We start from the raw sequence: 115,343 nt of genomic DNA on the forward strand, positions 1-115,343 counted from the left end.
CAAACAACTTAAGTAGAGAAAGTAGGAGGCAAGGTGGAAGTTTCAGATACTTGATGTGGTACAGAATCTTACGATTTTTAACGTACCATACCGTATCTGCCGGCAAATCCTCCCCCACTTATCGTTGGGCTATCGCCCTTCACACGATTGAAGTAGGGGGTATCCTTGCCGATTTTAGATGAATAGGAGATGAAATGTATGCCCCTAAAAAACTACGGTGTGTTAAAAGGTACAGTTATACAATCAAAGATTGGAAAAGGGAAAACACCTCATTATCAAGTTCATTTACAGGGCGAGACAGGAGTAGATTATCGTATTGCAATTAACGTAAAATCGCAAAGTTATCCGTCAGAAGTTTTATATTTTGCGAGTAACAATATTAAGTCAGAGGCGATTCATATTTTACCGACATTACCATTCGGTTTTACAGAAATAAAAAACAATGAACCGAAAGTAGCTTTAGACTACGTAAGAGGTAATGTATTTGATTCGAAACAAATGATTCCTTTACCTGCTGAAAAAGCAGGAGTGGATAATGATTTAAATGAAAAAATAGAACGTTATATAAAACGAGCAATAGAAGAAAAAGCAATTATTTACGCGTTTGGTGAAAGATGGGGACCAGAAGAAAATACACCTGATTCTTACTTTCATTTCGAACCAGGAAACGGGATACATGATATTCACATGAATCAAGGGAATGTAGAGAAATGGAAAGGTGATAATGGTATATGGCAAGACGGAGGAATACTTATTCAATTTGAAAAGGAAGAAGAATGGGTCGGTATTTTTCTTGCCTTCCAATCGCAGTCATGGTGTACGGATGAAGAGGGACATGCTCGTGTGCCGGTTGAGCATTGTGATTATAAGAGAAATAACTAATAAGAGGAGGGCGTTCAAATAGAACGCCCTCCTCTTATTTTATAAAAACCAAAACTAACAAGTGTAGAAAGACAAGAGAACAATAGTGCCACGCTAGAAAACGCAATGAGGTACATATTATACTTCATCACTTTGCCAATTAGTTGGTTACTATCGTACTGAAACAGCCCTGCTATTATATTGAATAAAAATAACACGATAAACATGACGATAATGCCGTCTATTGATCCTTTAATATCTGGTTTGCTTAAAGCGATATGTGCAGAAATACAAATGGCGATAAATAAAAATAGCCAAAAGGAAGGATTCAATACATTATTTATTGTAAATAAACTTTTCAATAATACGAATGTCGACAAGAGCATGTTTTGAACCATTTCTACATTAATAGAAGTAGAAGTGATTGTTTTTTCGAGAGTTGTATGAAATAAAAAATATGAATCTGGTACGAAATAGCGCATTAAAAGGATTAGTGCAGTAATACCAGAAATAATAGGCCCGATGCCGATAAAGAAGTTCCCAATTCGTTGATATACACTTTTATGATTGTATTGATGTTGTACGTAGCCTAAAGCGCCTTGACTTGTATCTGTTGGGAAAAACTGCGTTGCTACAATTTTATGACGAAATAGTACACACATAATGGCATGTCCAAGTTCGTGAATAGGAACGCCAATCCACGCCGTTAAAAGGAATCCTTTTCTTCCGAAAGCTCTCGACCAATACATTCGTGTGAGAGATTCTAAATAGCCTAATAGAAATCCAATTACAATGATAACGCCAATTAAAGAAAATAATTGGATTACGCTTGTAAGGAGTATTTGAAAAATTGAGTTTACCAATTCCATCGTCTTTCATCCAATCTGTTAAAAATGTTATTTGTTCTGTTTCATAATAGCATTTTTTTCAAGATTGCTAGCACATATATTTTCTTTCGGAAGAAGGATTTCAGAATCTTTTTCTTGTAGTCATGTTTTATGTCCCAAGTCATATATTGAATTTGTAACACCCTATATGGTATCTACTTAAGGGGGGGAATGCGAGAATGAAATGTCCGGCGTGTCATACAGAAAATGCAACAGAGGCAAAGTTTTGCGGGAATTGTGGACATTCGTTAACGGAGGGAGCAGTAGCGAGTAGTGCACAGGGAGAAGGTGAGCAACAGGCACGCGTAGCACAAGAAAAGGAAACTCGACCAAATGAAACGGTAGAGCAAGCGAAGCGGTTTGCGAGCGGCTATTTTCAGTTTTTTAAACACGCATTACAAGCACCGACAGCTATTATGAAAAGCGGCAAGATTGAAGTACGAAATGGAATTGTAAGTCTTGTTCTTATTTGTTTTTTAGGAGCGTGTATTTTTTATAGAATGATGAGTGCTGGGGCAGCACTTACGAGAACGTTAGCGCCAGATTTATCTACTCCTTCTTTCTTTGGAGACTCTGTAACGGTCTTTTTATTTTTACTCATTTTAACTTTATTTGTCGGATTTATTATTTTTGTAAGTGGGAAGATGATGAAATCATCTTTTTCGTTTCTTGAAGTATTCGGTATATGGGGAACGATAGCGACGCCAGCTATTGCTATATTAGTTCTTTCTTTTCTGTTTAGCTTTTTATTAATCTTTTTCTTACCAATCTTATTAGGGCTGGCTACAACGTATATGTCAGTTAGTATAATTGTCGCTATAGTAAAGTTAGATAACGGCGGATTAGACCTTATTTATACACTTCTTATCGCAAATGTTTTAATCGGAATTGCAACATTCATTGTGCTGTGGTCTTACATTAGCACGATAATTCAAACCTTTACACAGGGAATAACTGGCTTCTAACGAAAAGGTGGTTGAATGGATGAATGTATGTACAAAGTGTGGGACTCAGTTTGAAGATTGAATCTTATAATGTTGAACTGAATAAATCAAGAGAATAGAACATATGAAAAAGGTACAGTGCACAGCTGTACCTTTTCTATAGTTATTTAGCTGGACCAGGATCCCTTGAGAAAAAGATGTGAAAGAGGAATGTGACTTTGCTTGCTCCTCCTGATGTACTTGCTTGCACATCAGATAAAGAACTAGACGTTAAAGCAGCTTCAGAATGAGGAGGAACGATTATTTTTAGAGTATCATCTGATTCTGAGGATATAGTAACTGTTATTGTATCATCAGAAAAATTTATAATTTTAACTGTACCGACTGGAAAGATGGACTTATTAGCGTGTGATGCAGAAGAGAAACGAGAGGATTTCCAAATAGTTTGTGGGAAAGTGTCATTGTCAGATAACCAAGCGCGAGCGCTGTATAAAGTTGTACTAATGGTAAACTCTTGTTCAAGCGGGAGGGCGGGTTTTGGTTCTCTTGGTTCTTCTGGGAGCTGGACGAGAAGGCCGGCGCACATGTATGTTTCACCTACTTTCAATTGTTACTGTAATAGCATATTAAACATAGTGTTTATAAGACACGACGGCTACCTATTCAGGCATAGGTTTGTGCACAAAATTTGAAGATGAAATTCTCTTTCTTTACAATGGAAGTAGGTGTTATTTCTATAAAATATGGAAAACGTAAAGAGTATGTAAAAAAGAAGGAGTGGTAAAGTGAACTATGTCATTATTGGCGGAGATGCAGCTGGTATGAGTGCAGCTATGCAAATTGTTAGAAACGATGAAAATGCAAATGTTGTGACGTTAGAAAAAGGTGAAATTTATTCGTACGCGCAGTGTGGATTACCGTATGTCATTAGTGGTGCTATCGCTTCAACGGAAAAGTTAATCGCGCGTAATGTAAAGACGTTTCGTGATAAATACGGAATTGATGCGAAAGTACGACATGAAGTAACGAAAGTAGATACGGAAAAGAAAATAGTATACGCAGAGCATACGAAGACGAAAGATGTTTTTGAATTTTCGTATGACCGTTTATTAATTGCGACCGGAGTACGTCCTGTTATGCCAGAATGGGAAGGCCGAGATTTACAAGGTGTTCATCTTTTAAAAACAATTCCGGATGCTGAGTGCATATTAAAAACGCTAGAAACGAATAAAGTTGAAGATGTAACCATTATTGGTGGCGGTGCAATTGGGCTGGAAATGGCAGAAACATTCGTTGAACTTGGTAAGAAAGTAAGAATGATTGAACGAAATGATCATATCGGTACAATTTATGATGGGGATATGGCGGAATATATACATAAAGAAGCAGATAAACATCATATTGAAATTTTAACGAATGAAAATGTAAAAGCATTTAAAGGGAATGAACGAGTAGAAGCAGTTGAAACGGATAAAGGTACGTATAAAGCGGATCTTGTTTTAGTATCTGTCGGAGTGAAACCAAATACTGATTTTCTTGAAGGAACAAATATACGTACAAATCATAAAGGGGCAATCGAGGTAAATGCATATATGCAAACGAATGTGCAGGACGTATATGCAGCTGGTGATTGCGCCACGCATTATCACGTTATAAAAGAAATTCATGATCATATTCCAATCGGAACAACTGCAAATAAACAAGGGCGACTTGCTGGACTAAATATGCTGGATAAACGAAGAGCCTTTAAAGGAACGTTAGGTACAGGTATTATTAAATTTATGGATTTGACGCTTGCAAGAACAGGCTTAAATGAAAAAGAAGCAAAAGGACTACATATCCCGTATAAAACAGTCAAAGTAGATTCGACCAATATGGCGGGCTATTATCCAAATGCGAAACCACTTTACTTAAAATTACTATATCGTTCTGACACGAAACAATTATTAGGTGGACAAGTAATTGGAGAAGAAGGTGTAGATAAACGGATTGATGTAATCGCGATGGCACTTTTCAATAAAATGAGCATTCACGATTTAGAAGATGTCGACTTAAGTTACGCACCACCATATAACAGCGTTTGGGATCCAATTCAGCAAGCGGCAAGACGAGCGGAATAGCACTTTTTTTTAGTGCTATTTTTTTCGTTAAAGGGTAATCATCATTTTTGTCGAATGAAGAGGGTTGGGAAATAGTTACATATGGGGAAGGGGATTATTAAAAATGTTTGTAACACTGCAAACCGTTCAAGAATCAGAAAAAGAAATATTACGTAATTTGTATGCACTATATCTTCATGACCTTTCTACATTCACTTCTAATATAACGATTGGGGCAAATGGATTTTTTGAATACGAAGATTTACATATGTTTTGGGTAAATGATGGAATCACTCCGTATTTTATTAAAAGTGATAATGAGATTGTAGGATTTTTATTACTACTGGAACGTCCATTTTTGAAGAAGGAAAACGATTTTGGTATAAATGACATTTTCATATTGAATCAGTACAAAGGAAAAGGAATCGGTAAACAAGTTATTGAGAGTTTGCTAAAAGAGAAACGAGGACAATATTTCGTTATCGAACTTGTGAAAAATGTACCAGCTGTTTCTTTTTGGAAGAAAGTATATAGGGAGCTAAACATTGAATTTGATGAGAAAATACAGTTAATCGATGATGAAGAATGTCTCGTTCAAACGTTTGAAATATAATGAAATGGATTCTTTTAGTATATTACTTTGAAATTTAACTTTATTTTGAATATATCTTTCACCCTTGAAAACATAGTATGTATCGCTTATATTGTCATATAGTATTTACTTTAAAACAAAGCAATGAACGAACCAGGGGGCACAGTATGGCAATTAATATGAAAACAATCGAAGAATGGATTGCTGAATCAAACACAAGACATGAAGAAGACTTTGGACACGTTATTGAAGAGATGAAAGAAGTATGCGTCGGACTTGATAATGCGACATTAATTTATACGAAAAATGTATTTTGTTTCGGTAAGAAAGTAGAAGTCTTTTTCTTCTTCCAAGACCATGTCGTGATCGGACAAGAAAAAGACGAATATGTTGAAATTGAAAAATTAAAGTATGATGCCATTACACATAGTAACTTAAAAACAAACGATAAAAATACAACGCTAGAATTAAAGTTTGCTAACGGACAAACTATCAATTTAGATAGTTTAAATGATAACTACGGTACGAAAAACTGGTTATTTGCGAGACAAATAAAGAGCATTTTCAAATTAATCTAGTAAAAAAAGCAGACCTCAAAGGGCCTGCTTTTTTTACGTGGTTCCTATTACACAAAGGCATCCTTTTTCTTCATAGCACTTCACACTTTTAAATCCTGTTTTATAAAATAAGTTTATTAATTCTTCAGTCGTTTTATATTTCTCCATATGATATTGAATTTTGAAAGTTTCAGCTACTAATAAAAAGGATCCGTTCGGCTGTAGGACGCGAAATACTTCTTTTATATCTTGTTCCACATCAGGCCAGAAGTAGTGTGTTTGAAAAGCGGTAATGAGGTTGAAGAAGTTTGTATTGTAAGGAATAGAGGAGACACTTGCTTGATGAATGATTACTTTTCCTGTTTTTACGTCCTGTATATTGGCTTTCTTTGAGTTTTCAACAGCTTGTTCTGCATAATCAATTCCATATATTTTCCCAAGTGGAATTCGTTTGGAAAGAGTATGTAGCGTTTTACCGCCGCCACAACCAATATCTAAAGTAATCGCATCTTTACGTATATGTATTTTTTGTAAAGCCCAATTTGTTAGTCTCGTATGTGCAGTGTTCATAATACAAAGCATGGAAGAACCAATTGTCCCGCGCGGATTTTTTGCTTGCTGGATTAATCGTTGTAAAATGCTCAAGTTAAACTCTCCTTTTATGTAAGAATATATACTTATTTCGCGTTTTGTAAATTAAGTCCTTTAAAAAAGCACGCCGATAGCCGGCGTGCTTCTAATTACGCAAAGCCCCTTTTAACCAATTCCGTGCTCGATAAGCTCCAACAGGAATTTGAATAAGTGACGTTTCATTCCCAGCCTCTATCCCGTACAACTGATCACATGAATTTGTATCAAAACTAAGTAAAGGATGCCCAGCCATCCCCATTGCGGTCGCGGCGAAAACGAGTTTATGAACGAGTATACCCGCTTCCATTTGGTGAATACGGTATCCTCTGTAGCCTAATGCATTTGTATAGTAATCTTTCTTTCCGACTACATGTAGGCAAAGCGGTACTTGAAAAAGGTTTACATTATCCATCGTCATACTAGATTGTAGGGGATAACGAAGGTCTCCATATCGAAGTGGCTGTATGGAATGCGTTTTACTATTATAAGAATAAGCGCCGTTTTCTATATCTTTTACGTTATAAAAACATCCATATAAGGAAACGCGCGCATTTTCATTTACATACTGACCATCAAGGTCGTTGTAGTAAGGGAAGGAGAGGCTCGCTTCTTGTAGTAAAGTAGCGAGCTCGGCTGCATCCCATTTCGTTAAAATAAAGTCAGCATCAGGGGAATACCGTTTTCTGCAAAGTTGTAAGAAATCATAAGATAAACGCTCTACTTTCGGCAGTTGTACAGCGTGCGCATGATGTTGAAAGTGCTCTTCATGAGCTAGTGTTTGGAACTGTGCTGTCGATTCGATCATAGAAGCTTCATTTATTTTTGTTATCATCGGATACTCATTTACATGCTTTGAGCGAACGAAATGTTCATGTGCTAAAGGCGGAATTTGTTGTAATAGCTCATGAGAAGTAACTGTTTTAATTTCACGGTAATCATTGTGAAACCAATTCGTTTGCGGTTCTGTACTGAAAGGAAGGACAGCATACACGCTTTCTTCGCCTTCTGACAGTCCGAGTAAATGGTTGATTGCCCGGTCTAGAAACTGAAAGTATACGCCATTTGTGTAACCGAATTGTTTGGCACATTCAAGTAATTGTCCGATGAGAACGCCACTATCTAATCCTTGAAGTCGATATGAAAAGTTATTGTATTTAAAGAAGTTTTTCCAAAACATGGTGGATACGAATGCAGCACCAAAACAAGATTGTAAGTTACAACGATTGCCGAGTGCTTCTGTAAGGTAAGAATCGAAATTTCCTTCGCGAATTAAGATAAGTCGGTGATGCGCGGCGTCGTAATGGTAAATGCCGTCTGGATAATCGTCAATTTTTAAATATATATACAATTCATTTGGATATAAAGCGCCGCCTGAAGGGATAGATCTTCGGAATAAAATTTTTTCGCTATTTAGCTGACATAACTGTGTTAAACCAAATGAGCACCAAAGGTAATGACCAATCTCATTCAAAGTAGGTGTAGTAGAAGAGTTAGGTAAAGATAATGGGATTTCTAAAGAGAGAGGAATGATAGGTACATTTCGATATAGTTTATAAGGAAGCGGTGCATCTTCCCAGTCCACTTCCTGATTCGGCATAATTTTATCGATAGAAAAATGGAGATGATGTAAAAAAGTATCTAGCTGTATAAAATCCCCTCCTTTACTATGGAAACGGATGCGGATGTGGATTTAATTGTTCATTCGTTAAAGGTTCATTTGTATACCCAAGTGTCATCGGTACAGTATACACTCTATCCAGTCCTGTAACCCGAGTGAGATGGTGACCGAATGTCATCGGTAGCATGCCTGGAATAATGACTTTTACACAATGTAATCCGTTTTTTTCTATAAGAGGTACTGTTTGATTTACAACGATTACTTCAAGTCCAGTTTGCTCTAGACGGTTTAAAAGTTGATGAAGATCGGATGTTAAATCTAGATCAACTGATTGTAATACATTCATTTCTTGGAACGATTGCACCGGAGCATCGTCACGTAAAAGGAAGTGAAGACGTTCTTCTGCTTTTTTCAATCCGTACAACATACTATGGTCTCCCATTTGGCTAACGAGATAAGGGTCTTGTAAGCAGTTTTCGTAGTGCTCTCTTTTTTGTTCGAGCTCATCGTCTGTTATGAGTAACATGCCTGCTATTTCGTGAATGGCACTCTTTAAAGCACGGACGGGATCCAAATGAGAGCCTCCAGCACAAACAACGTTCATTCCATGTTCACGCGTATTTTTCGCAATTACCCATAAGCTCGGGATACCGTGTTCCATCGTTGCGTTAAAAGCATACAATTCATAACCGGTAATCGTGTACAGCCGCTGGATCATTAATTGTAATTCCGTATCATTTGCTGAACTAAGATCAAGGCGGGGAAGAGGTAATTCAGCATACCAAGTGAGCAAAAAGGCGTCACGCTCTACAACTTCTAAAATGCCGTGAAAAATCGCTTCTTCTAAGCTACCACCAATGGCACAGCCATTTGATGTTTCATATACGTAAGCATCTCGATGACCGAGGCTATAATAAGCGATTGATTCAGGAACTAAAATCGTCCGGTTTTGTGACAATGAATATCCCCATACCCAGTTTTGTTCATAGTCAGGATCAAACGGTTTAAATGGAAAACCATCACGATTATAATGTTCATTTGTATGTACACCGAGCGTAAGGGGATTTAGTGCATAATCCTCTAAATCATGAAAACTACCATGCACATTTGTCTTTTTTCCTCGAGGTGACATACCACAATATCGTTCTAAACCTTCTAAAATGGCAGTTGCTTCACTTATTGCAAATGAAAGAGTTCGGCCTGCAACCCCTTCATTTCCAAACATTAATGGCATGTTTATAATAACGTCAGCAAATGGTAGTAAAGAATGTTGCATTTTTCCGTTCAACATACCGACGCGGTAATCTAAATAATCTCTCGTTAAAAATGTGTTTAGTTCATGAATGGAACGACAGCGATATGTTGCATCATTTGTTTTTAAGCTCGGTTGTAATGAAATCGCTGCTGCATCTGCAGTGTCATCAGGTAAATTGCTACATACAGGGCAGAGCGGATCTGGAAGAAAAGAATGCCGCGTACATTGCAGTGTTTGTAAGTTTAGTAAAATGAGTTCATTTTCTAAAGAAGAATGAGTATGAGTTAATATTTTCTCTGTTTCTGCGCAAATAAGATGGCACATTTGCAGAATGCCATTTTGGGTGGCACGTACATCACGCCTCGTTACGTTTTCTTCCTTTACCGCATATTTTCGTTGTAGCTCCCACATTTCTTTTTGATCAAATCCAGCGATAAAGCGTCGTCCATCGGCACAATGAGTACATCCCGCTGCAAGAGGATGAATATAAGGACCGATAACCCCTTCACCAAATGAAGTAAAACCACGTAGCCACGGAATATGATTTGACCGGAAAGTTAGCTCAGCGTCATGATGAATCGTAGAAGGAGAGCCGTCGTGTAATACGAGAGCGAGGTCGATATTTTCAGGGATTTCGTCTGCAATTGTGTGTTGCCGAATGATGGAATATTGTTTGCATAATTGATCATGTACATAGTCTGCAAGAAGGCCATCTCCTATAAGTAATATATTTTGAGTCATAGACTATCCTCCTTTGCAATTAAAACCCCGTACACACCATCTAAGTTTTCTTTCAAAAATGATTCAATTGCCAAATCAAATACAAATGGATAGAAATTATGTTCTTCTAAATGTTGTAAGGCGAGCTGTACAGATTGCGTACTTGGAATTTCTTCTTCCTCTTGTATTTCTAATCTAAAAGAATCAGTATCATATAAAATGATAGAGGATTCAGGCAAAATATTAGTTCTGTAAGGAGTCTCTTCATTTTGATTGTGGAGAAGTGATAGTTGTAGTGCGTTTCGTAACGCTAACGTCGTATTAATATTAGATGCACCGTACCAATGATTATTTATACCGACCCAAACGACTGGAAAGCTGAGAATCTCTTCACCCATTGCGATTTTTGGTGTTTCATGAATTGTAGCGAGGGCATCGTAATAAAATCTACAATGTTTATCATGAATTTCAGTTAAGTCGACCGTCGTAATTTCTTCTAGCGTGTGTGACTGTCGCTCATACAATTTGTGATTTAAATGTTGTTGTAATGCCCGGTATACACCCTCTGTCATCGTTTCTCCAGCGCCAATACCGATATCGTTATGTTCAGGGATAAGGCGGTGTATAATTTCTGCTACATAGGTTTCAATTCCTGTTAAAGCAGCTTCTCGGCGCGCTTCGTTATGAGTCAAACCAGCGCAAGTCATAAGAGGCAGGAGGGAAGCAGGGCCATCTGATAGCGGTGTAGCTATTTGAATATTGCATTGTGATAATGGTAATTGATATAAATCTTGTTCATCCCATACATGGAATATACCAGCTTCTTTAGAAGTTAATGAATCGAAAAAACGGAATAATTCAGTTGAAGTATGTTGGCTAGACCGATGCTCAAGTTGTTCAGAAAGGTCTTCTATCGTATCAATTGTAAAACTTTCATCAGTTGCGAGAGGATGTTTTATAAAAGGATGCCATGCTCCTTCGAGTGTTTCATAATTTAATAAAAAGAATTGTGGATTCTTTTCTCGATGTGAGTCATCAGCAACATGCTTAAATAATTCAAAAACGATTATATTTGCTAGCATTGCAGATGTAATAGGAGAGAAGGCGGCTGATGAATTTTCATTTTGTAAAGTCGTTTCATGTAGCCGATGCCATGCGGATTCCCAGCATTCTTCACGATTAGCCATTACGACAGGGCCAGCTATACCAAGTGTTGATAAACAGACGGCTGGTATAAAGTTCTTTCCTACTTCCTTGCAAATCGTGTGAGCTGCTCTTAGGCCATCAATATCTCCATTTTGAGAAACGTACAAAATCCAGTCGAAAGGCTCGAATACTTCATGCAGAGGACGATCAATTGTCGTATCTATTTCTTGAACAAGTACAGTATCATCCACTTCATGTGCAAGTTCTATTAGCTCATGAATGCGGTCGTAATTCGTTTCTTCATAATCTGTCACAAGGTAATGAAAGGTAGGTAATCCGGATTCTAATAAAGAAGAAACTAAGGAAGTAAGCATATCTCCAGAACCAATTATAAGGACATTCGCTTTGCGGTACGTTTCGAATTTTAATGCGCCTGAATGAGAATCTGCTTCTAGAAATTCAATTTGCGAAGCGTATCTATCAAGTAATGCGCTGTTTAATTCGTGAGGTGCGTCTTGACTTACATCACGGACAAAGCCATTTGTATATAAAATCTCTCCAATTTCAAGTACACGATTTTGATAGGGAAGAGGGAGACCATCCGTTATTTCTGCTAAAGAATAATTACCGTTAAACATCGGCATTAATTTTTCAATCCAATTATAAATTCCATCACCGTCCATACGAAATGAACTGGCGTTATTTCGAAAATAGACACCCCCGTTTGAGTCGGGAAGGAAGAAGGTATCTTTATTTGCTTTCAATTTTGCATGAATTGGAAGGTTACTCATTTTAATCCTCCTTACGTTATAGGCATACATTATTAGCTTATGTCATGCGATTTGTCCCGTATGAACGAAAAAAAGGCTGTAGAATTATGTATTCTACAGCCTTTATATAATAGATTATTAATCTATCAACCTTCTAATAATAATGATTTTGGATCTTCAAGCATATCTTTAACAGCAACAAGGAAGCTAACTGCTTCTTTACCATCAACGATACGGTGATCGTAAGATAAAGCGATGTACATCATTGGACGGTTTTCCATACGTTCTGCATCAATGGCAACAGGACGTACTTGGATTTTGTGCATTCCTAAAATACCAACTTGTGGGCTGTTTAGGATCGGTGTTGACATTAGAGAACCGAACACGCCCCCGTTTGTAATTGTAAATGTACCACCTTGTAGTTCTTTTAATGAAAGTTTGTTATCACGTGCTTTTTTACCTAATTCACGAATTTCGCTTTCGATTTCAGCGAAGTTTAATTGGTTCGCATCGCGTACAACTGGAACAACTAATCCATCTGGAGCTGCTACTGCAATACCGATATCATAGAATTTTTTAATGATAAGCTCGTCACCTTGAATTTCAGCATTTAATAATGGGAATTGTTTTAATGCTGCAACAACTGCTTTTGTGAAGAATGACATGAAACCAAGACGTACATCATGTTTTTTCTCGAAAGCGTCTTTACGCTCTTTACGTAATTCCATGATTGCAGTCATATCAACTTCGTTAAATGTTGTTAACATTGCAGATGTTTGTTGAACTTCTACAAGGCGTTTTGCAATTGTTTGACGGCGGCGGGACATTTTCACGCGCTCAACTGGTTTTTCAAATTCAGTTTTTGCAACTGGAGCAGGAGCTGGACTTTTTGGAGCAGCTGGTGCTTCTTTTGGTGCTGCAGCATGAGCTTGTACATCGTGTGGTCTCACACGTCCAAGTGGATCTGTGCTACGTACGTCGTTTAAGTCGATTCCTAATTCACGAGCCATTTTTCTAGCAGCTGGTGATGCGATAGGACGGTTTGTATTTGGTAAACCTTGTAAAGTTGCAGTTTGTTCAGCACTTGGTGCCGCAGCTTTTGGTGCTTCAGCTTTTGGTGCTTCAGCTGTTTCTTGTTTTGGTTGCTCAGCAGCCGGTGCAGGTGTACTTACTGCAACTGGTGCTCCGTTTGCATCTAAAATTGCGATAGTTGCGCCAACTTCAACTGTATCCCCAGGTTCGCCTAGTAACTTCGATACAATACCTGAATCTTCTGCAATGATTTCTACATTGACTTTATCAGTTTCAAGCTCAACAACGCTGCCACCTTTCTCAACTTTGTCGCCTACGTTGATAAGCCATTGTGAGATAGTTCCTTCAGTAATAGATTCTGCAAGCTCAGGTACTTTAATTTCGATCATTTTAAATGTCCTCCCCTTATTTGCCTAACGGTGTGTTTTTTCTTCTTTTGTCTTCGGTAATCTCCATTTGTTAGCCTGACCTTGGGCAGAATATCTGCCCAAGGAACAAGCTAGAAATCTTCATTGTTACTTTTTAGTTGCTGAAAACTTCAATTTCTAGTTTATCTTGACGGAAGTTATACTTTACATCTAAAGCGTGTGCAACAATTAGTTCTTGCTCAGCTTTGTGAGCGAATGGATCGCCGCCAGATGGGCTAGAGCGATCTGGGCGTCCGATGTAACCTGTTTTCACTTTATCTCCAGCTAGTTCGAACAGAATTGGAGCCATGTAATGCCATGCGCCCATATTACGAGGCTCTTCTTGAACCCAAATAATTTCTTCTAAGTTTTTAAAGCGTTTAATAATAGATTGAACTTTCTCAGCAGGGAATGGGTACAGTTGTTCAATACGAACGATATGAATTTCATCTAAGTTGTACTCATGCTTACCAGACTCGATTTCTGCTGCTAAGTCAATCGCCATTTTACCTGTACTTAAAACAAGACGTTTTACTTTGTTTGGTTTTGTACCAAGGTTTTCTTGTTCTAAAGCAGGTTGGAAACGTCCTTCGCTTAATTGACTAGCAGTTGAAAGCGTAAGTGGGTGACGTAATAAACTTTTCGGCGTCATCAATACTAATGGTCGAACAGCTTCTGTTCCTAAGACAGATGCTTGACGACGCAGGATATGGAAGTATTGTGCCGCGCTCGTTAAGTTTGCAACTGTCCAGTTGTTTTCAGCAGCTAACTGTAAGAAACGTTCAGGACGCGCACTAGAGTGCTCTGGTCCTTGACCTTCATAACCGTGTGGTAATAGAAGAACTAAACCAGATTTTTGACCCCATTTTGCTCTTCCTGCTGAAACATATTGATCAAATAATGCTTGCGCAGTATTTGAGAAGTCACCATATTGCGCTTCCCACATAACAAGTGTTTCTGGTGCGAATACGTTATAACCATACTCGTAACCAACAACAGCAGCTTCTGATAACGGACTGTTATGAACAGAGAATGAAGCGTTGATGTTTGGTAAGCGATGTAATGGTGAATATGTTTCATTTGTATCCGTATCGTGTAATACGATGTGACGATGCGCGAATGTACCACGCTGTGAATCTTGACCAGTTAAACGAATTGGCGTACCTTCTTGTAAAATAGAAGCGAATGCTAATGACTCAGCAAGTGCCCATTCAATTTTACCGTTCTCTTCAAGAGCATCTTTACGGCGCTCAAGAATTTTCTTCACTTTCGGATATACGTTAAAGCCTTCTGGCCAAGAGAGTAGACCTTCATTAATTGCACGAAGTGAGTCAAGCTCAACACCAGTATCAATTGGCTGAATACCTTTTGCAACAACATCTGGCACTTTAACGTGAATTGTTGCATCGCTCGTATCAGCTGGTGGTACTTGTGCATAGTCAGATTTTAATTGCTCTTGTATAAACTGTGTAATTGTTTCAATTTCATCTGCATTTAGAACACCAGCAGCTTGTAATTGGTCTGCATAAATTGCTCTTACAGTTGGGTGATTTTTAATCTTTTTGTACACTTGTGGTTGTGTAACTGCTGGGTCATCCATTTCGTTATGACCGTAGCGGCGGTAACCAATTAAATCGATTAAGAAATCTTTTTTGAACAACATGCGATATTGAATTGCAAGATTAGCAGCAGCAAGACAAGCTTCTGGATCATCAGCATTGACGTGAACAATCGGGATATCGAAACCTTTTGCAAGGTCACTTGAATATTTCGTAGAACGAGAATCATAGCTATCAGTCGTAAAACCAACTGCATTGTTTGCAATAACATGAATTGTTCCGCCTGTTTGGTACGCGTTTAATCTGCTTAAGTTGAGTGTCTCAGATACAATACCTTGACCAGGGAATGCAGCATCACCGTGAACTAAAATTACGAATGATTTTGAAGTATCTTGTTCTGGAAGACCAGATTTTTTACGATTTTCTTGAGCCGCACGTGCGAAACCTTCTACAACAGGATTAACGAACTCAAGGTGACTTGGGTTATTTGCTAATGTAACGCGAGTGCTAACTTCCTCGTTACTAACGACTTGTTCTCTACCTAAATGGTATTTCACATCGCCAGTCCAGCCAGAATTTGCTACTGCGCCTTCTATTTTTGCATGTTTGAACTCGGCAAACATGTGACTATATGGTTTTTCTAATACGTGTGCAAGTACGCTTAGACGACCGCGGTGAGCCATACCGATCATGACATCTTCTACGCCGTTTTTAGCACCTTCTAGCACAATTTCATCTAGAACAGGTACAAGCATATCAACGCCCTCGATAGAGAAACGCTTTTGCCCAACGAATGTTTTATGCAAGAATTGCTCGAAACCTTCAACAGCTGTTAAACGTTTTAAAAGAGCAGTTCGTTTTTTATTTGATAGTGGTTGACGCAATGAATTTGATTCCACCATTTGATGCAACCACGCGCGTTCTTCACTATCTTGTATATGAGAAAATTCATAAGCTAAAGTTTGTGTATACACTTCTTTTAATCTATGAATTACATCAAGTGCAGTGTGAATACCTTCTGGTGCATCTTGCCATACTGTTTTTGCTGGAATCGCTTTCAAATCAGCATCGCTCAGTTCGTTCATTGCTTTCTCAAGAAGAGATTGTCCATTTGCAGCATCTTCCATCGGATTGATGTGAGCCAACGTATGCCCGAAAGAACGAATCTGTTCAACAAGTTGAACGACTTTAAGAATTTTTTCAATGTTACCTGTGTTTTGAGGAGAAAAATGTGTTGCTGTGTTGTCCCCTGTTACGACATCATCTTGAAACGAAGGAGCTCCAAAAATTTCAAAAAGCTCTTGTAATTCCGGATCAACAGAACCTGCTCCAGTTACGTAAAGATCATACTGTTCAATAACATAACCAAGGTTCGGACCGTGGAACTTGGCCCAAGGGTTTGTCGTTGTATTCTTCCTCGTCATTTGTTTAAACCTCCCAATGCATATAATCCTTTTTCCATACAAAAAGGTGCATTTTGCTCTTTTCAATAATTGATGAACCAATAATCAATGTAAATGTTTTTCTTTACTCTTATGTTATTACAATAATTTACATAATACCAAACACTATTACTTATCTGTTTTGTAAAAAAACATTCACAATAACTTATCACCCAAGTTAATCTTTCATGTTATAAAGTAATTTTACAGAAAAATAGGGTGGATATATTTGGTATACCTATACAAATAACTAAAATTGTTGCATGTAAATATAAGTATAATAGTTAGAATGTTTCGATAAAAATAAGTTCGAATTATGTATATTGAAATAATAAGCGCTTTCATTGATATTATACAACAATATAACGGAATATAGTATAAAAAATAAAAAATTATGAATTTATCGTAAACTTTATTTAGATAGTGTTAAATATTGAAAGGAAAGTGAAGGATTTCTACAAAAAAAGTTGCTAAACATAAAAAATGCTTCATAAACAGTTAGTTTCTATAAATATGACGAAAAACAGCGTAAAACCAATAACGTATTTCGTGGAATAAAGGGATAAATGAAATATTTTAAAAGGATAAAACAAATATGGAGATATTAAATTTTTAAAAAAGAGAGGTGGAGATATAGTAACAGTTATTTACATTGTTCCATGTTTCATTACAAAATAGACGTGCTGAAATTGAAAAAGTTTCTTCTATATAAATAGCGTGAATAATAATTAAAATGAATGTAAAGGAAACTTGACGTAAAGTTTCCTTTACGTATATACTTGGTATAAGGGAGGAGGGAGAAATTTCCTTGGAAAATAAAATGGTCGAATACCGAAAAAAATTTGGACTATCTCAAGAAAAATTGGCTGAGAAACTTGGCGTTTCCAGACAAACCATCATTTCAATTGAAAAAGGAAAATACGATCCGTCACTTCCGTTAGCATTTGAAATCGCGAAAACATTTCAGACGACGATAGAACATGTATTTATTTATGAAGGAAAAGAAGGGGAGGAATAAAGATGAACTATTCACAAAAGTACTTCGTTATCATGGGAATTATCTTTCTATTTATGAGTGGATTTATGATCCTAACAGGAATAATGACGCATTCTGCACCACCAACTCCAACTTATACAGTGCTTGCGATGATGATCATGTGCTTTTGCTTAAGCTACTTACATCCGCAATTTAAAGAAAAAGACGAGCGGATGAAATTAATTCGTTATAAAGGCATGTTCTTCAGCTTTTTTGCATTAACAGCGTATTATCTTCTTTTCTCTATTGGCTTAAACTTAAATGTTATTACACTATCTGCAGTTGAACTACTGAACATACTTATGGCACTCACGATGAGTACCGTCTTTATCTCGTTTGTTGTTTTGGCAAAAAGATATTAAGATGGAAGAGAGAAAGGAAGATTAACATATGCAAATGATGTATGCTTTTGGCATTGGGCTTGTATTATTTTTAGCCGTATTCTTATTTATTCGGAAAGACGTGCAAGGTGGGACGTTAACGAAACGAGGCTTTTATAAAATGATCGGCTGTTTAGTTGTTATGTTTATAGCGATTATCGTCATGATCGTTTTAATAAATCGGTCACTATAGAATATAAAAATGGAACCTTACAGCAGTAAGGTTTTTCTCTTTTTTTGTAAAATCCGAAAATTCCTACTAAATCCATTCACTGTATATAATGGATATTATATAATTTAATAAAATGATAGATAGGGAGAAGAGTATATGAATAAAAAAACTATCTTCTTTTTATTAACATGCCTACTACTTATAGCTAGTATTACTTATATAATATGTAACAAACGAGAACAAGTGCCACCTATGTTAGTATGGGAGGGGCAAGAATACTACATAACAAATGAACCGGCTAAAGCAGAAGAAGTGGGGCAAAGGCTAGGAGAAATAACAAAGAAAATTGAAACAAGTGAAAAACCTATTAAAAATAGTGAATCCAACATATTAAGCGAAAAAACAGAAGTATTCACAATGATAGAAGAAGAGGGGAATCCTCACTCACCCTTAATCATAAAGGAGCTTTATAGTGACGAGTATAGAGTAGTAAGGCCGATGCTAAAGGTACTATAAAATAAAAAGGAGATCTATATGCAAACAGTAACTTCATATCCATGGTCATTAAGAAAAATGTTTGTTTTTTTCCTTTGCTTCATCCTTCCACCAATCGGCGCTATTTATATTTTGAGGAATAGAGAAGCACTACAAAAGAGAGACTTCATTTTATATGTATTATTTGCTGCTATTAATATATCGCTTTGGTTATCGCTTATGATTTTTGATCGGAGTATGTGGATGGTAGCGGGGCATTATTTGTTTGGCGGAATTGTTATTATTGTTTCGAATATGAATAAGAGATAGGCCAGCAATCATAAAGTTGCTGGTTTTTATTTTGCTATTTATAATGAAGAAACAAATTTTTAATAGAGAGTAGTGAAAGTTATGAGATGGAAAGAGGGAACGTTTGAAAAAATAGAAACGAATGACGCATCTGTTGCGCAGCTTGTAAACACGTTTAAGGAACAAAACTTAAATGGTGGCGCAATAATAAGCTGTTTTAAAGTACATAACGAAAATTTTTTCAAAGAAATACCACATTCGAAAGAGGGGCATGAACACTTCTTTAGAAGAATATTTAACTCTTTAGATATAATCAATAGCTTAGAAGAGTTAAAAATACATACGTCACAAAAATATAAGTTTCATTTTAAAGAGCAATGGGCAGTCATGCTTGATGGTAGCATTGCCGCTCAAATTTTGTCGGGCGGAGCATATGAAGCATTTAAGGAACGACCAGTTATCGCAAAACAATTAGCAGTTAATGTATGTCAATATATGTTCCAAGATCGATACGAAGATATTAAAGTGTTCGAAAGCTATCGCCCTTGGACAGATTGGTTTTACGATGTTGCGTGGGATATTACTTGGATGGTGTTAGATAGTAAGGAGCAGAAAATGTGGTTAGTTTGTGCTACTGATACGGATTGATAGATGGGAGAAGTTTTATGCCAATGGTCTTTGCTAGTGCTTTTAGCAAAGATAGAGGTGGTGACTAGAAAATCGTTGCAGATGATAACTTGAAAGAAGTATTGTTTGCCAATGCGAAGTCTTTGGAGAAGAGGTTTGGTGGGAAGTGATTGATTTAGATAAAAAAGAGAAGCCATATCACGTAGAAAGTTGATATGGTTTCTCTTTTTTTATGACCCCGGAGAGGCTCGAACTCACGACCTCCACCCTGTCAAGGTGGCGCTCTCCCTGCTGAGCTACGGGATCTTCAAAAATACTTATGTAATAGCATCTTTAATCATTATGTTAAAGCAATTATATAAAATTAACTGAAATTTTACAATATTTTTTTATAGTAAGTTTTAAAAGGAAAATCATATGCAATTATGCGAGTAGTATCTGAAGGGATAATAATGAGAAAAAACTTAGTAGGATGTAGCGGTCGTATTATTTAAGATATTTATCCAAAGGGTTTTCATCGTTTAAATCAACAAGTAAAGGACATAGGAATAATAGAGGTAGAGCGGCATTAGCATGATGAAAGGTGTCATTAGATAGATACTGCCTTCCAAAACAATACGGGCAATCTTTTTCAAATGTCAAGAGTATCGACCATACATCTTTTACTTTCCACTTCGTTTTACAATACGTACAACGCGCCATGGAGTTCCTCCTCATTATAAGTTTTCTTCTAGTATATTCCATTCTATTGTACGAAAGTCATTTGTATTTGGTGTGATAAAATGTAAGTTGTTTTATTTTTATGTGAGTTTATTTAGTTATTTATGATCCTTTACATATCGTTTGCTATTTTTGCAGGATGATAGATTTTCAGTTTCAATATGCAAACTGGCCAATATATCCTTTTTACAATTTACTTAAAATCATGTATAACAGAGATACAAGATTATTTTACCCCGCTATTTGCGGGCAGTAAGATCCACCTCAAAACTCAGCGAAAGCAAAGAGGTTAGGTGGGGGATGAAGCCCCCCACTGATTAAAGTTTCACTTTATAATTATTCAGAAGTAGAGGGAGAATTATTGTAATGGTAAGGAAAACGTTCAAGATGCGCGTATCTAAAAATAGAACGATTTCAATTAATGGCTCAATTCTTGATGTGGATGTTACACATGATGAGTTTTTGCAAGAGTTTGTTGAGTGGGTCCATTCTAAAGGTTGGTCGTTTATGGGGATGACAGATGAGATTACACCTGAGGAAGCTAGTCAAAATTTAATTGATTCATTAATTGATGAGAAGGATAAGAAAGAATAATTCTTTCTTATTTTTTATTGTATATTTATGTTATTTATCGTAAAAGTATGATATAGTAAAAAACAGTGAATATTCTTCCAATTTAATACAAATTACATATAGATTGGTATATTCAGTTTTTAAGCTGTGAGAGTATAGTGAAAAGGGAGAGTCATATGGTAAATTTTAAGAAAATTTTGGCTTTTATTACCGTTATTTGTTTATTTTTTTTGACACCTATGACGTTACGTGCTGAGACGAATGTTGGAGTGAATCCAGAACAAGTGGCACCACCACCTAAGGAAGGGCCAAATGTTTTTAGTCAGTTTGCAACTACGATTGATGCGAAAACTGGAGATATTTTGTATGATAAAAACGCACATCATCGTGCATTTCCGGCTAGTATGACGAAAGTGTTAACGGCGATTTTACTTATGGAGCATACGAAGCCAGAGGATCAATTTACGTTTTCACAATTAGCATTAGATCAAGAGAAGAGTAATTATCAAATTGAGTTTCAACCTGGTGAGACGATTAATAGAAATACTGCACTTATGATTTTAATGGTGCTAAGTGCGAATGATGTGTCATATGCAATCGCAGAGCGTATTGGCGGGAGTGTTGAGAATTTCGCTAATATGATGAATGAGAGAGCGAAGCAATTAGGGGCTACCGATAGTCATTTTGTAACACCAAATGGATTGCATGATCCGAACCATTATACTACACCATATGATATGGCTATGATTACGAGAGGTGTGCAAAAGTACCCTGAGATTTTGCAAGCGATGAATACGAAAAGGACGACAGTTACGACATCTAGGCAGACGGTGTCTATTTTTAATAAATCTACTTATTTTGAAAACCCATTTAGTATTGGCGGTAAGACAGGTTTTACAAATGAAGCGCGCAATACGCTCGTTCTATTAAATGAGAAGGATGGAAATCGTATTATAAATGTAGTAATGGCTTCTCAAAGACCTGAAATTTATGAAGATTTAAAGCAGATGGCGGACTATTCTTTTGGTCAATTTGTGAAGCAAACTGTACTAGATAAACATAGTTGGCATCAAAAGACAACGTATTTAAATAAAGATATTGATAGCGAGCTTGAAAAAAGTGCAGAAGTGATGCTTAAGAAAGATGAAGGAAAAAATGTGAGGACGATTTTCCGTGCGGCTTCATTAGATAAAGATTCTTTGTATCATAAAGGAATTCATCGTGGTGAGGTAGTTGGGGCAGTTGATATCACGAAGAATAATCAAACAATTGCGACGGTTAATGTTCTTTCTAAAGAAGATGTTACTTTTGCAATGCCTAAAAAAGATACGATCGAGCCTGAAGTAAACGAATCAAACGTGAAAATAATAAGTATTGGGATAGGTGCTGCCATATTATTTGGAGCCATTTTATTTGTAGTGCTACGCCGAAATACAAAAGGAATGAAATCAGAAGAAAAATAAATTACTAGTTTAAAGGGCTGTGAAGAGAATTTGTCACAGTCCTTTTTTATATTTAAAATAACTAATAATTGTAAATTTTCTTATTGCATTTCCGTTTCGTTCGTTATATTATTTATTTGTGTTCTTGTTAAAGAACGAGAGTGAATATTGCATACTTCAAATAATATAAAACAACGGAGAGGGAGAGAAACGATGAAATTAATTTGGAAGGTGATTAGCAACGTTATCTCATTTGTTTTATTTGCATTAATGATTTGCTTAGCTTTTGTAGTTATTTCTTCAAAAGCGAGCGGTGGGGATCCAACGGTGATGGGATATCAATTTAAATCAGTGTTATCAGGATCGATGGAACCAACATTTTTAACAGGGTCAATCATTGCGATAGAACCGACAAAAGATGGCTCTAAATATCAAAAAGGTGATGTTATTACTTTTAAAGAGAAAGATGAAAAAATTATCACTCACCGTATTATCGGTGTGAAAGATACAAATGGAAAAGTAATGTATGAAACAAAAGGGGATAACAACAATGGCCCTGATTTAGAACCAGTACTTGCGGATAATGTCATTGGAAAATATGCAGATATTACAGTTCCTTATGCAGGGTATGCATTAAATTATGCGAATTCAAAAGCTGGAGCTGCTTTACTTCTTATTATTCCAGGAATCTTTTTACTAGGCTATTCAGCGATTACTATTTTTAGTGCGATTCGTAGCATTGATGGAGAAAAGAAAGAGAAAAAAGTAGAACAATCCGTCTAGTTATTTTGGTTATAGTTTCCTATTAGGAAATTAACAAATATATATTAAGGGGATATGGACATGACTTTAAAGAAAAAATTAGGAATGGGTATCGCATCAGCAGTATTAGGGGCTGCATTAGTTGGTGGAGGAACATTTGCATACTTTAGTGATAAAGAAGTGTCAAATAATACATTTGCGTCTGGGACACTTGACTTAGCGCTGAACCCTTCAACAATTGTGAAAGTGGATAATTTAAAACCAGGTGATACAATTGAAAAAGAATTTAAATTAGAGAATAAAGGTACATTAGATATTAAAAAAGTATTATTAACTACAGAATATGATGTAGAAGATGTGAAGAAAGATAATAAGAGAGACTTTGGTGAAGACATTGAAGTAGTTTTCTTAAAAAATATTGATAAAAAAGATGAAGTAATTAAGAGAACGACATTAAAAGATTTGCAGAGTCAAACAGTGACTGCTGCAGAAAATGATATAGTAAGTTGGTTATGGCCTGAGAAAGGTATTAAAGCGGGAACTAACGATTCATTTAAAGTGAAATTCCGCTTTATTGAAAGAAATGCACCTCAAAATGAATTCCAAGGCGATAAACTTCAATTAAAATGGAAATTTGAAGCGCAACAAGGCGATGGAGTGGAGAAAAAATAAGCAGAAAAAGAGACTATCAAAAATGATAGTCTCCTTTTCTGTTAAAAGGGAAATGTAAAAAGAAAGATAATTTCTTATATCATTTTATAATTCACTTTATTATAATAAAGATATAGTTCTTGATAAAGAACAAGTTGTTCGATAGGAGAGATTAAAATGCTGAAGCCACCGCGTAAATTCAAAAAGATGCTTATATTGCCATGTTTGTGTTCTATTACTTTTTATTTAGGCTCTCAAATGATGACTTATACAGAAGCAGCTTTCGTTCATGAAACGAAAGTAGCGGCTACTATTTCTACAGCAAGTATTTTTCCAAAAACAGTTGATCAATTAATAGAACAAGCTAAGCAGCATAAGGAAGTTATTTTGCATGAGTATAAAGGGATGAAATCAAAATTAAATGTTAGATCCACTCAGGAGATAGAACAGGCGCTTGTTATATGGAAGCAAGGACGCGAGAAGATAGCTGCTGAGAGAGAATCGTTACAAAAAGTATATAAATCAATAGAAGAACCTTATAATCAAATACAAGAAGAGTTAAAAGGACATACAACTGAATCTAATAAGCAAGTATTCTCGTATGTGAATGCTGGCTTCCATATAGTAAAAGAAAACTGTGAGTATATTGATAAAGAAGTTAATTTACAAGTGATTGATAAACAAATTCAAGATTTTGAGAAGTTACTAGTAGATGAAACAGCAAAACAAGTGAGTGAGGCTGAGAAGCAAAAGGAACTAGAAGAGAAGAAACTAGAAGAGAAGAAACAAGAAGAAGCGAAAAAGCTAGAAGAGAAGAAACAAGAGGAAGCAAAAAAACTAGAAGAGAAGAAACAAGAGGAAGCAAAAAAACTAGAAGAGAAGAAACAAGAAGAAGCGAAAAAGCTAGAAGAGAAGAAACAAGAAGAAGCGAAAAAGCTAGAAGAGAGGAAACAAGAAGAAGCAAAAAAACTAGAAGAGAAGAAACAAGAGGAAGCAAAAAAACTAGAAGGGAAGAAACAAGAGGAAACGAAAAAACTAGAAGAGAAGAAGAAACAAGAGGAAGCAAAAAATCAAGAAGATAGTAAGAAACAAGAATAGCAAGTAAAATACAGCGACATATAGAGAGAATAGCGGTTATAAAGCCGAGTAGGTGAGAGAATATTGCGACTCACCTATTCGGCGTGTCCTCTTTATTTTAACAATGCATGTTAAAATAAAGATAAGAGAAAATTAATTGGCGGTATGATGGTGAAGGATAATAATTAGTATAGATAAGGAAATTAATTAATGTTCTTTATTTCTCGATATTTTTTAGAAATTTCGGAATAATATTGAGAAATAAAAATAACTGAAAATATTAATAAATATTTGTTGTATTTATATAGGTGTGTTCGTTATAATGAACATAAGGTTTTTAAAAAAGAACAAATATTAGCTAAGCTAATATAGTTTTAGTTACATCTCTTATTGTAAATAAGAGATAGCAATAAAAAATATAAAAAACAGCTAGGGGGAATTTATTGTGAGTCTAAAGAAAAAGTTAGGTATGGGAGTTGCATCAGCAGCACTGGGGTTATCTTTAATTGGTGGAGGAACGTTTGCATACTTTAGCGATAAAGAGGTTTCAAATAATACATTTGCAGCTGGGACGTTAGATCTTGCTTTAAACCCTAAAACAATCGTTGATATTAAAGACCTAAAGCCGGGGGATTCAGTTAAGAAAGAGTTTTTATTAAAGAACAACGGAACGTTAGCTATTAAAGACGTTAAACTAGCGACAAAGTATGATGTAAAAGATGCTAAAGGTGATAATGCAGGTGCTGATTTTGGTGAACATATTAAGGTGAAATTCATTTGGAATTGGGATAAACAAAGTGAGCCTGTATATGAAACAACTTTAGCTGAGTTACAAAAATTAGATCCAGATGTTGTAGCGAAAGATGTTTTTGCTCCTGAATGGGGAGAAAATGGTGGTTTAGCACCAAATTCAGAGGACTATTTATGGGTAGAATTTGAATTTGAAGATAAAGGTGATCAAAATATATTCCAAGGCGATTCATTAAATCTAGAATGGACATTCAATGCAAGCCAAGGAGAGGGCGAAACAAAATAATAAAAAAGCGGGTATCCCCCGCTTTTTTTTATAAAGAAAAAGAAGTGCTAGATGTAAGCACTTCTTTCTATTTATTATTTTTGATCTTGCTTCCATTTTGTAAATTCAAGAAATTCACGAAATTGTTCTTTGGAGACGCCGGAGCTCATCGCATCTTTAACGAGTTGTGTCCATTCGGAGTCTAAGTGATTTTCCCTTGTTGTTTCATCATGAAGTAAAGTATCAACTGGAATTTGTAGAACTGCTGCGATCTTTTCAAGAAACTGAATGGAAGGGTTTTTTTGTAAATTTCGTTCTATAGAACTAATGTAAGATTTAGCAACACCAGCTTTTTCGGCAAGTTCAGTTAATGAAATACCTTTTTGTAAGCGAAGGCGTTTTATACGTTCTCCAATCATATTTGCGCACCTTTCTATCAATATGTCGTCGTCTTATGATGTCATTATTATAACATAAACTTCGCTAAAAAGAACAAACCTATTGAGCCTGACTAGATGGTTTCATACGTTGGAAAAAATGTTCGATATCTTGTAGTGCAATGCCAGCGTCTAGAGCTTCAAGTATTAAATCAATCCATTCTTGATCCAATGCGTCAGTCTTATCTTTGTACAAATGTAATTCCTCCCTAATTATCGGTCATAACTGCTGCTACAGAATACGTGATAATGCAATCGGATTTTGTATTTATGTAGTGAATTATCAAATATTTTGTAGATAAAACAAAGATAAAATCCCCATTAAATTCCCTCTATGGCGATTATAAAGTTTCTGACAAATATTTTCAATATTTTCAGAAAACATTGTTGAATTGTGATATACTCGTATGCTAACTATGAAATTTTTACAAATATATTAAAAACATTACATAATATGACTAAATATTGAAAAAATATTGAATTTTTAATAAAATTTAATTTGTAATACATATTATTTATTAGGGGAGGAAATAAGGGATGAGCAAGAAACCGTTCAAAGTTTTATCATCAATCGCTTTGACAGCTGTATTAGGCCTTTCGTTCGGAGCTGGTACTCAATCTGTATACGCTGAAACGCCTGTGAATAAGACAGCAACGAGCCCAGTTGATGATCATCTAATTCCGGAAGAACGTTTAGCAAATGCACTAAAAAAACGTGGGGTAATTGATTCGAAGGCTTCAGAGACTGAAACAAAGAAAGCTGTCGAAAAATACGTAGAGAACAAAAAAGGTGAAAATCCTGGGAAAGAAGTAACAAATGGGGACCCACTTACGAAAGAAGCATCTGACTTTTTAAAGAAAGTGAAAGATGCGAAAGCAGATACGAAAGAAAAGTTAGATAAACCTGCAACAGGAACACCTACTGCGACAGGCCCAGTTAAAGGCGGCTTAAATGGTAAAGTACCAACATCTCCGGCAAAGCAAAAAGCGTATAACGGTGATGTGCGTAAAGATAAAGTACTCGTTTTACTTGTAGAGTACGCTGACTTTAAACATAACAATATCGATAAAGAACCTGGTTATATGTATTCTAACGATTTTAACAAAGAACATTATGAAAAAATGTTATTCGGTGATGAGCCATTCACATTAGATGATGGAAGTAAAATCGAAACGTTTAAACAATATTATGAAGAGCAATCTGGCGGTAGTTACACAGTGGATGGAACGGTTACAAAATGGTTAACAGTTCCTGGTAAAGCTGCTGATTACGGTGCAGATGCTGCAAGCGGCGGTCATGATAATAAAGGACCGAAAGGACCACGTGATTTAGTAAAAGATGCATTAAAAGCAGCTGTAGATAGCGGTATTGATTTATCTGAGTTCGACCAATTCGATCAATACGATGTAAATGGTGATGGTAATCAAAATCAACCGGATGGTTTAATCGATCACTTAATGATTATCCATGCAGGTGTTGGACAAGAAGCTGGCGGCGGTAAATTAGGTGACGATGCAATTTGGTCACATCGCTGGACAGTTGGACCAAAACCATTCCCAATTGAAGGCACACAAGCGAAAGTTCCATATTGGGGCGGAAAAATGGCAGCATTCGACTATACAATTGAACCAGAAGATGGCGCAGTTGGTGTATTCGCACATGAATACGGTCATGATTTAGGTCTTCCAGATGAATATGATACACAGTATAGTGGTCAAGGTGAGCCAATTGAAGCTTGGTCTATTATGAGTGGTGGAAGCTGGGCTGGTAAGATTGCTGGAACAACGCCAACGAGTTTCTCGCCACAAAATAAAGAATTTTTCCAAAAAACAATCGGTGGTAACTGGGCAAATATCGTAGAAGTAGATTACGAGAAATTAAATAAAGGTATCGGTCTAGCGACGTATTTAGATCAAAGTGTAACGAAGTCAGATCGTCCAGGTATGATTCGTGTTAACCTACCGGATAAAGATGTTAAAACAATTGAACCAGCATTTGGTAAGAAGTATTATTACAGCACAAAAGGTGACGATCTTCATACAAAGATGGAAACACCGCTGTTTGATTTAACGAATGCAACGACTGCGAAATTTGATTTCAAATCGTTATATGAAATTGAAGCAGAGTATGACTTCCTTGAAGTACATGCTGTAACAGAAGATGGTAAACAAACGTTAATTGAAAGACTTGGGGAGAAAGCTAATAGTGGAAATGCAGATTCGACAAATGGAAAATGGATTGACAAATCATATGACTTAAGCCAATTCAAAGGTAAGAAAGTAAAATTAACATTTGATTACATTACTGATGGTGGTTTAGCATTAAATGGATTTGCTCTTGATAATGCTTCATTAACAGTAGATGGTAAAGTAGTATTCTCTGATGATGCAGAAGGTACACCACAATTTAAATTAGATGGCTTTGTTGTATCTAATGGAACTGAGAAGAAAAAACATAACTATTATGTAGAGTGGAGAAATTATGCTGGTGCAGATAATGCATTGAAATTTGCACGCGGTCCAGTATTTAACACTGGTATGGTCGTATGGTATGCGGACTCTGCTTACACAGATAACTGGGTTGGTGTACATCCAGGACACGGTTTCCTTGGCGTAGTTGACTCTCACCCAGAAGCAATTGTAGGAACTTTAAATGGTAAACCGACAGTTAAGAGTAGTACACGATTCCAAATCGCTGATGCAGCGTTCTCATTTGATAAAACGCCAGCTTGGAAAGTTGTATCTCCAACGCGTGGAACATTTACGTATGATGGCTTAGCAGGCGTACCGAAGTTTGATGATTCTAAAACGTATATTAATCAACAGATTCCAGATGCAGGACGTATTTTACCGAAGCTTGGTTTGAAATTTGAAGTAGTAGGACAAGCTGATGATAATTCTGCAGGTGCTGTTCGTTTATATCGTTAATACAGTAAAACTACCGAAAGATTTTTCTTTCGGTAGTTTTTTTGTGAGCAATGAATTTTATATACAAAAAGAAATTATATATAATGTAACTTTACGAATAGAAATTTATTGTATATGAAGTCTATATAAATAATGAAAGAATTGGATAAAAATAGTGGGAGAAGGTGAATGAATGAGTATTTCTTCTATTGTAAATAAACAAAAGGCATATTTTTATAATGGCTATACGAGAAGTGTAGAAGTGAGAAAGAATAATTTGAAGAAGCTTTATGAAGGCGTTCAGCGTTTTGAACAAGAAATATTTCAGGCGTTAAAATTAGATTTAAATAAGTCAGTTCATGAGTCATTTACAACGGAAGTGGGATATGTATTAAAAGAAATCTCTTTTCAATTGAAGCATATTTCATCGTGGAGTAAACCGAAGCGTGTTCGAACAGCACTCACTCATTTTGGATCAAAGGGGAAAGTAGTGCCTGAACCGTACGGTGTGACACTTATTATTGCACCGTGGAACTATCCGTTTCAATTAGCAATTGCACCGCTTGTAGGAGCGCTAGCAGCCGGAAATACAATCGTTTTAAAACCGTCGGAGTTAACGCCAAACGTTTCCAAAGTGATTACGAGGATGTTAGAAGAATTATTCCAAGAGGAGCTTGTAGCGGTAGTAGAAGGCGGCGTTGAAGAGAGTACAGCTTTGCTGAAGGAACCATTTGATTATATTTTCTTCACAGGTAGTGTGGGCGTTGGGAAAGTTGTCATGGAAGCAGCAGCAAAACAGTTGACGCCGCTTACGTTAGAACTTGGCGGGAAAAGTCCATGTATTGTACATAAAGATGCAAAAATAGATGTAACAGCAAGAAGGATTGTGTGGGGAAAGTTTTTAAATGCAGGGCAAACGTGTGTAGCGCCTGATTATATGTATGTGCATGCTTCAGTGAAAGAACAGTTAATTGAAGCGTTGCGACATGAAATTGAGGAGCAGTACGGAAAAGAGCCGCTGCACAATGATAATTATGTACGAATTGTGAGTGAACGTCATTTTGAACGTTTATGTACGTTTTTGAAAGATGGTAAAACTGTAATTGGCGGGAACTATAAAAAAGAAACTTTACATATAGAACCAACAGTGTTAACTAATGTTACATGGGAAAGTGCTGTTATGGAAGACGAAATTTTTGGTCCGATTTTACCAATTATAGAATACGACAACATAGAAGATGTAATTGACACGATTCAGCAACACCCGAAGCCGTTAGCGTTATATGTATTCTCTGAAGATAAAGGAGTGCAAAAGAAAGTAACGAGTAATATTTCGTATGGCGGAGGCTGTATTAATGATGTCGTCTATCATCTTGCAACGCCATATTTACCTTTTGGGGGCGTCGGAAGTAGTGGATTAGGGAGTTATCATGGGGAAGAAAGTTTTCGGACTTTTTCACATTATAAAAGCATTTTAGCCCAATCTACGGCATTCGATATGAAAATTCGTTACTCTTCTACAAAAAGTGCTTTAAAATTCATACGAAAGTTGTTAAAATGATGATGGTGTTTATCAGTAGGCGTAGCCGTATGATAATAGCCCCTTCGGAATGGAAGGGGTTTTTCTGTTCGACATTATGTATCATGCGAAAATGAATCAAACATACTACATAAAGAATAGAAGTGAACGCTTGCTAAATAACCATTTTTGTTTGGATCGAAACAAAAAATAGTCTATAGAACATAAATATTTATTCATGAATATAAAAATTTAAATTTGAGGTAGATAGGACGGGAAAATGAAAAAGATTATTAAAGTTGAAGCAGTAGAAAAACATTTTGGAAATCAAGTGATTATCCCACCGCTTTCTTTAGATATTAAAGAAGGGGAATTTTTAACTATTTTAGGGCCGAGTGGTTGCGGGAAAACGACGTTACTTCGTATGATCGCAGGATTTGAAACGCCAACTAAAGGGAATCTTTTATTAGATGATGAAAAGATTAACGATTTGCCACCATATAAGCGTCATATGAACCTAGTGTTCCAACATTATGCGCTATTCCCACATATGAATGTGGAGAAAAATATTTGTTTCGGTATGAAAATGCAGAAAGTACCGGCAGCAGAGCAGAAAGAGCGTGCTGAAGAGGCAATGCGTTTAACGCAGTTACTTGAGTTCCGTAATCGTAAACCTGCAAAGCTTTCTGGTGGACAGCAGCAGCGTGTAGCAATTGCGAGAGCGATTGTAAATAACCCGCGTGTATTATTACTAGACGAGCCACTTGGGGCGTTAGACTTTAAGTTAAGAAAAGACTTGCAACGTGAATTAAAAAACTTACAACGTAATTTAGGAATTACGTTCATATACGTAACGCACGATCAAGAAGAAGCGATGAGCATGAGTGATCGTATCGTTGTTATGAATAAAGGCCATATTGAACAAATCGGAACGCCGAAAGAAATTTATAATAAGCCGAAAACGTTGTTCGTTGCGACATTTATCGGTGAAAATAATATTGTGAAAAACGGGGAAGGCTATGTAGCAATTCGCCCTGAAAATGTAAAAGTGCGTTCGGTTGAAGAGCCAATTTTAAAAGAATACCACCTTGGCCATATTGAAGACATTGAGTTTGTTGGAAATATGGAAAAGCTTTATGTACGTGATGAGAAAACATCAGAATTACTAATGGCATATCAAACTGCTGAAGAAGCAGCACAGTGGAGCATTGGAGATAATGTATACGTAGGCTGGGAGCAAGAGGACGAGGTGACCTTAAATTGAAAAAAGGGAAATTACTCGCACTACCTACAGTCGCATGGCTGTTAATCTTCTTCCTAATTCCCCTTCTGTTTGTATTGGCATTTGCCTTCATGCAGCGCGGAGCATATGGGACAGTGGAAATGCAATTTACATTAGAGAACATAGCACGTGTATTTGACCCATTATATATGGGGACGTTATGGGAAACAGTGAAAATTGCGGTTATTACCACAGTAATATGTTTACTGATCGGTTATCCATTTGCATATACAATTACAATTGTTGATCGCAAATATCGTTCGATTCTTTTATTATTGGCAACGATCCCGTTTTGGATTAACTTCCTTGTTCGTTCTTACGCATGGATTGTTATTTTACGTTCACAAGGTCTTGTAAACACATTGCTATTGAAGCTAGGTATTATTAGTGAACCTTTAAATTTACTATATAATACACCTTCTGTCATACTCGGAATGGTATATTCTTTATTACCATTTATGATTTTACCAGTGTATGCAGCGATTGAGCAGCTTGATAAGCGTAAGCTAGAAGCAGCTTATGATTTAGGGGCAACACCAGTAAAGGCATTTTGGAATGTTACAGTACCAATGACGATGTCAGGGATTGCTACCGGTTCTATTTTAGTGTTTGTTTCTTCTATCGGAATGTTTGTTGTATCAGACGTTATGGGTGGATCGAAAGTAGCATTAATCGGAAACGTAATTCAAAATCAATTCTTAGGAGCGCGTGATTGGCCGTTTGGATCTGCGTTATCTATGATTGTTGTTCTATTCTCTGTTCTGTTAATTTACTTATATTATCGTGCAACGAAAGTATATAAATATGATGGGAACGGAGGGGAATAGGCAAAGATGAAGAAGTTTTTAGTTTCTTATTCTTGGTTAATTTTATTGTTCTTGTATTTTCCAATGATGGTTTTAATGGTGTATTCCTTCAATGATTCTCGCATTAATGCGGAATGGGAAGGATTCACATTCCATTGGTATACAGATTTATTTCAAAAACAAGATGTTATTGATGCATTTGTAAATAGTATGACGATTGCGATTGTAACGACGATTGTAACGACAGTTCTTGGCGTGATTTTCGCAATTGCATTACATCGTTATAAATATCGTTATGAAGGTGCGATTAACGGTCTTGTATATTTACCAATTTTAATCCCTGATATTTTAATGGGATTATCTTTACTTATTTTATTTAGTCAATTAGGTATGGAGCTTGGTAAAACAACAATTATTATTGCACACATTACATTTAGTATTTCATTTGTTGTCGTTATTTTAGCAGCACGCCTTTCTGGTATGGGACGTGATTTAGAAGAGGCTGCGAATGATTTAGGAGCAACGCCGTGGCAAACGTTTCGTTATGTAACGTTTCCAGCAATTGCACCAGGAGTTATTTCTGCCGCATTATTAACATTCACATTATCAATTGATGATTTTGTAATTAGTTTCTTCGTATCAGGACCAGGATCAACAACATTGCCATTATACATTTACAGTATGGTTAAGCGCGGAGTATCACCAGAAATTAATGCACTTTCTACAATTTTAATTGTGGCTATCGTAGGATTAATGGTTCTATCTGAAATCTTCCGTAACAAAGGTGCAGATGGTGAAGAAAACTCTGGAGGACACCTTCCTTTATAATACGAACGATATAGAAAGTACGAGGAGGTAATAAAATCGATGAAATTAATGAAAAGATTAGCAGGTGCAGCAATTAGCTTTAGCCTTGTTGCTGGTGTACTTGCTGGTTGTGGTGAAAAAAAAGAAGAGTTAAACATTTATAGCTGGGCTGACAATTTTGATGAGCAAGTGTTAAGAGATTTTGAAAAGAAATATAACGTGAAAATTAACTATGATAAGTATGCAAGTAATGAAGAAATGCTTGCGAAATTACAAGCAGGTGGCGCGAAGTATGATTTAATTCAGCCGTCTGATTACATGGTTAAAACAATGGCGAAAATGGATTTATTAGCGCCGTTAGATAAAAAGAATATCCCAAATATCGAAAACATGATTTCTAATTTCAAAACACCTGCATTTGATCCAGAGAATAAATATTCTTTAGTATATACTTGGGGCGTAACAGGTATTGCATACAATAAAAAGTATGTGAAGGAAGCACCTACAAGCTGGGCTGACTTATGGAATGAGAAATATAAAGGGCATGTAACTTTATTAAATGATTCTCGTGAAGTGTTAGGAATGGGTCTTAAGAAGCATGGATTTTCAAACAGCACGAAAGACGATGCACAGTTAAAGACAGCAGCAACTGATTTACAGAAGCTACTTCCAAACTTATTAGCATTTGATACAGATAATATTAAACAAAAATTCATTACAGAAGATGCTTGGATCGGAACAGTTTGGTCTGGGGATGCAGCATTTATCGCAAAAGATAATAAAGATGTAGAGTACGTTGTGCCAAAAGAAGGCGGCACAATTTGGGCTGATACGTTAGCAATTCCAAAAGGTGCGAAAAACAAAGAGCTTGCAGAGAAGTTTATGAACTACTTATTAGATGAAAAAGTAAGTGTGAAAAACTACGAGTCAATTGGATACAGTAATCCAAATGAAAAAGCTCACCCTCTTCATAGTAAAGAATATCGTGAAAACCACATGATCTTCTTAACGAAAGAAGAATTAGATCGTACTGAATGGCTTGTTGATGTAGACGATAAGCTAAAAGACTACGATCGTTACTGGACAGAGTTAAAAACAAAAGGTAAATAAGTGAGAAAATGCGGTTTCTAAAGTAGAAATCGCATTTTTTCATAGTAGGAGGAAATCGTTTGAAGAAGAAGTTGCATCAATATGAGGTAATGTGTATCGGTTTATTATTTGCTGTATTTGGCATTGTTGCTTGGAGAGTACATGCTGGTGGTGTTACAGTGATGGATACATATGTCAGAGGGTTAGTAAAGGGATTACAAACTGAAAGTTCGCTTACATTTTTCTCACACTATACAAAATTAGGGTCTGCTATTGGGATCGTAACTACGCTCGTTATAAGTTTACTTGTTTTTTGGAGAAAACGTTACTATGCTGCGATGATCGTATATCCAGTGGGCATCTTAATAACCCATCTTGTGAATAAAGGGATAAAAGAAATTATGAAAAGGGATCGTCCGTCGCTAAATGAAGCGTTGGATGCACTTGGATATAGCTTCCCTAGTGGACATGCGATGTTATCTATTATGACATTCGGATTTCTTGCTTATATCATTGCGGCAAATTTGAAGAATGTAACAGGGAAATATATGATAACCATTTTGATGGGAATAATCATTGTATCGATTGGATTAAGTAGAGTCATTTTAAATGTACATTATCCAACTGATATTTTAGCAGGCTACTGCGTAGGTGGTATTTTATTAATTATGGCGATTTATTACCATCGTTTACTTACTGAGAGGTTTGGTCTTAATAAAGAAAGATAGAAAAACGTCTAGAAAAACTATTATTATAGTTTTTCTAGACGTTTTTTGTTTGTATGAAGATGTGATACAGTATAAGTGACAATTGAATGATGTAAAGTAGGTGGAAATGTGTGAAAACAAATGTACATAAAGTAGATAAGTGGGGAAAATTAGGAGCTTTTTTGTATCAGTTCCGTTATACAGTAATAGTAGCATTACTATTGGTTGCGATAGCACTCGGTATATTTGCACCAAAGCTACCAGGCGTATTAGGTGGTGATGGCTTCCAAACGGAAGGGGACTACCAGAAAACGAAAGAAATTTTAGATGAAGATTTTAAGAGGTCTCAAGATACACTTCTACTCGTTTTTGAAAAAAATAAGGGCGTTTCACATGAGGAATTTCAAAAGCAAGTAGAGGGGATTGTAAAAAACGTACAAGAGAAAGAGACATATGAATCTTTCCATCATCCAGTGCAAAATAAAGAAATGTTACAAGATGATATCGGCTATGCGACAATTTTATTTTCCGGGAAAACAAATAAAGAACGAATGGAAAAGACATTACAATTTGCTGATAAAATCGAAAAGAAAAGTAATGCAGCATTAAAAGTAACACCTACAGGGTTTCCGAAAATTAACACAGAGATTAATGAAAGAACGCAAAATGATTTAAAAGTAGCAGAGATGATTGGGTTACCAATTGCATTTCTCGTATTACTATTTTCATTCGGTAGCCTTTTGGCATCTATTTTACCAATCGTAAATGGGGCACTTAGTGTTATTAGTACGATGGGCATACTATATTTTATAGGTAGCGATAAGGAACTATCTATCTTTGTGTTAAATGTTGCACCGATGATTGGACTTGCATTATCTATTGATTTTGCGCTATTATTTGTAAATCGCTTTCGAGAGGAAGTTGCAAAGCGAACGGTAAAAGAAGCAATAGCAATTACATATCAAACAGCAGGGCGGGCAATCGTATTTTCAGGATTATGTGTATTCGTTGGCTTATCCGGTTTGTTTTTCTTTAAAATCGATTATATTCAGTCTGTCGCAATTAGTGGAATGATTGTTGTGATTATGAGTATTTTATTCTCGCTCACACTTCTTCCAGCGCTATTATCGTTAATCGGTAAACGAATATTAAAAAAGAATCAAGTAGCACATACACCGGCAAAGGCGTGGCGTACATTTGCACAATTTGTAATGAAACATCCAATTGCGATGATTATTGTTGTTACAACATTTATTGTGATTTGCTTATTACCATTACGTACAGCTAATTTGCAGTTCCCTGATGTGGAAGCTTTACCTAAACAAAGTGATACAAGAATTGCATATGAGAAGTACGAAGAGGCATTTAATGAAACTGCAAAAACACATGCCGATGTTACGTTAGTCGTAGAGACGAAAAAAGATATGAAAGAAAAGGAAAGTTTACAAAAGGTAGAAGAAGTCGTTCAAAAGTTAAAAGATGATAAGAAAGTATATGAAGTAAGAAGTTTATACGACAGTTTAAATGGAATGAAATCAGATCAAGTTGCTGGGATGTTACAGTCGCCAGAAGCTGTTAAAATAGCTCCGGTATTTGAAGCGTATACGAAAGGAAATAAGACAACAATCGAAGTCTTTTTAGATACAAAACCACGTACAGAAATTGGGAAACAGTGGGTTCGTGATTTTAAACAAAATTATAAAGAAACGAACGTTACATATTATCTAGGCGGAATGACGACGTTCCAACAAGAGTTAGAAGATGAAATTAAAGATAAAGTTGCAATTGGTATGTCTGTTATATTTGGATCGACGTTTGTTATATTATTATTTGCATTTCGATCTATACTCATTCCAATTAAGGCGATTATTATGAATATACTTAGTTTAAGCGCAACAATTGGAATTGTTGTTTGGCTATTCGAAGGTGGTCATTTTGGTTTAGAAGCAAGTCCAGTTCTATTTGTTTTACCAATCTTCATTTTCGGCCTCGTCTTTGGGCTTAGCATGGATTATGAAGTATTTCTTATTTCGCGTATCCATGAACTGTATGAAGAAACAGGGGATAACGATCAAGCGACGTTAGAAGGACTTGTTTCAACAAGTAGAATTATTACATCAGCTGCATTAATTATGATTGTTGTAACTGGTGCTTTCGCCTTTACTGATATTTTACCAGTACGGCAAATGGGTCTTGGCGTTGCATTAGCGATATTTCTTGATGCAACAATTATCCGTCTTATGCTCGTACCCAGTTTAATGAAATTGTTTGGAGACTGGAACTGGTGGTTACCATTTCGAAAGAAAAGAGAAAAATCATTATAAAAAATACTCATCTATAAGATGAGTATTTTTTATGAATAGCAAGACCTACATTTTGCAAATAGTATGTGATAAGAACATTACATATAAGTAGGTGAAGGCAATGTTTCGTTATTTTAAGTTTAAGCTAAATGATACAGTACAGTTTGCAGAAAATGATGGGCATATGTATCGCATTGTCGGTTATCGGTTAGAAAAAGGGTTTTATCCAAAAGATGAGTGGACTCATATCATTTATGAATTGCTTAGAGATTTTGATGGGTATACGATGGATGCGGAAGAAGAGGAACTTGTAAAGGTTATTCAAGTAGAGGATGAGTATTACAAAATACAAGAAGTATCGGGATATCGTTATCCGGTAAAAATGAAGCAAAAACAACAAGTGATGAAAACAGAAAAGATGGATGACTTATTAGATACGTATAACGATTATAAGAGATTGGCGGATTTCTTTAAAGATTTATCGTATGAACAAAAAGCGGAAGAAGTGTTGCAGGAAATGAGAAGGCGTAGAGCGTGAGGGGCAGTCTATTATAAGACTGTCCTCTATTTTTGACGGTGCATCAAAGTGTATTTTCCGTTACAATGAGAGAATCAATAGAAATAAGGTGATACAGTATGGAAACGAAGAAGAAGGGCGAGTGGTGCGAAATTACTGTGCCAGCGAAATGGAATGGTATAAGCATTGAGTCGTTATTAAAAATAGAATGGGAAATACCGAAAAAGTTGTTACATCAGCTTCGTATGGAAAAAGGTGTTACTGTTAACGGAGAACAGAGAAGATGGAATGAGCTTTTAAAAGAGGACGAAAAGTTACAAGTTCATATGTTTATGGAGGAAGAATACGGTGTAGAGCCTGAATATGGTGAATTAGATGTAGTATATGAAGACGATCATGTACTCATTGTCAATAAGCCTGAGAAGATGGATACGCACCCTGCTGAAAAAGGCGGGATGGGAACACTTGCAAATCTTGTTGCCTTTCATTTTCAAATGCAAGGTTTAGAGACGAAGGTTCGTCATATTCATCGGTTAGATAAAGATACGACAGGTGGTGTCGTGTTTGCTAAACATAGAATTGCTGGTGCAATTATGGATCGTTTATTAATGGAACGAAAAATTAAAAGAACATATGCGGCTCTTGTAGAAGGGAAAGTGAAAAAGAAGCAAGGAACAATTGACGCGGCTATCGGAAGAGATCGCCATCATGCGACGAGACGACGTGTTTCTCCAAAGGGGGATCAAGCAATCACATATTATAAAGTAGAGAAGTATTTTAAAAAACAAAATGTTACGCTCGTAACGTTACAATTAGAAACTGGTAGAACCCATCAAATTCGTGTTCATATGAGCTATAATGGTAATCCGTTAGTTGGGGATATTTTATATGGTGGAGGAACGAAATATATGTCTAGGCAAGCGTTACATGCGATGAAGATAAACTTTTTACACCCAATTACGAAAGAAGAGATTGAAGTTGATGTACCATTTCCTACAAAATTAAATGACACAATGAAAGAATTTCAAAGAGTGAATGCGTAAAGTGTAAGTTTAAATTTGAGAAAAGTAGATTTTTGCAGGAATTTCTCTAAAAGAAGCGAAGCCGTTAAGAGAAAAGAGAGGTGAGAATCACTTGATCAAATATAAATATATACTAGGAATATTTTTTGCTTGTCTTTTAGTGACTCTATGTCTCTATCCATATTTACCAGAGCATTTGGCGGTACATTGGGATGTAAATGGTCGGCCAAACGAGTTTATGAGTAAACAAGTTGTTATAGCACTTATTCCTTGTCTTATTATTTTCTTACATGGATTGATGTATATTATTTCACATAATATATATAAGTTTAATGAAGACGAGCATGTCATGATAAGTGGATTTCTAAAGACGATTACTTTATTTATGTTGTTTATCCATATGCTAATTCTCTTTATTAATTTTGGAAGCATGATATCCTTTCAAACAGGACTAACAATAGGGATTAGTATGTTTCTTTTTATGCTTAGTAAGGCGTTTAAAAAAGTTCAGAGTACGGAAAAAGACTCAATCAAATTAAAAAAGATCCGTTTAGTGAGTAGACGGATTTTTCAAGTGATGGCATGTAGTATATTGTTTTCATTGTTTTTGAACTTGAAATGGGGGTTTTATGTGTTACTTAGCGTAATAAGTGGTGGTTCTATTTTGTTTATGTTCTACGCTTTATACTCATACATAATAGAAAGTTATGAAACGTAAAAAAGAGTCTTCTCATTATGAGAAGACTCTTTTAATCTATTTACTTCGTAATAAATTGTTGTGTCCAGTAGTTACCGCTTTCTACATAGCCAACACCGATGTGAGTGAAGCCATTATTTAAGATGTTTGCACGGTGTCCAGCACTGTTCATCCAAGCTTGTACTACTTCTTCAGGTGTACGTTGGCCTTGGGCGATGTTTTCACCTGCAGATGTATAAGAAATACCAAATTTCTTCATCATGTCAAACGGAGACCCGTATGTAGGGCTGTTATGATCAAAGTAGTTATTTTTTTGCATATCTTCAGATTTAATGCGTGCGACTTTGCTTAATTCAGTGTCGATTTTTAAAGCTGGTAAACCTTGTTTTGCACGCTCAGCGTTTGTTAATTCAACAACACGTTGTTCGAACTCGCTTAAAGATTTTGCTTCTTCAGCAGGCTTTTGCTCAGCCGGTTTTTGTTCAGCCGGTTTCTGCGTATTATTGTTTTCAGCAGGCTTTTGAGCTTCTGGTTTTTGAACTTCTTCAGCAGGCTTTTGCTCGGCAGGTTTTTGCTCAGCAGGCTTTTGAGTTTCTGGCTTAACTGTTGGTTGCTCAGTTACAACATTTTCAGTAGGTTGTTGACCAGGAATAATGCAATTTGGTTGGAAGTTTCCTTGTTGCCATTGTGCCAATGACTCAACGCCCATAGATTGTAAGAATGCTTGTAATTCTTGTTGGCTCATTTGCTTCATCATCACTTTTGAATGCTGAATATTTTGAACCTTTATGTTAGATGGTTGTACTGTTGCAGCTTGTGCATCTAGAGAAGATACTCCTAAAGTAAGAGCCGTTGCAGCAGCTACAGATAATAAAACACGCTTTTTCATGATGTGTGTCCCCCTATATAAAGTTTTAATTTGTTTTCACACGATTTGTTTTTGACAGCCTGTCTGACTGACAAATTCATCGTAGCATAGATTTTGTGAGAAAAAAGATGGAAAAAAATTCATAGACTTAAAATTTACCTAATTTATCCTAAGAAGGGAAAGGGGGAAAAATAAGAGAAACATAGAGTATAAAAGGAATTTTCAACATTTTTATACGTGGTTATAAGAGGGAGTTTTTGGATAAATGTACCTATATTGAAAATGAAGAATCCTATTGTATCAATGGTTTGAGCGTTTTTTTGAGGAATATACTGGATTGATTTTTACAAAACTGTAATGTTTCTGTTGTTCTTTTTTATAATAAAGTAACATATTTTTAATGTTGTAGCGGACAAAAAAGCGGCTATCTCTTTACATAGACGAAGGAGATAGCCGTTTTCCTATTATTACGTATGTTACGAGTTATTACGAGTTGGTTTCAATTGCTTCTAATAATAAATCAACAATGTGAATTCCTCTCATTTTATGAGAAAGACCTTCTCGTTCAATGCCTAATTTCATTTGTAATAAACAACCTGGATTTGCAGTAACAATGGTTGCTGCTTCTGTTTCATGCACACGGTCCATTTTGTAATCTAGAAATTCCATGGATAGTTCTGAATGAACAATGTTATAAATACCAGCAGAACCACAGCAGCGATCCGCATCTTTCATTTCACGGTATGTTGCGCCTTGAATTGCTTCTAGTAACATACGAGGTTCTGAAGATGTTCGCATAACATTGCGTAAGTGACAAGAGTCTTGATACGTAATAACTTGCGGCGTGACTCGTAAGTCATTACGTTTATGGAAATCTAGTTCTACTAGAATAGCAGTAATATCTTTAATTTTAGAAACGAACTGCTTTGCACGTTCAGCCCACTGTGGATCATCTTTTAACAGGTAATCGTAGTCTACGAGGTAAGCTCCGCAACCACCAGCATTCGTAATAATATAGTCGATGTTTAAATCTTCGAATGCTTTTATATTGCGTTTTGCTAATTCTTTTGCTCCATTTTTCTCACCAGCATGCCCATGTAATGCCCCGCAGCAACTTTGTGTTTTCGGAATAACGATATCACAACCAGCTAACTGAAGCAGTTTCATCGTTGCGTTATTTGTTTCTAAAAACATTGTATCCATTAAACAACCTGTGAAGAATGCAACTTGTTTCTTCTTCGTACTTTCAGCATGTAAAAATTCAGGACGATCTTTCATTGCTTTCATTTTAGGAACCTTAGGCAAAACGAGATCCATTGTTGCAAGTGTTTCAGGGAATAACTTCATAATCCCTGTTTTATGTGTTAGCGTTTGTAAACCAGAACGCTGATAAAAACCAATTAGTCCGGTTAATGTTCTCATTCGATTTTGATGCGGGAATAATCCTTCAAAAACGACTTTTCGAACAGCTTTCACTGGCACTGAGAATTTTTTATTTTGATTAATAATATCTCGAGCTTCTTCTAATAAATGTCCATAATTTACACCGGATGGACAAACAGGCTCACAAGCACGGCAACCGAGGCAAACATTTAATGTGTTTTCAACATCTTCATCTGGCTCAATTAAACCATCAACGACCGCTTTCATTAATGCGATACGTCCTCGTGGTGAATGTGATTCTTTATATCCAGATTGAATGTAGGTAGGGCAAGTTGGTAAGCAGAAACCGCATCGCATACAGTTTAGTAGTTCATCTTCACTTAATCGTTCTTTAAATTCTTTTTGAATGTTTTCTTTATTTAATGTTGTCATCGCTCAACCACCACTCTTTTGCGAGTGTCCTTCGCGAACATCTTTCCTGGATTCATAATGTTATTTGGATCGAAGGCGTGTTTAATTCCTTGCATAGCAGCAATACCTTCTTTACCTAATTTCATTTCTAAATACGGAGCTTTCATTGCACCAACACCATGTTCACCAGTAATCGTGCCACCAAGTTCGATTGCTTTTGCAAATATTTCAGCGAAAGCTTGTTCAGCTCGGTACATTTCTTCTTCGTTGCGAGCATCTGTCATACAAGTGGGGTGTAGGTTACCATCGCCAGCATGTCCAAACGTACAAATAGGAATATTATATTTTTTAGCAATGGCATTAATGGCTTCAACCATCGGAGCAATCTGTGATCGTGGTACCGTTGCATCTTCTAATATTGTAGTAGGCTTTAATCTTGCCAGTGCTGACAGTGCACTACGGCGAGCTGTACGAAGCGCATCGGCTTCCGCTTCATCTTTTGCAACGCGAACATCAACTGCATTCATAGAACGACAAACGTTAGCCATTTTTTCAATATCTCGATTCACAACTTCAGGCGGGCCGTCTTGTTCAATTAATAAAATTGCTTTTACATCAGTTGGTAAACCGATTTGTGCAAACTCTTCTACTACTTCAATGGTCGGCTGATCTAAAAACTCAAGTGTCGCTGGAATGATTTTATTTGCAATAATAGAAGAAACAGCACGTGCAGCTTCATTAATATCTTCATATAGTGCTAGCATCGTTTTCTTCGTTTCAGGCATAGGAACAAGTTTTAATATCGCTTCAGTCACGACGCCAAGTGTTCCTTCAGAACCGATAAATAAACGAGTTAAATCGTAACCAGCTACATCTTTTGCCAATTTACCACCAGTACGAATCATATCACCATTTGGTAAGACAAGTTCAAGACCCATCACATAATCACGTGTTACGCCATATTTTAATCCACGTAATCCACCTGAGTTTTCATTAATGTTACCGCCAATTGTAGAAATTTTCATTGAGCTTGGATCTGGTGGATAAAATAAACCTTTTTCTTCCACCGCTTTAATAATATCAAGGGTAATGACACCAGCTTGTACAGTAATTGTTAAATTTTCTTCATCAATTTCTAAAATGTTATTCATATGGCGGAAGATAAGGACGATACCGCCTTCAAGTGGACATGTCCCTGCACAAAGGTTTGTTCCAGAACCACGAACATATACAGGAATATGATGAGTGTTACATACTTTTAACACTTCAGCTACTTCATTTGTATTACGAGGAGCAATGACTGCATCAGGCATTGCTTGGAAGTTTGGAGTGGCATCATAACTATACGTTAAACGCCCCATATTGGATGTATCCACATTATCTTCGCCAACAATGGATACGAATGAATCAATAATTTGTTTTTCTAACATTGGAAATCCCCCTCAAACTGTTAACGTAATTAGTCATCATAAAAAACGTTGTCACAGTGCTTTCGTTATAATGATAAAAAAGTTGGGGGATTCTTTCTATGTATAATCATCTAAAGATTAATCTGTTTTATCATTCTTTTTTGTATGATTATCTAATAAGAGGAGCGAGAAGTATAAAATGTTTAAGTCTTTGAATTGTTTCGGATCAAGTCCTGTATACTCCTCAATTTTTTTTAGTCTGTAATGCAATGTGTTAATGTGGATATGTAATTGCTCCGCTGTTTGTTTATAGGATTGGTTATAATCAATAAATAAACGTAAAGTGTGCATAAGTTCAGGCGATGATAGTAAGTTTTCGATGGTGCGCTTTAGAAACTGTTCCCGCGTTTCAGCAGAAATATCTTGTAAGCACATTTCTAAACGTAAATCTTCATTAAATACAATGTTTTTCGTTTCAAGTGATACGGAAAGAGCTTGTAATGCTTGTTCGTATGATAAGTTCATATTGCTTGGCGTAACGGATTGTCCAATCCCGATATATAAAGGAACAGAAAACAAAGTTTCACAGTCTTGTTTTAATCGTTTTAAAAATTGATATGTTTGCTCTTTGGAGTTTGTGGCTGTAAATAAAATGAATCGATCATTTCCCCAGCGAATAAATAAATGCTCCTTTGTTAATAGATTGCGTACATGTTGCCAAACCTTACGCTGAAGCATCGTGTCATTTCGATCGATAGAGAACAAAATAAGTTGTTTTTTCTTATATAAATCAATACCAAGTGTTTTGGCACGATCGAGAAAGCTTGGAGACCAGTCTGTATTTTGAAGCCAATCAAAGACAAATGCCTCATAAGAACGGTGTTCAAGTTCTAGTTGTTCTAAAAAGTAGTTTTCATGGATGAGTAGTTCGGTCATTTTACGTAATATTTCTCCGTATTGTGAAATATTTTCAGGTTCGCCTGTAATTCCAATGACACCAATTACTTCGTCATGGAATAGTAAAGGGAGATTCATACCTGCCTTTACGCCTTGCAAACGTCGTTCATCCTCTTTTGTAATAATGACAGTTTTCTTTTGTTTTGCGCAGCGGAGTGCGCCCTCATGAAATTGGCCGATTCTTTCTATATCTGTACTTGCGATAATAACGCCTTGTATATTAATGATAATAATATTTTCTTTAATTAGCCTGCGTACTTCTCGTACAATTTTATTCGCTAAATCAGGAAAAAGCATAATTGGCACACCTCAAATTCTATTTGTTGTACATTATATATGTAAATGAAGTAGGAAAGGGAAATTTCACACTTTCCACACATTTATTTGTTATTTTACAATTATAACGAAATCATCCGAAGATGGAGGGGATCTTTTGAGAAAGTATGTTTTTCTTCTCTGTTTTTTATTTCTATTAGTAGGGTGTCAAGGAAGTTCCTATACATCGATTGCTAAAGATAAAAGTGTTATTATAACAACGAATATAAAAGAAGGTAGTATTAGTTTTGTCGATAAACATACTAAAAAGTTAATTACGACATGGGAACTTAACGAACCAATGGCAGGGATTGCACTACTTCCAAATGGTGAGGACATACTTGTATATGGTAAGCAGTTAGAGTACATGTATGTATATTCACTAGCAGAAGGAAGGCAAGTGGGAAAATATAAAACAGGAAAAGGCATTGTAAATGTAGTCGTATCAGAAGATAAAAAGCAATTATTTGCTGCCGATCAAAATGCCCAAAAGATAAGGTTCTTTACGATTAATGGAAAAGAAACAGGGAATGTTTCGACAGGAAAAGGACCAATAACGATGGTAGAGTACTATAACCAGTTATCTGTATTAAACTTTTATGATACGAAGCTAACGACAATTGATACAAAGAAAAAAGAAGTAATCCAATCCTTTATGATTCCACCAGCGTCAACGGGAGCAACAATTAGTTCAGATGGGAAAGAAATATGGATTGGCGGACATGGTGATGGAAATCAGGTAAATGAGAAAGTATTAGTGTATTCTTTGCAGAGCGGAGAAATGGTACGTTCTTTACACGCTCCGTTTATGCCTGTGAATATTACGAAGGATAATAAGTATGTATATGCATTAAGTCACGGTTCGAATACGCTTAGAAAGTTTGATGTTAGCACGTATAAAGAGGTGGCTTCTGTAGAAGTAGGATCGAACCCATTTGCATTTTTGAAGAGCGGAGCAGAAGGATACGTAGCAAGCTATGATAGTGATGAAGTGTGCGTCATGGATATGAAGAATTTGAAAATAAAACAAACAATTAAAGTCGGAAAAGGACCGTTTCAACTCATAGAGAGAGAAGGGAAGGACAATGAGTAAATATAGGGTGCTAGTTGTAGATGATGAAAGTGATATGAGGCAACTTGTTGGAATGTACTTAGATAATTTCGGATACGAGTGGGGAGAAGCTGAAAATGGAAAAGAAGCTCTAAAAAAATTAGAGACAAATCATTATGATTTCGTTGTACTAGATATTATGATGCCAGAGATGGATGGACTTTCAGTTTGTAAAGAAATTAGAAAAACGTCAGATGTACCAATAATATTTTTAACAGCAAAAGGTGAAGAGTGGAATAGGGTGAACGGCTTACGTATGGGAGCAGATGATTATATTGTAAAGCCATTTAGTCCTGGTGAATTAATTGCTCGTATGGAAGCTGTATTAAGGCGTTATACAAAGCAAGAGCAACAAGAGGAATTTCAGTTTGGACCGATTCTTATTAATGAAAAAAGTAGGAAAATTGAGGTGGATGGTGAGCCAATTTCTCTTACAGTGAAAGAGTTTGATTTACTCTATTTTCTTTGCCAACATACGGGACAAGTTTTTAGCCGAGAACAATTGCTGGAAAAGGTATGGGGATATGATTATGCCGGAAGTACAAGAACCGTAGATACGCACGTGAAAACAATGCGTTTGAAGCTTGGAGAAAGTGGGAACTACATTCAAACTGTTTGGGGTGTAGGCTATAAATTTGAGGTGTAACGTATGTTTACGATGGTACAGAAGCTTTGGCTGACAGTAGTATGTGCAGTATTTGTAACAGTTTCCTTTCTTTATTTTGTATCTTTATACTCGTATGAAAAGCTATATGTTGATAATTTAAAAGATTCATTAGTAATGGAAGGGAAGCGTCTTTCTGCGCAATATGATAAGCGCGAAGGGATATCAATTTTTGAAGAGAAAGTAAGAGCATTTGATCAAATATCTAGTTCAGACGTTCTTTTCGTATCGAACCCACGTGATTTAAGTGCATGTTTACCATTTGATGTGCACCATCATTCTCTTATAAGTGAAGGGGACAGGCAAGCATTATTAGATGGAAAAACTGTGACAAAGATAGGATACGAGGAACATTTTGACCGTAATATTATGGGGGTTGTCATCCCTGTTTTAGAAAATAAAAAATTAGTTGGTATTGTATATTCTTATATTCCTTTAAAAAGTATAAAAGACTTAATATATGATATGGGTCTTATTTTAGCACCGTTAGCACTTGCTATAACTTTACTGACAATATGGATTGGTAGAAAAATTATTATTGCTATTACGAAACCACTTTCGCAAATGGAACGAGTTGCCAATCATTTGGCTACGGGGGATTTCTCAGAACGAATTACAATTTCTTCTGAAGATGAAATTGGGCGATTAGGAAAAGCATTTAATAAAATGGCAAATTCTTTGGAGACAGAAGACGTAAAGCGTAAGGAGTTTTTAGCCAACGTTTCGCATGAACTAAGAACACCGCTTAGTTATATAAAAGGATATAGCGAGGCTATTTTAGATGGTGTAGCGAAGGGACCACAGCAGGAAAAAGTAACACAGCTTATTCATAAAGAAGCAGATCGTATGCAGCGTCTCGTTCATGATTTATTAGATTTGGCACAATTAGAAGGGGAACATTTTCCGTTAAAGAAACAACCTATCGTTTTTTCACAACTAATTGAAGATGTGTTAGATACGTATGAGATTAAGTTTATAGAAAAGAAAATTCGTATTTCAACAAATTTAAATCCAGAAATCATTGTAATGATTGATGAGGATCGTATGCAACAAGTGCTTCATAACGTGTTAGATAATGCGATACGGTATACAAATCAAAACGGGGATATTATAGTAACGCTCAGACAGATAGATGATTATTGTGAATTGAACATAAAAGATACGGGGATCGGTATTGATACAGAGCATTTGGAAAACCTTGGCGAGCGTTTTTACCGAGTTGATAAAGCGAGAAGTCGTCAACATGGTGGAACAGGTTTAGGCCTGGCAATTGTAAGACAAATTGTTCATATACATGACGGACAGTGGCGGATTGAAAGTGAAAAAGGGAACGGTACGACGGTTAGTATTAAATTGAAAGTACAGGATGAGGAGAGCATGTTCTAATTTTTAGGGCATGCTCTTTATATGGAAGACAATAATTATACGTAAGATATAAATTAATATGTAATAAATATCGGAATTTTGACGATTTTATGAACAAAACATTTGTACTTCTTACTAATTCGTTCTAAAATAGTTATGATGCAAATTTCTTATAAATCGTTTCAATTGTTGTTTGGAAGATACTGAGGTGATTTAACTGGAGTACAAATCTATTAAACCGAAAAAGATTTACGAAGAAGTATCTGAAGCTATTTTAACAATGATTAAAAATGGTACGTTAAAACCTGGTGACAAACTACTTCCTGTACATCAATTAGCTGAGCAGTTTCAAGTTGGTAGATCTGCTGTTCGTGAAGCGCTAAGTGCGCTAAGAGCAATGGGCTTAATTGAGATGAAACAAGGAGAAGGTACATATGTGAAGAACTTCGATTCTTCTTCATTAACAAAATCATTAAACAATAGATTATTGATGAAGAAAGAAGATATTTTGAATTTATTAGAAGTACGAAAGGTGCTTGAAGTGGGGGCAGTTCGAGCAGCTGCGGCAAAACGTACGGAAGATAATTTACAAAATATGAAGCATTGGTTAGATGAAATGGCAAAGAGCGTTGGAGATGAAAAAGCTGGTGAAAAAGCAGATTTTCAGTTCCATATGGGAATTGCAGAGTCTTCGCATAACAACATTTTGCTTGAACTTATGAATCATGTTTCAGAGATGATTGCTGAAACGATTGGTGAATCAAGACGCATTATTTTATATGGTGAACAAACAACATCAGAACGACTTATAGAAGAGCATCAAGTTATATATGATGCAGTGTTAAAGCAAGATGTAGAATTAGCGCAGCAAGCAATGCTAGATCATTTAACAAATGTAGAACATATTGTCACAGGTAGAAACGATATAAATTCTTAATTTAATCTTTTAAAAATCTAATTTTCTGATAAAATAGAGAGAGATTAAGTAAGCGTTTTCTTTAGAAGAGGGAGAGGATAGGCCATGGTTGAGCCTATTTCTTCTCTCCTTAGTCATCTGATGACCATATGTTTGTTGGTGGAGTTGTAAAAAGGGGGAGTAATAATTATGAAAGTTACTTTATTTGTTACTTGTTTAGTCGATATGTTTGAAACAAATGTCGGCAAAGCAACAGTTGAGGTGTTGGAGCGTTTAGGTTGTGAAATTGAATTTCCAGAAGCACAAGTTTGTTGCGGTCAGCCTGCTTATAATAGCGGCCATGTAGAAGCTGCAAAAGAAGCGATGAAACATATGATTGAAACTTTTGAAGATGCAGAATATATCGTTACGCCATCTGGTTCTTGTGCGACAATGTTTCATGAGTATCCGCATGTTTTTAAAGATGATCCGAAGTGGGCTAAACGTGCACAAAAAGTTGCTGATAAAACATATGAATTTACACAATTTATTGTAGACGTTTTAAAGGTTACTGATGTTGGTGCAAGTTTACCAGGGATTGCTACTATTCATAAATCATGTCATATGACACGTATGCTTGGAGTAACAGAGGCACCAGGAATTTTATTATCAAATGTAAAAGGCTTAACTGTGAGAGAGTTACCAAATGTGCAAAATTGTTGCGGGTTTGGGGGAACGTTTTCAGTGAAGATGACTCCAATTTCTGAGCAAATGGTAGATGAAAAGGTAGATAGTGCAATGGAAACAGGCGCTGATTATTTAATCGGTGCAGATTGTGGGTGTTTGTTAAACATTGGCGGACGTATTGAGCGTTTAGGAAAAGAAATAAAAGTAATGCATATTGCTGAGGTACTGAATAGTCGCTCATGAAGGGGGAACATAAGCTATGTCTATGAAAATCAGTGAGAAAAAATTTAATGATCGCGTTGGCGATGGAATTCAAGATTCGTTTATGCGCGGAGCAGTATCTTCTGCACAAACACGCTTATATACGAATCGTTTAAAAGCAGCAGATGAATTAGGAAACTGGGAAGAATGGCGTGAACTCGGTGAAGAAATTCGTCAACATACGTTAGAAAATCTTGATTATTACTTAATGCAGTTAAGTGAAAATGTATCCAAAAGAGGCGGACATGTGTACTTTGCGAAAACGAAAGAGGAAGCAGCAAAGTATATTCAAGACGTTGCAAAAAAGAAGCAGGCAAAAAAGGTAGTAAAATCAAAGTCAATGGTAACAGAAGAAATTAGTATGAACCATGCGCTTGAAGAAATCGGTTGTGAAGTGTTAGAAAGTGATCTAGGAGAGTATATTCTGCAAGTAGATAACGATCCACCTTCACATATTATTGCGCCTGCTCTTCATAAAAATAGAACGCAAATTCGTGATGTATTTAAAGAAAAGCTTGGCTATGAAAATTCTGATGATCCATACGAAATGACAAAGTTTGTTCGTAAACAACTTCGTGAAAAATTTATGGATGCAGAAATTGGTGTGACAGGTTGTAACTTCGCTGTTGCAAATACTGGCTCTCTTTGTTTAGTAACGAATGAAGGTAATGCCGATCTTGTTATGTCGATTCCAAAAACACAAATTGCGGTTATGGGTATGGAACGTATGGTTCCGACAATGGAAGAATTAGATGTTTTAGTTGGTTTACTATGTCGTAGTGCAGTAGGTCAAAAGTTAACAAGTTATGTAACGGTAGCGGGACCAATTCAAGAAGAGGAAGTAGATGGACCAGAAGAATTCCACTTAGTTGTGGTTGATAATGGTCGTTCTCAAATTCTTGGTTCTGAATTCCGTCAAGTGTTGCAATGTATTCGTTGTGCTGCTTGTGTGAACGTATGCCCTGTATATCGACATGTTGGTGGACATTCATATGGCTCTATATACTCAGGACCAATCGGGGCGGTATTAACACCACTTTTAGGTGGATATGATGATTACAAAGAGCTTCCTTATGCTTCTAGTTTATGCGGAGCGTGTACAGAAGCTTGTCCAGTAAAAATTCCATTGCATGATTTATTATTAAAACATCGTCAAGTTATCGTTGAGCAAGAAGGTCGTGCTCCACTTGCAGAAAAATTAGCAATGAAAATGTTTAGTATGGGTGCATCTTCAGCAGCTTTATATAAAATGGGATCAAAGATGGCGCCAGCAGCAATGAGTCCATTTACATCTGGTAACCGTGTATCAAAAGGTGTTGGGCCACTTAAAAACTGGACAGATATTCGTGAATTCCCGGCTCCAAGTAAAGAACGATTCCGTGATTGGTATAAAGATCATAAGAAAGGCGGGGACAAATAATGACAGGATTAATTCAAAACCGTGAGTCCTTTCTAGATAATATTGCAAAAGAACTTGGACGCGCGCGTAAAACGGATGGTGTAAAACGTCCAGTATGGAAAAACAATGTGAATAAAGAAACGTTAAAAAATTATTCACAAGAAGAATTGTTAGAAGTATTTAAAAATCAATGTACAAACATTCATACAACTGTTGTGGAAACGACAAACGACCGTTTACGTGAAGATATTCAAAAAGTAATCGTTGAAAACGGCGGGGGACCGATTATGTTATCGGCTGATGAACGTTTTGATTCTTATGGGTTGACTTCTTTATTTAAAGAAGAACTTCCAAAGCAAAATGTTGAAGTGAACGTATGGGATCCTGAGAAAAAAGAAGAGAATATGCGTATCGCGGAAAGAGCGAATATTGGAATTGCATTTAGTGATTATACTTTAGCCGAATCTGGTACGATCGTTGTACAAAGTCATAAAGGCCAAGGCCGTTCTTTACACTTTTTACCGACCGTATACTTTGCTATTATTCCACGTGAAACACTTGTACCTCGTATTACACAAGCAGTTGAGGATATGAACAAGCGTGTAGAAAATGGCGAGACAGTGGCATCTTGTATTAACTTTATTACAGGACCTAGTAACTCGGCAGATATAGAAATGAATCTTGTTGTCGGAGTACATGGACCATTAAAAGCAGTATATTTCATCGTATAAAATAGGGGAAAGCAGGCCAGAAAATGGCCTGCTTTTTTAATAGAATAGAGATAATATGAAGTAGAAGTTCTCTCCTTTTTTTGCTATGTTCTTCTGGAAAGGAGAGGAAGGGATGTTCACTTATGTATATGCATTGTTAGCGGGGATGGTGTTTGGTTCTTTTTTTATGGTAATTGCGATGAGAGTTCCGCTAGGGGAGTCTATCATAACCCCGCGTTCATATTGTCATTATTGTAAGTATGTGCTAAAGCCAAAAGAATTGATTCCAATCATTTCTTTTTGTATGCAAAGAGGGCGTTGTACGAATTGTAAGAGGAAAATTTCAATTTTGTACGTAGTATTTGAACTTGTAACTGGAATGATATGTCTTCTTACTGTATATATGATTGGGGTGGAACGAGAGCTTATTATCGTTTTATCACTTTTTTCGTTACTTCTTATTATTTCAGTTACAGATTACATATATATGTTAATTCCAAATCGTATTTTAGCTTGGTTTGCTTGTTTACTCATTTTAGAATGTGTTTTTATACCGTTAGTCACTTGGATAGATAGTATAGTTGGTAGTTGCGTTATATTCATTTTGTTATACTGCATGCAAAAGATATATCCAGAAGGGCTTGGGGGAGGGGATATAAAATTACTTTCGTTACTTGGATTTATAGTGGGACTGAAAGGGATTTTTATCGTTTTATTTTTAGCATCTTGCTTTAGTCTTTGTTTCTTTGGAGCTGGTCTCGTATTAAAACGTATGAAAATGAGGACTCAAATACCGTTTGGTCCTTTTATTAGTCTTGGGGCAATATGTTACATGTTGGTCACGTATGCAAAATAGAGAGGGGATAGAAAATGAATGTATATATGGATGATCAAAGAAGTTGTCCGTACGGTTACGTGCTCGCAACTACAGTAGAATGTGCTTTGCAAATGGTACGAGATTATGAGGTAAATGTTCTTTCCCTTGATTTCAATATGGGATGGGGAGAAAAAAGTGGATTAGATTTTGTAGAGACTTTTTGTAAAGAGGGGCTATATGTGAATGAAATACACTTTCATACGAATGATGTCATCGGTATGCATAAGATGAAACAGAGAATGGATAAGGGAAAGGAAGAAGGAGAGATTAATCCTAATCTTGTTGTTAAATATGTGGGGAGCTAAAAACTCCAAAGTAAAACTTTGGAGTTTTTAATGTTTCATATGCGCTTGCAACGGAATGATTTCTTCTTGTTGAGCTGCTCCTAATTCAGTTTCTTCTTGTTTCACGTCAGGTACTTTCTTTGTTAAGTAATGGTATACCATACCGACAAATACAGACCCGCCAATAATGTTACCAATTGTAACTGGAATTAAGTTATGAATAGCACCTGCAAAAGAAATTGTCTCTGGATGCGGTGAAACTAAAGATAAAGCAAACAGCGATAAGTTTGCGATGCTATGCTCGTAACCAGATAAGAAGAATGTGAAAACGAGCATCATCATTATCATAATTTTTGCTGTATCACCTTTAACTTGAGAAGGTAAGAAACAAGCAAGACATACAAGCCAGTTACATAAAATTGCTTTAAAGAATAGTTGCATTGTAGGTGTATTCATTTTTCCCTCAACGACTTTATTCATGAAATGACTGTGATCAATTGTTTCGAAAATTCCAGTGGCATAAAATAGTAAGGCAAAGAATAAAGCGCCAGCTAAATTGCCTGCATAACAAGTAACCCAGTTACGAAGTGTATCAGATATTGTTGTTTCTTTTCTTAATGTTGCTACAGTGAAGTACATTGTGTTTCCAGTAAACAATTCAGCACCACCATATATAATAAGTACGAGGGCAATTCCGAAAAACATAGAAGCAGCTAAATAAGTTGCTGGTGAATCTGCAATGTGAAAAAAGTTACCTAATTTAAAACATAGTACAATAATAAAACCGATATAAATACCCGCAAGTGCGGCACGAATGAAATATTGCATCGGGTTTGTATCTAACATTTGTTTTTTGCTCTTAGCCAGTTTGACAACATAATCTAATCCTTGTTCTAGCATGAGTAATACGCTCCTTTAGTACATCATCTATAAAATGAAACTTTAATCAGTGGGGGGGTTCTTCATCTCCCACTGATTATTAGTTGAACCAATCGGGCTTTTATGGGCAGTTGATCCCCACCTAACTTCTTTGTTTTCGCTGAATTTTGAGGTGGGGGTCTTACTGCCCATTAAAGCGGGATAAATGCTCCTTATATGAATAAAGTACATCGATTCTGTCATAGTTTCAATAAGTTTGTGCAATGTTTCACAAAAAGGACATACATAGACGGAGAAAACGCTTACAAATAATAGTATAATAGAATTTTTCTGGACATAGAGAGGGGACAAGGAAAAAAGAAAAAGCGCTGTAATTACAGCGCTTTTTCGTCTAAATTCTTTTCTACTTTTGTTTCTACTTCTTTTGAGAAGAACCAACCACCAGCTGCGATTCCAACTAATACAATCCAGAATGTAAGCTTCCATGGTGTAGATTCTGGGAATGAATGCGGAATTACATTTAATGCAGGGTGTGCTAACGTATAAACTGCTAGTTTCACACCAACCCAACCTACAATTAAGAATGCCGCAGTTTCAAGTCCTGGTTTACGTTTTAAAATTTGTACGAAAGCAGTTGCCGCAAATCGCATAATGATTAATCCGATAAGTCCACCTACAAAGATAACAACGAATTGCCCAGTATCAAGACTACCAATTGTACCTAAACCTGTTTTTGGTAAAGTCATTGCTAATGCAACAGCAGCTAAAATAGAATCAACTGCGAAGGCGATATCTGCAACTTCAACTTTAAATACAGTCCACCAAAAGTTCTCTTGTTTTTTCTTTGCTTCTTTTTCTTCTGTTTCTTCATCTGTATTCTTTTTAACATACGTTTTAAATAAGTGATTACCAGCGATAAACATAAGGTAAATGGCACCGATTGCTTGCACTTGCCATACGTCCACTAGGAACGAAATCATAAATAACGATCCGAAACGGAAAACAAATGCCCCTGCTAATCCATAAAATAGTGCTTTCTTTCTTTTTTCTTCTGGTAAATGTTTTACCATAATTGCAAGAACAAGAGCGTTGTCAGCCGCTAAAATCCCCTCTAGTGCAATTAGGATGAGTAATACCCAACCATACTCCAATAATAATGATACATCCATGTACATTCTCCTCTCATTTCTATAAGTACTAAATAAGTGAAGAATTCCCCACTATTTAGTTTCCCCATACTCCTGCCTATTAACTTTAGAAGAATTTGGAAATGGATGCAAAAAAGACCTCTGCCGTTAATAGGCAAAGGTCTTGCTAGACATATGTAATGAAAATGCCAACAAAGCCGGAAGAACTAAGTTCTACGTAATGACGACTTTGTTTCCAAGAAATATTCTTGGACGCTACTCCCCTTTGGAGATATGCTATTGTACTCTCATTATATGGATAATTTATACGGTTGTCAACCTGTTAAAATGTCTTCATTCGGATATTTTATTTTCCGGTTCTTTTTACGTGCAAATGAAAAAGCTAATGTTAAAGGCCCCATCTTCCCAAAAAACATCATAAAGATAATAATAGCTTTTCCAATCATCGTTAAGTGTGGTGTGAAATTCATACTGAGACCGACAGTCCCAAATGCTGAAAATACTTCGAAAGCACTCATCAATAGAGGAACTCGCTCAGTAATGCTTAAAATTAAAATAGCAAAAAAAATAAATGAAATAGAAATAATAGCGATGGTCAATGATTTGACAATGAGAGTATCTTTAATGGATTTTTTAAACACGACAATATCGTCTTGTTCTTGTAAAAATTTAAATACCCCAAAAAACATGATTAAAAAGGTTGTTAATTTAATCCCACCGCCAGTTGAAGCACTACCGGCTCCGATAAACATTAGAAGCATCATTAATAAAAGGGAAGGCTTTGATAATGCGGAAATATCAACTGTATTAAACCCGGCAGTACGCGTTGAAATAGCTTGGAAATAAGCAGCCATGCCTTCTTCAAATGGGGTAAAGCCTCTCATAGAAAGAGAATTGTGAAACTCGAATATAAAAATAAAAACAGTCGCAATAATATTGATGATTAGAGTAGAAGAGAGCATAAGTTTTGAGTGTAATGTAAGGTTTTTAAAATTTTTCTTTCTTTTTATATCTACGATTACTGTAAAACCAATCCCCCCTAAAATAATGAGGGAGGAAATGACGAGATTGACAAGAATGCTGTGAGAGTGGGACATTAAATTATCGCTCCAAACAGAAAAACCTGCATTGTTAAAAGCAGAGATGGAATGAAAAAAGCTATAATAGATCCCTTTAGCAATCCCATATTTCGGTACCCATTCAAAAGAAAGAATGAAAGCAGCGATACATTCGACTGTAAAAGAGAATAAAAATAATGCTTTGGCAAGACGAATGACACCGCCTATATTCGTTTGATTTAATGCTTGTTGTAGTAAAATTCGGTTTTGAAGGCCAATTTTTCTGCCAAGCATAATCGCAATTAAAACAGCAAAGCTCATAATGCCAAGTCCGCCCACTTGTATAAGTGTTAAAATGACACATTGGCCAAATAAGGTAAATACTTTCCCAGTGTCCACAACACCAAGCCCTGTAACCGTACAAGCAGAAACGGTTGTAAATAAAGCATCGAGCCATGAAATAGACGTCGTTGTAGCAATTGGCAATTTTAATAAGCATGTACCGATAATTGATAACATAATAAAAGACAAAGTAAGAACACGGGGAGGACTCATGTGAATGTTAATCCGTTTCATGTTACATATCGTTCCTTTCAGTTTGCTTTTACTAGTATGTGAAAAAGCACCATTATGTATGTTAAAAATAGAAAGAGGCAGAGAATATCTGCCTCTAAGCCATATGTTATATTGTTATCCACGTAATTGTTGTTGAGCTAAAGAAACAAGACGTTTTGTTACTTCACCGCCAACTGATCCGTTAGAACGTGATGCAGTATTAGACCCTAAGCTTACGCCGAATTCTTGTGCAATTTCATATTTAAATTGATCAAGTGCTTGTTCAGCACCTGGAACTAGTAATTTGTTTGTTTTTGCCATGATGATACACATCCTTATGAGTAATCCAGTTCAGCTAAGTATGTATCTGAACTGGTACCGTTATTTTATGTGGAACCGGCGTGCTCATACGCGGAAGTAATCGGTGTGATTAGAAGTTATTGGATAGAAAAAAGAGTAGCAATTTTTGCTACTCTTTTTTTAGTATTGTCGCTGTACCTTCCACGACAATATCATCCGATTGATTATATATATTTGTTTGTAACGTAATGATTTTTTTATCGTCACGTTTTTTGATGACCTCTGCCACAACGCGAAGTGTATCGCCGATTTTGACAGGAGCGCAGAATGAAACGTTTTGAGATAAATAAATCGTATTTTTACCCGGGAGTTTCGTTCCAAGGATGGTAGAAATAAAACTTGAAACGAGCATACCATGAGCAATACGTTCTTTAAACATTGTCGTTTTTGCAAAAGAATCTAAAATATGAATAGGATTCACATCTCCAGTCAATTTTGCAAAATTGATAACGTCCTCATCCGTAATCGTTTTTGTAAGTGATGCTTGATCACCGACTTGAATCTCATCATAACGAAGCTCCGGGACGGTTTGTGCTTCTTGAAATGGATTCATTTTGTCCTCCTTCTTTTCCATATCGAAAAATGCTAGCCATCTTGATGTAGTAGGAGGAAGAAAGAGTTTTGTTTGTGCTGCAGTTAGCTCCCACATTTTTCTTACTTGATGGAAGTAAATAGATTTTTTGAGTTTTCCTCGAACTTTTTTGCGAGTTCCAACTGTTTTGTCTTGAAATCTTCCAAAAAACCTTCTAACTGTTTTTGAGCCTCTTCACGTTGTAATTGTTGTTGTTCAATAAATTGCTTCGTTGTTTCTTCAAATTGACCGCTTGTTTGAGTAAGGATAGACAAAGATGTTTTTGTAGGAGAAACAGTTAGCTGTTGCATATGAGCAGAAAGTTCTTTCCACTTGTCTTGCCACTCATTAATTTGATCATTTAAGGAGTTTCCTGTTAATTGCTTCACGTAATCTGTATATTGATTATTGAATTGAGTAGTGAATTGTTGCAGTTCTTTTTCCAGTTCATCTACTCCTGATGTTAATTTATGCAAAGCGTCTTGTTGTTGTTTTAATGTTTCTAAAGTAAGTTGCTCTAATTGTTTCCCAGCTGAAGAGAAAAGGGAAAGAGATTGAGACCAGTTTTTCCAAAATGCATCGACCAATTCGTATGGTTTAGTTTCCATTGTTTGACCCCCAAATGTTTTTTTGCATATTGTGAACGCAGATTACTCTGCTGTACCACCAGGTGAAGATGAAGAATCCTTTTCATCCTTTTCTGGAGAAGTGGCAAATGGAAAGAATGCGTTCGTATATAACGTGAAAAACGTTCGCAGCATATTTTGGTAATGCTCAAAAGAAGTTGCACATGTTGCTAAATATTTCTCTCCATATTCAGTTAAAGAATAAATTCTTTTTGCTGGCCCTCCTTCGCTTGTATCCCAAGTAGAAGAAATGAGGTTTTCTTTTTCTAATTTGCGTAGTGTTCTATAGACATTACCTTGGTCAACAGAAGAAAAGCCGATATCCATTAGCATTTGAATAAGTTTGTAACCATGAAGACTCCAGTCTTTTAGACATAGAAGTAAGAAGGGAACTAAGAAGTTTTTTGGCATGGAGTTTGGTTGTTTTGCTTGGTTGTTCTCCAAACTTTCGCGTTGTTCTGGTTCATTATGTAGCATGATTGTGCATCACCTCATGAATCAGTTAGATGGAATTTTTTGCTTATAAGTGCAATTTACACCTATCTGTTTTTAAAGTCAATACATTTGTTAGAAAATAGAAAAAAATAAAATATAGACTTGAAGTTTTATTCAGAATATTAGAAAATAATGAATAGGTTGAATTGTTTCAAAAACGAAAAAGGGAGTGTAGGTAAAGTGATTGATCAAAAATTCGATCCACTACAAGCATGGAAAAATGCTTATGAACAAACCGAAACATTTTGGGGAAAAGCGCTCAATGAAACAATTAAAACAGAAGAATATTCTGCTTGGATGGGCAGCGTTCTAGATTTGAATTTGTTTTATCAAAAAGCATTAAATGATACGACAAAAAATTATTTAGAGCAGGTGAATGTGCCTACGAAAGAGGATATCGCTAGAGTGGCTACGCTTGTTATTAACTTAGAAAATAAAGTGGATAACATTGAGGAGTTTCTAGAAGATAAGGTAGAGTCAGTAGGACAAGCTCCTACATTAAAGCGCGATGTTACGAAAGTAAAACAAGATATTCGCACATTAGAAACGAAAGTTGATCAAATTTTAGAATTGCTAGAAAAGCAAAATGCAGTACTAGCAAAACTACAAGAACCTGTAAAAGAAGAAGTAAAACCTACGAATAAGCCAGAAAATAAAAAGTGATAATAGCGCTTGTTTATAACATATGAAAGAGAAAGGGAGAATCTCTTTTCTATGTATAAACAGCGAAACATAATTATATAGGGACTCCATAGTATGAGTACCAAAATGATTCATAATAGTCGTTCACAAATTCATTTAAGGGGGAAAAGAAATGGTTCAATTAAATGGAAAAGTAGCAATCGTAACAGGTGGGGCAAAAGGGATTGGAAAAGCGATCACAGTAGCGTTAGCACAAGAGGGCGCAAAAGTTGTTATTAACTATAACAGCAGTAAAGAAGCAGCTGAAAACTTAGTAAATGAACTAGGAAAAGAAGGACATGATGTTTATGCAGTTCAAGCAGATGTTTCTAAAGTAGAAGACGCAAACCGACTTGTAGAAGAAGCAGTGAATCATTTTGGTAAAGTTGATATTCTTGTTAATAATGCTGGTATTACAAGAGATCGTACATTCAAAAAGTTAAATCGTGAAGATTGGGAACGCGTAATTGACGTGAACTTAAGCAGTGTGTTTAATACGACAAGCGCGGTACTTCCATACGTAACGGAAGCGGAAGAAGGTAGAATTATTAGCATTTCTTCTATTATTGGTCAAGCGGGTGGATTTGGACAAACAAACTACTCAGCAGCGAAAGCAGGTATGCTAGGATTTACAAAATCATTAGCATTAGAGCTTGCAAAAACAAATGTAACTGTAAACGCTATTTGCCCAGGATTTATTGATACTGAAATGGTAGCAGAAGTACCAGAAGAAGTACGCCAAAAAATCGTTGCGAAAATCCCGAAAAAACGTTTTGGTCAAGCTGATGAAATTGCAAAAGGTGTAGTATACCTATGCCGTGACGGTGCTTATATCACAGGTCAGCAATTAAACATTAACGGCGGATTATATATGTAATGAAGTAAGAAAAAAGTGCATATCCATAGCAGGAATGCACTTCTTTTTTTAGAAGGAAATTGACCAAAAAGGAGATAGAAAAATGACTACATTCGCAACAGAATGGGAAAAGCAATTAGAGCTATACCCAGAAGAGTACCGAAAAGCATATCGCCGAGTGAAAAGGGCGAGTGAAATTTTATTACGTGAACCAGAGCCACAAGTAGGACTAACGCCGAAAGAGGTTATTTGGACGAAGAATAAGACGAAGCTTTATCGCTACATTCCAAAACAAGAAAAAACACAAAGAGTTCCAATTCTATTAATATATGCTCTTATTAATAAACCATATATTATGGATTTAACTCCTGGAAATAGTTTAGTGGAATATCTAGTGGACCGTGGTTTTGATGTGTATATGCTTGATTGGGGCACATTTGGTTTAGAAGATAGTCATTTGAAATTTGATGATTTTGTGTTTGATTATATTGCAAAAGCAGTGAAAAAAGTAATGCGAACTGCAAAATCGGACGAGATTTCTTTACTTGGTTATTGCATGGGGGGAACGCTAACTTCTATTTATGCGGCACTTCATCCGCACATGCCAATTCGTAACCTAATCTTTATGACAAGTCCTTTTGATTTCTCTGAAACAGGATTATATGGTCCTTTATTAGATGAGAAATACTTCAATCTAGATAAAGCGGTTGATACATTTGGAAATATTCCGCCAGAAATGATTGATTTCGGAAACAAAATGTTAAAACCAATTACGAACTTTGTTGGTCCATATGTTGCTTTAGTAGATCGTTCAGAGAATGAGCGCTTCGTTGAAAGCTGGAGGTTAGTTCAAAAGTGGGTTGGCGATGGCATTCCGTTCCCAGGTGAATCATACAGACAGTGGATTCGTGATTTTTATCAAAACAATAAATTGGTTAAAGGTGAACTCGTTATTCGCGGACAAAAGGTAGACCTTGCAAATATTAAGGCGAATGTCTTAAATATTTCAGGGAAACGTGATCATATCGCCCTGCCGTGCCAAGTAGAAGCGTTGCTAGATCATATTTCTAGCACAGATAAACAATATGTATGTTTACCAACGGGACATATGTCGATTGTTTACGGTGGAACAGCGGTAAAACAAACGTATCCGACGATTGGAGACTGGCTTGACGAGCGATCTAAGTAAAAATAAAAAATCCAACTAGCATATGTTAGTTGGATTTTTTTATGTAAAATAACAAAACATAGAAAGGAGAAATTTATATTTTAGGAGTATAATTATGAAGCTTATGATTGGTAAGTTGTTTTGGGATACAGGAGCTTCTATGCCTTGTTATCCATCGTTAGAAAATGATATGATATGTGATATGCTTGTAGTTGGAAGTGGTGAAGCAGGTGCTCAAATAGCGTATTCGTTAGTGAAAATGGGAATGCGCGTTACACTTATTGAAAAAAATATGATTTCATGTGGCAGCACAGCTGCGAATACAGGGTTATTACAATTTCTTCATGATAAATCGTTAACCTCACTTATCCATACATTTGGGGAAGAAAAAGGGGTGCGAGCATATAAGCTTTGTTACGAAGCGTTACGAACAATGGAGAAAGTTGTACCGACTCTCGATATCGATCCCCAGTTTATTCCGCGAAACAGTTTATATTATGCAAGTAAAAGTGAAGATGTCTCATTTTTACAAGAGGAATACAAAACGTTACAGAATTATGAGTTTCCAGTTGAGTATTTTACAGCATCTGATATTAAGGAACGGTATCCTTTTACAAGACAAGCGGCATTATATACACACGGTGATGCTGAGGTAAATCCGTATTTATTAGCGCATAGCCTTTTGCATAAAGCAAACCAAATGGGTGCTAATATATATGAACATACAGAGGCCATACATATAAAAAAACGTCAAAATGATTTAATTTGTTATACGAAAACAGGAAATCAAATTGTAGCAAAGAATATTATTATGGCGACGGGTTATGAAGCACTTTTCGGAAAGAAAGAAAAAAATACAACAGTGGAAACATCATATGCAGTTGTGACAAATAAGGTAGATTCATTTGAAGGCTGGCATGAGCAATCATTAATTTGGGAAACAGCAAGGCCTTACTTATATTTTAGGACGTATGAAAATCGTATTATTGTAGGTGGATTGGATGAAGCAATGAAAATTCAAACAATCGGTGATACGAAATTATTGCATAAGCGTGATGTCCTTATTAACATTATAAAAGAGATGTTCCCCCAGTATAAAGATATACAGGCGGAGTATTATTGGGCGGCAGCATTTGGCGGTAGTCATGATGGTCTCCCTATTTTAAAAGAAGATAATAAGATACATAATTTATTTTATGCATTGCCATATGGAGGTAATGGAACTGTGTATGGAATGGTATTTGCTAAAATATTTGAGCAGTTATTTACAAATAAAGAAAGTGAAGATTTTTCTTTATTTAATCGATAGAAAAAAGGTAGCGAAGTGATGGAATGAGAGATATAAAAAAGTTTTTACAAAAATTGCGTCCTGTACAACTCATTGTTTTGTTTTATTTATTAGCAGTAGTTGTATCGGTAATATTACTTAGTTTACCGTTTGTTACAAAGGCTGATGTGAAATGGACATTTATTGATGCCCTCTTTACATCTGTTAGTGCGGTAAGTGTTACGGGACTGTCTGTTGTTACGATTTCAGATACATTTACTACGGCAGGAATTATTATTTTAGCCCTTATTTTACAATTGGGCGGCTTAGGAATTATGGCGCTAGGTACATTCGTTTGGATTATAACAGGAAAAAAGATTGGTTTGCAGAGAAGAAGACTGATTATGGCAGACCATAACCAAGGGAATTTATCAGGTCTTGTAGAATTGATGCGTTCTATTTTAATTGTAATTATTTCAATAGAGCTTATTGGAGCAATATTATTAGGTACAAGATTCTTACTTTACTTTCCAACTTGGCAAGAAGCTTATTTTCACGGTTTTTTTGCAGCTGTTAGTGCAACTACGAACGGCGGATTTGATTTAACAGGACAATCGCTAATTCCGTATAAAAAAGATTACATTGTTCAAATGATTCATATGTTACTTATTATTTTAGGAGCAATCGGCTTCCCTGTATTAATGGAAGTGAAACAATTCCTTAGTAAAAGGAGACAGCAACTATTTCGTTTTTCGTTATTTACAAAATTGACGACAACAACATTTTTTGCGCTCGTGGTCGTTGGAACGATTATGATTTTTTTACTAGAACGAAATCATTTTTTAGCAGGAAAGTCATGGCATGAAACAGTTTTCTATACACTATTCCAATCTGTGACGACGCGAAGTGGGGGACTTGCTACAATGGATATACTTGAATTGTCACAACCGACGCTTTTATTTATGAGTATATTAATGTTTATAGGAGCATCTCCAAGTTCGGTTGGGGGCGGGATACGTACAACAACATTTGCTGTTAGTATATTGTCACTATACACTTTTGCAAGAGGCGGGAGAACGGTTAGAGTCTTCAAACGTCAGCTACATGAAGAGGACGTGCTGAAAGCATCTGTCGTTATGACAATGGGGATTTTATTATGTGCCACAGCACTATTTATTTTATCTATTACGGAAAATGTACCGCTTATGAGTTTAATTGTTGAAGTCTGTTCTGCTTTCGGGACGACAGGACTATCGACAGGTATTACGCCAGATTTAACAACTGTTGGTAAACTTGTACTCATTGTACTTATGTTTATCGGGCGTGTAGGTATTTTAACATTTATACTAGCTAGTGGTGGAAGAGAACAGCCACCTCGCTATAAATACCCGAAAGAGAGAATTATTATTGGATAGTATGAAACCATTCTACCTATGTTAGGTAGAATGGTTTTTTAGTCGTTAATGCCAAATTGCGGATGCATAAAAGTATCCTTCTTATTATCTCCTTCTTTTTTTAGTAACTCTTGATTTTCTTCTGAAATCCACCCAATATCATTTGTAGGATGGATCCATTCTTCTCCAGCCATAATGGCAGGGTCTACATCATCACTCCAATTGTGAAGTGGACTGTTCTCGGAATCATATTTACTATCTCCGATTACGACGTCATATTGATTTATGAAAGGTTGTTGCATCTTCTTTCCTGTTCCTTTAAAAGATGGGAAATTCATTTGATGCGGGAGCGTTTCATCTAAAATGGGTGACTGGATTTTATCTTTCTTCTTCAAAATAAGAGCTCCTTTTTATTATGATTTCTTCATATGTAGTATTTCCATCTAGCAGTTCTTATGTACTTGTTAACACTTGCCAGTAATAATTATTTTAGCTTGCTTCAAACTAGAGTAGAAAGTGAATTTTTGAGAGCAGGTGAATGTATTGGTAAAAAGAAAAGTGAAACAAAATGCGGCAATCAACAATAATAAAACTCCGAAAGAAAGCTTACCAGATGCAGAATTTGCATTAGAGTATGAAGGAGAAAATAGCGCGAAGTATGCAAATCGTAATTCAAAAAAAGGTAAACAAAAGTGAGGCGTTTTTTACAAACGCCTCACTTTTTTGTGGGATTATAAAGGTTTTTTTAATTATTTGTAAATTTAGTGTTCATTATTAGCAGAAAAATGCGAAAAAACATAGAAGTAGCAACGTATTACACAAAAACAAACAACAAACAAAAGATTAATGTTGGTTTAATACTGCTTTTACACTAGTTGTTTATATTTGAGTTGTACATAAGATTTGTAAAAGGAGAGAGAGACAGTGAAAAAAACAATCTTTAAAGCTGTAGCAACTGGAATGGTATTTTCGTTATTAATGGGGTGTGGTGCAAAGAAAGAAGAAAGTGCTGGGGCAAAAGTAAAAGATGATAAATTATCTGGATCATTAACTGTTTACACAGCAATTGAAGAAGAACTTGTACCAATTTATCTTGATTCTTTTAAAAAGAAATATCCAGATGTGAAGCTGAATATTGTTCGTGATTCAACTGGAGTTATTACAGCAAAATTGCTAGCTGAAGGAAAAAATACACAAGCAGATGTTGTATGGGGAACTGCAGCTTCAAGTCTATTAGCTTTAGATAAAAAAGATATGTTAAAAGGATACTCTCCAAAGGGAGCGGATCGCGTTTTACCGCAATTTAAAGATGATAAACAACCAGAAAAATGGGTAGGAAATACTGCATTTATGACGGGGATTGCTATAAATAAAGAAGAATTAAAGAAGAAAAATTTACCGATGCCAGAATCATACGAAGACTTAACGAAACCAGAGTATAAAGGAACGCTTGTTATGCCACATCCAGCATCTTCTGGAACAGGATTTTTAACAGTTTCTGCATGGTTACAAATTATGGGTGAAGATAAAGGCTGGGATTACATGAAGAAACTTCATGATAATATGGCAACTTATACTCATTCAGGTTCAAAACCAGCGAAATTAGCGGGTGCGGGTGAATATCCAGTTGGTGTATCGATGGTTTATAGTGCTTTGAAAGAGAAACAAAAAGGTGCACCAGTTGAAGTTGTATTGCCAAAAGAAGGATTAGGTTGGGAAGTAGAAGCGAACGCACTTATTAAAAAAGATAATGCAAAAAATGAAAAATTAGCGCAAGCATTTTTAGATTGGGCAATTACTGATGATGTAATGAAGTTATACTTCGAGAAAAATGGATTTGCGACAATTAAAAATGATTATAAACTTCCAGACGGATTCCCTAAAGATGTGACGGAAAAGTTATACAAAAAGAACGACTTTAAGTGGGCAGCAGAAAATCGCGACAAAATTTTAGAAAAATGGGAAAAAGAGTTTGGCCAAAAAGCAGAACCGAAAAAGTAAGTGAGTAGGAGAGAGAAAAAATGAGCGAATATTTATCAATTCAACACATTCAAAAACAGTTTGATGCATTTACAGCGTTAAAAGATATTTCTTTTACTGTGAAAAAAAATGAGTTTGTATGTTTATTAGGCCCAAGTGGTTGTGGGAAAACAACATTGCTTCGAATTTTAGCAGGGCTAGAAGAGGCGACAACAGGTAGTATAGCTGTGAATGGAAAAGATATTACAGCATTACCTCCTGGAAAGAGGAATTTCGGAATGGTGTTTCAATCCTATGCGTTATTTCCGAATTTAACAGCACTTGAAAACATTGAATACGGCTTAAAGACAAAAAAGTATGGAAAAGCAGAAGTAAAAGAGAAGGCGCTATCGGCGTTAGAACTAGTTGATTTACTGAATGTAAAAGATAAATATCCTGCTCAAATGTCTGGTGGACAACAGCAGCGAGTAGCACTTGCACGTGCACTCGCTCTGTCTCCGGATATTTTGTTACTCGATGAGCCGTTATCTGCTTTAGATGCAAAAGTACGTGAAAAGTTACGTAGAGAAATGCGTGATTTGCAAGAAAAAGTAGGAGTGACAACTATTATGGTCACGCATGATCAAGAAGAGGCATTAACGATGGCTGATAAAATTGTTGTAATGAATCATGCGGAAATTATGCAGATTGGCACACCAGAGGAGATTTACCAAAGGCCAGCCAATCCATTTGTGGCAGATTTTATTGGTTCTATTAATTTCTTTTCGAAAAATAACGAAGAACATGCAATTCGTCCGGAACATGTAACAGTCGTACAAAATAATGGTATGAAAACAATTGTAGAAAGCATGGAGTTTCGCGGATCTGTATACCGGACAGAAGTGCGCGTTATAGATGAGGAAACGCATCTATATAATGAGAAAATCGTTGTAGATATATTGGCATCAGAAGTAGAAAAAACAGCTATTAGGAAAGGAAAGCCGATTCAAATCTCTTTCTCAGAAAATCATATGTTGTCATATGGAAAGAAGGTTGTTGTATAGATGGAGATGTTAGAAAATTTAAAGGTAGAAAGTACGAAAAAAAAGATTAAGAGACGTATCGGTAAAGAAGAATGGATACAAAGACTATTAATTATTGGTATGATTCTTGCCTTTTTGATTATGCTTGTATTGCCACTATTACAATTGTTTACACAAGCGTTTTATGATAAAGATGGAGCTTTCATTGGTGTTGCGAATTTCAGTAAATATTTCACAACCCCAACATTAGTTCAATCATTACAAAATACGATATGGATTTCGGGCGTGACAACAATTATTGCAGTGGCACTTGCTTTCGCTTACGCCTATGCAATCGCTCGTACGAATGTATTTGGAAAGCGTGTATTTCAATATGTCGCGTTGTTACCGTTATTCGCACCAACGATGATGCATGGTATCGCACTTACATATTTATTTGGTAATCAAGGATTAGTAACGAAAGGGATGTTTGGTTTATTTGAAGGCATACAAATCCCTTTATATGGACCAGTAGGAATTGTAATGGCTGAAGTCATGTATACATTTCCGCAAGCATTTCTTATATTATTAATTGCTTTCCAAGGTTCTGATTATCGTTTATACGAAGCTTCTAATATGTTGGGAGCGAGTAAAACAAAGCAATTTCTCACTGTTACTTTACCTAGTGTAAAGTATGGATTAATTAGTGCGATGTTTGTTGTGTTTACACTTAGTTTTACTGATTTTGGTGCACCAAAAATTGTTGGTGGGCAATATAATGTACTTGCTACTGATGTATACAAACAAGTAATTGGACAACAAAATATGCCGATGGGTGCAACTGTCGGAATGATTTTATTAATCCCAGCTATATTTGCGTTTGCAGTTGATCGTATTACGCAAAGAAAGCAGGCAAATTTCTTATCTTCAAAAGCAGTGCCATATAGAATAACGGCTAATAAGAAAAGAGATGTAGCCTCGTTCATATATTGTAGTGTGATTACATTTATGATTATTCTTTTATTTGTGGCAGTTGGTATTGCGGCAAGTGTGAAAGTATGGCCATATAATATGAGTTTTACATTTGAACATTTTAATTTTTCGAGTTTAACAGGAGATGGACTTGAAGCATTTAAAAATAGTGTAATTGTATCAGCGGTAACAGCAGTTATTGGGGCAATTTTAACATTTATGTTCGCATATGCGATTGAAAAAATAAATCAGCTAAAGTTTTTCCGAAAAACAGGCTATTTTTTCTCAATTGTACCTTTAGCAATCCCAGGTCTAGTACTTGGATTGGGATACGTCTTTTTCTTTAGTCAACCAACGATTCAAATACTTGGATTATCAGTAACGAATCCGTTTCATTCTTTATATGGAACAATCGCTGTGTTAGTACTAGTCAATATCATTCATTTTTATTCTGTAACATTCGTTACGGCAACGACTGCTTTAAAGAAATTAGACCGAGAGTTTGAGCTTGTTTCGCAGTCGATGGGCATTCCGTTTTATAAAACATTCTTTAGAGTAACGGTACCAATGTGCTTACCAGCAATTTTAGAAATGGTCATGTACTATTTCGTAAATTCGATGGTAACTGTGTCAGCGGTTGTATTCTTATACGCAGCTGATTTTAAACTAGCGGCCGTATCAATCGTAAATATGGATGATGCAGGAAATGTAGCGCCAGCAGCTGCAATGAGTGTACTTATTGTTGTTACAAATATTGTAGTAAGAGTTGTATATGAATGGGGAACGAAAGCACTTCGTAACCGAACTTCACAATGGCAAAAAAGATAAAGTGAAACTTTAATCAGTGGGGGGGTTCCTCCCCCACTGATTATTAGTTGAACCAATCGGGCGTTAACGGGCAGTTGATCTCCCACTTAACTTTTTTGCTCCAGCCGAATTTTGAGGGGGAAATCTTATTGCCCGTTAACGCGGGATAAATAAGAAGGGTGATGGATTGTATGAAAATAGAAGCAGTTATTTTTGATTGGGCAGGTACGACAGTTGATTACGGATGTTTTGCACCACTGGAAGTATTTATGGAGATTTTCCATAAACGCGGTGTGGTAATTACAGCAGAAGAAGCCCGTAAACCAATGGGATTATTAAAAATTGATCATGTAAGGGCGCTAACAGAAATGCCTCGTATTGCGAGTGAGTGGAATCGCGTTTTTGGACAATTACCAACAGAAACAGACATTCAGGAGATGTATGAAGAATTTGAAGAGATTCTCTTCACTATTTTACCGCGCTATGCGTCGCCAATTCATGGAGTAAAGGAAGTGATTGCTTCTTTGCGTGAAAGAGGAATTAAAATTGGTTCAACGACTGGTTATACGAGAGAGATGATGGACATTGTAGCAAAAGAAGCAGCGCTACAAGGATATAAACCTGATTTTCTTGTAACACCAGATGATGTTCCTGCTGGGCGTCCATATCCGTGGATGTGCTATAAAAATGCGATGGAACTTGGTGTATACCCGATGAATCATATGATAAAAATTGGAGACACGGTATCAGATATGAAAGAGGGAAGAAATGCTGGTATGTGGACAGTTGGTGTAATTCTTGGTAGTAGCGAACTCGGCTTAAGTGAAGAGGAAGTGGAGAATATGGATCCAGTAGAGCTTCGTGAAAAAATAGAAGTAGTTCGTAATCGCTTTGTTGAAAATGGAGCGCACTTTACGATTGAAACGATGCAAGAACTTGAAACCGTAATGGAACATATTGAGAAACAACAACTTATTATTTCATAAAAGGGGAAGAGGATCATGACTGAAAATCACTACTTATTATTAACGCCAGGACCATTAACGACAACAAAAACAGTAAAAGAAGTTATGCTATACGATTGGTGTACGTGGGATGTTGAATATAACACGATGGTGCAAGATGTAAGAGCTAAACTTGTATCGTTAGCAACGAAGGAAGAAGAGAAATATACGACTGTTCTTATGCAAGGAAGCGGTACGTTTTCAGTTGAAGCAGTAATTGGTTCTGTTATTCCTAAAAATGGAAAGTTGCTTGTTTGTACAAATGGTGCGTACGGTAAGCGAATTGTACAAATGGCAGAGATGTTACATATAGATGTGGTGGTAAGTCAAACAGAAGAGTGGGAGCCTACTAATGTTGTAGAAGTAGAAAAGATATTACAACAAGATAAAGAGATTACACATATTGCAATTGTCCATTGTGAAACAACGACAGGTATTATTAATCCAATTGTAGACGTATGTAAATTAGGGAAGCAATACGGAAAAGTAACACTAGTTGATGCAATGAGTAGTTTTGGTGGTATTGAAATAGATATCGCTGAGTTGCAAATTGACTTTCTAATTAGTAGTGCGAATAAATGTATTCAAGGGGTTCCAGGGTTCGGATTTGTTATTGCAAAGCGCGATGAATTGTTGAAATGTAAAGGGCAGGCACGTTCATTATCTTTAGATTTATACGATCAATGGGAAACGATGGAAAATCAAAATGGAAAATGGCGTTTTACATCACCTACACATGTTGTACACGCTTTTTATCAAGCACTACTCGAATTAGAAAAAGAGGGCGGAGTAAAAGCACGTTACAATCGATATGATAACAATCAAAAACTATTAGTGAATCGAATGAGAGAAATCGGATTTAAGCCACTAGTAGATGAAAAATATCAATCACCTATTATTACATCTTTCATTTATCCAGAAGAATGGTTTGATTTTGAGCAATTATACAATGAATTAAAGCGTGATGGATTTGTTATATATCCAGGTAAAATTTCAAAAGTAGATACATTCCGCATTGGAAATATCGGTGATGTACATGAGGCAGATATTAATCGCTTAGTTGATAGTATCGCTAAAGGAGTTGTTATAGGTTGAAAGTATTTTGCTTAGGTGGAGCAGGTAAAATTTGTCGTGAAGCAATTTTAGATTTAGTGCAATTTTCATCTTTTGAGACGATTACAGTAGCAGATTTTAACGAAGAAGAGGGGCTTAAAGTAGTAGAATGGCTCAACGATCCTCGCGTTGATTTTGTGAAAGTAGATGTAACGAATCATGAGGATACGGTTGCAAAAATGAAGGGCTATGACATTGTAATGGATGGTACAACAATTAAGTTAAATGGATTATCTACTCGATGTATTGCAGAAGCAGGTTGTCACGGTGTGAATTTAAATGGATTTGGTGAAGAAAATGATTCGCATTCTATATTTGTTCAAAACGGAAAAACATGTTTACCTGGGTTTGGTATGACGCCAGGTGTAACGCAAATGATGGCGATGTATGCGGCAAATCAGTTACATACTGTAGAGTCAGTTCGTGTAAGTCATGGTTCGTATCGTCCCATTGCTTTTTCTGCATCCATTACAGAAACAACGACATATGAATATGATCCACATTTGCCATCGCGTACAGTGTATGAAGATGGTGAGTTTAAGCAAGTGCCTCCGTTTGCGCGTCCAAGAGAAATTGAATTACCGGCGCCTTATGGTAAGACAACGCAGTATATCATACCGCATTCTGAAACGATTACGTTAGCAAAAGCATTAGAAAATAAAGGCGTTAAACTAATAGAGACGAGAGGAACTTGGCCAAAGCAAAATATGCAGCTCGTACGTGCATTGTATGATTACGGTATATTGCGTAATGACCAAGTTGAAATAAATGGAAAAGAAATCGGCATAATGGATTGTATTGCGAAGTATTTATTGCAATCGAAAGAAGGACAAGAAACAGAGATTTACGGTTATGCACTTCATGTAGAAGTAATAGGTATGAAAAATAATGAGAAACAAAGACGTGTATTATATCATACACACCCGTTATCTGATGGATCTGTTGTAGGATGGGAAAAATTAAGAGCTTATACGAGAAACGTCGGTATTCCATTTGGGATTGCTACAGAGCTAATCGCAAAAGGGAATGTAAATAAAGTTGGTGTTGTGACACCCGAGGAAGCTTTTGTCAAACCACAAATTATTTTTGATGAACTAAAAAAGCGTGGTATTCATATTCACGAGGAAGTTTTCGTTGAAAAGGAAAGTTATAACTTTGTATAAGTAAGGCAGTGTATGAGGTAGAAATCAATGGGGTGAGGTTATGTCTGTAGTAGGTGAAGAAAGAAAGCGAACCATTCTTGAGAAGGTAGAGTTTAAAGGGAAGGTAAAAGTTTCAGAATTAGCGAGAGAGTTTGCTGTATCAACAGAGACGATTCGTCGTTATTTAGAAGAATTGGATCGTGAAAAGAAGTTGAAGAAAGTGTATGGTGGAGCCGTCCAACTTCCGGGAGCTGGAATAGAGGCACCAATGTTAGAACGAGAGATGCTACATATAGAAGAGAAGAAGCGAATTGGGTATAAAGCAGCAACATTTGTAGAAGATGGAGATGTTATTGCGATTGATGACGGAAGTACACCACTTCAAATGGTACCATATCTGGTACATCGCAAAAATTTAACGATTGTAACAAGTTCATTTCCAGTAGCGACACAATTAATTTCTTCTATTAATAAAAAGATGTTTCACGGTGAAGTTTTATTTATTGGTGGAAAAGTTTCTCCAAAACATTCACGCGTATCAGGATCTATTTCGCAGCAAGTTATCCAGCAATTTCATTTTCATAAAGCATTTGTTTCGATTGATGGATTATTACCTGGTTTTGGAGTTTCTAGTTTTGAATTAGAAAAGGCGAAACTGTCAGAAGCGATGATGAAATTAGCAGAGAAAACATATATTTTATGTGATCATACAAAGGTAGGCGTAAAAGGAAATTACCGAATAGCAGCGTTTTCGCGCATTCAACATGTAATTTGTGATAAGAAAATGCCCTATAGTTTTGAAGAGGAAGTTAAAAGGCATAATATTCAATGGACAATTTGTTAAATACGTAGAACTCCCACCTGATTGTGAGGTGGGAGTTCTACTGCCTGCAAATAGCGGGATAAAAGTTTTGTATTTATGCAAAAAAAGTGGACACATTTTCCCATCTCTTTCATATAATTTACCAATACAAAAAAAGTTGGTCGAAGGAAAGAAGGGGAAGTATGTCAGAACGGATATATAATAAACTTGTCTTGTATGCAAATATTTTGCAAAAAATTGGTGTCATCAATGAGAAGGAAAAAAATGAAATTCTTCATACGATAGGTAAAAAAGCTCTTTGAATAAAGGGCTTTTATATTTTTTACCTTTAAAAATATAAATTTAATGTAATATTCTCGTTGACATCGATAATGATATTCATTATCATTTATTTATGAGTAATTGATAATGTTTATCAATTATAAAGATTATATATGATAGGGGATATTATTTTGAAAAAAAATTATATGAAGGCGCTAGTAGTAGCGACAACATTAGCAATTCCATTTGCTGCATACTCTACTCCAGCGTTAGCAGCAATAAAAATTGAAGCAAACCAATCGGTAGCGGCAGCTAGTGAACGTACATACGATACTGAGATTAAAATATATAAGGATCAAAAAGATGAGCCATCTATGGTTTCTCAATATATAAAAGATCCTAAAGTAACGATTGCGGACGGGAAAAAAATTGTAACTGTAACAATGCAAGATAGCGATTATTTTCAATACCTTAGAATAGAGGATAAAAACCAACCTGGCGTATTTCATGATGTAAAAGTTTTGTCAGAAGATAAGAGGAAGAATGGAACGAAAGTGGTTCAATTTGAAATTGGCGAGTTTGAGAAGAAGCACAATATGCAAATGCATATACTTATTCCGGCTATTGGATATGATCACAAATATCAAGTTCAATTTGAAATTAAAGATCCAACTGTAGGTGACAAAGAAACAGAGAAACCAGATGATAACTCTAATTCCGGCAATACGGAGACGGATCATCCAGTTGATAATCAAAATATGATAACAGATAATAAATTAAGAGAGCTTGTTAATAAAAAGGTATTTAATAGAAAAGATTTAAATACACCAATCACGAAAGAAGAGTTATTACAAGTAAAGGACTTGTTTTTAAATACGAATGAGATACTGGATTATAGTGCATTAAAATATATGCCAAATTTAAAATCTTTAACAGTTGCGAATGCGAAGATAAAAGATCCATCATTCTTTACGAGCTTAAAACAATTGAAACATTTAGCTTTACGTGGTAATGAATTTTCAGATGTAACACCAATTGTTAAGATGGATAATTTAGATTCTCTTGATTTAAGTAATAATAAAATTACGAACGTTGCACCACTAATTGAAATGAAAAATGTAAAAAGTTTATATTTATCAGGCAACCAAATAGAAGATGTAACAGCATTAGCGAAAATGGAACAACTAGATTACTTGAATTTAGCAAATAATAAAATTACGAATGTTACGCCATTAAGCGCGTTGAAAAATGTAACATACTTAACTTTAGCAGGTAATCAAATTGAAGATATTAAACCGTTATATTCATTACCTTTAAAAGACTTAGTATTAACACGTAATAAAGTAAAAGACTTATCCGGTATTGAGCAAATGAAGCAATTAGAAGAATTGTGGATCGGGAAAAATGAAATAAAAGATGTTACTCCTCTAAGTAAGATGACACAGTTAAAACAATTACACTTACCTAACAATGAGTTAAAGGATATTACTCCATTATCAAGTCTAGTAAACTTACAAAAGCTTGATTTAGAAGCGAATTATATTTCAGACTTAACACCAGCTAGCAATTTGAAAAAGTTAGTATTCTTAAGTTTTGTTGCAAATGAAATTCGTGATGTTCGACCAGTTATAGAACTAAGTAAAACAGCCTATATCAATGTTCAAAATCAAAAAGTATTTTTAGAGGAAACAGAAGTAAATAAAGAAGTAAAAGTACCTATATACGAGAAAGATGGTAAAATCTCTACAAAAATTCGTTTAAAGAGAGAAGGTGGTACGTATAGTAATGATGCAGTTAAGTGGAGTACACCGGGTGAGAAAGTATATGAATTTGGTGTAAAAGATCCATTTGCGGATACAGGAATCTTCTTCACAGGATCTGTGATTCAAAATGTGGTAGAAAGTAAAGAAGACAATAATTCTAAAGAAGATGAAAAAGTAGGAGTAGTAGAATTTAAAGATGTACCAAAAGGACATTGGTCAGAGGAAGCAATTCATTATTTAGCGAAAGAAAATATTTTCAAGGGATATGGAAATGGACAATTTGGATTTGGGGATCGTATTACTCGTGGACAAGTTGCGTCTTTAGTACAAAGGTATTTGAAATTAGAAAATAAAGTAGAGCAGAAAGAGAGATTTACAGATACGAAAGGACATATGTTTGAGCAAGATATTGCTACAGTTGCGCAAGCTGGAATTATGCAAGGAGATGGTACTGGGGAGTTTCGTCCAGATGGAGTATTAACTCGATACGAAATGTCTGTAGTATTATATAAAGTATTTCAGCTAAAAGAAGATGAAAATAATAAAGTGAACTTTAATGATGTACCAACTGGTCATTGGGCAGAAGAATATGTGAAAGCGTTAGCGGACAATAACATATCAAAAGGTGATGGAAAAGGAAACTTTTTAGGTGATGATTTTGTAACACGTGAACAATATGCACAGTTCTTATATAACGCAATAATGAAATAAAAGATGAGAAAATACGTTATTCTTTGATTGAAAAAGAATAACGTATTTTTTATGTATAAAATGAAATAGTCAATATACAGGAGTATAGACATATGAATAGCCCTTTTTAAAGAAGAGACGTGAAACTATATTGACAAAAAGGCGTTCTCATGTGATAATTCAATTAAATTTTTAGAATAATCAAAAAAATACTCCTTTTACATAGAAAGGATTCGAACATTATATGAATATTACGCCGGGGGTGACGAAATGTTATTTTTTCTAAAGAAATGGAATGAATTAAAAGATGTGAAATCTGAACTAGCACTTCGTGATTGGTTTTATGGTACAAAAATTAGCTTATCACTTTGTACGTCAAAAGAGCCGTTAACTTTTTTAGTAAACGTTGAAGGAAGAGATAAAGGGTTATTTTCAGAAGAAGATTTTATTGTTGTAAACTGTATGTGTGAACCAGTATTTGAAAATGAAGAAAAACCAGCTGCGGAATCATTTATGCATGCAGATATTTATAAAAAAAGTAGTGCAGAATGTATTTTACAAGTACAGACTGTAGATAGTCATTTAATATCAGAGTTGTATGGAGAAAAAGGGGAAGTAACATTCGATAAACGTAGCGTGGAACGTGTTTTTGGAAAAGAAGGTATAACAGAAATGACAATTCCCATTGTAGAAGATGAGAAAAAATTCGCTGATTTATTAGAAAATAATGTGCCGAATTTTAGTGAAGGTGGAGGAGTAGTTCTCGTTCATAATTATGGCATGATTGTGTGGGGAAAAACTCCAGAATACGCGAAAAAATGGTTGGAGGGTATAGAATATTTAATGAACTACCATGTAAAATTGTTAATGATAAAAGGCGCAAAGAGTTCTGTTATATGAAATGTTTGTGATTTCGTTACAAATCCACAAATGAATGAAAGCGTTTTAAAAATAATTTTACTCATAAAATATAGGTCTCCTTATTATATATAGATTACATGTTGACATGTAAGGAGGAACATATTTTGCGAGTTAAATATCATTTTCTGCCAAAACAGCAAGTAACATTTTGCAAAATGAACGATTCAGGTAAGAAGGCTCTGCAAATTATGAATGAAACGGGATTTCGAGCAATCCCTGTATTAGCAGAAGATGAAAAGAAATTCATGGGGATTATTTATAAAGTGGATCTTTTAGAAAAGAAGTGTAATGGTGGATTAGAGGAATTAAGTACGGAACATATGCTAGAAGATTCCGCTGCATTTATTTTTGAAAAGGACTCTTTTTTCAGAGCATTTTATGTTATTCGTCGTTTGCCGTTTTTAGCGGTACTAAATGATTATAATGAATTTGTTGGCATCTTAACTCATTCCAATATATTTGATGTTATTGAGGATTCATTTGGTATGCGGACGGGTGGTTATATATTAACGATTGCAACACAAGATTGTAAGGGAACGATTAAAGAACTTGGGACATTGTTGAAAGCATTTCATATCGGTGGACTATTTACGCTAGATAACGGCGATCAATATATTCGCCGCGTTATTGTCAATATAACAGATGAGTTAAATGAAAAAAGATTAAAGCAATTAATCGAAAAAATAGAGAAAAAAGGATTCAGGGTGAGTCATGTAGATTATATTTAAGATGAAAAGGAAAGGGAGCAATTTGCTATATGCAGATTGCTCTCTTTTTTAGTTTGAGTCATGAATCTTATTTTGAAACAGGAGGCGGAGATAATGCTAAATCGGATAAAAAAATAAAATCTGCATGTTCACGAATTTTAGGAATAGAGGTTTCTATAACACGTGATGTAATTTCACCTGGAGGCCCAACATGTCCGATAGCTACCATAATCGGTTTTTCTTGAAGTTTTTTAATGAGTAATTGGGCTTGTTTTGAAATATGTGCCGCTGTGTACACGTCATCAAAAAATAATTGATTTTCAATAATTGGCACTCCTAATTCTTTCCCGATTTTTGGGACGACACTCTTAGGATTTGTTTTGCTATCTAAATAAAATAAACCGTGTTTTTTACAAGCTGCAAGTATAAGTCGTACAATTCTTTCGTCTGCAGTCACTTTTGATCCCATATGATTATTCATCCCAATTGCATGTGGCACTTCTTGAATCGCTTGTTCGAGTCGATTATTTATTTCTTCGTCGCTTAAATCAGTTGTAATTGCTTTTGGTCCAAGCCATTCTTTTTTACCTTTAATCGGTTCCATTGGCATATGTATAATAACTTCGTGTCCTTTCTTATGAGCCGCTATCGCATCTTCCTTTGTGGAAGGAAGAAAAGGCATAACAGCAACAGTTAGTGGAATAGGAAGTGATAACATTTTATCAGTTCCTTTCATATTATTGCCGAAGTCATCAATGACAATAGCTACTTTATTTGTATGAGCCTTGGCCTCAACAGGAAACAAGAAAGATGGTAAAAACATAGTCAAAATAAGCAATGCAATCGTATATTTGCGCATATAACTATTTCCTTTCTATATTATCAATCACCATTATGGTTTGCGTTTTTATATAAATTAAACAAAAAATGTCGAAGAAAAGTATATGGAAAATAGGGAATCCGCTATTTAATTGGTGTTTGTAAAAAAAGAAGATGAAAAAATTGTCTATTATTGCGAATGTATTTACAAAGATAGAATAATTTGTAATAATTCTCAAAGTGAGGGTAAAGATTTGTAAATTACAGGGAGAAAATGTTGAATTTTCTGATTCTTCAAATTCAAATATGATAAGCAGTTAAAAGTTCAATGGAGAAGTGAAGTAGAGAGCATGGAAGTATAATAAGGGGGATATGAATGTTTACTGTAAAAAGGAAGTACACATTAGAAAAGCTTTCACGTGATATTCATATGAAACGTGAAGAGATGATTCAATTAGGTTTAACGAGTGGGTTAAATAGTACGGAGACGATTCAAGTGAGTCAAGAATTGGACAAGCTTATTTTACAGTACCAGTGTTATAAAGAAAAACAAACACCAAAATGGTTATCAATTATAAAGGTACCTATTTTTCAAATTGGGTATGAAGGGAAATCAAGTAATTTTTGGCGAATGCTTGTGGCTGGTTTTATGAAATAAGTATAATTACCCTTTAGGGATAAGGATAATTATACTATGTGTAACGGAATTTCGATATGAACTGTCGTTCCTTCGTTTTCTATACTGTTAATAAAAATATGCCCGTTGTACATCTCTATAATTCGTTTACATATGACAAGTCCAAGACCTGTTCCAGTATCTTTATTAGTAAAGAACGGATGAAAGAGGTGTTTTTGAATATGTTTTGGAATCCCTTTTCCAGTATCTATAATTTGCAATTGTGCGTGTGTTTCATTGTTTGTTACGAAAATAGTTAGTGTATCGCCAGAAGTCATAGCTTCAATTGCATTTTTTATAATGTTTAAAACCACTTGTTTCATATGGTCTTTTGAGCACCGGATATGAACAGGACGGTCTGGCAAATGTAAATGGAATACAATATTATGTAGATTCGCCTCAGATTGAATAATTAATGCTACCTCATTTAGAATGGTTCTCACATCATATGTTTGTTCGATGATTGCAGTTGGCTTTCCAAGAATAAGAAATTCACTTACAATTTCATTAATTCGTTCTATTTCTTGTTCGATGATGGAAAAATAGAACTGATCTTGTTCATCTTTATATTTCTCTTTTAATAGAGCGACGAGCCCTTTAATTCCGGTAAGTGGATTACGGATTTCGTGGGCTGTACTAGCTGCAAAAGTTCCAACTAATTCAATTTTTTGTAGTTCATTTTGTTGTCTTTCCAGTTTTGTTTGTCGTTTTAACAACATATATTGAGCGAGTAAAAATAAAATTGACATTAAAAATAAAGTAGCTATACATTCTATGGCAACCCACTGGTTTAAAGTTTTTTGATGAATAGGTAACGGAGAAACAGAGACCTTCCAATCTAATCTTTGGAGTGGAGTAGTAAGCATATTAGAATGAGCATCACTTGTTTCGTTATTATCATCGTTTAGAAAAACTACATTATACTTATCAGTTACTTCAAAATGGTATTGTGGCTTAATGGCATTTAAAGATGATGAAATGTAGTCAAAGCGTAAACTTGCTAACAATAAGCCTGAGAGCTCCTTCTGTTTATTGAAAATGGGGGAAGCAATCATAATAGCTTGATGGCCAAGAACACGATCTGTAATGACGGATGATACAGTTGTTTTCTTAGTTTGTAATGCGTTTTGAATATATTTACGATCTGAGACATCAACAGGTGGTCGGTCACCTTCCGATGCGATTGTAATGATACCTTCTGGTGTAGCGTAATATAGACCAGAAAAATGTGCATCGTTTCCATCCGTATCATGTACAATTTCTTTCATTCCATTAATATTTCCAGTCTCGGTTCCTACGACCTTTGCGAGCATTTCTAGGGCAGAAATTGCTTCGCCAAGGTGGTGATCTAAATAGTCTCTATATAAAAAGAGAACCGTATGGGCAACTTGTTTATTTTCTTGTTTCATTTTATACGAATGATATGAATAAAATGTAGCACCAATCCCTATTGTTGGTAGGATAACAAGCAATATATATATAACTATGCTGTGGAATTTGAATTTCAAATTTGGTACTCCTTCTTTTTTATTATCATTATATATAAACTATGTTAAAATTGTCATGTTTTTATTCAAGAATCATTCATAATATATTTGGGGAGAGGTAATGAATGAGTGAATACTCATTCGGAATTTATATGAAGTACTATTTTGTTCTTTTTATTACTGAGAATTTAAGTGAAGGGTTGAAAGTTGTATGACATCAAATAATGAACGAGAAGATATTTCTCAATCTTTAAAAGTATTTATTGCATTATCTCGTGTACATCGTTCTGTTATGGATACTACAAATAAGTCTATACAAAGTAACGGTTTAAATCCAACTGAGTTTGCTGTATTAGAACTGCTATATCATAAAGGCGGTCAACCACTTCAGCAAATTGGTGAGCGTATTTTAATAGCTAGTGGCAGCATTACATATGTTGTAGATAAGTTAGAGAAAAAGGGACTAGTAAAAAGAATTCCGTGCCCGAATGACAGACGTGTTATTTATGCACAATTAACTGAATCTGGAGAGAACTTTATTGCTTCTATTTTTCCAGGGCATGAGCAAGTTATTCATCAGTCTTTTGAAATGTTAACGAAAGAGGAAAAGGACGAATTACTTGATCTATTAAAAAAGATTGGAAAGTATGAAAAGTAATAATATGTTCCAAAGGAGCTTTGGATAAAGAAATCCAAAGCTTTTTTGTTTACATGTAATGATGGCAGTATATGCCATATTTTGTTGAAGAATAAGAGGAGATTTGGAAGTAAGCATTGAATTATAGTAAGGATGCATATAATGGAGAGGAGGCTCGTTCATGTCATTTAAAGACTATGAATATAAAAGGCCAAATATTGAAGAATTAAAAGAGAAGTTTACAGCTGCTTTAGAGAAGTTTGATAACGCAAAAACTGTAGAGGAACAAAAACAAGTCATTCATTCAATTAACGAAATTCGTAACGATTTTGGTACAATGGGGAATCTTTGTTACATTCGTCATTCTGTTGATACAACAGATGCTTTTTATAAGGAAGAGCAAGATTTCTTTGATGAATTCTCTCCAGTTGTACAAGGATATGGTACAAAGTATTATAATGCGTTAATTCATTCTCCATTCCGTGAAGAATTAGAAGCGTATTATGGGAAGCAATTATTTGCTCTTGCGGAGTGTGATTTAAAAACATATTCTGATGAAGTCGTGAAGGATTTACAATTAGAGAATAAATTGTCTTCACAATATACACAGTTATTAGCATCTGCAAAAATTGATTTTGCAGGAGAAGAAAGAACGTTATCACAGCTTATTCCATTTATGCAAGGGAAAGAGAGAAGTGAACGTAAAGCAGCAAGTGAGGCGTATTACGGATTTTTAGCTGAGAATGAAGAAGAGTTAGATCGTATTTATGACGAGCTTGTTAAAGTGAGAACGAAAATCGCCAAATCTTTAGGTTTCAAAAACTTTGTTGAACTTGGATATGCAAGAATGTACCGTACAGATTATAATGCGGAAATGGTAGCGAATTATCGTCAGCAAGTGCTAGATTATATCGTTCCCGTTACAACGGAATTAAGAAAACGTCAACAAGCGCGTATCGGTGTAGAGAAGTTAGCGTACTACGACGAAAACTTTGAATTTCCAACAGGTAACCCAACTCCAAAAGGAGATGCGGATTGGATTGTTAATCATGGAAAAACGATGTATAAAGAGTTATCGGCTGAAACAGATGAATTTTTCAATTTCATGTTAGATAATGATTTATTAGATTTAGTTGCGAAAAAAGGAAAAGCTGGCGGTGGATATTGTACATATATTGAGAATTATAAAGCGCCGTTTATCTTCTCGAATTTTAACGGAACGTCTGGTGATATTGACGTATTAACACATGAAGCAGGCCATGCTTTTCAAGTATATGAAAGTCGTAAATTTGAAATTCCAGAATATAATTGGCCAACATATGAAGCGTGTGAAATTCACTCTATGAGTATGGAATTCTTCACATGGCCATGGATGAAGTTATTCTTTGAAGAAGATGCAGATAAATATTATTTCTCTCACTTAAGTTCAGCACTTCTGTTTTTACCGTATGGTGTATCTGTTGATGAATATCAACATTATGTATATGAAAATCCTGAAGCATCACCAGAAGAGCGCAAGACAGCATGGCGTAATATAGAGAAAAAGTATTTACCGCATCGTGATTATGAAGATAATGATTATTTAGAGCGCGGTGGATTCTGGCAACGTCAAGGGCATATTTATAGCTCCCCGTTCTACTATATTGACTACACGTTAGCACAAATTTGCGCACTGCAATTTTGGAAACGTGCAAGAGATAATAGACAAGAGGCGTGGGAAGATTATGTGAATCTGTGCCAACAAGGTGGAAGTAAATCATTCTTGGAACTAGTAGAAGTTGCAAATTTAACATCACCATTTGCTGAAGGCTGTGTGAAAAGTGTTATTACAGAAATTGAAGCATGGCTACAAGCAATTGACGACACAAAATTGTAAAAAACATGCTCTTTTTTTCACATGTTTAACATCGACATAATGAGAAAATGATGAGATAATAAAAGAAAATTCAGAATACTAAAGAGGTGTTTCTAATAAGGAGCGCCTCTTTTCACCAACAAAAGGGGGGAAAGAAGTATGCTTCAATCTAATATGGATGTGAGTTTAGAAAGTTTGGTGAACTCATTACAGTCTACCCGAAGCACGCTATTGTCAGAAATTGAAATGTTAAATGATACAGAAGTGAATGTAAAGCCACGTCGTGATAAATGGAGTATTATTCAAATTTTGCATCACTTGCATTTAGTTGAACAATCTGTCACGTCTGCCCTTGCATATGCTTTACAAAAAAATGAAAGAAACACGACTCCATTTAAAGACCTCCAACTTACGCTGGATCGCACACATAAACGAGAAGCTCCTCAGCAAATGAAACCAACAGAAACGCTAATGAAAAAACAGCAAGGAATTCAATTACTAGAACATTCACGACAAGAACTATTACACACGCTTCATAGTGTTTTAGATGAAAAAGATCTATTTGAAAATGGATTAAAGCATCCTGTTTTTAATGATTTGAATTTGTATCAGTGGGTTCAATTTCTTGATTTGCATGAACAAAGACATCTTACGCAGTTAAAAGAGGCGAAACACGCAATTTTACAGCGATAATTAGAAGGAAGTGGGAGACCACTTCTTTTTCGTATGTGCATAGTTTTTCTTCTTATTTTGGAATACTACAGAGAGAAAGATAAGAAGGAGTTGAAAAGTATGTCCAAGAAAAAGAAAGAAGAAGAGCGCGCATGGAAAGCACGTAAAGAAAATCAAAAACCACATGGCAAAGTGAAAGCTTTTGCTGAATTAGTTGAAGGAACAGAAAAAACGTGATGAGTATTTCATCACGTTTTTTGTATGAGTGGAAAAGTTAATAAGAAAGTTGTACCTGTACCTTTTTCACTTATAATATCAATTTTTCCGTTCATAGCTTGCACAACACTGAATACGACCATCATTCCAAGACCAGTGCCTTTTTCTTTTGTTGAGTAGAAAGGGGATCCAAGGCGTTTTACTTGTTCTTGATCCATACCAATTCCTGTATCTTTTATATACAATTGTATATGTTTATGTTCTGGAACTAAAGTAAGTACGAGATCACCGCCTGTAGGCATAGCCTCAATACAGTTTTTGAAAATATTTAATAAACATTGGTTCAGTTTTTGTTTTTCACCAGCAATAAAGAAAGATGTACTTTGTTTGATGTAGTGGATACGAACATTTGTTAAATTAGCAAGAGGTGTGATTAAAGATAAGGCATGCAATAATTCTTCCTCTATTTGTAATTGTTGTTCTTTTTCAATACTTGGTTTCGCAAAAGTTAAGTAGTCTGTAAGAACATGATTTGCTTGTTCGATTCCGTTGATGGCTATGTCGATATATAATTTTCGCTCTTGCTCAGTGCATGTATCTGACTGCAAAAGTTGTAAAAATCCTTTTGTTGAAGTTAATGGATTGCGAATCTCATGAGAGATAGACGCTGCCATTTCGCCGATTAAATGGAATTTTTCAGCATTCATAAGTTCGTTTTGAAGACGAACTTGCATTTGTAGTATATGTAGCAAATATAAGATAAGAATTGTTCCAATTATTGTACATATTTCGTACACGATAATATGTGGTATGTAATCTGCGCTATTTGTAACCTCTGAAAGGAAAGATGGTATCCAGCCCAAGCCAAATATGAGACTGTAAAAGATAGCGAGTGCTATTTTTATACGATTAGAACTGCGGTTAAATAGTTTGTATGTTAACAGTAGAACGATAAACAGTAGAACCGAGGCGATAAGGGATGGAAAGACACCAATTCCGCCTAATAAAAAGCGATATATGTTTAATACAGCTAAGATGGAAGCACCGGCAATAGGACCTCCTGTTAATGTACCGACAATTAATACGATATGACGCATATCAAATTGAAATCCATAATTTGTTTTTGCTCCGAAAGTAATACATAGTATGGTAGCGAGGCAACATAATGTAATAAATATAGTTGAATTTAATTTAGGAGAACGTTTCCCTTTTTGATTCCAAAATAAATGGTATACGAGCATTGTAACAAGGATGAATAATATATTTAAAAAGAGATAAATAATAAAGGGTTTCAGTGGGATGCCTCCTCTCTTCTCACATTAGATTAATCATACTATAAAATGCAAGAAATGAAATGCGAAATAGCGGAAAAATCAGAAATTTTTTCTGGTAGTATACAATATGTTACAATAAGCTTTGTCAATGAAAGAAGGAATTCCGTGTAATGCACGGGAGAGGTTCGCGAACTCCCTCTATAAAAAACTATGGAAACAACAATATCATTAGGTATTGTTTTGTTTTTTTATTGTGACAGTTCAAGAACGTTCTTTCTTCTTATTCGTAGTAGAGAAGGAGAATGAGTGAAATGAAAAAAGAAAAGGCAGTTGTTGTTTTTAGTGGAGGACAAGATAGTACGACATGTTTATTTTGGGCAATAGAGCAGTTTGCAGAAGTAGAGGCTGTAACGTTTAATTACAATCAACGTCATAAGCTAGAAATCGATTGTGCAGCGGAAATTGCAAAAGAGCTAGGAATTAAACATACGGTACTAGATATGAGTCTATTAAATCAACTTGCTCCAAACGCGTTAACGAGAACGGATATGGAGATTACACATGAAGAAGGGGAATTACCATCGACGTTTGTAGATGGACGAAATTTACTATTCTTATCATTTGCTGCTGTATTAGCAAAACAAGTTGGAGCACGTCATATTGTAACGGGTGTATGTGAAACTGATTTTAGTGGTTATCCAGATTGCCGTGACGTGTTTGTGAAATCGTTAAACGTTACTTTAAATTTATCCATGGATTATCCGTTTGTGATTCATACACCACTTATGTGGATTGATAAAGCGGAAACATGGAAATTATCAGATGAACTTGGAGCATTCGAGTTTGTTCGAGAAAAAACATTAACATGTTATAACGGAATCATTGGTGATGGTTGCGGTGAATGTCCAGCATGTCAACTTCGTAAAGCAGGATTAGATACGTACCTACAAGAACGCGAAGGGGCGAGTAACTAATGGATAATTTCTTTGGATTTCGCATTGTAGAAAGTTTGCAAAAAATGGACAAGGATATTCAGCGTAAACAGCTTAAATATCATAATAAAAGAGTAATGGTCAGCAAGGAATTTACATTTGATGCAGCACACCATTTACACTGTTATGAAGGGAAATGTAAAAACTTACATGGTCACACATATAAAGTTGTATTTGGGATTAGTGGATATGTAAATGAAATCGGTCTTGCAATTGACTTTGGAGATATAAAAGAAATTTGGAAGAATGAAATAGAAATTTATTTAGACCATCGTTATTTAAACGAAACGTTACCAGCGATGAATACAACTGCTGAAAATATGGTCGTTTGGATTTATGAAAAGATGGCAGAAGCGTTAACAAAAGATAATCGTGCGAACGAATATAAAGGAGCTCGTGTTGAATTTGTTCGGCTGTTTGAGACTCCAACTAGTTATGCGGAAGTAAGACGGGAGTGGATGCTAGATGAGTAAAATCCCTGTCTTAGAAATATTTGGTCCGACTATTCAAGGTGAAGGAATGGTTGTAGGACAAAAGACGATGTTTATCCGTACAGCTGGCTGTGATTATAGCTGTGCTTGGTGTGATTCAGCTTTTACGTGGGATGGATCTGCTAAAGATCAAATTAGACAGATGACAGCGGAAGACGTTTGGAATGAGCTTGTAGAAATTGGCGGCGAAAATTTTTCTCATGTTACGATTTCAGGTGGAAATCCGGCATTGCTGAAAAATATTGAGTTTCTTCTTTCTATATTAAAAGAGAATGGAATGCGAACAGCAATCGAAACGCAAGGGAGTAAATGGCAAGATTGGTTACTTCAAATTGATGAGATAACGATTTCTCCAAAACCACCAAGTTCGACAATGAAAACTGATTTTCAGAAGTTAGATGCTATGATTCAGAAACTAGCAGGAAAAGATATTAGTTTAAAGGTAGTAGTATTTGACGATTATGATTTCGAGTATGCAGTTAAGATGCACGAACGTTATCCACATGTACCATTTTTCTTACAAGTAGGAAATGATGATACAAAAACTGTGGATGATGCGATGTTGATTAAAAAGCTATTAGATAAGTATGAGTGGTTAATTGAAAAAGCAGTTAATCGTAAAGAAATGAATAATGCAAAAGTATTGCCGCAGCTTCATGCGTTAGTATGGGGAAATAAACGCGGAGTATAATGAGAAGGGATGTTTAAAATGGCAGGAAGATTAGATGAAGATTTAAAAGATGTAACATTGTTAGGAAATCAAAATACAAAATATTTATTTGAATATAGCCCAGAAATTTTAGAGGTATTTGATAATAATCATCCAAACCGTGATTACTTTGTTAAATTCAATTGCCCTGAATTTACAAGCTTATGTCCGAAAACAGGCCAACCGGATTTTGCAACAATTTATATTAGCTACATTCCAGAACAAAGAATGGTAGAGAGTAAATCTTTAAAACTATATTTATTTAGTTTCCGCAATCATGGTGACTTCCACGAAGATTGTATGAACGTTATTATGAATGACTTAATTAAATTAATGGATCCACGTTACATCGAGGTATGGGGTAAATTCACACCACGTGGAGGGATTTCCATTGATCCTTACTGCAACTACGGTCGCCCAGGAACGAAGTATGAACAAATGGCTGACTACCGCATGATGAACCATGATTTATATCCAGAAACAATTGATAATCGTTAATATATAATAGAAAGAAAGGATCTGTATAACATACAGATCCTTTCTTTCTATTATATTATGCATTTTGATTAATGACAGTATAGTTTTTATGACTAACAACTGTAAGAGGTTCCATATCTAGTTCTCTAAAATTCTCCATAATTGTTATATCTACAATAACGGAGTTTTGATTTACTTTTTGAACACGGCCTTGCATTCCACCTTTAAATTCAATGATATCTCCAGTTTCTGCGATCTGCATAAGCAACTCTCCTTGTTACAGTTTTCCCAAAAAAGAATAATTTTGGTTTTTTTATTTCTTCCTATTTTGAACCATATTGTCCATTTTGTAAATGTTTCCAAAGTAAAAATTCGAAAAACATTCACTTTTTGTAAGAAAATATGCAAGAATGTCATGTTATTAGAAAAAAAGAAGGGTTTAAATGCAGACATCTTTATATAGGGGTATAATAAAAATATACAATAACCTACTAAAGTGGGAGAAATTAGAGGCGGTAAAATGATGTTTGAATTTGTGGGGAGTGTTATAGCATTAATTTTATTTGTATTTTCTTATATACATTTAAAAAAGATCCGTCATCATGAAACGAATACATATTTTGATGGGATGGATGGGATACATGCTGGGGTCACAAATGAGAGTGGCGTGGATATGTAAAGGTGTATAACTTTCTTTTTTTGCGTGGTATGATATGTAAAAATAGTACATAATAGAGTTCGTAAGTGATGAATGGAGAGTGGAAAGAATGAAGATTTCTTTTATTCGTCATGGTCGCTTAGACCGTACTATAGAACCAATGACGGTTACATTCTTTCGTGAATGGATGAAAGGATATGACTTACATACTATAACAGAAAAAGCACCTATACCAACGGAAACAAGGGAAGCGGTTGAAGCGGCAAAATTGATTGTAACGAGTGATCAAAGGTGTGCTGTACAGTCAGCAGCTGAATTAACGGATTCTTTATCTTTTATGCAAAATACTCTATTTAGGGAAGCAGAAGTTCCGACGAGTTTTTATGCTCCAAAATGGTTGAAGTGTAAACCTAACGTATGGATGTTTATCGGACGAACAGTATGGATACTTGGTTACCATAAAGGTGTGGAGTCTTATAAGGAAGTAAGAGAGAGGGCAAGACAAGCGGCTTGCTTATTACATCGTTACGCTCTCGTACATGGAAGTATTGCTCTTGTAGGTCATAATTATGTGAATGTAATGATTGGTGCCGAACTGAGAGCGATGGGATGGTCTGGTTCTCCTATTTTGCACAGAGAGCCATGGGGATGTACAACATATACGTTTCATGAGGCGATGAATGGAAATATATTGAATACGAATTTAACATAAAAGCACACGGTTTATATAAATCGTGTGCTTTCTTTTTAAGATATAGAAATTTTGATGTTTAATGGTTTTACGAGATGTGCATAAGGTTCGCCTACAAGCATGACGATTTGATCTTTTTTATAACCTAGTTTTTCGTATAGTGAATAGGCGCGTTTGTTTTCTAAATTAACAAGTAATGCGATTTTTTCATACTCCTTTTCAGTTGCATGTATTTCAGCAGCTTCAATTAATTTAGAACCAATTCCTTTTCCGCCATATGCACTTGAAACGGATAAAGTATCAATGTAATATTCATCAAGCTCGGCTTCTTTTTCTAACGTAATCGATTCATCTTTATGTAATTCTCTTAAGTGACGTACAATTGGTGCATCAAGCTTTGTTGCTTCACTACCGTGATAAGCGACAATAACTCCAACTGCACCCCCGTCTTGCTCATATACAAAACAGTTTTCATAGCTCAGTCGATTTCTCTCTTTTGAGAACCATGTTTCAAGTCCTAGTAATACTTCTGTCTCAACTGTGCTACCTGTGATTTTTTCAGCAATTTCGTGCAGAGCGTTATACAATAAAGGTGCTACCAGTTTCGCATCTGTCTTTTTTGCTTTCCGAATCATAGTATCCCTCCTAGTTCTATTTATATATTGTAGCATAGTGGTATGGAACTTTGCATAATTGAATGATGAAATGATTGATATAGAGAAGTAGCTATGTTAGTATATGATATTTAGTGGACATCTACTAACGATATCTTTTTTGAAAAATAATGAAAATGAAATGAAGGTATAGCATCTGGATAATTTTACAGTTGTTGACCTATAGAATATAAGATAAAATAAAATATTGCATAGAGGTGAAATACATGGATAAAGAATTAGCAAATACAATTTTGGATCAGCTGAAAAATGGTGAAATAAAGGAGTATGTTGTTACGAAAGATGTATTTTATACGTTCAGAGAAGTTTTAGTAAATCGAGAAGACTTTAAACATTTCATTGGTAACGCACAGCGCGGCGGACAGGTCATTTATACATATTCAGAAACGCCACGTTCGTAACTAAAAGAATATAGGGAGGAGACTTATGGGCGATTTTAAACAAGGCATATTACCGCATTGGGATTATATGTGGAAAGATAGAGCCGGAAATCGATTTATGGGGATGGTCATGTATCCAGAGAAACGAAAGTGTTCGGCCAAAATGCTTCAGAAAATAAAAAGAGCATATGAAGAGGCTGTAGAAATTAAAGTAACTGTACAAGTTCAACATACATATCAGTACGTTGAAGGAATGATTGTGTACTTTGATGAAGAAGCTCCTGTATGTACAATGATTGATAAAGATGAAAATCCACATCATATATTTGTAAAAGATATTTTGCGTATTGAGCACTCTGAATAATCTTTTCATAAATAAGTTGAATTTCCATAATGATAATCTTTTTCTATAATAGTTATCTTTTAGTATGTAACGCGAACTGAAAGTATATGTATAATATTGAATAAAGCAAAGTTGATAAATGTAATCGTTTTTTAGAACAGATTATCGTTTCATGTCTGTTCTTTTTTGCGTGATGCTGGAGAAATATATTCCTCCAGCATTTGCCGTTTTATGACAAAATATATTGTTAACTTTTTTAAAAATAAGGTTAAATTCGTTGACAACTTTTTTGAAAAGCACTTTATTGACATGAGTTTTAGAATGTTGTTTCATAGTCATTGTATTGAAAAAAATCGACGGTCTTGTCGAAAAGTAAAAGTTAAAAAAAGAAAGAATTTATACATATATCTTGTGTCTTATTTTGAAACGTAATACAATATATAGAGAAATCGAGAAACAACATACAGAGAGTATAGATTGAAAAGGGAGGGTCGGAAATGTTAGTTGCATATGATTCTATGACAGGAAACGTGAAGCGTTTCATCCACAAATTAAATATGCCGGCCGTTCAAATTGGTGAAGATCTAGTAATAGATGAAGACTTTATTTTAATTACGTATACAACAGGTTTTGGCAATGTACCAGAACGTGTTTTAGAATTTTTAGAGCGCAATAATGAAAAATTAAAAGGCGTATCTGCAAGCGGCAATCGTAACTGGGGAGACATGTTCGGTGCAAGTGCTGACAAAATTTCTGCTAAATATGAAGTGCCTATTGTATCAAAATTTGAGTTATCAGGAACAAATAACGATGTAGAATATTTTAAGGAAAGGGTGCGGGAGATTGCGACACATTGAACTGAATAATGAAATCACGCAAATGCAGGACGGTTTTTATCAGCTTCATAAAGATAAAGAGGCATTAGAAGTCTTTATGGAAGAAGCTAGAGAGAATACCGTTCATTTTAATAGCGTGGCAGAGCGAATGGAGTATATGAAAGAACATGATTACTATTACAACGTTCTGGACGAGTATAACTTGGAGGAAGTAGAAGAGGTATATAACATCGCTTATGGTGGAAACTTCGAGTTCCAATCTTATATGGCAGCATCTAAGTTCTACAAAGATTATGCGTTAAAAACAAATGATCAAAAACAATACTTAGAAAGCTATGAAGATCGTGTAGCAATTGTGTCATTATACTTAGGACGCGGTGATGTTGCGAAGGCAAAACAATTCGCAAGCATGATTGTCAAACAAAACTACCAACCAGCGACACCAACCTTTTTAAATGCGGGAAGAAGCAGAAGAGGAGAAATGGTGTCTTGTTTCTTGTTAGAGATGGATGATAGCTTAAATTCAATCGGCTTTAACATTAATACTGCAATGCAATTATCAAAAATCGGCGGTGGAGTAGCTTTAAACTTATCTAAGCTACGCGCACGCGGTGAGCAAATTAAAGGTATCGACAACGCTGCAAGTGGTGTAGTACCTGTTATGAAGTTACTTGAAGATTCGTTTTCATATGCGAATCAGCTTGGCCAACGAAAAGGTGCCGGAGCTGTATATTTAAACATTTTCCATTGGGATATTATTGAATTCCTTGATACCAAAAAAATAAATGCCGATGAGAAGAGCCGTATTCAGTCTCTATCAATCGGAATTATCGTTCCAAGTAAGTTCTTTGAGCTTGCTGAGAAAAACGAACCTTTCCATGTTTTCGCGCCGTATACGGTGTATAAAGAATATGGAAAGCATTTAGATGACATTGATATTGATGAAATGTACGATGAATTAATGAGCAATCCGAAAGTGAAGAAGAAGCCGCTAGATATTAGTGCACGTGATATGCTTATTAAAATTGCTATGATTCAGCTTGAGTCTGGTTATCCGTACTTAATGTTTAAATCAAATGCAAATAATCAACATCCATTGAAGGATATTGGAACTGTGAAGATGTCGAACTTGTGTTAAATATGTAGCACCTTCTAGTAGAAATGCTAGTCGAAAACTCCGTTAAACGGGGAAAGCCTCAAATTTGAGGTAACCTACCGTGCTAAATCTTATCTTAGAATGAAAATATAAAAGTTCAGAATGTATCTTATTATTTTGTATAGCAGAGTTATGGGACAACATAAAGTAATAAGAGACTTTCTGAAAGATATTAAGATAAGTAAAAGCCTAACGACTATCCCTTATGGGAGTAGAGCGCAAGCGATTGGCGTTCGAAAAGCGGAGCACCTAATCAGGTAATGCTGTAGGTGATGATATAGTCTGTCCTGTATGGTGACATACAGCAGTTGCATGAGCAACGGACTGAGGAATAGCGAACTCGGTTGAACATTCGAGACAGAAATCTTCCAGCTTCAAGAAACTTCTGAAATAAATGATTATGGTACAGATGACATTATCCGTCGTGATATTAACTGTAACTTAGGATCGTTAAATATCGTAAATGTAATGGAAAATAAAGAAATTCGTGAAGCAGTTCATGCGGGAATGGAAGCTTTAACAGCTGTTTCTGATATGACAATCATTCCGAATGCACCAACTGTGAAAAAAGCAAATGATGAGCTTCATTCAGTAGGGCTTGGCGCAATGAACTTGCACGGATATTTAGCAAAAAATAAAATCGCTTATGAAAGTGCAGAAGCGAAAGAGTTCGCTCGTACATTCTTTATGATGTTAAATTACTACTCTATTGAGAAAAGTATGGAAATCGCTAAAGAAAAAGGCGAAACATTTAAAGACTTTGATAAGTCTGATTATGCAAGCGGCACATACTTTGAAAAGTATGAAACGACAGATTATAGCCCAGTAACTGAAAAAGTTCAGCAATTATTTGAAGGAATTCATATTCCGACAAAAGAAGATTGGACAAGTTTAAAAGAGCAAGTGCAGAAGAATGGTTTATACAACTCATATCGTCTTGCCATCGCTCCTACGCAATCGATCAGTTACGTTCAAAATGCAACTTCAAGCGTAATGCCGATTGTAAGTCAAATCGAATCAAGAACGTATGCGAATGCGACAACATATTATCCAATGCCGTATTTATCAAAAGATACGTTCTGGTACTATAAATCTTCTTACGATATGAATCAGTTTAAATTAATTGATTTAATCGCAGAAATTCAAGAACATATTGACCAAGGAATTAGTACAATTCTTTACGTTAATAGTGATATTTCAACACGTGAATTAGCGCGTTACTACATCTATGCACATAAAAAAGGCTTAAAGAGTCTGTATTATACGAGAACACGTAAATTAAGCGTGGAAGAGTGCGTGGCTTGTACCGTTTAATGGCATATTGCCATACTAAATGAATAACCCAACAGTATGAGCAGGGTTATGAACCCTGCTCATACTTGGTTTGTTCTACTAAACGGTTAGCTTTTCATTATTAGATGGAAATTTAACCGTTCAGTAGAACAATAATAGATATAGGGGTGATTCAATGCGCGCTGTTAACTGGAATAAAAAAGAAGACGATTTCAGTTTAATGTTTTGGAAGCAAAACATCGCTCAGTTTTGGACAGAAGAAGAAATTGCGGTTTCGTCTGACAAAAATACTTGGGTGCAATTATCGAAAGAAGAGCAAATTGCTTATAAGCGTGTATTAGGTGGTTTAACACTTTTAGATACGAAACAAGGTGGCGAAGGTATGCCTCTTGTACTTGTTCATCTTGAAAATTTACAAGCAAAAAGTGTATTAGCTTTCATGGGTGCTATGGAAGAAGTACATGCGAAGAGTTACAGTCATATTTTCACAACGTTAGCTACTGAAGAAGAAATCGATGATATTTTCGAATGGGTAGACAACCATCCGTTACTTGAGAAAAAGGCTGGTATTATTACAAGTTACTATCGTCGTTTATTAAAACCTGAAGTGACGAAAAAAGAGTTATACATGGCAATGGTAGCAAGTGTGTTCTTAGAAAGTTACTTATTCTATAGTGGATTCTTCTATCCGCTTTACTTAGCTGGTCAAGGTAAACTGACGGCGAGTGGTGAGATTATTAACTTAATAATTCGTGATGAGTCAATTCACGGCGTATTCGTCGGTATTTTAGCACAACAAATCTTCGCGGAACTTTCTGCAGAAGATCAACAAGAAGTGCAAAAAGAAACACAAGAGTTATTAATGGAACTATATGAAATCGAAATGGCATACACAGAAGAAATTTACACTTCTATCGGTCTTGTAGAGGATGTAAATCGTTTCGTTCGTTACAATGCGAATAAAGGACTTATGAACTTAGGACTTGAGCCGAAGTTTGAAGAAGAAGAAATTAACCCAATCGTTTTAAATGGTTTACGTACAGATACGAAAAACCATGATTTCTTCTCTGTAAAAGGAAATGGTTACGTAAAAGCAACGAACGTCGAAAAGTTATCGGACGATGATTTCGTGTTTAATTTTTAATATATGATCATAAAGAAAAGCTGTCTTATTCATTGATAAGACAGCTTTTCTTTATGGTTTTGTTTACATAACACTATTATTTTCGTATAACGATTTCTGTTGAAAAATTCTATCCGTTAGCTGGATAGAATTTTTTTGTAAGTAAATGGGTATTTACAACCCTTTTGTATCAGTGTATTATTTAACTAGTACACTGATACAAAAGGAGGGAAGAAATGAAAATAGAGTTTTCTCCAAATATACCAATTTACATTCAGGTAATGGAATACATAAAAAAAGAAATTGTAACAGGACATTTGTTGCCTGGTGATAAAATTCCCTCTGTGCGTGAATTAGCGAGTGAATTACAAGTAAATCCAAATACGATCCAGCGTACATTTCAAGAGCTCGAACGAGATGGGGTTGTTGTAACACGTAGAGGAATGGGAAGATATGTAACGAATGAAGGGGAGAAAATTATGGAGCTGCGAAAAGAGATGGCGAAAGAATTACTTCATTCTTTTATAGATGGAATGGACAATTTAGGGTTTTCAGAAGAAGAAATTCTTACAATCCTTCGTTCTTCATTACATGAGAAAAGGGAGGAGAGCGAATGACAGAGCTATTAAAAATAGAAAACTTATGGAAAAGATACGGATTAAAAGCGGTGATTCGTGAATTGAACATAGAGATTACCGAAGGAAAAATCGTAGGGCTTGTTGGAGATAACGGGAGCGGGAAAACAACATTATTAAAAATGATTGCAGGTCTGCAGCACACTTCTGAAGGTAGCATTACAATCGCTGGTAAAAAGGTGGGATTAGAAACGAAAGAGATCGTTTCGTTTATGTCTGATAAGCCAGTATTTGATGATTGGATGACAGTAAAAGATTCTATATTTTTCTATCGTGATTTTTATAAGGACTTTGATATGCAAAAAGCGGTAGATACGATTGCGGAGTTTAAAATACCGTTAGAAGAAAAAGTTACAGCTTTATCAAAAGGGATGGTTGAAAAGCTACAAATTATTTTAACGTTTTCTCGGAAAGCGAAGTTATACGTACTAGATGAACCACTGGGCGGAATTGATCTCGTTTCTAGGGAACACGTACTGGAACTTATTTTACAGTTTTATCGCGAAGATTGTACGATACTAATTTCGACGCACTTAATAAATGAAGTTGAAAATATTTTTGATGAAGTAATCTTTTTAAAAGATGGGGAAATTGTATTGTATGAAAATGTAGAAGAATTACGTTTTCAAAGAGGGAAAGCGGTCACAGATGTGTTTAAGGAGGTGTTTAGTAGATGAAGCCGAGCTTAATATATATGTACAATATAAATAAAAAACAAATAATTATTTCTTTGTTATCATTTATATTCGTTGTCGCTGTAGCTTTCGTAAGTTTGGGAAATTATATTAAACAAGAATCAGGAGAAGTAAGACAAACAATTATAGTTGCTTTCGTTATTCTAGTATATATAACTTTTTTAGCAATGATAGTTATTCAGGCGGTGTCTGCATTTGGAAAAATGACTGAAAGCACATTATTTCGGTTAACATCGATATCCGGTAAAAAGATTGTTTTAGCAATATTGTTATACGCTGTAATTTATTTACTTATTTTTGAATTAATAGGCTCTATTTTTTTATATGGTATTTCTATGAAAATAATAAAAGGTACAGAGCTCTATGAAGTATTATTTACTCAAAGTGTATTCAATCCACTAAAGCACCTCTTTAGTACTATGTTATATGTATTTAATTTATCTAGCATATTGCTAGTATTACTTTTTTCAGTAGCAAGCGTTAAAGTGTTTTCTTTGAAAAAGAAGAAGTTAAAATATCCAATGGTATTTTTCTTATTTTTACTAGTAACAAAATTATTAGGTACTATATATGGAATGTTGGGCGGTCTTGCACCTGCTGCACCTCTAATAAAAAAATTAGTATATATAGATGAATCATCAGGAGCGGATGTGTTTCTCTATCCGGAAAAACTTATGAATTTATATAGCCTTAGTTTTTCTATAGGAATATTTATTCTACTTGTTTATATAACAGGTCGCATAATCGATAAAAAACTAGAAGTCTAAAGGAGGAATCAGCATTGGGAAACGTAGTAGTAAAGTTAGAGAATGTTCGAAAAAGGATTGGTGGAACGGAAATTATTCGTGGTTTATCATTTGAAGTTTGTGAAGGGGAAGTATACGGGTTCCTTGGACCAAACGGTAGCGGTAAGACAACAACGATTCGTATGATGACAGGTCTTATTTCAATGACAGAGGGCGATATTACAATTTGTGGTCATAGTATTCGCACGGAGCGTGAAAAGGCGCTAGAGCAAATTGGAGCGATTGTAGAAAATCCTGAACTATATGATTATATGACAGGAATGCAAAACTTGAAGCATTTTGCGAACATGGCAATTACACCAATTAGTAAAGAGCGCATTGCTGAAATTGTAAAACTGGTTGAATTAGAGCATGCAATTCATAAAAAGGTGAAAACATATTCACTTGGTATGAAACAACGTTTAGGAATTGCACAGGCATTACTGCATCAGCCGAAAATTTTAATTTTAGATGAGCCGACAAATGGATTAGATCCAGCTGGTATTCGTCAAATTCGTGATTATTTACAACGTTTAGCGAAAGAAGAGAATATTGCTGTAATCGTATCAAGTCACTTATTAAGTGAAATTGAACTTATGTGTGATCGCGTCGTTATTATTAAGCAAGGTGAGTTTGTACAAGAATACAACTTACATGAACAAGCAAAACATGATGAGACAGTAGTTGTAGCGTTTGAAGTAGATGAAGTTCAGAAAGCAAATGAAATCATTGCAGGTAAGGCGCAAGGAAATGTCATTGTAGTATCTGTAAAGAAAGAAGAAATTCCACAACTTGTAAAGAAACTTGTGAATGAAGATGTGCTTGTATACGGAGTTACCGTTCAAAATAAAACGTTAGAGGATGAGTTCTTAGCGATTACAGGGGGAGTGAAAGCGTAATGTTTAAATTAATTCAAAATGAATTTTTAAAGTTGCATGCGAAAAAAGGTATGTATATTTTAATTGGTGTTATTGCAGTATTGGAAATTTTGGGAGTTTTAGCGATGCTGAAATGGGGAGATGGAACTGAATTTAAAGGATCATATTTAGATTTTGCAAGTTCAGAGATTGGTTTAATTACTTTGTTTGCAACGATTTTTGGCATTACGATTGCTTCTCGTATAATTACGGATGAATTCCAAAAAGGTACAATTAAGCAGTTATTAATTCGTCCAAGAAAACGAATGACAGTTTTATTCTCTAAATATATTACAGTGTTACTTACTATAGTATTTATCATATTTGCTAACACGATTATTTCAATGATTATTGGCGGAATTGCAATGGATGGTAGTAAAACAGAATTAACGATAGGAATCGTAATGAAATCTACTTTATATCAAGTACTTTCACCGTTCTTCTTTGCGACGCTTGCATTTTTCTTAGCAAACGTATTTAGAAAGTCTGTCTTACCATTAATTATTACGATGTTCCTCTTCTTTTTACAAGGACCAATTAATATGGTACTGATGATGTTTGCAAAAGGTGTAGCGAAGTTTGTAGTGTTCTTCCATTTAAATTTAAGTGTGTACGATAGCAATAAGCTAGTAAGTGGCGGAATAGAACCAACATTTACAGAGTTTACATTTACAACTTCATTATTACTTGTAGCTGCATACTTTGTTGTATTACTTGTAGCATCAAGTGCATTATTCCAAAAACGTGACGTATTATAATAAAAGAAATCCCCGCTTGTAAAAACGGGGATTTTTATTACATAACTTTCTCGTATATTTCAACCGAAAGAAAAGAATGATTACTATATATGGTGTTCAAAAGTATTTGAGAAAAATAGGAAGAATTTCAACTATATTCATATTATAATTTAGTTATCTGAACATGTACTTTTACTATCTTTGGAGGTGTTCGATATGCACGATGCATTTTCACGCATAAGACTACGCAGTTTTTTTGGATGGATGATTATAGGGCTGTTCCTTACGATGATCCCATTAGGTCTATCAAATGTTTCTGAGAATACGACGGAGGTTATTTCACAAATAACTGTGTTTTTTGTATTTCCGTTATTTTGGTTATACGTAAAAACCAATAAAAATAATGTTATATTTAACAGTTTTTTTGATAAACCAGGACGTTTACCGTGGGGGTTAATTGTATTAGCAACGATAATGGGAATGATTTTTTCAGTTGGTATATCTCATATTCAATTTTACATATTAGCACATACGTTACCGAATTTCTTAGTTACTATGTTAGAAGATGGAAATGTTATTAATACGAGTAACATATATATGACGATATTTACTTTCATTTCAGCATGTGTGTTAGCACCTATTATGGAAGAGGTTATTTTTAGAGGCTTCTTTTTACAGCGAATGGCTTATAAATGGGGCATTAAAAAAGCTGTCATTATATCTTCCGTTATTTTTGGCTTAGGGCATTTTGATGTTATTGGTGCGTTCATGTTTGGTGTTGTAATGTGTCTTTTATACATAAAGACGAAAAATATATGGACGAATATTGCTGTACACGCTCTAAATAATTTCATTGCAACAAGTATGCAATTTGTCGGCGGAGAAGAGAGCAGCGCCATTTCAATTCCTGAATTACAAGCGCAAAGTAATTTATGGATCGGTATCGGTCTTACAGTCGTTGGATTACTTTGGTTAATTCCTTACGTTTGGAAACAATGGCGTATGGTAAAAGAAGTGGGTGTGCCACCAGTGCGCTTCATACATGAGGAAAAAGTAGTGAGTGTATCAGAAGGAAATGAAGTGTATAGTCAAGTGATTGTAACAGATAGATTGATGGCTGTAGAGCTACCAGATGAGGCTGTAAATAAGCTCCGATTAGAAGAAAATGATTATGTAACAGTATCTGTAGAAGACGATAAAATCGTTATAAAGAAAGCACATAATAGATAAGTAAAAAGTAGCTCTTTGTGAGCTACTTTTTACTTTGTAATAATTTCTACACGAAAATTATTGCCGTTCTTTACATATTTAATATCTGTAACAGTACGAACTGCTTTTAAAATCTCAACTTTTTCACCAATTCGAGGGATAGTCGGAACATTATCCCAAATGCCAAGCAAGTCATCTAATTGTCCCGTTTTTTCATAAAACCAGATTTTCAATGTAAAGCCCCTTTCTCGAACTTTATGTATTTTAATACATAATATATTATTTTTATTCTTATTGTAAGAGGTTTTTATATATTTTATGAATAAAAATTAATTAATCTTCTGGGAAGATATGTTCAATATCAGGGGTAAGAGATATTTCTGATAATACGATATGAGAAACAGTCGTTGCATATGAAGAAACATCATTAATAAATTCTTCAAGTTCAACGAGTGAAGGAACAGAAATTTTTACAATGTAGCATAAGCTTCCTGTTACGCGGTAACAAAAACTTGCAGATGGATAGGACTGAATAAACTGTTGCATACGTGTTGTATCCCCGTTTTTCAAAGTGATTTCTAAAATACAGTCTAAAACAAGTCCTGCTTTTTTATAATCGATATCGATTGTGTATTTTTGGATCACGCCTTCACTTTCGAGTTTACGAACACGCTCTGCAGTAGACGGAGCAGATAAGTTTACTCGTTTCGCCAATTCACGCATGGAAAGGCGACTATCATTATATAATTCATTTAAAATTTTTCGGTCAACACGGTCTAGTTGCATTTGTAAATATACCTCCAGTAAAATAATAATTTTTGTAAAGAAAAAATATAAATTAAGATTCATATGAAATGTAAAATGAGCTTTATTTATTTTACAATAAAACAGAAGGAAATAGGAGGGGAAATGATGGAGAAAATTTCATTATCAAATGTAGGAGATACAAAGTTTCAAAAGTTATTAGGTCATAATCCGGAAATATTACATTCGTGGAGTACATTAGAAAATACACTGTACAATAAAGGAACTCTTTCAGCAGAGCTGAAGGAACAAGTGAGAAGAACATTAGCGTACGGGAATGAATGCCCGTACTGTATGGCAAAGGGAAGGCCTGATGATATGCAAAAGGTAGAAGAAATTGGTGTAGCAGTAACTTTTGCGCATACATTTATTCATGACAAAAAGCCGATAGATGATAATATGTTTCATGTATTGAAACAATATTGGACGGAAAAAGAAATTGTAGAGCTTTGCGCTTATATTTGTTTTATTACTGCATCGCAACAACTGGGTTTTCTATTTCAATTACAGCCAAACGAAGCATTAAAATTATTTTAAGAAAATAATTGCGAATTATGTAGAAAAAAATAAGAATATTTCGTATAATTTAAGTACAATCATTTTGAAAATAGGGGTGGCATCATATGGAGCAAATTCCGGTAAAGAGAATAGAAGAAGTACTTGTTGTAGCAGGGGATGACAAACAAAAGCAAAAGGAATTTTATGAATTGCTCTTATCTACTGAGTTTTATGTTGCTGGCTCACTAGAAGCAGAGGAAGGGGCAACAGAAGGAATACTTCGCTTGCGTCATTTCCAAGGAGAGGGTAGATGGATCGTTCCGTTCTTTACACAAATGGAATTTGTAAAAGACGTGTTGCCAGAAGGAACACCCCTTATTACGATACGTGGGAAAGAATTATTTAGTAGTATTGAGAAAGATGCTACAGCAGTATTAAATGTCGGTACTGATATAAGTAAAACATTTATTCCAGAAGAAATTGCAGATATCGCATCTGGACGAATTTTTAACTATTATAAATAAAGTGAAACTTTAATCAGTGGGGGTTTTCTTCATCCCCCACTGATTATTAGTTGAACCAATCGGGCTTTAATGGGCAGCCCGCCCCCCACCTAACTTCTTTGCTTTCGCTGCATTTTGAGGTGGGGGTCTTACTGCCCATTAAAGCGGGATAAAAGGAAAAGCATAATCGCTTTTCCTTTTTAATTTGAATACGGAGTGGCTATGCCAGAAGAAATAGAGAGTGTTTTATTATTTGTATTTATTGTCGCTGTAGCTCCAAGAGGAATCCCAATGTTTGGGCTTATATGTCCAATCGGTAAACCGAATAGGACAGGTATAGCATATGAAGTGAAATATTCATATAGTATTGTTTGCAATGATTGAGATGGTTTAGAAGGAGTGCAGTCATGACAACTTGTAAAAATAACACCACTACATTCATGAAACTTTCCAGATAAAAGTAGCTGATTTAACATACGGTCAATGCGATATGGTTCTTCCCCAATGTCTTCAAGCAATAAAAGTTTATTGGCTGTATTTATCTCGTAGGAGGAGCCAATGATACTCGTTAACACCGCTAAATTGCCTCCAACTAACTGACCTGTAACTGTACGGGAAGAGCTAGGTACGATACATTCTGAAGCAGATAAGATGGTTGAATATGGGTGAAATAGTTGGTTGAAAGAAGATAAAGAAAGAGAATCTACACCTTTACCTAATTCTTCTACCATTGGGCCATGAAAAGTAACAAGCTTTGCATAACGTGAAAAGGCAGTATGTAAAGCTGTAATATCGCTATATCCCCAAAAGATTTTTGGATTTTGCCGAATGATTTCATATTGAATGTGAGGGAGGAGACGAGCGCTACCGTAACCACCTCGTGCACAGAAAACAGCCTTTACTTCAGGATTTGAAAATGCTTCATGTATGTCATTGAGCCGGACTTGATCCCTTCCAGCTAAATATCCATATTTCTCATAGACACTCTTCCCGATTACTACAGATAAACCCATTTCTTGTAATACCTTTACACCTTTTAATACATTTTCAATTGTTGGTGGGCCGGACGGTGCAATAATCATTACTGTATCACCTTGTTGTAATGCATTTGGATATATCATTGTTTTCAGCCTCCTTCACTTTCAATATATTCGCTTCATAGGAAGTTCAATCCTTGTAAAAGAAGGGGAAAGTTTGTCAAATAAAGAAGATATAAAGGGAATAGGAGGAGAAATGATGTTTACAAGTCGAGTTATAGATACATTACAAATTAAGTATCCCATCATTCAAGCCGGTATGGCGGGTGCGATTACAACGCCAGAACTCGTTGCAGCTGTGAGTAATAGCGGAGGATTAGGAACGCTTGGAGCAGGCTATATGAGCCCAGAACAAATTCGTGAAGCGATTTATAAAATACGGGAACGAACAGATAAGCCTTTCGGTGTTAATTTACTATTAACGAAAGAGATACAAATAGAAGAAGAGAAGATAAACTTGGCCAAGGGATTACTTAGCGGAGTGAATAGAGAATTCGGTATAGAGGAAGAAGAACAGTTAAAGCTTCCAAAAAGTTATAAAGAACAATTACAAGTGTTAGTAGAAGAAAACGTGCCAGTCGTTAGCTTTGCATTTCAAACGTTAGAAAAAGAAGAAATAAATGACTTGAAAAGAAGCGGAATAAAAGTCATCGGAACAGCTACTCATGTGGCAGAGGCGAAAGTACTTGCTGAATTAGGAGTAGATATTATTGTCGGTCAAGGTAGTGAGGCAGGGGGCCATAGAGGAACGTTTATCGGGAAAGAACAGGACGCTATGATTGGGACGTTCGCATTAATTCCGCAGTTAGTAGCAGCAGTTCCGCATATCCCGATTGTTGCAGCAGGTGGTGTAATGAACGGGCAAGGGCTTGTTGCAGCATTTACACTGGGAGCAGAAGCTGTTCAAATGGGATCAGCCTTTTTAACGAGTGAAGAGAGTATTACGCATGACGTGTATAAAAAAGCGGTTTTACGTAGTACAGATACGAGTACAACTGTGACTCGTGCGTTTTCCGGGAAATATGCACGAGGTATTCGTAATGAATTTATAGAGAAGCATGAAGGGAAAGAAGAAGACCTTCCGATGTATCCGGTGCAAAATGTATTAACCTCTAAAATACGCCAACAAGCAGCAAAGCAAAATAATGGAGAATATATGTCACTTTGGGCAGGACAAGCGTCATCATTAGCACGAATAGAATCAGCTCAGCATGTAGTGGAGAGAGTGATGAAAGAAGCAGATAACGTAATTGAACAATTGCAAAATATATATAGAAAAAGACCACTTGAATAATTCAAGCGGTCTTTTCTTTAGTTTGCTTTATAAAATTGTTGGATGGCTTCATCAATATAAACCCAGCCTTTCCAACCTAAGTGCATGTGATCTTTTAAGAAGTATTTATCATACTCATGATTTGAGAAGTCGGCAATTGGATAGCCAGCTTTCTCAATTTGCTCATGAACTTTCTTATAGTACAATTCTCGGCGTTCTTTCGGGAAGCCAGCGTAATCGTACCAAGGACCTTTTACAGGAACAGAAATGAAGAGTGGTTTTGCACCAGATTGTTTTAATAAATCAAGTGCAATTTGTAAATCTTCATATTCTGGCGATTGATCATAAGCATCATTTTTTAAGTAGCCTTCACGTTGCTTTAATTTCTTCTTGATTTTGCTGTTGAAGTAACCATCTTCAATACCGTAATTGTTAGATCCAGATTCTGCTGCACCTGTTTGATCTGCATGTTTACGAGCCTCTTCCCAGCTCATTTGTTTTAATGACGGGTCAAGTTTTTCTTTATGCGGTTTAATATTAAACATAGCTGTAAATAAATCTTTACGATCTAAAATGTTACGATAAATATAAGCGAAAGGTTTAGCAGCAAGTGCTTTTATTTTATGCTTTGTATCATCGTAAACGATACCTTCAAGCGAAATTTTAAGTAAAGTTTCTTTCTTAACGATCTCAAAGTTTAATAAACGCTTTGCAATTTGCTTTTTCATTTCAGGTTTTACATCATCGTTGAAAATGAAGTGGTAACCTTGTTGCTTTGAAAAGTTAGGTGCAAAGTGTGTTTCATCAATACCTTGTGGCACAAACCATTGCGGAGAAAGAACGAATACCATTTTCTTATCCTTCAATTGATCCATCGTAGATGCAAAGTTTAATACATGTACAAGGTCTTGTGTTCCGCCACGTCCAAGTAGGAATGGTGTGAATCCTTCAGGCTTTACTTTGAAATAATTTGATGGATGGTAAGCATCCATACGTGCGAATTCCGATGAACCATACATCGGAAGGTATTTCGAGTCTGCTAACATCTTTTGCTGTAAAATCATACTTTGAATCTTTTCTTCTTTTAAAGAAGTGGCAGCTTGTTCTACTTTTTCATCACTTAAAAGTGGAAGTAGGAAGCGCGTTGGAATAAGTAAGAATACAGCAAAAAGGGCCAATGCTAAAAGCATCGGACCAAATTTTGCTTTGTTCATCGGATTTCTTCCAACTTCTTAATAACCATGTTTGGAGTAGCCCACTCGTCACGGTCAAAATCAGAAATAGAAACTTCAATATCTAAACGCTCTTGGAATTCAACTAATAAAGATACTACAGCGAAAGAATCAAGAATACCTTCTTCAAATAATTGAACATCTAAGTTTTCTTTTACAATATCGTTTTCACATACTTCTTCTAAAATATCTAATACTTGCTCTTTGAATTCTGCCATTTTTAAAATCTCCTTTATATCCGAAATATATTATATGTGCAACTTCTTAATGGTATAAGAAGGGTGCATTAAAAGTATCTGTTAAGGTGTCCAGAGAAAATGAGGAAACCGAAACATACAACGTGGAACGTAATTACAATCGCAAGGACGTGTGTAAATTTATTGTTTGGCCAAAACTTATGCTTCTTGTTTTTTCGTTCAAAAATATCGAATAAAATAAACAGTGCGGCATGATATAGACCATAAATAACATACTGCGCAACAGCGCTTCCTTGGATGTGCCAAATTCCCATAATGAAGAAGTTTAAAAATGCCCCGATATACGAAATAGTGTAACGGTTCTTAATTAACTTTTTCTTCGTTGCAAAAAAGACGAAACGCATGTAAATAAAATCACGGAACCAGAATGATAAACTCATGTGCCAGCGGTTCCAGAAGTCTTTAATATTACGACTAAGGAATGGCTTATTAAAGTTTTCAGGAGTTTTAATTCCCATCATATAACTGATACCAATTACGAACGCACTATAACCTGCAAAGTCAAAGAATAACTGCATGCTAGTAGCGTACATAAAAATCACATTAGATAAAAGTGTATCTTGATTGGCGAATACTGCCTTTACAAGGTATGTTGTTATCAAGTGCGCGATTATAAACTTATACAGAAAACCTTGGAAAATACGATTAAGCCCTGTATATAGTAAATTTTGATATTCCTCAGCACTAGGTGGCTTTTGGATATCTTTTTGGAATCTACGATAACGATCGATAGGTCCACTTGAAATCGCAGGGAAGAATAAAACGAATTCCCAGAAATTAAAGAAGGAAAGTTCTTTAATTAAATTATCACGAACTTCAAAGACCATTTGTACAGCTCTAAATGTTACATAAGACATACCTGCGAAAACAATAAAATGCAATTCAGGTACAAATGGTGCGATTTTCGCCAAAATAAGTGGCAAAATCGATAAAATAACAGCTATACAAAACATGAATGTACTATTATTTTGTTTTCTTAAAATTAAATAGCCTTTAATTAGGGCATATTGCCAAATAATAAATGCGGCTAACATAATCGCTTGCTTCGGTTTATCTGAGAAGATAATAGCGATCATGACTAATGTTAATACTGCATTATATTTACGCAACATTTTACCTTTTAATCCAGCTATGATAGTAGGTATTAATAAAATGCCCACTATAGCGAAAAAATAAAATGATCCATATGCGGTCATGCTGTAACCTCACTCAATAATTTTTTGCGATCTACCTTTCCATTTGGTGTCATTGGAATAGAAGATTGATACATGAATTTACGTGGAATCATGTAGTTTGGTAATCGCTCATTGAGTTCTTTTTTAATTGCAGATGTTAATTTGAATTCTTTTTCAAATGAATGTTCTCCAGGAACAACAACCGCTAATAAATAATCGTATTTCTCACCTTTTTTAATTGGAACGATAACTGCTCCTTCTACGTAAGAACACGCACGAAGATGATGCTCAATTTCTTCTAATTCCATTCGATAACCATGCAGCTTAATTTGGAAATCAAGACGACCATTATAGAATAGAAGACCATTTTCAACATAGCCAGCATCGCCTGTTTTATAGGCGCGCTCACCGTCAATCATAGTAAATGCTTTTTCTGTTAATTCAGGGCTTCCTAAATATCCAACGCTTACGCTTGGACCGACAATTACGATTTCACCTTTTTCACCATCAGGTGCAATCGTTCCATCTTCTTTCATAATAAGAAGGCGGCAGTCTGATTTACAGTAGCCAACTGGAAGTGATTTGTATTGATCAAGCACTTCTTCTGTAACGTGAATACCTGTTACAGCGACAGTAGCTTCTGTTGGACCGTACGTATTCATAATTGTTGCTTTTGGGAAACGCTCAATTAATTTTCTAGCTACTTCATTTGGTAACACTTCACCGCAGAATAAGAATGTTTTCATGTTCGGTAGCATACTCTCAGAGAAAGATGCTTCCATTAAACACATTTCTGCGAAAGATGGTGTGGAAGTCCATACTTGTATATCCGATTGCTCTAGAGAAGCAAACAAGTCTTTTGGACGTGCAATCATATCTTTATCGATTGCCCAAAGTGTACCACCTGTTACTAATGATGGGTAAATATCCATGACAGATAAATCGAATGAGAAAGGTGCTTGGTTTAAGAATACTTGCCCCGTTTGTAAGTTGAAATCTTCTACAGCCCATTTTGTAAAACTTACAAGGCAGTTATAAGTAATCTGAACCCCTTTCGGATTACCTGTGCTTCCTGATGTGTAAATAATGTAGAAGTTCTCATCACCTTTTACCGCATGTTCAGGATTTGGAGTGTTCCCTTTATGAGTAAAGAAAATATCTTTTAAGTTGTCCTCACTTACAATGCGAACTGGTAAATCAGTTACAGTTACTTCAGTTCCTGATAAAAGTAGTTTCGCACCAGAATTTTCAGCGATACGTTGTACACGATCAGCTGGGATAGATAAATCTACAGGAATATAAGCATGTCCAGCTTTTACACATCCTAAAAAGTTAATAATCATTTCAGGTTGCATATGGCCATACACCATAATTGGTGAACGATCATCTGGATACTCAGAAGAAATCCAATGTGCTAACGCATCAGAATCTTCCTTTAATTGTTTGTACGTAATTTTCGCATCTCGCCAAACAAAAGCAGTTTGATCAGGCGTTTCAATAGCCCACTTTTCAATTTGTTCTAATAACTTCATAACGTTCCCACCCTAGAATTCATTGTAAATAAATGTACTTGTGTTTGTATCATGGAATCCATACAACCAAAGTAATGCAAATAAAATTGCAAGGTAATAAACCGTCTTTGCAACCCATTGTGTGAGTGGTCGAGACCATATCTCTTTTAATCTTTCCATGTCTTTCCCTCTCTTAATGAAATAATAGCTCTTTGTAGGTATCATGTCCTACATTATTGTGAAAAAAACAAAATTCCACATTTTAGGTAAAAATAAGTCAAAAGGCTCTTTTCTGATATTAGCACTAAATACTAAAAAAGAAAATCCCTAACTTAGCAATTATATTACATTCAGCATCAATTTGTAATGGATTTGATATGTAAATAGGAAGTGGATTGTGTGAATACATAAAAGTGGACTAGAAGAATACGTAAAATATAGTATTTGTGCTTATGAGTCATTCGAGACGAAGTAAACTTTTACATTTTTAGCCCTTTTAAAAAGGAGGAAATTATCATGGATAGAGTGTGGAAGAATCTAATTTCGGAAGAAAATATCGTGAAATGGAGAAGGTATTTCCATAAGTATCCAGAATTATCGTTTCATGAAAAAGAAACTTCGCAATTTATATATGATACAGTATGCTCATTTTCTTCTTTTGAAGTAACGAGACCGACGAAGTATAGTGTACTAGCAATTAAAAGAGGAACCGAACAAGGGAAAGTGATTGCGATTCGAGCTGATATAGATGCGTTGCCAATTCAAGAGGAGACAAGTAAATCTTATACGTCTGTGAATAAAGGTGTAATGCATGCATGTGGGCATGATGCTCACGCGGCTATTTTGTTGGGTACAGCAGAAGTACTATCAAATATAAAGGAAAATTTTGTAGGTGAGATTCGTCTATTCTTTCAGCATGCAGAAGAGGTGTATCCCGGCGGGGGACAAGAAATGGTTGAAGCAGGCGTAATGGATGGTGTTGATTATGTAATAGGTTTACATGTTATGTCAGGACTTGAGAGCGGGAAGATAGGCATTGCGTATGGGCCGATGATGGCTGCACCAGACGTATTTACAGTTGAAATTCAAGGGAAAGGAGGGCACGCGGCGAGGCCAGAAGAAACGATAGATCCTATTGCTATCGGAGCACAGATTATTACAAATTTACAACATATTGTATCAAGAAATACAAGTGCTTTTATGCAAAGAGTCGTTTCGGTTACGCAGTTTCATGGGGGGATGGCTGATAATATTATTCCTAGTGCAGCAACTTTAATGGGAACTGTTCGTTCATTTAATCAAGCATTAAGGATAGAAGCCGAAGAGAAAATTGAGAAAATCGTGAAAGGAATTACAGAAGCACATGGAGGGGCGTATACATATTCGTATCGATATGGATATGATCCGGTTATTAATGATGAATATATTACGAAAGTAGTAGAAGAAAGTGCACTATATTTGTTTGGAAATGAGCGTGTTGTGAAGCTTGAACCTTCTATGGGAGGAGAAGATTTTTCGGCATATTTAAGAAAAGCACCTGGTTGTTTTATTAAATTAGGGACTGGTAATAAAAAGATAGATACTTGCTACCCGCATCATCATCCAAAATTTGATGTAGATGAATCAGCTCTCATTTATGGAGTGGAATTATTTTTAGAGACAACAATGAGATTATTGAAATCATAGAAAAGTATAAAGTGAAACTTTAATCAGTGGGGGTTTTACTGCCCATTAAAGTGGGATAAAAAAAGGCAACTGCGCTCTATCGCAGTTGCTTTTATTTCTTTCCGTCAGAGAGGGCTGAGAAAGAACTATGCTCATTTATAGTATATGAATAGCTAACGGACAAGCTTGTACATTTTAATCATTTTTTTTAAAAAAGTTGTTGACAGTGATAATCAATGTCAATTAATCTAAAAGTAGTTGAAATTGATAATTATTATCAATAGGATGGATGCGACATGTTAATGAGAAAAAAATTTCACCTTCTACGGAGGGGATTAAAAGATAAAAATAAAGAAGTTGATCAGCATATGGAATGGCAACGAAATGTAATTCGTTCTGAATATGTAGATGAGAAGAAGAGCATTCAAACAGAACAAGAGATACAAAGTAAAGGGAGAGGTTCAGTTGAGTAAGTTAGTAATGATTTTTGCAAGCATGAGTGGAAATACAGAGGAAATGGCTGATCATATTGCCGGCGTGATTCGTGAAACTGAAAATGAAATTGAAGTGATTGATATTATGGATTCACCAGAAGCTTCTATGTTAGAACAGTATGATGGAATTATTTTAGGTGCATACACTTGGGGAGATGGTGACCTTCCTGATGATTTCTTAGATTTTTATGACGCAATGGATTCTATTGATTTAACTGGGAAAAAAGCGGCAGTATTCGGATCATGTGATTCGGCTTATCCAAAATATGGCGTGGCAGTTGACATTTTAATAGAAAAGCTAAAAGAACGCGGGGCAGAAGTTGTGTTAGAAGGATTAAAAGTAGAATTAACGCCAGAAGATGAAGATGTAGAGAAATGTTTACAGTTTGGAGCTGAATTTGTAAAACACCTTTCTTAATGGCAGAAGGGAGATGAAGAGCAAGTGCATGAGAAAATCGCAATTAAAACGATGACAGATTATCATTTGTATGATTTTATGCGTTGTCCGCATAAATTTTATTTTCGTCATATAAAAAGAAGAGAACCTTCTTCGTTTGAATGGCAACAAATCGCACAAATGATTGTGAATCGAATTATTAACGAATATTACACACTACCGGCAGGCCAACAAACGAAAATTGTACTTTTAATATTAATAGAAAAGTATTGGAAAAAAGTAAGGATTAATATGTTTGCTTCGAAGATGGAGTATTACATTGTGTTAGCGAAGCTAACGGATCACTTATTACAGTTTGTTGAAAGAGATGATAGTCAGACACCGCCGTTATTTTTATATGAAAAATTTCAAACATATATGGAAGAGTTAGGTGTCCACATGTCATTGACATTAGAAGTTGGTGAGTGGAGTACTGAGTCGTTTGTAATTAAAAAGTATGTTGTCGATGCGGATGAGGAAATGCTTGCTCTTTGTCAAAAGTTAATGACAGTATTTAGTTATAAAGCTTTCGGCATTCTTCCAGGGAAAATTGAAGTTATTAATTTAATAGAAGGAACTACGTATGACTACATTCCGAAACCGGAAGATATTGTAACTGGAATGGCTCATTTATCTAGAATGAAAGAAATGTTACAGCAACCTGAGCATTATACAGAGCGTCATTTTCGTTCTGAGTGTATAAGTTGTGCATTTCGTAGTGAATGCCAAGGGGAAGAAGTAAAGAAAGAAGCGAAACAGAAGAAAAATATCGTACATTAAAGAATGCAATGTTGCATTCTTTTTTGTTATTGACATGAAAAGCTTTTCATCATGTACCGTATATTTGTAGCAGATTTTAATAAAGGGAGGAATAATCAATGAAAGATGAAACGCAAGTATTTCAATGGTTAAAAGAACAGAATGCTCCTTTTGGGATTCAACTGCAAATTTTACAAGCATTTCAACTATATAAAGTCATTATTGAAATGGATAAAAAGTTAATGATGTATGAGGAGAGGGAATATAGGGAGAGAATGTAATCTCATCCCTGCAGTATTACTTTCAGTTGTTCTATACTTGCTAGAAATTCAAGTTCATTCTTTGTTTCAAAGTTATAAATCATATTATGTAGTAAAGGACTGTATTGATAAAAACTTGTGATGCGGTGAATGAGTAATGGATCATGGTGTGAAGTAAGTGTACTGTATTGTTCATATACTGATGTAGTAAATTCATGTCCGAAATCATAATATAGCCCAGCAAAATCAAAGGCAGGATCTCCAATTTGAGCATCACCAAAATCGATAACCCCTGAAATGGTTTTATTTTGTTTATCAAATAAAATGTGATGATGTGTAAAGTCGGCGTGAATGATTGTATTTTGAAATTTAGATGTAGCTAGACAGGCAAAGAAATTCTCGAATAAACGGTTTAAGGTTGATTTCTGGAACGAAGTTAGACTGTTAGTAACATACTCATTTAATTTAGCTTGTAGCTCTTTCCAGTAGGTAAGTGTTTTTTCAATAGGGAATCCTAACGCTGTAACACTTTTTAAAGGAATACTATGTAGAGCAGCAAGGAAAGTTGCTAATTGTGTAATAAGTGCTTTTCGTTCTTGTTTTTCTAGTGTAGTAACTATTTCTGTTTTTAAAGGTTCACCATGAATGAGAGTATAGTAGCTACAAAGCGGAATAGCATCAGTATTCTTTTCATAGAATAGGTGATACTTTGGAACTTCAATTTCATGTAGTGAACAAGAGAGAAGTGTGCATAGTTCTTTTTCTAATGGAATTCGCATTGCATATTCCTGTTTTCGCGGGAAACGAAACAGTAGCTCATCATTTACTATAATCGCTACATTATCCCATCCTTCCTCATTTTGTTTATAGGAATGTATAGAAAGATTAGGTAGAGCTTCTTTAATATATTGTTTGTAAGAGTCCATAATTGTTCCTCGTTTCTAAGTTAAGTTATTCCACTCCATGATATCAGAATTTTCTTTCTATATGTTAAAATATAACTATCATTATGAAGAAGGGCGGGAGAATTACGAAGAAAAGAATAGTAATCATTTCTCTATGTATCGTTTTTGGACTGTTTTGGTCATATAAAGAAGAAGTTTTTGCTAGCTATAAACCGATTGATCAGTACGGATTAAATAAGGAATTAAAGAACAAAAGCATAGAAGTTTTAACTCATAATGAAATGAAAAAGGTAGGAGAACATTTTGCGGCAGAACAACTATCAGTTTTTGAATTTCATAATAAAGAAGATGTGAAACGAAAAGGTGAAGAAATATTTGTAAATAGAGGGTATGAGCAATTAATAAAAAATTATTATCCAAATCGTTTTCAGGATTTAGAGTATAAATTTACAAACGAGGAGATACGTGAAGTGACGGATGAAAGTTTTCTCTATCAAACTGTAGCGTACGTGGCGGGTACTGAAAATGGTAAGAGAAGCGAAATGAAATTGAATTATGAAATGAAAATTGTAAAGGTTAATCATATATTTAAAGTGTTAGAACAAAAACAGTACGTACAATAAAGAGAAACATGAACCAGTACCATAAATATGCTATAAATAGCGGTATAAAAAATCCCCCAGCTCTTCGAGGGATTTTAAAGGTTTTCATTTTGTTGACCAATTTCTTTTTGAGCAATATATAAATTTCCTTGCTCGACTTGTTTCTGAGTAAGAACCGAATCACCTGCATACCCTTTTTCTGTTTTCACAATTCTTTTTGAACGATTGGAATTTTGTTTCTTCATATAATAAACCACCTTTCATCAAAAATAAACGAAAATGATAAGCACGAGTAATACAGCAGCAAAAATGGTAATACCCATTAAAAACGAAGTGTTTTTATATTTAGGTGGCTTATGTACATCTTGCCGATATCCAGGTGAAATTTCAGGGGCGAATTCTTCGTCGAATGATTGCTTTTTTTCTTTTTCGTCCATATGTATCCACCTTTCTTTTTCATTATGTTATACGTTTAAAGAAAAAATATGCATAAAGAAAACCGCCCTCTATCGTGAGCGGCGGTTTTCTATTGTATATTTTCTTTGAACTTGAAAGAGACGGATAAGAAGGAAGGTGGCGCCAAATGCTAAACCGATAATAAGACCAATCCAATATCCTTTTGCTGCCCAGTCCGTATACGTTGCTAATATGTAACCGAGAGGGAGACCGATTACCCAATAAGCGATTAATGTCATAATTAAGGAAACGTTTACGTCTTTATAACCACGTAGTGCCCCTTGTACAGGAGTTGCAATTGCATCTGAAATTTGAAATAAAATCGCAAATATAAGAAATTCTTTTGCTAAATGATGAACTTGTATATCTGTCGTATAAATAGAAGCAATTTCATCATCAAAGAAGTAAAGAAGAATGGAATATAATAGGGCGAATGCAAGTGCTAAGCCAATCCCAATAAACCCATATTGTTTTGCGTTATTATATCGTTTCGCTCCAACTTCGAATCCAACAGCGATAGTCATTGCCATTGCTAAACTTAAAGGCGTCATATATAGCAAGGAAGCGAAGTTCATAGCTGCTTGATGAGCTGCGATTGTTGTCGTACTAAAATTACTCATCATAAGTGTTACTGCAGCGAAAATACTCGTTTCAAAAAAGATAGCAAATCCGATAGGGACGCCAAGTTTTAAGAACTCTTTCCAACTAGAAAGAGAAGGGCGATATAACTGTTTAAAAATATGGAAAGATGCAAAAGGCTCTTTCGTACGAATAATCATAACGGTAATAATTAAAATGCACCAATAGGTTGCTGTAGAAGCAATTGCTGCTCCGACACCACCGAGTTTTGGAAAACCGAAATGCCCAAAAATTAATACATAATTTAATATTACGTTAATAGGTAATGATAGTAACGTAATAATCATCGTTGTGCGAGTTTTTCCTAATGCATCAATAAATCCACGTAAAACAGTGTAAGTAAATAAAGGAATAATTCCGATTGCGATAATACTTAAAAATTGTGCTGCAATACGTTCTACCGGTTCTTCTAATCGCATGCCATTTAAAATGGGTGTAACAGCGAAAAATCCAATAAGCATAACGACGAAGCTAGCGCAAATTGCTAAATAGACTGCTTGTATGACGACTTGGGGAACATCTTCTTTTTTCTTGGATCCAACGAGTTGCGCAACAATTGGAGTTGTAGCCATCAAAATACCTGTTAATCCCGTACTAACTGGAATCCATATACTCGTTCCGATAGCAACCCCTGCTAAATCAATAGGGCTTGCATGTCCTGACATTGTTGTATCAAAAAAGCTCATTGCAAATAATGACATTTGGGTAATAA

Annotated in this window: 124 protein-coding genes, 1 tRNA gene, 1 pseudogene and 2 riboswitches (1 of these 128 running past the window's edge); of the genes and pseudogenes, 85 read left to right on the forward strand and 41 right to left on the reverse strand. The window is 35.5% G+C overall.

The window, feature by feature from the left end; genetic code table 11:
- The first annotated feature begins 198 nt into the window (after window positions 1-198).
- Window positions 199-882 carry a DUF2278 family protein gene (locus RTP99_RS00005; protein WP_001128607.1) on the forward strand — a complete coding sequence of 228 codons (684 nt, stop codon included), beginning with the start codon at window positions 199-201 and terminating at the stop codon, window positions 880-882.
- A gap of 14 nt (window positions 883-896) precedes the next feature.
- On the opposite strand, the gene RTP99_RS00010 is transcribed toward RTP99_RS00005, so the two are convergent.
- Window positions 897-1,730, reverse strand: a complete 834-nt coding sequence (locus RTP99_RS00010) for a hypothetical protein (protein WP_046646797.1) — start codon at window positions 1,728-1,730, stop codon at window positions 897-899.
- Between the two features lie 197 nt (window positions 1,731-1,927).
- On the opposite strand from RTP99_RS00010, the gene RTP99_RS00015 reads away from it, so the two are divergent.
- Window positions 1,928-2,713, forward strand: a complete 786-nt coding sequence (locus RTP99_RS00015; protein WP_000650061.1) for a zinc ribbon domain-containing protein — start codon at window positions 1,928-1,930, stop codon at window positions 2,711-2,713.
- A 142-nt stretch (window positions 2,714-2,855) separates the two neighbouring features.
- Here the strand turns inward: RTP99_RS00015 and RTP99_RS00020 are convergent, their stop codons facing one another.
- The gene (locus RTP99_RS00020) at window positions 2,856-3,278 is read right to left on the reverse strand and encodes a hypothetical protein (protein ID WP_000332424.1); all 423 of its coding nucleotides are present in this window, start codon (window positions 3,276-3,278) and stop codon (window positions 2,856-2,858) included.
- Window positions 3,279-3,477: 199 nt separating this feature from the next.
- Here RTP99_RS00020 and RTP99_RS00025 point away from each other — a divergent pair, with 199 nt between their 5' ends.
- From RTP99_RS00025 to RTP99_RS00035, 3 genes are all read left to right on the forward strand, one after another.
- Window positions 3,478-4,812: an FAD-dependent oxidoreductase gene (locus RTP99_RS00025; RefSeq protein ID WP_001110213.1), complete on the forward strand. Its 1,335-nt coding sequence runs from the start codon at window positions 3,478-3,480 to the stop codon at window positions 4,810-4,812.
- A gap of 103 nt (window positions 4,813-4,915) precedes the next feature.
- Window positions 4,916-5,404: a GNAT family N-acetyltransferase gene (locus RTP99_RS00030; protein ID WP_000498241.1), complete on the forward strand. Its 489-nt coding sequence runs from the start codon at window positions 4,916-4,918 to the stop codon at window positions 5,402-5,404.
- A gap of 146 nt (window positions 5,405-5,550) precedes the next feature.
- On the forward strand, window positions 5,551-5,961 hold the full coding sequence (locus tag RTP99_RS00035; protein ID WP_000996804.1) for a DUF3908 family protein: 411 nt from the start codon (window positions 5,551-5,553) through the stop codon (window positions 5,959-5,961).
- A 33-nt stretch (window positions 5,962-5,994) separates the two neighbouring features.
- Here the strand turns inward: RTP99_RS00035 and RTP99_RS00040 are convergent, their stop codons facing one another.
- From RTP99_RS00040 to odhA, 6 genes are all read right to left on the reverse strand, one after another.
- Entirely contained in the window at window positions 5,995-6,585 is a 591-nt protein-coding gene (locus tag RTP99_RS00040; RefSeq protein ID WP_000025742.1) for a class I SAM-dependent methyltransferase, read from the reverse strand.
- A 91-nt stretch (window positions 6,586-6,676) separates the two neighbouring features.
- On the reverse strand, window positions 6,677-8,218 hold the full coding sequence (locus RTP99_RS00045) for a SagB family peptide dehydrogenase (protein ID WP_041184653.1): 1,542 nt from the start codon (window positions 8,216-8,218) through the stop codon (window positions 6,677-6,679).
- A 16-nt stretch (window positions 8,219-8,234) separates the two neighbouring features.
- Entirely contained in the window at window positions 8,235-10,184 is a 1,950-nt protein-coding gene (locus RTP99_RS00050; protein WP_000192978.1) for a TOMM precursor leader peptide-binding protein, read from the reverse strand.
- Window positions 10,181-12,100 (reverse strand): putative thiazole-containing bacteriocin maturation protein, encoded by a 1,920-nt coding sequence (locus tag RTP99_RS00055; RefSeq protein WP_000067650.1) that lies wholly within the window; start codon window positions 12,098-12,100, stop codon window positions 10,181-10,183. Before RTP99_RS00055 ends, RTP99_RS00050 begins: the two co-directional genes overlap by 4 nt.
- A gap of 125 nt (window positions 12,101-12,225) precedes the next feature.
- Window positions 12,226-13,500: a 2-oxoglutarate dehydrogenase complex dihydrolipoyllysine-residue succinyltransferase gene (gene odhB / locus RTP99_RS00060; RefSeq protein WP_000569902.1), complete on the reverse strand. Its 1,275-nt coding sequence runs from the start codon at window positions 13,498-13,500 to the stop codon at window positions 12,226-12,228.
- Window positions 13,501-13,633: 133 nt separating this feature from the next.
- Window positions 13,634-16,501, reverse strand: coding sequence for a 2-oxoglutarate dehydrogenase E1 component (gene odhA / locus RTP99_RS00065; protein ID WP_000197151.1), 2,868 nt, complete (start codon window positions 16,499-16,501; stop codon window positions 13,634-13,636).
- A gap of 826 nt (window positions 16,502-17,327) precedes the next feature.
- On the opposite strand from odhA, the gene RTP99_RS00070 reads away from it, so the two are divergent.
- From RTP99_RS00070 to RTP99_RS00095, 6 genes are all read left to right on the forward strand, one after another.
- Window positions 17,328-17,537: a helix-turn-helix transcriptional regulator gene (locus RTP99_RS00070; protein WP_000428510.1), complete on the forward strand. Its 210-nt coding sequence runs from the start codon at window positions 17,328-17,330 to the stop codon at window positions 17,535-17,537.
- Window positions 17,538-17,539: 2 nt separating this feature from the next.
- Window positions 17,540-17,917 carry a hypothetical protein gene (locus RTP99_RS00075; RefSeq protein WP_001109914.1) on the forward strand — a complete coding sequence of 126 codons (378 nt, stop codon included), beginning with the start codon at window positions 17,540-17,542 and terminating at the stop codon, window positions 17,915-17,917.
- 28 nt (window positions 17,918-17,945) lie between these two features.
- Window positions 17,946-18,128, forward strand: a complete 183-nt coding sequence (locus RTP99_RS00080; RefSeq protein ID WP_001178301.1) for a DUF3976 domain-containing protein — start codon at window positions 17,946-17,948, stop codon at window positions 18,126-18,128.
- A gap of 135 nt (window positions 18,129-18,263) precedes the next feature.
- The gene (locus RTP99_RS00085) at window positions 18,264-18,623 is read left to right on the forward strand and encodes a hypothetical protein (RefSeq protein WP_001036555.1); all 360 of its coding nucleotides are present in this window, start codon (window positions 18,264-18,266) and stop codon (window positions 18,621-18,623) included.
- 18 nt (window positions 18,624-18,641) lie between these two features.
- Window positions 18,642-18,911: a hypothetical protein gene (locus tag RTP99_RS00090; protein WP_001195380.1), complete on the forward strand. Its 270-nt coding sequence runs from the start codon at window positions 18,642-18,644 to the stop codon at window positions 18,909-18,911.
- Window positions 18,912-18,992: 81 nt separating this feature from the next.
- Window positions 18,993-19,538, forward strand: a complete 546-nt coding sequence (locus tag RTP99_RS00095; protein WP_001267336.1) for a hypothetical protein — start codon at window positions 18,993-18,995, stop codon at window positions 19,536-19,538.
- 212 nt (window positions 19,539-19,750) lie between these two features.
- On the opposite strand, the gene RTP99_RS00100 is transcribed toward RTP99_RS00095, so the two are convergent.
- Window positions 19,751-19,823 (reverse strand) — tRNA-Val (locus RTP99_RS00100).
- A gap of 180 nt (window positions 19,824-20,003) precedes the next feature.
- Entirely contained in the window at window positions 20,004-20,219 is a 216-nt protein-coding gene (locus tag RTP99_RS00105; RefSeq protein WP_000090213.1) for a hypothetical protein, read from the reverse strand.
- Between the two features lie 384 nt (window positions 20,220-20,603).
- Here RTP99_RS00105 and RTP99_RS00110 point away from each other — a divergent pair, with 384 nt between their 5' ends.
- From RTP99_RS00110 to calY, 6 genes are all read left to right on the forward strand, one after another.
- Window positions 20,604-20,831 (forward strand): hypothetical protein, encoded by a 228-nt coding sequence (locus tag RTP99_RS00110; protein WP_000251859.1) that lies wholly within the window; start codon window positions 20,604-20,606, stop codon window positions 20,829-20,831.
- Window positions 20,832-20,986: 155 nt separating this feature from the next.
- Entirely contained in the window at window positions 20,987-22,273 is a 1,287-nt protein-coding gene (locus tag RTP99_RS00115; protein WP_000247008.1) for a D-alanyl-D-alanine carboxypeptidase family protein, read from the forward strand.
- A 192-nt stretch (window positions 22,274-22,465) separates the two neighbouring features.
- Complete coding sequence (gene sipW, locus RTP99_RS00120; RefSeq protein ID WP_000767807.1) at window positions 22,466-23,035, forward strand: signal peptidase I SipW; 570 nt, start codon at window positions 22,466-22,468, stop codon at window positions 23,033-23,035.
- Between the two features lie 60 nt (window positions 23,036-23,095).
- Window positions 23,096-23,686, forward strand: coding sequence for a TasA family protein (locus RTP99_RS00125; RefSeq protein WP_000172844.1), 591 nt, complete (start codon window positions 23,096-23,098; stop codon window positions 23,684-23,686).
- A gap of 156 nt (window positions 23,687-23,842) precedes the next feature.
- Window positions 23,843-24,763, forward strand: a complete 921-nt coding sequence (locus RTP99_RS00130; protein ID WP_000917482.1) for a DUF4047 domain-containing protein — start codon at window positions 23,843-23,845, stop codon at window positions 24,761-24,763.
- 424 nt (window positions 24,764-25,187) lie between these two features.
- Window positions 25,188-25,778, forward strand: coding sequence for a biofilm matrix protein CalY (gene calY, locus RTP99_RS00135; protein ID WP_000053726.1), 591 nt, complete (start codon window positions 25,188-25,190; stop codon window positions 25,776-25,778).
- 74 nt (window positions 25,779-25,852) lie between these two features.
- On the opposite strand, the gene RTP99_RS00140 is transcribed toward calY, so the two are convergent.
- Window positions 25,853-26,176, reverse strand: a complete 324-nt coding sequence (locus tag RTP99_RS00140) for a helix-turn-helix domain-containing protein (protein WP_000578887.1) — start codon at window positions 26,174-26,176, stop codon at window positions 25,853-25,855.
- Window positions 26,177-26,255: 79 nt separating this feature from the next.
- Window positions 26,256-26,390, reverse strand: a complete 135-nt coding sequence (locus tag RTP99_RS00145) for an anti-repressor SinI family protein (protein WP_000276217.1) — start codon at window positions 26,388-26,390, stop codon at window positions 26,256-26,258.
- A 341-nt stretch (window positions 26,391-26,731) separates the two neighbouring features.
- Here RTP99_RS00145 and inhA1 point away from each other — a divergent pair, with 341 nt between their 5' ends.
- The 11 genes from inhA1 (at window position 26,732) to RTP99_RS00200 (ending at window position 39,871) form a co-directional block, all read left to right on the forward strand.
- A complete protein-coding gene (inhA1, locus tag RTP99_RS00150) occupies window positions 26,732-29,122 on the forward strand; it encodes a M6 family metalloprotease immune inhibitor InhA1 (protein ID WP_000038914.1) in 2,391 nt (796 codons plus the stop codon).
- A gap of 172 nt (window positions 29,123-29,294) precedes the next feature.
- A complete protein-coding gene (locus tag RTP99_RS00155; protein WP_000028360.1) occupies window positions 29,295-30,662 on the forward strand; it encodes an aldehyde dehydrogenase in 1,368 nt (455 codons plus the stop codon).
- Between the two features lie 238 nt (window positions 30,663-30,900).
- On the forward strand, window positions 30,901-31,884 hold the full coding sequence (gene potA / locus RTP99_RS00160; protein WP_000720319.1) for a spermidine/putrescine ABC transporter ATP-binding protein PotA: 984 nt from the start codon (window positions 30,901-30,903) through the stop codon (window positions 31,882-31,884).
- Window positions 31,881-32,729, forward strand: a complete 849-nt coding sequence (gene potB / locus RTP99_RS00165) for a spermidine/putrescine ABC transporter permease PotB (RefSeq protein ID WP_000715494.1) — start codon at window positions 31,881-31,883, stop codon at window positions 32,727-32,729. Before potA ends, potB begins: the two co-directional genes overlap by 4 nt.
- 6 nt (window positions 32,730-32,735) lie before the next feature.
- Window positions 32,736-33,536, forward strand: coding sequence for a spermidine/putrescine ABC transporter permease PotC (gene potC, locus RTP99_RS00170; protein WP_000714199.1), 801 nt, complete (start codon window positions 32,736-32,738; stop codon window positions 33,534-33,536).
- 39 nt (window positions 33,537-33,575) lie between these two features.
- The gene (gene potD / locus RTP99_RS00175) at window positions 33,576-34,625 is read left to right on the forward strand and encodes a spermidine/putrescine ABC transporter substrate-binding protein PotD (RefSeq protein ID WP_000772497.1); all 1,050 of its coding nucleotides are present in this window, start codon (window positions 33,576-33,578) and stop codon (window positions 34,623-34,625) included.
- Window positions 34,626-34,684: 59 nt separating this feature from the next.
- Window positions 34,685-35,332, forward strand: a complete 648-nt coding sequence (locus RTP99_RS00180; RefSeq protein WP_000727788.1) for a phosphatase PAP2 family protein — start codon at window positions 34,685-34,687, stop codon at window positions 35,330-35,332.
- A 110-nt stretch (window positions 35,333-35,442) separates the two neighbouring features.
- Entirely contained in the window at window positions 35,443-37,635 is a 2,193-nt protein-coding gene (locus tag RTP99_RS00185) for an MMPL family transporter (RefSeq protein WP_000856427.1), read from the forward strand.
- A gap of 100 nt (window positions 37,636-37,735) precedes the next feature.
- Window positions 37,736-38,152, forward strand: a complete 417-nt coding sequence (locus RTP99_RS00190; protein ID WP_000490293.1) for a hypothetical protein — start codon at window positions 37,736-37,738, stop codon at window positions 38,150-38,152.
- A gap of 98 nt (window positions 38,153-38,250) precedes the next feature.
- Window positions 38,251-39,174: an RluA family pseudouridine synthase gene (locus tag RTP99_RS00195; RefSeq protein WP_000448336.1), complete on the forward strand. Its 924-nt coding sequence runs from the start codon at window positions 38,251-38,253 to the stop codon at window positions 39,172-39,174.
- Window positions 39,175-39,265: 91 nt separating this feature from the next.
- Window positions 39,266-39,871: a DUF1648 domain-containing protein gene (locus tag RTP99_RS00200; protein WP_000598990.1), complete on the forward strand. Its 606-nt coding sequence runs from the start codon at window positions 39,266-39,268 to the stop codon at window positions 39,869-39,871.
- 40 nt (window positions 39,872-39,911) lie between these two features.
- On the opposite strand, the gene RTP99_RS00205 is transcribed toward RTP99_RS00200, so the two are convergent.
- The 4 genes from RTP99_RS00205 to RTP99_RS00220 all read right to left on the reverse strand — a co-directional run bounded on the left by RTP99_RS00205 (window position 39,912) and on the right by RTP99_RS00220 (window position 45,175).
- Entirely contained in the window at window positions 39,912-40,739 is an 828-nt protein-coding gene (locus RTP99_RS00205) for a CAP domain-containing protein (protein ID WP_000747584.1), read from the reverse strand.
- 465 nt (window positions 40,740-41,204) lie between these two features.
- Entirely contained in the window at window positions 41,205-42,533 is a 1,329-nt protein-coding gene (locus RTP99_RS00210) for a (Fe-S)-binding protein (protein ID WP_000209644.1), read from the reverse strand.
- On the reverse strand, window positions 42,530-43,942 hold the full coding sequence (glcD, locus tag RTP99_RS00215) for a glycolate oxidase subunit GlcD (RefSeq protein WP_000890738.1): 1,413 nt from the start codon (window positions 43,940-43,942) through the stop codon (window positions 42,530-42,532). Before glcD ends, RTP99_RS00210 begins: the two co-directional genes overlap by 4 nt.
- A gap of 117 nt (window positions 43,943-44,059) precedes the next feature.
- The gene (locus RTP99_RS00220; protein WP_000898631.1) at window positions 44,060-45,175 is read right to left on the reverse strand and encodes a CdaR family transcriptional regulator; all 1,116 of its coding nucleotides are present in this window, start codon (window positions 45,173-45,175) and stop codon (window positions 44,060-44,062) included.
- A gap of 136 nt (window positions 45,176-45,311) precedes the next feature.
- On the opposite strand from RTP99_RS00220, the gene RTP99_RS00225 reads away from it, so the two are divergent.
- The 9 genes from RTP99_RS00225 (at window position 45,312) to RTP99_RS00265 (ending at window position 53,467) form a co-directional block, all read left to right on the forward strand.
- Entirely contained in the window at window positions 45,312-46,286 is a 975-nt protein-coding gene (locus tag RTP99_RS00225) for a YncE family protein (RefSeq protein WP_001234170.1), read from the forward strand.
- A complete protein-coding gene (locus RTP99_RS00230) occupies window positions 46,279-46,950 on the forward strand; it encodes a response regulator transcription factor (RefSeq protein ID WP_000049881.1) in 672 nt (223 codons plus the stop codon). The genes RTP99_RS00225 and RTP99_RS00230 overlap by 8 nt, the downstream gene beginning before the upstream one ends.
- A gap of 3 nt (window positions 46,951-46,953) precedes the next feature.
- The gene (locus RTP99_RS00235; RefSeq protein ID WP_000494833.1) at window positions 46,954-48,354 is read left to right on the forward strand and encodes a sensor histidine kinase; all 1,401 of its coding nucleotides are present in this window, start codon (window positions 46,954-46,956) and stop codon (window positions 48,352-48,354) included.
- Window positions 48,355-48,580: 226 nt separating this feature from the next.
- Window positions 48,581-49,270 (forward strand): FadR/GntR family transcriptional regulator, encoded by a 690-nt coding sequence (locus RTP99_RS00240; RefSeq protein ID WP_254912616.1) that lies wholly within the window; start codon window positions 48,581-48,583, stop codon window positions 49,268-49,270.
- A 168-nt stretch (window positions 49,271-49,438) separates the two neighbouring features.
- Window positions 49,439-50,158: a (Fe-S)-binding protein gene (locus RTP99_RS00245; RefSeq protein ID WP_000869149.1), complete on the forward strand. Its 720-nt coding sequence runs from the start codon at window positions 49,439-49,441 to the stop codon at window positions 50,156-50,158.
- A gap of 16 nt (window positions 50,159-50,174) precedes the next feature.
- Entirely contained in the window at window positions 50,175-51,596 is a 1,422-nt protein-coding gene (locus RTP99_RS00250; RefSeq protein WP_000061914.1) for a LutB/LldF family L-lactate oxidation iron-sulfur protein, read from the forward strand.
- Window positions 51,596-52,306 carry a LutC/YkgG family protein gene (locus RTP99_RS00255; RefSeq protein ID WP_000147201.1) on the forward strand — a complete coding sequence of 237 codons (711 nt, stop codon included), beginning with the start codon at window positions 51,596-51,598 and terminating at the stop codon, window positions 52,304-52,306. The genes RTP99_RS00250 and RTP99_RS00255 overlap by 1 nt, the downstream gene beginning before the upstream one ends.
- 112 nt (window positions 52,307-52,418) lie before the next feature.
- A complete protein-coding gene (locus RTP99_RS00260; RefSeq protein WP_000495750.1) occupies window positions 52,419-53,141 on the forward strand; it encodes a prepilin peptidase in 723 nt (240 codons plus the stop codon).
- A 14-nt stretch (window positions 53,142-53,155) separates the two neighbouring features.
- Window positions 53,156-53,467 carry a cyclic-phosphate processing receiver domain-containing protein gene (locus tag RTP99_RS00265; protein WP_001103781.1) on the forward strand — a complete coding sequence of 104 codons (312 nt, stop codon included), beginning with the start codon at window positions 53,156-53,158 and terminating at the stop codon, window positions 53,465-53,467.
- 27 nt (window positions 53,468-53,494) lie between these two features.
- Here RTP99_RS00265 and RTP99_RS00270 read toward each other — a convergent pair whose 3' ends face one another.
- From RTP99_RS00270 to phaQ, 7 genes are all read right to left on the reverse strand, one after another.
- Window positions 53,495-54,346, reverse strand: a complete 852-nt coding sequence (locus RTP99_RS00270) for a formate/nitrite transporter family protein (protein WP_000893047.1) — start codon at window positions 54,344-54,346, stop codon at window positions 53,495-53,497.
- 353 nt (window positions 54,347-54,699) lie between these two features.
- Entirely contained in the window at window positions 54,700-55,494 is a 795-nt protein-coding gene (locus RTP99_RS00275) for a TerC family protein (protein WP_000383322.1), read from the reverse strand.
- Between the two features lie 89 nt (window positions 55,495-55,583).
- Window positions 55,584-55,749: riboswitch (yybP-ykoY riboswitch) on the reverse strand.
- 38 nt (window positions 55,750-55,787) lie between these two features.
- Complete coding sequence (locus tag RTP99_RS00280; protein WP_000822320.1) at window positions 55,788-57,107, reverse strand: TrkH family potassium uptake protein; 1,320 nt, start codon at window positions 57,105-57,107, stop codon at window positions 55,788-55,790.
- 114 nt (window positions 57,108-57,221) lie between these two features.
- A complete protein-coding gene (locus RTP99_RS00285) occupies window positions 57,222-57,407 on the reverse strand; it encodes an alpha/beta-type small acid-soluble spore protein (protein ID WP_001140707.1) in 186 nt (61 codons plus the stop codon).
- Window positions 57,408-57,555: 148 nt separating this feature from the next.
- Entirely contained in the window at window positions 57,556-57,999 is a 444-nt protein-coding gene (locus RTP99_RS00290; RefSeq protein WP_001067914.1) for a MaoC family dehydratase, read from the reverse strand.
- Window positions 58,000-58,100: 101 nt separating this feature from the next.
- Window positions 58,101-58,625: a polyhydroxyalkanoic acid inclusion protein PhaP gene (gene phaP / locus RTP99_RS00295; RefSeq protein WP_000448589.1), complete on the reverse strand. Its 525-nt coding sequence runs from the start codon at window positions 58,623-58,625 to the stop codon at window positions 58,101-58,103.
- Window positions 58,626-58,667: 42 nt separating this feature from the next.
- Window positions 58,668-59,120, reverse strand: a complete 453-nt coding sequence (gene phaQ / locus RTP99_RS00300; RefSeq protein WP_000903021.1) for a poly-beta-hydroxybutyrate-responsive repressor — start codon at window positions 59,118-59,120, stop codon at window positions 58,668-58,670.
- Window positions 59,121-59,318: 198 nt separating this feature from the next.
- On the opposite strand from phaQ, the gene phaR reads away from it, so the two are divergent.
- From phaR to RTP99_RS00325, 5 genes are all read left to right on the forward strand, one after another.
- Entirely contained in the window at window positions 59,319-59,801 is a 483-nt protein-coding gene (phaR, locus tag RTP99_RS00305; RefSeq protein WP_000566940.1) for a polyhydroxyalkanoic acid synthase subunit PhaR, read from the forward strand.
- 151 nt (window positions 59,802-59,952) lie between these two features.
- Window positions 59,953-60,696, forward strand: coding sequence for an acetoacetyl-CoA reductase (locus tag RTP99_RS00310; RefSeq protein WP_000250413.1), 744 nt, complete (start codon window positions 59,953-59,955; stop codon window positions 60,694-60,696).
- Window positions 60,697-60,778: 82 nt separating this feature from the next.
- Window positions 60,779-61,864: a class III poly(R)-hydroxyalkanoic acid synthase subunit PhaC gene (gene phaC, locus RTP99_RS00315; protein WP_000206335.1), complete on the forward strand. Its 1,086-nt coding sequence runs from the start codon at window positions 60,779-60,781 to the stop codon at window positions 61,862-61,864.
- Window positions 61,865-61,958: 94 nt separating this feature from the next.
- On the forward strand, window positions 61,959-63,152 hold the full coding sequence (locus tag RTP99_RS00320) for an NAD(P)/FAD-dependent oxidoreductase (RefSeq protein ID WP_000772469.1): 1,194 nt from the start codon (window positions 61,959-61,961) through the stop codon (window positions 63,150-63,152).
- Between the two features lie 23 nt (window positions 63,153-63,175).
- Window positions 63,176-64,525, forward strand: a complete 1,350-nt coding sequence (locus RTP99_RS00325) for a TrkH family potassium uptake protein (RefSeq protein ID WP_001204696.1) — start codon at window positions 63,176-63,178, stop codon at window positions 64,523-64,525.
- A 38-nt stretch (window positions 64,526-64,563) separates the two neighbouring features.
- Here the strand turns inward: RTP99_RS00325 and RTP99_RS00330 are convergent, their stop codons facing one another.
- Complete coding sequence (locus tag RTP99_RS00330) at window positions 64,564-64,899, reverse strand: DUF3905 domain-containing protein (RefSeq protein ID WP_000725962.1); 336 nt, start codon at window positions 64,897-64,899, stop codon at window positions 64,564-64,566.
- A 148-nt stretch (window positions 64,900-65,047) separates the two neighbouring features.
- Here RTP99_RS00330 and RTP99_RS00335 point away from each other — a divergent pair, with 148 nt between their 5' ends.
- From RTP99_RS00335 to cbpA, 11 genes are all read left to right on the forward strand, one after another.
- Window positions 65,048-65,200 (forward strand): hypothetical protein, encoded by a 153-nt coding sequence (locus RTP99_RS00335; RefSeq protein ID WP_000240799.1) that lies wholly within the window; start codon window positions 65,048-65,050, stop codon window positions 65,198-65,200.
- A gap of 228 nt (window positions 65,201-65,428) precedes the next feature.
- Complete coding sequence (locus RTP99_RS00340) at window positions 65,429-66,505, forward strand: putative 2-aminoethylphosphonate ABC transporter substrate-binding protein (RefSeq protein ID WP_000750887.1); 1,077 nt, start codon at window positions 65,429-65,431, stop codon at window positions 66,503-66,505.
- 20 nt (window positions 66,506-66,525) lie between these two features.
- Entirely contained in the window at window positions 66,526-67,527 is a 1,002-nt protein-coding gene (locus RTP99_RS00345) for a putative 2-aminoethylphosphonate ABC transporter ATP-binding protein (RefSeq protein ID WP_000006185.1), read from the forward strand.
- A complete protein-coding gene (locus RTP99_RS00350) occupies window positions 67,528-69,285 on the forward strand; it encodes a putative 2-aminoethylphosphonate ABC transporter permease subunit (protein ID WP_000425511.1) in 1,758 nt (585 codons plus the stop codon).
- A gap of 170 nt (window positions 69,286-69,455) precedes the next feature.
- Window positions 69,456-70,250: a phosphonoacetaldehyde hydrolase gene (gene phnX / locus RTP99_RS00355; RefSeq protein ID WP_000687378.1), complete on the forward strand. Its 795-nt coding sequence runs from the start codon at window positions 69,456-69,458 to the stop codon at window positions 70,248-70,250.
- 15 nt (window positions 70,251-70,265) lie between these two features.
- The gene (gene phnW, locus RTP99_RS00360) at window positions 70,266-71,363 is read left to right on the forward strand and encodes a 2-aminoethylphosphonate--pyruvate transaminase (RefSeq protein WP_000138246.1); all 1,098 of its coding nucleotides are present in this window, start codon (window positions 70,266-70,268) and stop codon (window positions 71,361-71,363) included.
- Complete coding sequence (locus RTP99_RS00365; RefSeq protein ID WP_000862150.1) at window positions 71,360-72,544, forward strand: saccharopine dehydrogenase family protein; 1,185 nt, start codon at window positions 71,360-71,362, stop codon at window positions 72,542-72,544. The genes phnW and RTP99_RS00365 overlap by 4 nt, the downstream gene beginning before the upstream one ends.
- A gap of 40 nt (window positions 72,545-72,584) precedes the next feature.
- Window positions 72,585-73,367, forward strand: a complete 783-nt coding sequence (locus tag RTP99_RS00370) for a DeoR/GlpR family DNA-binding transcription regulator (RefSeq protein WP_000117662.1) — start codon at window positions 72,585-72,587, stop codon at window positions 73,365-73,367.
- A gap of 413 nt (window positions 73,368-73,780) precedes the next feature.
- The gene (locus RTP99_RS00375) at window positions 73,781-76,081 is read left to right on the forward strand and encodes an NEAT domain-containing leucine-rich repeat protein (protein WP_073569303.1); all 2,301 of its coding nucleotides are present in this window, start codon (window positions 73,781-73,783) and stop codon (window positions 76,079-76,081) included.
- 249 nt (window positions 76,082-76,330) lie between these two features.
- On the forward strand, window positions 76,331-76,960 hold the full coding sequence (locus tag RTP99_RS00380; protein ID WP_000895997.1) for a class II aldolase/adducin family protein: 630 nt from the start codon (window positions 76,331-76,333) through the stop codon (window positions 76,958-76,960).
- A 125-nt stretch (window positions 76,961-77,085) separates the two neighbouring features.
- Window positions 77,086-77,709 (forward strand): cyclic di-AMP binding protein CbpA, encoded by a 624-nt coding sequence (gene cbpA / locus RTP99_RS00385; protein WP_001264217.1) that lies wholly within the window; start codon window positions 77,086-77,088, stop codon window positions 77,707-77,709.
- 67 nt (window positions 77,710-77,776) lie between these two features.
- On the opposite strand, the gene RTP99_RS00390 is transcribed toward cbpA, so the two are convergent.
- Window positions 77,777-78,547, reverse strand: coding sequence for a divergent polysaccharide deacetylase family protein (locus tag RTP99_RS00390; RefSeq protein ID WP_001234123.1), 771 nt, complete (start codon window positions 78,545-78,547; stop codon window positions 77,777-77,779).
- A gap of 336 nt (window positions 78,548-78,883) precedes the next feature.
- On the opposite strand from RTP99_RS00390, the gene RTP99_RS00395 reads away from it, so the two are divergent.
- Window positions 78,884-79,165, forward strand: coding sequence for an aspartyl-phosphate phosphatase Spo0E family protein (locus RTP99_RS00395; RefSeq protein ID WP_000495540.1), 282 nt, complete (start codon window positions 78,884-78,886; stop codon window positions 79,163-79,165).
- Window positions 79,166-79,194: 29 nt separating this feature from the next.
- Here RTP99_RS00395 and RTP99_RS00400 read toward each other — a convergent pair whose 3' ends face one another.
- Window positions 79,195-80,691: a DUF3149 domain-containing protein gene (locus tag RTP99_RS00400; RefSeq protein WP_000669142.1), complete on the reverse strand. Its 1,497-nt coding sequence runs from the start codon at window positions 80,689-80,691 to the stop codon at window positions 79,195-79,197.
- A 190-nt stretch (window positions 80,692-80,881) separates the two neighbouring features.
- On the opposite strand from RTP99_RS00400, the gene RTP99_RS00405 reads away from it, so the two are divergent.
- The 4 genes from RTP99_RS00405 (at window position 80,882) to RTP99_RS00420 (ending at window position 84,071) form a co-directional block, all read left to right on the forward strand.
- Window positions 80,882-81,328 (forward strand): MarR family winged helix-turn-helix transcriptional regulator, encoded by a 447-nt coding sequence (locus tag RTP99_RS00405; RefSeq protein WP_000203340.1) that lies wholly within the window; start codon window positions 80,882-80,884, stop codon window positions 81,326-81,328.
- Window positions 81,329-81,488: 160 nt separating this feature from the next.
- The gene (locus RTP99_RS00410) at window positions 81,489-83,183 is read left to right on the forward strand and encodes a M3 family oligoendopeptidase (protein ID WP_000008561.1); all 1,695 of its coding nucleotides are present in this window, start codon (window positions 81,489-81,491) and stop codon (window positions 83,181-83,183) included.
- A 138-nt stretch (window positions 83,184-83,321) separates the two neighbouring features.
- A complete protein-coding gene (locus RTP99_RS00415; protein WP_000941965.1) occupies window positions 83,322-83,855 on the forward strand; it encodes a DinB family protein in 534 nt (177 codons plus the stop codon).
- Window positions 83,856-83,954: 99 nt separating this feature from the next.
- Window positions 83,955-84,071, forward strand: coding sequence for a DUF6254 family protein (locus tag RTP99_RS00420; RefSeq protein ID WP_000038254.1), 117 nt, complete (start codon window positions 83,955-83,957; stop codon window positions 84,069-84,071).
- Window positions 84,072-84,082: 11 nt separating this feature from the next.
- Here the strand turns inward: RTP99_RS00420 and RTP99_RS00425 are convergent, their stop codons facing one another.
- Window positions 84,083-85,291, reverse strand: a complete 1,209-nt coding sequence (locus RTP99_RS00425) for an ATP-binding protein (RefSeq protein WP_011040141.1) — start codon at window positions 85,289-85,291, stop codon at window positions 84,083-84,085.
- Between the two features lie 207 nt (window positions 85,292-85,498).
- Window positions 85,499-85,542, forward strand: a riboswitch (PreQ1 riboswitch).
- A gap of 93 nt (window positions 85,543-85,635) precedes the next feature.
- Between RTP99_RS00425 and queC the strand changes: the two genes are divergently transcribed.
- From queC to queF, 4 genes are read left to right on the forward strand one after another with little or no spacing between them, the layout of a single operon-like run.
- On the forward strand, window positions 85,636-86,298 hold the full coding sequence (queC, locus tag RTP99_RS00430) for a 7-cyano-7-deazaguanine synthase QueC (RefSeq protein WP_000711596.1): 663 nt from the start codon (window positions 85,636-85,638) through the stop codon (window positions 86,296-86,298).
- A complete protein-coding gene (queD, locus tag RTP99_RS00435) occupies window positions 86,298-86,789 on the forward strand; it encodes a 6-carboxytetrahydropterin synthase QueD (protein ID WP_000368418.1) in 492 nt (163 codons plus the stop codon). The genes queC and queD overlap by 1 nt, the downstream gene beginning before the upstream one ends.
- Window positions 86,782-87,498 carry a 7-carboxy-7-deazaguanine synthase QueE gene (gene queE / locus RTP99_RS00440; RefSeq protein WP_000036279.1) on the forward strand — a complete coding sequence of 239 codons (717 nt, stop codon included), beginning with the start codon at window positions 86,782-86,784 and terminating at the stop codon, window positions 87,496-87,498. Before queD ends, queE begins: the two co-directional genes overlap by 8 nt.
- A gap of 18 nt (window positions 87,499-87,516) precedes the next feature.
- Window positions 87,517-88,014 carry a preQ(1) synthase gene (gene queF / locus RTP99_RS00445; RefSeq protein ID WP_000918895.1) on the forward strand — a complete coding sequence of 166 codons (498 nt, stop codon included), beginning with the start codon at window positions 87,517-87,519 and terminating at the stop codon, window positions 88,012-88,014.
- A 55-nt stretch (window positions 88,015-88,069) separates the two neighbouring features.
- Here the strand turns inward: queF and RTP99_RS00450 are convergent, their stop codons facing one another.
- Window positions 88,070-88,255 carry a YkvS family protein gene (locus RTP99_RS00450; protein ID WP_001165081.1) on the reverse strand — a complete coding sequence of 62 codons (186 nt, stop codon included), beginning with the start codon at window positions 88,253-88,255 and terminating at the stop codon, window positions 88,070-88,072.
- A gap of 234 nt (window positions 88,256-88,489) precedes the next feature.
- Here RTP99_RS00450 and RTP99_RS00455 point away from each other — a divergent pair, with 234 nt between their 5' ends.
- Together RTP99_RS00455 and RTP99_RS00460 are read left to right on the forward strand one after the other, a co-directional pair.
- The gene (locus RTP99_RS00455) at window positions 88,490-88,672 is read left to right on the forward strand and encodes a hypothetical protein (RefSeq protein ID WP_011040145.1); all 183 of its coding nucleotides are present in this window, start codon (window positions 88,490-88,492) and stop codon (window positions 88,670-88,672) included.
- An 88-nt stretch (window positions 88,673-88,760) separates the two neighbouring features.
- Complete coding sequence (locus tag RTP99_RS00460) at window positions 88,761-89,363, forward strand: histidine phosphatase family protein (protein ID WP_000703106.1); 603 nt, start codon at window positions 88,761-88,763, stop codon at window positions 89,361-89,363.
- A 35-nt stretch (window positions 89,364-89,398) separates the two neighbouring features.
- Here the strand turns inward: RTP99_RS00460 and RTP99_RS00465 are convergent, their stop codons facing one another.
- Entirely contained in the window at window positions 89,399-89,977 is a 579-nt protein-coding gene (locus RTP99_RS00465) for a GNAT family N-acetyltransferase (protein ID WP_000619537.1), read from the reverse strand.
- Between the two features lie 245 nt (window positions 89,978-90,222).
- On the opposite strand from RTP99_RS00465, the gene RTP99_RS00470 reads away from it, so the two are divergent.
- The 12 genes and pseudogenes from RTP99_RS00470 (at window position 90,223) to RTP99_RS00525 (ending at window position 100,146) form a co-directional block, all read left to right on the forward strand.
- Window positions 90,223-90,417 (forward strand): hypothetical protein, encoded by a 195-nt coding sequence (locus tag RTP99_RS00470; RefSeq protein ID WP_000356683.1) that lies wholly within the window; start codon window positions 90,223-90,225, stop codon window positions 90,415-90,417.
- Window positions 90,418-90,442: 25 nt separating this feature from the next.
- Window positions 90,443-90,760 carry a hypothetical protein gene (locus tag RTP99_RS00475; RefSeq protein WP_000502201.1) on the forward strand — a complete coding sequence of 106 codons (318 nt, stop codon included), beginning with the start codon at window positions 90,443-90,445 and terminating at the stop codon, window positions 90,758-90,760.
- A 476-nt stretch (window positions 90,761-91,236) separates the two neighbouring features.
- Complete coding sequence (gene nrdI, locus RTP99_RS00480; protein WP_000959450.1) at window positions 91,237-91,596, forward strand: class Ib ribonucleoside-diphosphate reductase assembly flavoprotein NrdI; 360 nt, start codon at window positions 91,237-91,239, stop codon at window positions 91,594-91,596.
- Window positions 91,583-92,710 (forward strand): annotated as a pseudogene (locus RTP99_RS00485) (ribonucleotide reductase N-terminal alpha domain-containing protein); the annotation flags it as partial. The gene nrdI and the pseudogene RTP99_RS00485, both read left to right, overlap by 14 nt.
- Window positions 92,711-93,094: 384 nt before the next feature.
- Complete coding sequence (locus RTP99_RS00490; RefSeq protein ID WP_073536430.1) at window positions 93,095-94,045, forward strand: ribonucleotide reductase large subunit; 951 nt, start codon at window positions 93,095-93,097, stop codon at window positions 94,043-94,045.
- Between the two features lie 154 nt (window positions 94,046-94,199).
- A complete protein-coding gene (nrdF, locus tag RTP99_RS00495) occupies window positions 94,200-95,168 on the forward strand; it encodes a class 1b ribonucleoside-diphosphate reductase subunit beta (RefSeq protein ID WP_001203033.1) in 969 nt (322 codons plus the stop codon).
- A 215-nt stretch (window positions 95,169-95,383) separates the two neighbouring features.
- On the forward strand, window positions 95,384-95,764 hold the full coding sequence (locus tag RTP99_RS00500; protein WP_000687504.1) for a GntR family transcriptional regulator: 381 nt from the start codon (window positions 95,384-95,386) through the stop codon (window positions 95,762-95,764).
- On the forward strand, window positions 95,761-96,459 hold the full coding sequence (locus tag RTP99_RS00505) for an ABC transporter ATP-binding protein (RefSeq protein ID WP_000137749.1): 699 nt from the start codon (window positions 95,761-95,763) through the stop codon (window positions 96,457-96,459). The genes RTP99_RS00500 and RTP99_RS00505 overlap by 4 nt, the downstream gene beginning before the upstream one ends.
- A complete protein-coding gene (locus RTP99_RS00510) occupies window positions 96,456-97,244 on the forward strand; it encodes an ABC transporter permease (RefSeq protein WP_000804802.1) in 789 nt (262 codons plus the stop codon). The genes RTP99_RS00505 and RTP99_RS00510 overlap by 4 nt, the downstream gene beginning before the upstream one ends.
- A gap of 14 nt (window positions 97,245-97,258) precedes the next feature.
- The gene (locus RTP99_RS00515) at window positions 97,259-98,161 is read left to right on the forward strand and encodes an ABC transporter ATP-binding protein (protein WP_000528815.1); all 903 of its coding nucleotides are present in this window, start codon (window positions 97,259-97,261) and stop codon (window positions 98,159-98,161) included.
- Window positions 98,161-98,937, forward strand: coding sequence for an ABC transporter permease (locus RTP99_RS00520; RefSeq protein WP_000475446.1), 777 nt, complete (start codon window positions 98,161-98,163; stop codon window positions 98,935-98,937). The genes RTP99_RS00515 and RTP99_RS00520 overlap by 1 nt, the downstream gene beginning before the upstream one ends.
- 195 nt (window positions 98,938-99,132) lie before the next feature.
- Window positions 99,133-100,146, forward strand: coding sequence for a CPBP family intramembrane glutamic endopeptidase (locus tag RTP99_RS00525; RefSeq protein WP_000543563.1), 1,014 nt, complete (start codon window positions 99,133-99,135; stop codon window positions 100,144-100,146).
- A gap of 29 nt (window positions 100,147-100,175) precedes the next feature.
- Here the strand turns inward: RTP99_RS00525 and RTP99_RS00530 are convergent, their stop codons facing one another.
- Together RTP99_RS00530 and RTP99_RS00535 are read right to left on the reverse strand one after the other, a co-directional pair.
- Window positions 100,176-100,358, reverse strand: coding sequence for a DUF3913 family protein (locus RTP99_RS00530; protein ID WP_000708112.1), 183 nt, complete (start codon window positions 100,356-100,358; stop codon window positions 100,176-100,178).
- Between the two features lie 100 nt (window positions 100,359-100,458).
- The gene (locus RTP99_RS00535; protein ID WP_001175495.1) at window positions 100,459-100,911 is read right to left on the reverse strand and encodes an Lrp/AsnC family transcriptional regulator; all 453 of its coding nucleotides are present in this window, start codon (window positions 100,909-100,911) and stop codon (window positions 100,459-100,461) included.
- A gap of 63 nt (window positions 100,912-100,974) precedes the next feature.
- On the opposite strand from RTP99_RS00535, the gene RTP99_RS00540 reads away from it, so the two are divergent.
- Entirely contained in the window at window positions 100,975-101,466 is a 492-nt protein-coding gene (locus tag RTP99_RS00540) for a carboxymuconolactone decarboxylase family protein (protein ID WP_116733370.1), read from the forward strand.
- 86 nt (window positions 101,467-101,552) lie between these two features.
- A complete protein-coding gene (locus RTP99_RS00545) occupies window positions 101,553-101,951 on the forward strand; it encodes an SseB family protein (protein WP_000435209.1) in 399 nt (132 codons plus the stop codon).
- A gap of 179 nt (window positions 101,952-102,130) precedes the next feature.
- On the opposite strand, the gene RTP99_RS00550 is transcribed toward RTP99_RS00545, so the two are convergent.
- Complete coding sequence (locus tag RTP99_RS00550) at window positions 102,131-103,051, reverse strand: S66 peptidase family protein (protein WP_000640090.1); 921 nt, start codon at window positions 103,049-103,051, stop codon at window positions 102,131-102,133.
- 115 nt (window positions 103,052-103,166) lie between these two features.
- On the opposite strand from RTP99_RS00550, the gene RTP99_RS00555 reads away from it, so the two are divergent.
- The gene (locus RTP99_RS00555) at window positions 103,167-104,261 is read left to right on the forward strand and encodes an NAD(P)H-dependent flavin oxidoreductase (protein ID WP_000495254.1); all 1,095 of its coding nucleotides are present in this window, start codon (window positions 103,167-103,169) and stop codon (window positions 104,259-104,261) included.
- A 17-nt stretch (window positions 104,262-104,278) separates the two neighbouring features.
- Here RTP99_RS00555 and dltD read toward each other — a convergent pair whose 3' ends face one another.
- The 5 genes from dltD to RTP99_RS00580 all read right to left on the reverse strand — a co-directional run bounded on the left by dltD (window position 104,279) and on the right by RTP99_RS00580 (window position 108,595).
- Complete coding sequence (gene dltD / locus RTP99_RS00560) at window positions 104,279-105,454, reverse strand: D-alanyl-lipoteichoic acid biosynthesis protein DltD (RefSeq protein WP_001030280.1); 1,176 nt, start codon at window positions 105,452-105,454, stop codon at window positions 104,279-104,281.
- The gene (gene dltC, locus RTP99_RS00565; RefSeq protein ID WP_000807310.1) at window positions 105,451-105,690 is read right to left on the reverse strand and encodes a D-alanine--poly(phosphoribitol) ligase subunit DltC; all 240 of its coding nucleotides are present in this window, start codon (window positions 105,688-105,690) and stop codon (window positions 105,451-105,453) included. Before dltC ends, dltD begins: the two co-directional genes overlap by 4 nt.
- 68 nt (window positions 105,691-105,758) lie before the next feature.
- Window positions 105,759-106,925, reverse strand: a complete 1,167-nt coding sequence (dltB, locus tag RTP99_RS00570; RefSeq protein ID WP_000127924.1) for a D-alanyl-lipoteichoic acid biosynthesis protein DltB — start codon at window positions 106,923-106,925, stop codon at window positions 105,759-105,761.
- Complete coding sequence (dltA, locus tag RTP99_RS00575) at window positions 106,922-108,436, reverse strand: D-alanine--poly(phosphoribitol) ligase subunit DltA (RefSeq protein WP_000770525.1); 1,515 nt, start codon at window positions 108,434-108,436, stop codon at window positions 106,922-106,924. Before dltA ends, dltB begins: the two co-directional genes overlap by 4 nt.
- Window positions 108,437-108,448: 12 nt before the next feature.
- Entirely contained in the window at window positions 108,449-108,595 is a 147-nt protein-coding gene (locus RTP99_RS00580; protein WP_000440293.1) for a teichoic acid D-Ala incorporation-associated protein DltX, read from the reverse strand.
- A 336-nt stretch (window positions 108,596-108,931) separates the two neighbouring features.
- Here RTP99_RS00580 and RTP99_RS00585 point away from each other — a divergent pair, with 336 nt between their 5' ends.
- The 5 genes from RTP99_RS00585 (at window position 108,932) to RTP99_RS00605 (ending at window position 112,050) form a co-directional block, all read left to right on the forward strand.
- Complete coding sequence (locus RTP99_RS00585; RefSeq protein WP_000376383.1) at window positions 108,932-110,101, forward strand: amidohydrolase; 1,170 nt, start codon at window positions 108,932-108,934, stop codon at window positions 110,099-110,101.
- A 275-nt stretch (window positions 110,102-110,376) separates the two neighbouring features.
- Window positions 110,377-110,553, forward strand: a complete 177-nt coding sequence (locus RTP99_RS00590; protein WP_000929013.1) for a hypothetical protein — start codon at window positions 110,377-110,379, stop codon at window positions 110,551-110,553.
- Complete coding sequence (locus tag RTP99_RS00595) at window positions 110,546-110,992, forward strand: flavodoxin (protein WP_000041158.1); 447 nt, start codon at window positions 110,546-110,548, stop codon at window positions 110,990-110,992. Before RTP99_RS00590 ends, RTP99_RS00595 begins: the two co-directional genes overlap by 8 nt.
- 24 nt (window positions 110,993-111,016) lie before the next feature.
- A complete protein-coding gene (locus RTP99_RS00600) occupies window positions 111,017-111,790 on the forward strand; it encodes a hypothetical protein (protein WP_000544549.1) in 774 nt (257 codons plus the stop codon).
- A 98-nt stretch (window positions 111,791-111,888) separates the two neighbouring features.
- The gene (locus RTP99_RS00605; RefSeq protein ID WP_000651114.1) at window positions 111,889-112,050 is read left to right on the forward strand and encodes a hypothetical protein; all 162 of its coding nucleotides are present in this window, start codon (window positions 111,889-111,891) and stop codon (window positions 112,048-112,050) included.
- Between the two features lie 2 nt (window positions 112,051-112,052).
- Here the strand turns inward: RTP99_RS00605 and RTP99_RS00610 are convergent, their stop codons facing one another.
- On the reverse strand, window positions 112,053-112,955 hold the full coding sequence (locus RTP99_RS00610; RefSeq protein WP_000379001.1) for an aminoglycoside phosphotransferase family protein: 903 nt from the start codon (window positions 112,953-112,955) through the stop codon (window positions 112,053-112,055).
- 83 nt (window positions 112,956-113,038) lie between these two features.
- On the opposite strand from RTP99_RS00610, the gene RTP99_RS00615 reads away from it, so the two are divergent.
- Window positions 113,039-113,557, forward strand: coding sequence for a hypothetical protein (locus RTP99_RS00615; RefSeq protein ID WP_000715247.1), 519 nt, complete (start codon window positions 113,039-113,041; stop codon window positions 113,555-113,557).
- A 74-nt stretch (window positions 113,558-113,631) separates the two neighbouring features.
- On the opposite strand, the gene RTP99_RS00620 is transcribed toward RTP99_RS00615, so the two are convergent.
- From RTP99_RS00620 to RTP99_RS00630, 3 genes are all read right to left on the reverse strand, one after another.
- Entirely contained in the window at window positions 113,632-113,781 is a 150-nt protein-coding gene (locus RTP99_RS00620) for a hypothetical protein (RefSeq protein WP_000744619.1), read from the reverse strand.
- Between the two features lie 18 nt (window positions 113,782-113,799).
- Window positions 113,800-113,973 (reverse strand): hypothetical protein, encoded by a 174-nt coding sequence (locus tag RTP99_RS00625; protein ID WP_000343559.1) that lies wholly within the window; start codon window positions 113,971-113,973, stop codon window positions 113,800-113,802.
- A gap of 69 nt (window positions 113,974-114,042) precedes the next feature.
- Window positions 114,043-115,343 carry the 3' portion of an MATE family efflux transporter gene (locus RTP99_RS00630; RefSeq protein ID WP_000665521.1) on the reverse strand. The gene runs 64 nt beyond the window's last position, so the window shows 1,301 of its 1,365 coding nt (coding positions 65-1,365); its start codon lies beyond the right edge, outside the window; it ends in the stop codon at window positions 114,043-114,045.

Source organism: Bacillus sp. (in: firmicutes) (assembly GCF_031983925.1).
GTDB classification, from domain to species: Bacteria; Bacillota; Bacilli; order Bacillales; family Bacillaceae_G; genus Bacillus_A; species Bacillus_A pacificus.

Excerpts from the sequence above, each read along its gene's own strand:
- RTP99_RS00005 (WP_001128607.1), top strand. The coding sequence starts at position 199 with ATGCCCCTAAAAAACTACGGTGTGTTAAAAGGTACAGTTATACAATCA.
- RTP99_RS00010 (WP_046646797.1), bottom strand. The coding sequence starts at position 1,730 with ATGGAATTGGTAAACTCAATTTTTCAAATACTCCTTACAAGCGTAATC.
- RTP99_RS00015 (WP_000650061.1), top strand. The coding sequence starts at position 1,928 with ATGAAATGTCCGGCGTGTCATACAGAAAATGCAACAGAGGCAAAGTTT.
- RTP99_RS00020 (WP_000332424.1), bottom strand. The coding sequence starts at position 3,278 with ATGTGCGCCGGCCTTCTCGTCCAGCTCCCAGAAGAACCAAGAGAACCA.
- RTP99_RS00030 (WP_000498241.1), top strand. The coding sequence starts at position 4,916 with ATGTTTGTAACACTGCAAACCGTTCAAGAATCAGAAAAAGAAATATTA.
- RTP99_RS00035 (WP_000996804.1), top strand. The coding sequence starts at position 5,551 with ATGGCAATTAATATGAAAACAATCGAAGAATGGATTGCTGAATCAAAC.
- RTP99_RS00050 (WP_000192978.1), bottom strand. The coding sequence starts at position 10,184 with ATGACTCAAAATATATTACTTATAGGAGATGGCCTTCTTGCAGACTAT.
- RTP99_RS00055 (WP_000067650.1), bottom strand. The coding sequence starts at position 12,100 with ATGAGTAACCTTCCAATTCATGCAAAATTGAAAGCAAATAAAGATACC.
- odhB (WP_000569902.1), bottom strand. The coding sequence starts at position 13,500 with ATGATCGAAATTAAAGTACCTGAGCTTGCAGAATCTATTACTGAAGGA.
- odhA (WP_000197151.1), bottom strand. The coding sequence starts at position 16,501 with ATGACGAGGAAGAATACAACGACAAACCCTTGGGCCAAGTTCCACGGT.
- RTP99_RS00075 (WP_001109914.1), top strand. The coding sequence starts at position 17,540 with ATGAACTATTCACAAAAGTACTTCGTTATCATGGGAATTATCTTTCTA.
- RTP99_RS00080 (WP_001178301.1), top strand. The coding sequence starts at position 17,946 with ATGCAAATGATGTATGCTTTTGGCATTGGGCTTGTATTATTTTTAGCC.
- RTP99_RS00085 (WP_001036555.1), top strand. The coding sequence starts at position 18,264 with ATGAATAAAAAAACTATCTTCTTTTTATTAACATGCCTACTACTTATA.
- RTP99_RS00090 (WP_001195380.1), top strand. The coding sequence starts at position 18,642 with ATGCAAACAGTAACTTCATATCCATGGTCATTAAGAAAAATGTTTGTT.
- RTP99_RS00095 (WP_001267336.1), top strand. The coding sequence starts at position 18,993 with ATGAGATGGAAAGAGGGAACGTTTGAAAAAATAGAAACGAATGACGCA.
- RTP99_RS00105 (WP_000090213.1), bottom strand. The coding sequence starts at position 20,219 with ATGGCGCGTTGTACGTATTGTAAAACGAAGTGGAAAGTAAAAGATGTA.
- RTP99_RS00110 (WP_000251859.1), top strand. The coding sequence starts at position 20,604 with ATGGTAAGGAAAACGTTCAAGATGCGCGTATCTAAAAATAGAACGATT.
- RTP99_RS00115 (WP_000247008.1), top strand. The coding sequence starts at position 20,987 with ATGGTAAATTTTAAGAAAATTTTGGCTTTTATTACCGTTATTTGTTTA.
- sipW (WP_000767807.1), top strand. The coding sequence starts at position 22,466 with ATGAAATTAATTTGGAAGGTGATTAGCAACGTTATCTCATTTGTTTTA.
- RTP99_RS00125 (WP_000172844.1), top strand. The coding sequence starts at position 23,096 with ATGACTTTAAAGAAAAAATTAGGAATGGGTATCGCATCAGCAGTATTA.
- RTP99_RS00130 (WP_000917482.1), top strand. The coding sequence starts at position 23,843 with ATGCTGAAGCCACCGCGTAAATTCAAAAAGATGCTTATATTGCCATGT.
- RTP99_RS00140 (WP_000578887.1), bottom strand. The coding sequence starts at position 26,176 with ATGATTGGAGAACGTATAAAACGCCTTCGCTTACAAAAAGGTATTTCA.
- inhA1 (WP_000038914.1), top strand. The coding sequence starts at position 26,732 with ATGAGCAAGAAACCGTTCAAAGTTTTATCATCAATCGCTTTGACAGCT.
- RTP99_RS00155 (WP_000028360.1), top strand. The coding sequence starts at position 29,295 with ATGAGTATTTCTTCTATTGTAAATAAACAAAAGGCATATTTTTATAAT.
- potA (WP_000720319.1), top strand. The coding sequence starts at position 30,901 with ATGAAAAAGATTATTAAAGTTGAAGCAGTAGAAAAACATTTTGGAAAT.
- potC (WP_000714199.1), top strand. The coding sequence starts at position 32,736 with ATGAAGAAGTTTTTAGTTTCTTATTCTTGGTTAATTTTATTGTTCTTG.
- potD (WP_000772497.1), top strand. The coding sequence starts at position 33,576 with ATGAAATTAATGAAAAGATTAGCAGGTGCAGCAATTAGCTTTAGCCTT.
- RTP99_RS00190 (WP_000490293.1), top strand. The coding sequence starts at position 37,736 with ATGTTTCGTTATTTTAAGTTTAAGCTAAATGATACAGTACAGTTTGCA.
- RTP99_RS00195 (WP_000448336.1), top strand. The coding sequence starts at position 38,251 with ATGGAAACGAAGAAGAAGGGCGAGTGGTGCGAAATTACTGTGCCAGCG.
- RTP99_RS00205 (WP_000747584.1), bottom strand. The coding sequence starts at position 40,739 with ATGAAAAAGCGTGTTTTATTATCTGTAGCTGCTGCAACGGCTCTTACT.
- RTP99_RS00210 (WP_000209644.1), bottom strand. The coding sequence starts at position 42,533 with ATGACAACATTAAATAAAGAAAACATTCAAAAAGAATTTAAAGAACGA.
- glcD (WP_000890738.1), bottom strand. The coding sequence starts at position 43,942 with ATGTTAGAAAAACAAATTATTGATTCATTCGTATCCATTGTTGGCGAA.
- RTP99_RS00220 (WP_000898631.1), bottom strand. The coding sequence starts at position 45,175 with ATGCTTTTTCCTGATTTAGCGAATAAAATTGTACGAGAAGTACGCAGG.
- RTP99_RS00230 (WP_000049881.1), top strand. The coding sequence starts at position 46,279 with ATGAGTAAATATAGGGTGCTAGTTGTAGATGATGAAAGTGATATGAGG.
- RTP99_RS00235 (WP_000494833.1), top strand. The coding sequence starts at position 46,954 with ATGTTTACGATGGTACAGAAGCTTTGGCTGACAGTAGTATGTGCAGTA.
- RTP99_RS00245 (WP_000869149.1), top strand. The coding sequence starts at position 49,439 with ATGAAAGTTACTTTATTTGTTACTTGTTTAGTCGATATGTTTGAAACA.
- RTP99_RS00250 (WP_000061914.1), top strand. The coding sequence starts at position 50,175 with ATGTCTATGAAAATCAGTGAGAAAAAATTTAATGATCGCGTTGGCGAT.
- RTP99_RS00255 (WP_000147201.1), top strand. The coding sequence starts at position 51,596 with ATGACAGGATTAATTCAAAACCGTGAGTCCTTTCTAGATAATATTGCA.
- RTP99_RS00260 (WP_000495750.1), top strand. The coding sequence starts at position 52,419 with ATGTTCACTTATGTATATGCATTGTTAGCGGGGATGGTGTTTGGTTCT.
- RTP99_RS00265 (WP_001103781.1), top strand. The coding sequence starts at position 53,156 with ATGAATGTATATATGGATGATCAAAGAAGTTGTCCGTACGGTTACGTG.
- RTP99_RS00270 (WP_000893047.1), bottom strand. The coding sequence starts at position 54,346 with ATGCTAGAACAAGGATTAGATTATGTTGTCAAACTGGCTAAGAGCAAA.
- RTP99_RS00275 (WP_000383322.1), bottom strand. The coding sequence starts at position 55,494 with ATGGATGTATCATTATTATTGGAGTATGGTTGGGTATTACTCATCCTA.
- RTP99_RS00280 (WP_000822320.1), bottom strand. The coding sequence starts at position 57,107 with ATGAAACGGATTAACATTCACATGAGTCCTCCCCGTGTTCTTACTTTG.
- RTP99_RS00285 (WP_001140707.1), bottom strand. The coding sequence starts at position 57,407 with ATGGCAAAAACAAACAAATTACTAGTTCCAGGTGCTGAACAAGCACTT.
- RTP99_RS00290 (WP_001067914.1), bottom strand. The coding sequence starts at position 57,999 with ATGAATCCATTTCAAGAAGCACAAACCGTCCCGGAGCTTCGTTATGAT.
- phaP (WP_000448589.1), bottom strand. The coding sequence starts at position 58,625 with ATGGAAACTAAACCATACGAATTGGTCGATGCATTTTGGAAAAACTGG.
- phaQ (WP_000903021.1), bottom strand. The coding sequence starts at position 59,120 with ATGCTACATAATGAACCAGAACAACGCGAAAGTTTGGAGAACAACCAA.
- RTP99_RS00310 (WP_000250413.1), top strand. The coding sequence starts at position 59,953 with ATGGTTCAATTAAATGGAAAAGTAGCAATCGTAACAGGTGGGGCAAAA.
- phaC (WP_000206335.1), top strand. The coding sequence starts at position 60,779 with ATGACTACATTCGCAACAGAATGGGAAAAGCAATTAGAGCTATACCCA.
- RTP99_RS00320 (WP_000772469.1), top strand. The coding sequence starts at position 61,959 with ATGAAGCTTATGATTGGTAAGTTGTTTTGGGATACAGGAGCTTCTATG.
- RTP99_RS00325 (WP_001204696.1), top strand. The coding sequence starts at position 63,176 with ATGAGAGATATAAAAAAGTTTTTACAAAAATTGCGTCCTGTACAACTC.
- RTP99_RS00345 (WP_000006185.1), top strand. The coding sequence starts at position 66,526 with ATGAGCGAATATTTATCAATTCAACACATTCAAAAACAGTTTGATGCA.
- RTP99_RS00350 (WP_000425511.1), top strand. The coding sequence starts at position 67,528 with ATGGAGATGTTAGAAAATTTAAAGGTAGAAAGTACGAAAAAAAAGATT.
- phnX (WP_000687378.1), top strand. The coding sequence starts at position 69,456 with ATGAAAATAGAAGCAGTTATTTTTGATTGGGCAGGTACGACAGTTGAT.
- phnW (WP_000138246.1), top strand. The coding sequence starts at position 70,266 with ATGACTGAAAATCACTACTTATTATTAACGCCAGGACCATTAACGACA.
- RTP99_RS00370 (WP_000117662.1), top strand. The coding sequence starts at position 72,585 with ATGTCTGTAGTAGGTGAAGAAAGAAAGCGAACCATTCTTGAGAAGGTA.
- RTP99_RS00375 (WP_073569303.1), top strand. The coding sequence starts at position 73,781 with ATGATAGGGGATATTATTTTGAAAAAAAATTATATGAAGGCGCTAGTA.
- RTP99_RS00380 (WP_000895997.1), top strand. The coding sequence starts at position 76,331 with ATGTTATTTTTTCTAAAGAAATGGAATGAATTAAAAGATGTGAAATCT.
- RTP99_RS00390 (WP_001234123.1), bottom strand. The coding sequence starts at position 78,547 with ATGCGCAAATATACGATTGCATTGCTTATTTTGACTATGTTTTTACCA.
- RTP99_RS00395 (WP_000495540.1), top strand. The coding sequence starts at position 78,884 with ATGTTTACTGTAAAAAGGAAGTACACATTAGAAAAGCTTTCACGTGAT.
- RTP99_RS00405 (WP_000203340.1), top strand. The coding sequence starts at position 80,882 with ATGACATCAAATAATGAACGAGAAGATATTTCTCAATCTTTAAAAGTA.
- RTP99_RS00410 (WP_000008561.1), top strand. The coding sequence starts at position 81,489 with ATGTCATTTAAAGACTATGAATATAAAAGGCCAAATATTGAAGAATTA.
- RTP99_RS00415 (WP_000941965.1), top strand. The coding sequence starts at position 83,322 with ATGCTTCAATCTAATATGGATGTGAGTTTAGAAAGTTTGGTGAACTCA.
- RTP99_RS00420 (WP_000038254.1), top strand. The coding sequence starts at position 83,955 with ATGTCCAAGAAAAAGAAAGAAGAAGAGCGCGCATGGAAAGCACGTAAA.
- RTP99_RS00425 (WP_011040141.1), bottom strand. The coding sequence starts at position 85,291 with ATGCTCGTATACCATTTATTTTGGAATCAAAAAGGGAAACGTTCTCCT.
- queC (WP_000711596.1), top strand. The coding sequence starts at position 85,636 with ATGAAAAAAGAAAAGGCAGTTGTTGTTTTTAGTGGAGGACAAGATAGT.
- queD (WP_000368418.1), top strand. The coding sequence starts at position 86,298 with ATGGATAATTTCTTTGGATTTCGCATTGTAGAAAGTTTGCAAAAAATG.
- queE (WP_000036279.1), top strand. The coding sequence starts at position 86,782 with ATGAGTAAAATCCCTGTCTTAGAAATATTTGGTCCGACTATTCAAGGT.
- queF (WP_000918895.1), top strand. The coding sequence starts at position 87,517 with ATGGCAGGAAGATTAGATGAAGATTTAAAAGATGTAACATTGTTAGGA.
- RTP99_RS00450 (WP_001165081.1), bottom strand. The coding sequence starts at position 88,255 with ATGCAGATCGCAGAAACTGGAGATATCATTGAATTTAAAGGTGGAATG.
- RTP99_RS00460 (WP_000703106.1), top strand. The coding sequence starts at position 88,761 with ATGAAGATTTCTTTTATTCGTCATGGTCGCTTAGACCGTACTATAGAA.
- RTP99_RS00465 (WP_000619537.1), bottom strand. The coding sequence starts at position 89,977 with ATGATTCGGAAAGCAAAAAAGACAGATGCGAAACTGGTAGCACCTTTA.
- RTP99_RS00470 (WP_000356683.1), top strand. The coding sequence starts at position 90,223 with ATGGATAAAGAATTAGCAAATACAATTTTGGATCAGCTGAAAAATGGT.
- RTP99_RS00475 (WP_000502201.1), top strand. The coding sequence starts at position 90,443 with ATGGGCGATTTTAAACAAGGCATATTACCGCATTGGGATTATATGTGG.
- nrdI (WP_000959450.1), top strand. The coding sequence starts at position 91,237 with ATGTTAGTTGCATATGATTCTATGACAGGAAACGTGAAGCGTTTCATC.
- nrdF (WP_001203033.1), top strand. The coding sequence starts at position 94,200 with ATGCGCGCTGTTAACTGGAATAAAAAAGAAGACGATTTCAGTTTAATG.
- RTP99_RS00500 (WP_000687504.1), top strand. The coding sequence starts at position 95,384 with ATGAAAATAGAGTTTTCTCCAAATATACCAATTTACATTCAGGTAATG.
- RTP99_RS00505 (WP_000137749.1), top strand. The coding sequence starts at position 95,761 with ATGACAGAGCTATTAAAAATAGAAAACTTATGGAAAAGATACGGATTA.
- RTP99_RS00510 (WP_000804802.1), top strand. The coding sequence starts at position 96,456 with ATGAAGCCGAGCTTAATATATATGTACAATATAAATAAAAAACAAATA.
- RTP99_RS00520 (WP_000475446.1), top strand. The coding sequence starts at position 98,161 with ATGTTTAAATTAATTCAAAATGAATTTTTAAAGTTGCATGCGAAAAAA.
- RTP99_RS00525 (WP_000543563.1), top strand. The coding sequence starts at position 99,133 with ATGCACGATGCATTTTCACGCATAAGACTACGCAGTTTTTTTGGATGG.
- RTP99_RS00535 (WP_001175495.1), bottom strand. The coding sequence starts at position 100,911 with ATGCAACTAGACCGTGTTGACCGAAAAATTTTAAATGAATTATATAAT.
- RTP99_RS00540 (WP_116733370.1), top strand. The coding sequence starts at position 100,975 with ATGAAATGTAAAATGAGCTTTATTTATTTTACAATAAAACAGAAGGAA.
- RTP99_RS00545 (WP_000435209.1), top strand. The coding sequence starts at position 101,553 with ATGGAGCAAATTCCGGTAAAGAGAATAGAAGAAGTACTTGTTGTAGCA.
- RTP99_RS00550 (WP_000640090.1), bottom strand. The coding sequence starts at position 103,051 with ATGATATATCCAAATGCATTACAACAAGGTGATACAGTAATGATTATT.
- RTP99_RS00555 (WP_000495254.1), top strand. The coding sequence starts at position 103,167 with ATGTTTACAAGTCGAGTTATAGATACATTACAAATTAAGTATCCCATC.
- dltD (WP_001030280.1), bottom strand. The coding sequence starts at position 105,454 with ATGAACAAAGCAAAATTTGGTCCGATGCTTTTAGCATTGGCCCTTTTT.
- dltC (WP_000807310.1), bottom strand. The coding sequence starts at position 105,690 with ATGGCAGAATTCAAAGAGCAAGTATTAGATATTTTAGAAGAAGTATGT.
- dltB (WP_000127924.1), bottom strand. The coding sequence starts at position 106,925 with ATGACCGCATATGGATCATTTTATTTTTTCGCTATAGTGGGCATTTTA.
- dltA (WP_000770525.1), bottom strand. The coding sequence starts at position 108,436 with ATGAAGTTATTAGAACAAATTGAAAAGTGGGCTATTGAAACGCCTGAT.
- RTP99_RS00580 (WP_000440293.1), bottom strand. The coding sequence starts at position 108,595 with ATGGAAAGATTAAAAGAGATATGGTCTCGACCACTCACACAATGGGTT.
- RTP99_RS00585 (WP_000376383.1), top strand. The coding sequence starts at position 108,932 with ATGGATAGAGTGTGGAAGAATCTAATTTCGGAAGAAAATATCGTGAAA.
- RTP99_RS00590 (WP_000929013.1), top strand. The coding sequence starts at position 110,377 with ATGTTAATGAGAAAAAAATTTCACCTTCTACGGAGGGGATTAAAAGAT.
- RTP99_RS00605 (WP_000651114.1), top strand. The coding sequence starts at position 111,889 with ATGAAAGATGAAACGCAAGTATTTCAATGGTTAAAAGAACAGAATGCT.
- RTP99_RS00610 (WP_000379001.1), bottom strand. The coding sequence starts at position 112,955 with ATGGACTCTTACAAACAATATATTAAAGAAGCTCTACCTAATCTTTCT.
- RTP99_RS00615 (WP_000715247.1), top strand. The coding sequence starts at position 113,039 with ATGAAGAAGGGCGGGAGAATTACGAAGAAAAGAATAGTAATCATTTCT.
- RTP99_RS00620 (WP_000744619.1), bottom strand. The coding sequence starts at position 113,781 with ATGAAGAAACAAAATTCCAATCGTTCAAAAAGAATTGTGAAAACAGAA.
- RTP99_RS00625 (WP_000343559.1), bottom strand. The coding sequence starts at position 113,973 with ATGGACGAAAAAGAAAAAAAGCAATCATTCGACGAAGAATTCGCCCCT.